At 70.2% G+C, this 115,343-nt stretch carries 73 protein-coding genes and 11 pseudogenes (2 of these 84 cut by a window edge); 37 read left to right on the forward strand and 47 right to left on the reverse strand.

What is annotated here, in order from left to right; genetic code table 11:
• From ACIHAR_RS12485 to ACIHAR_RS12495, 3 genes are all read right to left on the reverse strand, one after another.
• Positions 1 to 703, reverse strand: the 5' portion of a protein-coding gene (locus ACIHAR_RS12485; protein WP_365466764.1) for a nickel-dependent hydrogenase large subunit. Its footprint begins 1,091 nt before the window's first position; 703 of the gene's 1,794 nt are visible here — the first part of the coding sequence; it begins with the start codon at positions 701 to 703; its stop codon lies off the left edge, out of view.
• A 64-nt stretch (positions 704 to 767) separates the two neighbouring features.
• A complete protein-coding gene (locus ACIHAR_RS12490) occupies positions 768 to 1,856 on the reverse strand; it encodes a hydrogenase expression protein HypE (RefSeq protein ID WP_365466762.1) in 1,089 nt (362 codons plus the stop codon).
• A 1-nt stretch (position 1,857) separates the two neighbouring features.
• The gene (locus tag ACIHAR_RS12495) at positions 1,858 to 3,510 is read right to left on the reverse strand and encodes a hypothetical protein (RefSeq protein ID WP_400019002.1); all 1,653 of its coding nucleotides are present in this window, start codon (positions 3,508 to 3,510) and stop codon (positions 1,858 to 1,860) included.
• 415 nt (positions 3,511 to 3,925) lie between these two features.
• Here ACIHAR_RS12495 and ACIHAR_RS12500 point away from each other — a divergent pair.
• Positions 3,926 to 4,051 (forward strand): annotated as a pseudogene (locus ACIHAR_RS12500) (acetylglutamate kinase); the annotation flags it as partial.
• A gap of 224 nt (positions 4,052 to 4,275) precedes the next feature.
• Here ACIHAR_RS12500 and ACIHAR_RS12505 read toward each other — a convergent pair.
• Positions 4,276 to 4,794, reverse strand: a complete 519-nt coding sequence (locus tag ACIHAR_RS12505; RefSeq protein ID WP_365466758.1) for a GNAT family N-acetyltransferase — start codon at positions 4,792 to 4,794, stop codon at positions 4,276 to 4,278.
• 114 nt (positions 4,795 to 4,908) lie between these two features.
• Positions 4,909 to 5,121, reverse strand: a complete 213-nt coding sequence (locus tag ACIHAR_RS12510) for an MbtH family protein (RefSeq protein WP_365466756.1) — start codon at positions 5,119 to 5,121, stop codon at positions 4,909 to 4,911.
• Between the two features lie 227 nt (positions 5,122 to 5,348).
• Here ACIHAR_RS12510 and ACIHAR_RS12515 point away from each other — a divergent pair, with 227 nt between their 5' ends.
• Positions 5,349 to 6,461, forward strand: a complete 1,113-nt coding sequence (locus ACIHAR_RS12515; protein ID WP_365466754.1) for an alpha/beta hydrolase-fold protein — start codon at positions 5,349 to 5,351, stop codon at positions 6,459 to 6,461.
• 168 nt (positions 6,462 to 6,629) lie between these two features.
• On the opposite strand, the gene ACIHAR_RS12520 is transcribed toward ACIHAR_RS12515, so the two are convergent.
• The 8 genes from ACIHAR_RS12520 to ACIHAR_RS12555 all read right to left on the reverse strand — a co-directional run bounded on the left by ACIHAR_RS12520 (position 6,630) and on the right by ACIHAR_RS12555 (position 26,966).
• The gene (locus ACIHAR_RS12520) at positions 6,630 to 8,330 is read right to left on the reverse strand and encodes an ABC transporter ATP-binding protein (protein ID WP_400019005.1); all 1,701 of its coding nucleotides are present in this window, start codon (positions 8,328 to 8,330) and stop codon (positions 6,630 to 6,632) included.
• Positions 8,317 to 19,242 carry an amino acid adenylation domain-containing protein gene (locus tag ACIHAR_RS12525; RefSeq protein WP_400019007.1) on the reverse strand — a complete coding sequence of 3,642 codons (10,926 nt, stop codon included), beginning with the start codon at positions 19,240 to 19,242 and terminating at the stop codon, positions 8,317 to 8,319. The genes ACIHAR_RS12520 and ACIHAR_RS12525 overlap by 14 nt, the downstream gene beginning before the upstream one ends.
• Positions 19,243 to 19,299: 57 nt before the next feature.
• Positions 19,300 to 21,087: an ABC transporter ATP-binding protein gene (locus ACIHAR_RS12530; RefSeq protein ID WP_365466748.1), complete on the reverse strand. Its 1,788-nt coding sequence runs from the start codon at positions 21,085 to 21,087 to the stop codon at positions 19,300 to 19,302.
• 2 nt (positions 21,088 to 21,089) lie between these two features.
• Complete coding sequence (locus ACIHAR_RS12535; RefSeq protein ID WP_400019009.1) at positions 21,090 to 22,145, reverse strand: iron-siderophore ABC transporter substrate-binding protein; 1,056 nt, start codon at positions 22,143 to 22,145, stop codon at positions 21,090 to 21,092.
• Between the two features lie 89 nt (positions 22,146 to 22,234).
• On the reverse strand, positions 22,235 to 23,101 hold the full coding sequence (locus tag ACIHAR_RS12540) for an ABC transporter ATP-binding protein (protein ID WP_365466780.1): 867 nt from the start codon (positions 23,099 to 23,101) through the stop codon (positions 22,235 to 22,237).
• Between the two features lie 57 nt (positions 23,102 to 23,158).
• On the reverse strand, positions 23,159 to 24,220 hold the full coding sequence (locus ACIHAR_RS12545) for an iron chelate uptake ABC transporter family permease subunit (RefSeq protein WP_365466744.1): 1,062 nt from the start codon (positions 24,218 to 24,220) through the stop codon (positions 23,159 to 23,161).
• Complete coding sequence (locus ACIHAR_RS12550; protein ID WP_365466742.1) at positions 24,217 to 25,275, reverse strand: iron ABC transporter permease; 1,059 nt, start codon at positions 25,273 to 25,275, stop codon at positions 24,217 to 24,219. Before ACIHAR_RS12550 ends, ACIHAR_RS12545 begins: the two co-directional genes overlap by 4 nt.
• A 335-nt stretch (positions 25,276 to 25,610) precedes the next feature.
• Positions 25,611 to 26,966: a lysine N(6)-hydroxylase/L-ornithine N(5)-oxygenase family protein gene (locus ACIHAR_RS12555; protein WP_400019012.1), complete on the reverse strand. Its 1,356-nt coding sequence runs from the start codon at positions 26,964 to 26,966 to the stop codon at positions 25,611 to 25,613.
• Between the two features lie 251 nt (positions 26,967 to 27,217).
• Here ACIHAR_RS12555 and ACIHAR_RS12560 point away from each other — a divergent pair, with 251 nt between their 5' ends.
• The 4 genes from ACIHAR_RS12560 (at position 27,218) to ACIHAR_RS12575 (ending at position 29,485) form a co-directional block, all read left to right on the forward strand.
• The gene (locus ACIHAR_RS12560; protein WP_400019014.1) at positions 27,218 to 28,165 is read left to right on the forward strand and encodes a methionyl-tRNA formyltransferase; all 948 of its coding nucleotides are present in this window, start codon (positions 27,218 to 27,220) and stop codon (positions 28,163 to 28,165) included.
• 257 nt (positions 28,166 to 28,422) lie between these two features.
• Entirely contained in the window at positions 28,423 to 28,623 is a 201-nt protein-coding gene (locus ACIHAR_RS12565) for a hypothetical protein (protein ID WP_365466736.1), read from the forward strand.
• A 124-nt stretch (positions 28,624 to 28,747) separates the two neighbouring features.
• Complete coding sequence (locus ACIHAR_RS12570) at positions 28,748 to 29,161, forward strand: SRPBCC family protein (RefSeq protein WP_365466734.1); 414 nt, start codon at positions 28,748 to 28,750, stop codon at positions 29,159 to 29,161.
• A 15-nt stretch (positions 29,162 to 29,176) separates the two neighbouring features.
• Entirely contained in the window at positions 29,177 to 29,485 is a 309-nt protein-coding gene (locus tag ACIHAR_RS12575) for a hypothetical protein (RefSeq protein ID WP_400019017.1), read from the forward strand.
• 103 nt (positions 29,486 to 29,588) lie between these two features.
• On the opposite strand, the gene ACIHAR_RS12580 is transcribed toward ACIHAR_RS12575, so the two are convergent.
• Positions 29,589 to 29,933 carry a helix-turn-helix transcriptional regulator gene (locus tag ACIHAR_RS12580; protein WP_365466730.1) on the reverse strand — a complete coding sequence of 115 codons (345 nt, stop codon included), beginning with the start codon at positions 29,931 to 29,933 and terminating at the stop codon, positions 29,589 to 29,591.
• 152 nt (positions 29,934 to 30,085) lie between these two features.
• Here ACIHAR_RS12580 and ACIHAR_RS12585 point away from each other — a divergent pair, with 152 nt between their 5' ends.
• On the forward strand, positions 30,086 to 31,063 hold the full coding sequence (locus ACIHAR_RS12585) for a zinc-binding alcohol dehydrogenase family protein (protein WP_400019020.1): 978 nt from the start codon (positions 30,086 to 30,088) through the stop codon (positions 31,061 to 31,063).
• A gap of 249 nt (positions 31,064 to 31,312) precedes the next feature.
• Here ACIHAR_RS12585 and ACIHAR_RS12590 read toward each other — a convergent pair whose 3' ends face one another.
• The 5 genes from ACIHAR_RS12590 to ACIHAR_RS12610 form a co-directional block, all read right to left on the reverse strand.
• Complete coding sequence (locus ACIHAR_RS12590; protein WP_365466727.1) at positions 31,313 to 32,350, reverse strand: PP2C family protein-serine/threonine phosphatase; 1,038 nt, start codon at positions 32,348 to 32,350, stop codon at positions 31,313 to 31,315.
• 227 nt (positions 32,351 to 32,577) lie between these two features.
• Positions 32,578 to 33,036 carry a Fur family transcriptional regulator gene (locus tag ACIHAR_RS12595; protein ID WP_365466725.1) on the reverse strand — a complete coding sequence of 153 codons (459 nt, stop codon included), beginning with the start codon at positions 33,034 to 33,036 and terminating at the stop codon, positions 32,578 to 32,580.
• Complete coding sequence (locus tag ACIHAR_RS12600; RefSeq protein WP_400019023.1) at positions 33,033 to 33,446, reverse strand: ATP-binding protein; 414 nt, start codon at positions 33,444 to 33,446, stop codon at positions 33,033 to 33,035. Before ACIHAR_RS12600 ends, ACIHAR_RS12595 begins: the two co-directional genes overlap by 4 nt.
• A 315-nt stretch (positions 33,447 to 33,761) precedes the next feature.
• Positions 33,762 to 33,998 (reverse strand): fibronectin type III-like domain-contianing protein, encoded by a 237-nt coding sequence (locus ACIHAR_RS12605; protein WP_400019025.1) that lies wholly within the window; start codon positions 33,996 to 33,998, stop codon positions 33,762 to 33,764.
• A 367-nt stretch (positions 33,999 to 34,365) separates the two neighbouring features.
• Positions 34,366 to 35,283, reverse strand: a complete 918-nt coding sequence (locus tag ACIHAR_RS12610) for a LysR family transcriptional regulator (RefSeq protein ID WP_400019027.1) — start codon at positions 35,281 to 35,283, stop codon at positions 34,366 to 34,368.
• Positions 35,284 to 35,412: 129 nt separating this feature from the next.
• On the opposite strand from ACIHAR_RS12610, the gene ACIHAR_RS12615 reads away from it, so the two are divergent.
• From ACIHAR_RS12615 to ACIHAR_RS12660, 10 genes are all read left to right on the forward strand, one after another.
• The gene (locus ACIHAR_RS12615; RefSeq protein WP_400019029.1) at positions 35,413 to 36,414 is read left to right on the forward strand and encodes a fumarylacetoacetate hydrolase family protein; all 1,002 of its coding nucleotides are present in this window, start codon (positions 35,413 to 35,415) and stop codon (positions 36,412 to 36,414) included.
• The gene (locus ACIHAR_RS12620) at positions 36,411 to 37,376 is read left to right on the forward strand and encodes a cyclase family protein (RefSeq protein ID WP_400019031.1); all 966 of its coding nucleotides are present in this window, start codon (positions 36,411 to 36,413) and stop codon (positions 37,374 to 37,376) included. Before ACIHAR_RS12615 ends, ACIHAR_RS12620 begins: the two co-directional genes overlap by 4 nt.
• Positions 37,377 to 37,401: 25 nt before the next feature.
• Positions 37,402 to 38,532, forward strand: a complete 1,131-nt coding sequence (locus tag ACIHAR_RS12625; protein ID WP_400019033.1) for an FAD-dependent oxidoreductase — start codon at positions 37,402 to 37,404, stop codon at positions 38,530 to 38,532.
• Entirely contained in the window at positions 38,529 to 39,611 is a 1,083-nt protein-coding gene (locus tag ACIHAR_RS12630) for an amidohydrolase family protein (protein ID WP_400019035.1), read from the forward strand. Before ACIHAR_RS12625 ends, ACIHAR_RS12630 begins: the two co-directional genes overlap by 4 nt.
• A 12-nt stretch (positions 39,612 to 39,623) precedes the next feature.
• Entirely contained in the window at positions 39,624 to 40,562 is a 939-nt protein-coding gene (locus ACIHAR_RS12635; RefSeq protein WP_400019037.1) for a VOC family protein, read from the forward strand.
• 184 nt (positions 40,563 to 40,746) lie between these two features.
• Complete coding sequence (locus ACIHAR_RS12640) at positions 40,747 to 41,718, forward strand: fumarylacetoacetate hydrolase family protein (RefSeq protein WP_400019039.1); 972 nt, start codon at positions 40,747 to 40,749, stop codon at positions 41,716 to 41,718.
• Positions 41,715 to 42,467, forward strand: coding sequence for an SDR family oxidoreductase (locus ACIHAR_RS12645; protein ID WP_365466709.1), 753 nt, complete (start codon positions 41,715 to 41,717; stop codon positions 42,465 to 42,467). Before ACIHAR_RS12640 ends, ACIHAR_RS12645 begins: the two co-directional genes overlap by 4 nt.
• Positions 42,464 to 43,243: an SDR family NAD(P)-dependent oxidoreductase gene (locus ACIHAR_RS12650; protein WP_400019043.1), complete on the forward strand. Its 780-nt coding sequence runs from the start codon at positions 42,464 to 42,466 to the stop codon at positions 43,241 to 43,243. Before ACIHAR_RS12645 ends, ACIHAR_RS12650 begins: the two co-directional genes overlap by 4 nt.
• Before the next feature lie 16 nt (positions 43,244 to 43,259).
• A complete protein-coding gene (locus ACIHAR_RS12655) occupies positions 43,260 to 44,045 on the forward strand; it encodes a CoA transferase subunit A (RefSeq protein ID WP_365466705.1) in 786 nt (261 codons plus the stop codon).
• Complete coding sequence (locus tag ACIHAR_RS12660; protein ID WP_400019045.1) at positions 44,045 to 44,695, forward strand: CoA transferase subunit B; 651 nt, start codon at positions 44,045 to 44,047, stop codon at positions 44,693 to 44,695. Before ACIHAR_RS12655 ends, ACIHAR_RS12660 begins: the two co-directional genes overlap by 1 nt.
• Positions 44,696 to 44,884: 189 nt before the next feature.
• On the opposite strand, the pseudogene ACIHAR_RS12665 reads toward ACIHAR_RS12660, so the two are convergent.
• Positions 44,885 to 45,454: pseudogene (locus ACIHAR_RS12665) on the reverse strand (sigma-70 family RNA polymerase sigma factor); the annotation flags it as partial.
• 83 nt (positions 45,455 to 45,537) lie between these two features.
• On the opposite strand from ACIHAR_RS12665, the gene ACIHAR_RS12670 reads away from it, so the two are divergent.
• A complete protein-coding gene (locus ACIHAR_RS12670; RefSeq protein ID WP_400019047.1) occupies positions 45,538 to 45,987 on the forward strand; it encodes a carboxymuconolactone decarboxylase family protein in 450 nt (149 codons plus the stop codon).
• A gap of 301 nt (positions 45,988 to 46,288) precedes the next feature.
• Positions 46,289 to 49,561: a LamG-like jellyroll fold domain-containing protein gene (locus ACIHAR_RS12675; protein ID WP_400019049.1), complete on the forward strand. Its 3,273-nt coding sequence runs from the start codon at positions 46,289 to 46,291 to the stop codon at positions 49,559 to 49,561.
• A gap of 703 nt (positions 49,562 to 50,264) precedes the next feature.
• Here ACIHAR_RS12675 and ACIHAR_RS12680 read toward each other — a convergent pair.
• The 4 genes from ACIHAR_RS12680 to ACIHAR_RS12695 all read right to left on the reverse strand — a co-directional run bounded on the left by ACIHAR_RS12680 (position 50,265) and on the right by ACIHAR_RS12695 (position 54,991).
• Entirely contained in the window at positions 50,265 to 51,299 is a 1,035-nt protein-coding gene (locus tag ACIHAR_RS12680) for an ABC transporter permease (RefSeq protein ID WP_400019052.1), read from the reverse strand.
• The gene (locus ACIHAR_RS12685; protein ID WP_400019054.1) at positions 51,296 to 52,258 is read right to left on the reverse strand and encodes an ABC transporter permease; all 963 of its coding nucleotides are present in this window, start codon (positions 52,256 to 52,258) and stop codon (positions 51,296 to 51,298) included. The genes ACIHAR_RS12680 and ACIHAR_RS12685 overlap by 4 nt, the downstream gene beginning before the upstream one ends.
• A complete protein-coding gene (locus ACIHAR_RS12690) occupies positions 52,251 to 53,810 on the reverse strand; it encodes a sugar ABC transporter ATP-binding protein (RefSeq protein ID WP_400019056.1) in 1,560 nt (519 codons plus the stop codon). The genes ACIHAR_RS12685 and ACIHAR_RS12690 overlap by 8 nt, the downstream gene beginning before the upstream one ends.
• An 83-nt stretch (positions 53,811 to 53,893) precedes the next feature.
• Positions 53,894 to 54,991 carry an ABC transporter substrate-binding protein gene (locus tag ACIHAR_RS12695; protein WP_400019058.1) on the reverse strand — a complete coding sequence of 366 codons (1,098 nt, stop codon included), beginning with the start codon at positions 54,989 to 54,991 and terminating at the stop codon, positions 53,894 to 53,896.
• Between the two features lie 1,298 nt (positions 54,992 to 56,289).
• On the opposite strand from ACIHAR_RS12695, the gene ACIHAR_RS12700 reads away from it, so the two are divergent.
• Positions 56,290 to 56,766: a hypothetical protein gene (locus ACIHAR_RS12700; RefSeq protein WP_400019060.1), complete on the forward strand. Its 477-nt coding sequence runs from the start codon at positions 56,290 to 56,292 to the stop codon at positions 56,764 to 56,766.
• A 51-nt stretch (positions 56,767 to 56,817) separates the two neighbouring features.
• Here the strand turns inward: ACIHAR_RS12700 and ACIHAR_RS12705 are convergent, their stop codons facing one another.
• A complete protein-coding gene (locus tag ACIHAR_RS12705) occupies positions 56,818 to 57,225 on the reverse strand; it encodes a hypothetical protein (RefSeq protein WP_400019062.1) in 408 nt (135 codons plus the stop codon).
• 224 nt (positions 57,226 to 57,449) lie between these two features.
• Positions 57,450 to 58,298, reverse strand: coding sequence for an LppX_LprAFG lipoprotein (locus ACIHAR_RS12710; protein WP_400019156.1), 849 nt, complete (start codon positions 58,296 to 58,298; stop codon positions 57,450 to 57,452).
• A gap of 266 nt (positions 58,299 to 58,564) precedes the next feature.
• Here ACIHAR_RS12710 and ACIHAR_RS12715 point away from each other — a divergent pair, with 266 nt between their 5' ends.
• A complete protein-coding gene (locus ACIHAR_RS12715; protein WP_400019065.1) occupies positions 58,565 to 58,912 on the forward strand; it encodes a hypothetical protein in 348 nt (115 codons plus the stop codon).
• A 783-nt stretch (positions 58,913 to 59,695) separates the two neighbouring features.
• A complete protein-coding gene (locus tag ACIHAR_RS12720; RefSeq protein ID WP_400019067.1) occupies positions 59,696 to 60,328 on the forward strand; it encodes a TetR/AcrR family transcriptional regulator in 633 nt (210 codons plus the stop codon).
• Positions 60,329 to 60,497: 169 nt separating this feature from the next.
• Here the strand turns inward: ACIHAR_RS12720 and ACIHAR_RS12725 are convergent, their stop codons facing one another.
• A complete protein-coding gene (locus tag ACIHAR_RS12725) occupies positions 60,498 to 61,529 on the reverse strand; it encodes a LacI family DNA-binding transcriptional regulator (RefSeq protein ID WP_365466681.1) in 1,032 nt (343 codons plus the stop codon).
• Between the two features lie 551 nt (positions 61,530 to 62,080).
• On the opposite strand from ACIHAR_RS12725, the gene ACIHAR_RS12730 reads away from it, so the two are divergent.
• On the forward strand, positions 62,081 to 64,276 hold the full coding sequence (locus ACIHAR_RS12730; protein WP_400019069.1) for a discoidin domain-containing protein: 2,196 nt from the start codon (positions 62,081 to 62,083) through the stop codon (positions 64,274 to 64,276).
• Between the two features lie 181 nt (positions 64,277 to 64,457).
• Positions 64,458 to 65,255: pseudogene (locus tag ACIHAR_RS12735) on the forward strand (discoidin domain-containing protein); the annotation flags it as partial.
• A gap of 79 nt (positions 65,256 to 65,334) precedes the next feature.
• On the opposite strand, the gene ACIHAR_RS12740 reads toward ACIHAR_RS12735, so the two are convergent.
• Together ACIHAR_RS12740 and ACIHAR_RS12745 are read right to left on the reverse strand one after the other, a co-directional pair.
• Positions 65,335 to 67,191 carry an ABC transporter permease subunit gene (locus ACIHAR_RS12740; protein ID WP_400019071.1) on the reverse strand — a complete coding sequence of 619 codons (1,857 nt, stop codon included), beginning with the start codon at positions 67,189 to 67,191 and terminating at the stop codon, positions 65,335 to 65,337.
• 6 nt (positions 67,192 to 67,197) lie between these two features.
• Entirely contained in the window at positions 67,198 to 68,721 is a 1,524-nt protein-coding gene (locus ACIHAR_RS12745; RefSeq protein WP_365466675.1) for an ABC transporter substrate-binding protein, read from the reverse strand.
• A gap of 1,897 nt (positions 68,722 to 70,618) precedes the next feature.
• On the opposite strand from ACIHAR_RS12745, the gene ACIHAR_RS12750 reads away from it, so the two are divergent.
• Both ACIHAR_RS12750 and ACIHAR_RS12755 read left to right on the forward strand, forming a co-directional pair.
• A complete protein-coding gene (locus tag ACIHAR_RS12750) occupies positions 70,619 to 71,725 on the forward strand; it encodes a ricin-type beta-trefoil lectin domain protein (RefSeq protein ID WP_400019074.1) in 1,107 nt (368 codons plus the stop codon).
• A 128-nt stretch (positions 71,726 to 71,853) separates the two neighbouring features.
• Positions 71,854 to 73,836 (forward strand): TIM-barrel domain-containing protein, encoded by a 1,983-nt coding sequence (locus tag ACIHAR_RS12755; RefSeq protein WP_400019076.1) that lies wholly within the window; start codon positions 71,854 to 71,856, stop codon positions 73,834 to 73,836.
• 93 nt (positions 73,837 to 73,929) lie between these two features.
• Here ACIHAR_RS12755 and ACIHAR_RS12760 read toward each other — a convergent pair whose 3' ends face one another.
• The 5 genes from ACIHAR_RS12760 to ACIHAR_RS12780 form a co-directional block, all read right to left on the reverse strand.
• Positions 73,930 to 75,345 (reverse strand): non-reducing end alpha-L-arabinofuranosidase family hydrolase, encoded by a 1,416-nt coding sequence (locus ACIHAR_RS12760; protein WP_400019078.1) that lies wholly within the window; start codon positions 75,343 to 75,345, stop codon positions 73,930 to 73,932.
• A gap of 78 nt (positions 75,346 to 75,423) precedes the next feature.
• On the reverse strand, positions 75,424 to 76,782 hold the full coding sequence (locus ACIHAR_RS12765; protein WP_400019080.1) for a glycoside hydrolase family 43 protein: 1,359 nt from the start codon (positions 76,780 to 76,782) through the stop codon (positions 75,424 to 75,426).
• 20 nt (positions 76,783 to 76,802) lie between these two features.
• Positions 76,803 to 79,070, reverse strand: a complete 2,268-nt coding sequence (locus ACIHAR_RS12770) for a glycoside hydrolase family 97 catalytic domain-containing protein (protein WP_400019082.1) — start codon at positions 79,068 to 79,070, stop codon at positions 76,803 to 76,805.
• Positions 79,071 to 79,131: 61 nt separating this feature from the next.
• On the reverse strand, positions 79,132 to 79,410 hold the full coding sequence (locus ACIHAR_RS12775; RefSeq protein ID WP_400019084.1) for a hypothetical protein: 279 nt from the start codon (positions 79,408 to 79,410) through the stop codon (positions 79,132 to 79,134).
• A gap of 93 nt (positions 79,411 to 79,503) precedes the next feature.
• Entirely contained in the window at positions 79,504 to 80,934 is a 1,431-nt protein-coding gene (locus tag ACIHAR_RS12780) for a glycoside hydrolase family 43 protein (protein ID WP_400019086.1), read from the reverse strand.
• Positions 80,935 to 81,399: 465 nt separating this feature from the next.
• On the opposite strand from ACIHAR_RS12780, the gene ACIHAR_RS12785 reads away from it, so the two are divergent.
• From ACIHAR_RS12785 to ACIHAR_RS12795, 3 genes and pseudogenes are all read left to right on the forward strand, one after another.
• On the forward strand, positions 81,400 to 82,824 hold the full coding sequence (locus ACIHAR_RS12785) for a family 43 glycosylhydrolase (protein WP_400019158.1): 1,425 nt from the start codon (positions 81,400 to 81,402) through the stop codon (positions 82,822 to 82,824).
• 67 nt (positions 82,825 to 82,891) lie between these two features.
• Positions 82,892 to 85,198 (forward strand): beta-L-arabinofuranosidase domain-containing protein, encoded by a 2,307-nt coding sequence (locus tag ACIHAR_RS12790; protein ID WP_400019089.1) that lies wholly within the window; start codon positions 82,892 to 82,894, stop codon positions 85,196 to 85,198.
• A 43-nt stretch (positions 85,199 to 85,241) separates the two neighbouring features.
• A pseudogene (locus tag ACIHAR_RS12795) lies at positions 85,242 to 86,079 on the forward strand (helix-turn-helix domain-containing protein).
• Here the strand turns inward: ACIHAR_RS12795 and ACIHAR_RS12800 are convergent.
• The 4 genes and pseudogenes from ACIHAR_RS12800 to ACIHAR_RS12815 form a co-directional block, all read right to left on the reverse strand.
• Positions 86,076 to 86,804, reverse strand: a complete 729-nt coding sequence (locus tag ACIHAR_RS12800; protein WP_400019091.1) for a FadR/GntR family transcriptional regulator — start codon at positions 86,802 to 86,804, stop codon at positions 86,076 to 86,078. The pseudogene ACIHAR_RS12795 and the gene ACIHAR_RS12800 sit on opposite strands and share 4 nt — an antisense overlap.
• Positions 86,795 to 87,426 (reverse strand): annotated as a pseudogene (locus tag ACIHAR_RS12805) (aldo/keto reductase); the annotation flags it as partial. The gene ACIHAR_RS12800 and the pseudogene ACIHAR_RS12805, both read right to left, overlap by 10 nt.
• Before the next feature lie 37 nt (positions 87,427 to 87,463).
• Positions 87,464 to 88,127: pseudogene (locus ACIHAR_RS12810) on the reverse strand (zinc-binding dehydrogenase); the annotation flags it as partial.
• An 8-nt stretch (positions 88,128 to 88,135) separates the two neighbouring features.
• Positions 88,136 to 88,342, reverse strand: a pseudogene (locus tag ACIHAR_RS12815) (sugar ABC transporter substrate-binding protein); the annotation flags it as partial.
• 270 nt (positions 88,343 to 88,612) lie between these two features.
• On the opposite strand from ACIHAR_RS12815, the gene ACIHAR_RS12820 reads away from it, so the two are divergent.
• Positions 88,613 to 90,844, forward strand: a complete 2,232-nt coding sequence (locus ACIHAR_RS12820; RefSeq protein WP_400019093.1) for an alpha-L-fucosidase — start codon at positions 88,613 to 88,615, stop codon at positions 90,842 to 90,844.
• 319 nt (positions 90,845 to 91,163) lie between these two features.
• On the forward strand, positions 91,164 to 92,117 hold the full coding sequence (locus ACIHAR_RS12825; RefSeq protein ID WP_400019095.1) for an expansin EXLX1 family cellulose-binding protein: 954 nt from the start codon (positions 91,164 to 91,166) through the stop codon (positions 92,115 to 92,117).
• A gap of 90 nt (positions 92,118 to 92,207) precedes the next feature.
• Here ACIHAR_RS12825 and ACIHAR_RS12830 read toward each other — a convergent pair whose 3' ends face one another.
• Positions 92,208 to 95,087: a glycoside hydrolase family 3 C-terminal domain-containing protein gene (locus ACIHAR_RS12830; RefSeq protein ID WP_400019097.1), complete on the reverse strand. Its 2,880-nt coding sequence runs from the start codon at positions 95,085 to 95,087 to the stop codon at positions 92,208 to 92,210.
• 405 nt (positions 95,088 to 95,492) lie between these two features.
• Here ACIHAR_RS12830 and ACIHAR_RS12835 point away from each other — a divergent pair, with 405 nt between their 5' ends.
• The 4 genes from ACIHAR_RS12835 (at position 95,493) to ACIHAR_RS12850 (ending at position 103,061) form a co-directional block, all read left to right on the forward strand.
• Positions 95,493 to 97,478: a beta-galactosidase gene (locus tag ACIHAR_RS12835; protein WP_400019099.1), complete on the forward strand. Its 1,986-nt coding sequence runs from the start codon at positions 95,493 to 95,495 to the stop codon at positions 97,476 to 97,478.
• 16 nt (positions 97,479 to 97,494) lie between these two features.
• Positions 97,495 to 99,627: an alpha-galactosidase gene (locus ACIHAR_RS12840; RefSeq protein ID WP_400019101.1), complete on the forward strand. Its 2,133-nt coding sequence runs from the start codon at positions 97,495 to 97,497 to the stop codon at positions 99,625 to 99,627.
• Between the two features lie 41 nt (positions 99,628 to 99,668).
• Positions 99,669 to 101,180 carry a glycoside hydrolase family 43 protein gene (locus ACIHAR_RS12845; RefSeq protein WP_400019103.1) on the forward strand — a complete coding sequence of 504 codons (1,512 nt, stop codon included), beginning with the start codon at positions 99,669 to 99,671 and terminating at the stop codon, positions 101,178 to 101,180.
• 105 nt (positions 101,181 to 101,285) lie between these two features.
• Entirely contained in the window at positions 101,286 to 103,061 is a 1,776-nt protein-coding gene (locus ACIHAR_RS12850) for a cellulase family glycosylhydrolase (protein WP_400019105.1), read from the forward strand.
• 380 nt (positions 103,062 to 103,441) lie between these two features.
• Here ACIHAR_RS12850 and ACIHAR_RS12855 read toward each other — a convergent pair whose 3' ends face one another.
• The 3 genes from ACIHAR_RS12855 to ACIHAR_RS12865 all read right to left on the reverse strand — a co-directional run bounded on the left by ACIHAR_RS12855 (position 103,442) and on the right by ACIHAR_RS12865 (position 106,413).
• Complete coding sequence (locus tag ACIHAR_RS12855; protein ID WP_400019160.1) at positions 103,442 to 104,926, reverse strand: RICIN domain-containing protein; 1,485 nt, start codon at positions 104,924 to 104,926, stop codon at positions 103,442 to 103,444.
• Positions 104,927 to 105,322: 396 nt separating this feature from the next.
• On the reverse strand, positions 105,323 to 105,598 hold the full coding sequence (locus ACIHAR_RS12860; RefSeq protein ID WP_365466870.1) for a hypothetical protein: 276 nt from the start codon (positions 105,596 to 105,598) through the stop codon (positions 105,323 to 105,325).
• Entirely contained in the window at positions 105,595 to 106,413 is an 819-nt protein-coding gene (locus ACIHAR_RS12865) for a phytanoyl-CoA dioxygenase family protein (protein WP_365466868.1), read from the reverse strand. The genes ACIHAR_RS12860 and ACIHAR_RS12865 overlap by 4 nt, the downstream gene beginning before the upstream one ends.
• Positions 106,414 to 106,486: 73 nt before the next feature.
• Here ACIHAR_RS12865 and ACIHAR_RS12870 point away from each other — a divergent pair, with 73 nt between their 5' ends.
• The gene (locus ACIHAR_RS12870; protein WP_365466866.1) at positions 106,487 to 107,281 is read left to right on the forward strand and encodes a helix-turn-helix transcriptional regulator; all 795 of its coding nucleotides are present in this window, start codon (positions 106,487 to 106,489) and stop codon (positions 107,279 to 107,281) included.
• A gap of 155 nt (positions 107,282 to 107,436) precedes the next feature.
• Here ACIHAR_RS12870 and ACIHAR_RS12875 read toward each other — a convergent pair.
• The 3 genes and pseudogenes from ACIHAR_RS12875 to ACIHAR_RS12885 all read right to left on the reverse strand — a co-directional run bounded on the left by ACIHAR_RS12875 (position 107,437) and on the right by ACIHAR_RS12885 (position 111,654).
• Positions 107,437 to 108,473: pseudogene (locus ACIHAR_RS12875) on the reverse strand (cellulose binding domain-containing protein).
• A gap of 42 nt (positions 108,474 to 108,515) precedes the next feature.
• On the reverse strand, positions 108,516 to 109,901 hold the full coding sequence (locus tag ACIHAR_RS12880; RefSeq protein WP_400019108.1) for a glycoside hydrolase family 43 protein: 1,386 nt from the start codon (positions 109,899 to 109,901) through the stop codon (positions 108,516 to 108,518).
• Between the two features lie 106 nt (positions 109,902 to 110,007).
• Positions 110,008 to 111,654 (reverse strand): glycoside hydrolase family 27 protein, encoded by a 1,647-nt coding sequence (locus ACIHAR_RS12885; RefSeq protein WP_400019110.1) that lies wholly within the window; start codon positions 111,652 to 111,654, stop codon positions 110,008 to 110,010.
• A gap of 511 nt (positions 111,655 to 112,165) precedes the next feature.
• Here ACIHAR_RS12885 and ACIHAR_RS12890 point away from each other — a divergent pair.
• A pseudogene (locus tag ACIHAR_RS12890) lies at positions 112,166 to 112,855 on the forward strand (glycoside hydrolase family 6 protein); the annotation flags it as partial.
• Positions 112,856 to 112,904: 49 nt separating this feature from the next.
• On the opposite strand, the pseudogene ACIHAR_RS12895 reads toward ACIHAR_RS12890, so the two are convergent.
• Positions 112,905 to 113,385 (reverse strand): annotated as a pseudogene (locus tag ACIHAR_RS12895) (hypothetical protein).
• Positions 113,386 to 113,515: 130 nt separating this feature from the next.
• Positions 113,516 to 115,343: pseudogene (locus ACIHAR_RS12900) on the reverse strand (1,4-beta-glucanase); it runs 386 nt beyond the window's last position.

Genomic DNA, 115,343 nt, shown 5'->3' on the forward strand with positions numbered 1-115,343 from the left:
TGACGAAGTCGATGACCCGCATGAGCCGGCTGAGGTAGTCGGTGAAGGTGTTCGGCTGCGGCATCGTGCCGACACCACCGGGGTAGAGCGTGGAGGGGTGGACGTGCCGCCCCTCCATCAGGCAGAACATCTCGCGGGTGACCCGGCTGACCTTCAGCGCCTCCTTGTAGACCTCGCCCTCGAAGGGGTTGAAGGCCCGCATGATGTCGGCGATCGTCCGGTAGCCGTGGAGGTCCCCGTGGGGCGCCTCGGTGCGTTCGGCGCGGGCCAGCACGCCGGGGTTGGTGGCCTTGACCATCGCCTCGCAGAAGTCCACGAACACCAGGTTGTCCTGGAAGATCGTGTGGTCGAACATGTACTCGGCCGCTTCACCGAGGTTGACGATGTAGTCGGCCAGCGGGGGCGGTTTGACGCCGTAGGCCATCTGCTGGGCGTAGTCGGAGCACGTGGTGTGGTTGTCGCCGCAGATGCCGCAGATCCGGGACGTGATGAAGCCGGCGTCGCGCGGGTCCTTGCCCTTCATGAACACCGAGTAGCCGCGGAACAGGGACGAGGTGCTGTGGCATTCCACGACTTCCCGGTTGGCGAAGTCGATCTTCGTGTAGATGCCCAGGTTGCCGATGATCCGGGTGATCGGATCCCAGGACATGTCCACGAGTTGTGGCGGCTTGCGCTCCGTGGGCCGGGCCTCGGTGGTCGTCATCTGCGGTACTGCCCCTCGCTGTCGGTGTTCCTGGGGTGGGTGGTGGGGTGGGGGTCGTGTGGCATCAGGGCCGCCAACGCGGGTCGTAACCGCTGGTCAGCTTCCGTTTGTTGTGGCGCCACTTGGGCTCGTGGTTGACCAGCTCGTTCGTCATCCCGCGCAGCCGGCGGATGACGGCCCCGTACGGCTTGATGGCCAGGGACGACAGGGTGCCGCCGGGCGGCTCGTCCATGAACGGCATGAACGCGTCGGGGAAGCCGGGCATGGTGCACCCGATGCAGATGCCGCCGACGTTCGGGCAGCCGCCGAGGCCGCCCATCCAGCCGCGCTTGGGCACGTTGCAGTTGACGACGGGACCCCAACAGCCGGTTTTCACCAGGCACTTGGGCGAGTTGTAGTCCTTGGCGAAGCTGGCCTGCTCGTAGTACGAGCCACGATCGCAGCCCTCGTGCACCGTCTTCCCGAACAGCCACTGCGGGCGCAGCATGTGGTCCAGCGGGGGCGGCGGAGCGGTTCCGGCCGCGTGGTAGAGGACCCAGACGAGGGTCTCCATGAAGTTCTCGGGCTGGATGGGGCAGCCTGGCACGTTGACGATCGGCAGGCCGCCCTGGGAGGTGAAGTCCCAGCCCAGGTAGTCGGCGAGGCCCATGCAGCCGGTCGGGTTGCCGGCCATGGCGTGGATGCCGCCGAAGGTGGCGCAGGTGCCGGCGGCCACCACCGCCCAGGCCTTGGGGGCCAGTTGGTCGATCCACCAGTTCAGGGTCTGTGGCTCACCGGTCTCCGGGTCGTTGCCGAAGGACGTCCAGTAGCCGTCGCCCTCGATGATGTTCTGGTTGGGGATCGAGCCCTCGATCACGAGGATGAACGGGGCGAGCTCGCCGCGCACCGCCGCCCGGTAGGGCGCGAGGAAGTCCTCGCCGCCCAGGCTCGGTGAGAGCACCTTGTTGACCAGGTTCACCTTCGGCAGACCCGGGATCAGACCGAGGACCACGTCCTCGATGGAGGGCTGGCCGGCGGCGGTCAGGGAGACGGTGTCGCCGTCGCAGCTCATCCCCTCGGAGATCCAGAGGATGTGGATCTCGTCGAAGCCCTGCCGGTCCTCGGCGCGGCTGGGTTCCTTGCTGACTTCGGTGGTACTGCTGTGGGTTGTCATGTCATCGGCCTCCGCTGCAGGGGGTCTCGGAGTCGGTCGTGTGCCGCGCCGGGGGTGCGGCGGGAGCCGGTGCCGGCGGCTCGTCCGGGGTGTCGGCGGGCTGGAGTGACTTGAGCTCGTCGGGCCGGAAGTAGTGGAAGCGGCCGTACCACTGGTGCAGTTCGGACGCGGGATCGTCGTCGAGGGTGACGGCGAGGTGCACGCTGCCGTCCACGTCGTGGAAGACCGCCGCCACCTCGGCGGTGCGCCCCGCCAGGAACATGTCCTGGGCGTCGGCGCCCCGGCCTCGTGGCCGGAGCCGCACACGGCTGCCACGGCCCAGCGGAACGCCGTCGACGAGCACCGTGTCGGTGGACGGTGAGAGGGCGTCGTCTCCGCCCTCCTGCCACCAAGTGGGACGTTCGGTTTCCGTGGGTGGCGTCGCCCGGGTGACCGGCACCAGGGAGCGGACGGCGCCGTGCAGCCGTGCGAAGACCTCCGGGGGCATGGTCTCGACCCGGTCGAGGATCGCGGCGGCCCGCGGGTCGGTGGCGCGGGCCTCGTGCTTCTCGTCGTCGGTCAGCAGCATCGTGCGCAGGGTGAGGATCTCGTCGATCTCGGCCGCGTCGTGCAGATCCCCCGGGCTCTCCGGGGCCACCTGCGGGTGGTCGGGGAGGATGATCGGGGAGGACAGCAGCACGTGTCCGCTGGCGCCGTCCTGCGGGCCCCGGGTGCCGGCGGGCACGGTGAGGGCGCCGGGGGCACGTCCGCCTTCCGTCACGGTGAGGGCTTCGGCGCCGGGGCCGCCTCCGCCTTCGGTACCGCCGGCACCGCCCAGGACCGGGAAGGTGAATTCGTTGCGGCAGGTGCTCGCAGGTGCGCGGAGGTCCGTGGGCGGATCGATCAGCGACGCGAACTCCACGCCTTCACCGCCGATGAGCGTGTGGGTGGCGATGAGCGCACGGCGGAGCGCCTCGTCGCGCGCGGTCCCCGGACCGGGTGCGGGGCCGATGTTGGCGGTGCGCACTCGGAGCCGGCAGAGGTCCTGCGAGAGCCGCTCGACGCTGAGGGTCGTGCTCGCCCGCACCTCCTCGCGGCTCCGCACCACCCGGCCGGCGTGGCCCGGCAGTGGCTCGGCGTCCGCACCGGCGGCCGCTCGCACGGGAACGGTGCGTGCGCCCTGGAGCAGGTCCTCGAGCGGCACCACGACATCCACCTCGCGCGGCACCGCCTCGTCGAAGGTCAGATGCACCGTGCCGTCGCCGGTCCGCAGCGACTCGACGGCGCGGTGGCCACCGCCCCGGCCGGCTTCCTCCACCTGCTTGCGCTGCATCTGCAGGTAACGAACGCGCACCCGTACGGCCGCGCCGGGCCGCCGGACGCGCAGCAGGCATTCGGTCTGCTGGTACCAGGAGTCGGCGGAGCCGGAGACACCGGGGACGACAGGGCCGTCGGCCTCCACCCAGTCCCGGGGGAAGAGCACTCCGAACTGCCACCGGACACGGTTCTTGGCCGAGGACCGGCGGTAGGGGTAGAGGAGGTAGCCCTCGTAGAGAACGGCGTCGGCCACGGCGCTCAACTGCTCGAAGGCGCAAGGGGACCGGCCCGGCGGCAGGTCCGCTCCACCCTTCGTGGCAGCGCACGCCGTGCCGCCTTCCAGCCGTCCCTGCGACATCGCGCCTCCTCGTCTCCGTGTGCAGGCCCATCCCTTCCACCACGGTCACACCACTCACCCAAGCCCGCCTCCTCCGGCGCAGTGCGACTGAGCCGTTGGAGGGGTGACTCCGGGTGATCGGCCGGTGGGCAGCGGGCGGGACCGTCCTGGGCGGGTGCCGGGACGTCGAGGACCGCTCTTGCCCTGAGTCATCGCGGGCGGTGGTCCGGCACTCGTCGCCGCACTGCTCACGGTCGGTAACTCACGTGATCGGGGGCGGAGGTTGGCCGCGACAGCGCTCGAGAGGAAGACCAATTCCCTACCGAGAGCAGCCAGTTAGGTTAGGCTAAGCTAAACGTGAGTCCCAGACCGTGACACGTGATCATGGGGAGGAACATCCGTGGGCTCACCGGCCATCGACCCCTACCCCATGGGGGCGCACGTGCTGGACGGCCGCGTGCCGCACGCGGTGCTGCACGGCGTCCTCGCGGAGACCAGCCCCGGCACGACCGTGGTACCCGACGGCAGCCGGGACCACGGGAAGGCGACCGGCACGGCATGACCGCCGCGGACGACGCCCGCCGCGCCCCGCCCCGCCCTGGCCTTCGCCCCCGCAGTGGCAGCCGGACGGATGAGCGCCGTCGGCAGGTGTGGCGCCGTCCTGGCGGGTCGCGCCGTTCCCCGCGCCCCTTCAGAGGCGCGACCGCGACGCGGGGACCCACGGTGCCGGAGGACCGCACGGGCCCCGGCGCCGTGCGTCGCGGCGATCCGTGGAGCAGTGGGCGATCACACGGTCCTGGCGAGGATCCGCGCGTTGCGTCGATGGTCCAGTGACTCCGCCCAGGACGGAGGCGCCAGGTGCGCGGTGGCGGGCGCGAACCCGTACCGGAGGAACAGGCCGCCCCCGCCGGTCGTCGCCGTGAACAGGGCGCCGAGCGACTGGGCGCGCGCCCTGGCCAGCACGGCGCGCAGAAGCGCGGCTCCCAGTCCGCCTCCCTGCCGGTGCCCGGACACGCAGAAGTTGTACACGACGCCGGCGGGTCCGCGGCCCTCCCCCGGCACGGCCGGGTGCGCGCGCAGGCCCACGCAGCCTTCCAGGGTGCCGTCGGGGGCCTCCACCACGAGGAAGTCGGCCGCGTGCGTGGTGTAGAGCGACACGGGCCGTTCCCTCAGCGCCCCCGAGCGTACGAAGGGCCGGGACAGGACGGCGAGTGCGGTGGCGTCCTCCTGACGGGCCGTCCGCACGGACGGCGTCAGCGGGAGCAGCCCGTCCGGCGGGGCAGGGCGCGGCGTGGCCGTGATCAACGCTTTCCTTCCTCGGTTCCACGGTCGAGGGACGGCTCGGCCGCCGGGCACGGCTCGGTGCGGGAACTCAGTGCTTGTAGGAGGCTTTTCCGGCGTGCCGTTCGCCGTGGAAGGTCAGTCGTCCATGGACGCCGCGAGGGACCGGGGGCGCAGATCGGTCCAGTGGGTCTCGACGTAGTCCAGGCACGCCTCCCGGGTGTTCTCGCCGAAGACGGTCGTCCATCCCCCGGGCACCTCGGCGAAGGACGGCCAGAGTGAGTGCTGGCCCTCGTCGTTGACCAGCACCAGGAAACGGCCTTCGGTGTCGTCAAAGGGGTTGGTGCTCATGTCCGGTGTCTCCTCGGGTCCGGGCAGGCCGGTGACAGCCCGCGTCGAGTACGGGGATCAGGTCGGGGGCGTGGATCGGGGACGGAAGCAATGTCATGATTAGGTTAGCCTCGCCTAAGCGAGAGCCTAGCCCTTCAACTTCCCTGTCACAAGGAGACGTTCATGCGGGTGCGCGCCATCGGCGCCGGCGACCGGGGCCCCGTCGCCGGCTATCTCACCGGCCGGCCATGACGGACCCCGCCCTCGGCCGGGCGGCCGACACGGAGAAGGGGTTCGCCGCGTACGGGCTGCCCGGCGAACCCGGTACCGACGAGTTCTGGGCGGCGGCGGGCGCACCCGCGTCCGTACCCGCGGACGAAGGCGGTTGGACGACCCTGTTCCTGTGGCGCGGGTCCGCGGCGAGCATCGGCTTCGAGGACCGGCCGGAGCCGGTGCCCCTGCGCCGCTGGGGCGACACCGACTGCTGGTACGCCGAGGTCCGCATGCCCGCGCGGCTGCGGGTGACCTACCGGTTCCTCGCGGACGATGCGGCGTACGCCGACCCCCTCAACCCGGTCGGCGCGGGCGGTGACCGGTCCATCGCCGCGACCCCGGACGCCCCCGCCCAGCCGCACTGGCCCGCCATCGGCGCCTCCGACGTCCTGCCCCTCCCGCGCACCCGGATCCGCTGGGCCAGTGAACGGCTCGGCGGGCGGCGTACCGTACGAGTCCACCCGGTGGGCGGCGGGGGGCCGGTGGTCCTGCTGCTCGACGGGGACGACTGGCTGTACCTGCACCCGGCCGTGACCGCGTTCGACTCGGCCGCCGCCAGTGGCGAGATGCCCGCCGCCACCCTCGTCTTCCTCCCGGCCAAGGACAGGAAGGCCGAGTTCGCCTGCAGGCCCGAACTGTGGGAGGCGGTCCGGGACGAACTGCTGCCCCTGGTCGCGGAGAGCGGCGTCACCGCCGACCGGGACCGGCTGGTGGTCGCCGGGCAGAGCCTCGGCGGGCTCAGCGCGCTGTACGCGGCACTGGAGTTCCCCGACCTGGTGTCCCGTGTCGCCTGCCAGTCGGGGTCGTTCTGGTGGACGCCGGACGCCATGGATCTGGCGGACCCCCTGGGCGGGCCGGTCGGAGGCGCCGTCGCCGCGCGCCTGCGGGAGCGCCCCGACCTGTCCCGTCTGCGGGTCGCGTTCGACGTCGGGGAGCACGAGACACGGATGCTGCCCCACTGCGAACTCACCGAGGCCTTGACCGAACAGGCCGGTGCGACCGTCCGGATCTCCCGCTCGGCGTCGGGCCACGATCGGGCGGGCTGGCGGCAGGCCCTGCTCAGGGACGTCGCCTGGGCGCTCGCCTGATCCAGGCCTCGACGGATCCGAGCGGCCTCGGGGAGCCCGGGCGGCCTGGGGGGCGCCCGGCTGCCTCGGGGAACCCGGGCGGCCCAGGAGGTGCCCCGCGGCCTCAAGAAATCCGGGCGGCCTCGGGGGCGCCGAGCCGAACGCTCCCCGGGCCGCCGGGAGGTCACGTCAGCGAGCCACCGCCGAGCAGTAGTCCTCGTCGGTGGCGAGGAGGTTGCGATGGGTGTCCTCGGCCGTGATGACGCCGTCGTCCAGGACGAGGACACGGTCGGCGGCGTCCAGGAGCGCCGGGCTGCTGGTGATCACGACGGTGGTGCGTCCCCGGCGCAGCTTCGCGACGTTGCGGGCGATGAGCTGCTCGGTGACCGCGTCCACGGCTGTCGTCGGGTCGTGCAGGACGAGGACGTCGGTGTCGGCGGCCAGGGCGCGGGCCAGCGACAGCCGTTGGCGCTGCCCCCCGGAGAGGTTGGCGCCGCGGTCGCGGACGCCGTAGTTGAGCCCTTCGCGGTGGAGGGCGACGACGTCGGTCAGCATGGACGCCTCGACGGCCTCCGGAACCGTCCGGCTGGTGCCCGACGGGTCGATGTTCGTGCGGAGGGTGCCCGCGAAGATCTCCGCGTCGTAGGGGTTCACCAGCATGTGCTCGCGGACCGCCTCGATCGACAGGTCGGCGAGCTCCCGCCCGCCCACCCGGACCACCCCCTCGTACGCCTCGGGCGGGACCCTCACCGCCAGGATCGACGCCAGGTCGGCCGCGGCACGCGGCTGGTAGGCGGCGATCGCCACGAACTCGCCCGCGTTCACCTGGAACTTCAGCCTGCGCAGGGACCCGTGCCGGACGCCGTCGATCTCGAGGTCCCCGCCCGCGGCCGGGCGCTCCGTCCCCGGGGTCGCCACCGGCGGTGCCGCCAGCACCAGCGCCATCCGCTCGGCCGACGCCCGCGCGATCATCACGTACTTGGGCATCTCCGAGAACAGCTTGAGCGGTTCCATGATGAACTGCGCCAGCCCCACGGCCATGACCAGTTCGCCGATGTTGATGCGGCCGTCGAACGCGAGCCACCCCGCCGTCAGGGTCACGGCGGCGGCGAGGACCGCGTTGAGGGCCAGGGCGGTGCCGGCGTACACGCCGTTCACCTTGGCGACGGTGATCGCCTGGTGCTTGGCCTCCGTGCTGACCCTCCGGTAGGACAGGAACGCCTGGTGGTTGCCTCCGAAGCCGTGCAGCGGGCGCAGTCCGGTGATCAGGTCGGCGACCTTGGCGCCCGCCCGTGCCACCCGGGCCTGCTGTTCCTGGGTGCTGGAGCCGATCCGCCGGGACATCACGCTCAGGATCGACAGGATCGCCACGGTTCCCACGATCACCAGCAGACCGAGCCGCACGTCGGCCAGGCCCAGCGCGACCGCCGCGACCAGTACCGCGACCAGCGAGCTGATCAGCAGCGGCACCACCTCGATGATGTCGGCGGTCTGGTCGGCGTCCTCGGTGGCGATGGTCAGCACCTCGCCGGACTTCAGGTCGACGTCCCTGGCCACCGGCTGGAGTCCGCAGGCGGCCACCTGCACCCGCCAGCGATGTGCCTCGGTCGTGTTGGCCTTCTGCAGGACGCGCATCCCGAACCGCCACGACAGCGACACCGTCGTGATGATCACGGCCAGCGCGGCGATCGACAGGCCGAGCGATCCGAGGCTGCGGTCCCGCATCGTGTGTTCGACGATCAGGCCGAGCGCGATGGGAAAGGCCGTCTCGCCCGCCTGGTACAGGCCCATGAGGACGGTGCCCGAGGCCATGGCGCCGACATTGCGGCGCAGTGCGGTGCGGAGGATGTCGGACCCCGAGCGGGTCCGCTGCGTGTCAGGAGTTGTCATCGAGGTGGCGGGCAATCGCTTCCGGGGTTCGCAGGGTGAACAGATCGCGGATCGTGATCACGGGACCGTACTCCCGGCGGAGCAGCCCGATCAGCCGCACCGCCAGCATGGAGTGTCCTCCCAGGGACACGAAGTCGCTCACCGCGCTCACCTCGTCGTCGTCCAGGTCCAGTGCCTCGGCGAAGAACTCGCACACCACGGTCTCGGTCTCGGTCTCCGGGCCGCGCTCCCCCGCCGTCGTCAACGCGCCGAGCGGCTTGGCCTCCGGCAGCGCCTTCGTGTCAGCCTTCCCGTTCACCGTCAGGGGGATGCTGTCGACCTGGGCGTAGTGCGTCGGCCGCAGGAAGTCCGGCAGGCCGGCGCCCACTTCGGCGGCCACGGCCGCCAGTTCCGCGCCCTCCAGCACCAGATAGGCGGCCAGCCGGTACGCGCCGTCGACCTGCGGGTCGGGCTGGGCGACCGCGGCGACGAAGCGCACGGCCGGGTGCGCCGCGAACACGGCCTCGACCTCGCCGAGTTCTACCCGGTGCCCGCGGATCTTGACCTGCTGGTCGGTGCGGCCCAGGTACATCAGGTTCCCGTCGGGCCGGCGGACCACCAGGTCGCCGGTGCGGTACATGCGCTCGCCGGGTGCGCCGAACGGGCACGCGACGAAGCGGTGCGCGGTCTGGGCGGGCTGCCCGAGATAGCCGCGCGCGATGCCGACGCCCGCCACGTACAGCTCGCCGGGAACCCCGTCCGGCAGGGGCCGCAGCCACGGGTCCAGCACGTACACGTCGGTGTTGTCGATGGCCACGCCCACCACAGGGTCAGCGCACTCGAAGGTGCCGACGCCGAGGGTGTTGATGGTGTACTCGGTGGGCCCGTACAGGTTGTAGCCGACCGTCCCCTCGGTCTCGGCGAGCCGCTGCCACAGGGTCGGGGTGACGGCCTCGCCGCCCAGCAGCACCAGCGCCGGGCGCCGTTCCGGGTCGTCCAGCAGGCCCTCGGCCACCAGCTGCTGCGCGTAGGTCGGGGTCACGTTGACGACGTCGATCCCGTGCTCGAGGCAGTACTCGACGAGCCGGGGCGCGTCACGGCGCAACTCCTCGTCGCAGATGTGCACTTCGTGGCCGTCGGCGAGCCACAGCAGCTCCTCCCACGACATGTCGAACGCGAACGACACGGTGTGGGCGATGCGGAAGACCCGGTGGCCGTGGTCCGCCAGCACCGGTTCGAAGATCCGCCGCTGATGGTTGACCAGCATGTTGGTGAGCCCTGCGTACTCGGTCACCACACCCTTGGGCTTCCCGGTCGATCCGGAGGTGTAGATCGTGTACGCGGGGTGCCGCAGACGGTTCGGGTCGTCGGGCGCGAACGTGACGAACGGCTCGGCCTCGGGCAGCGGGCGGTCCAGCTCGATCAGGTCGCCGGTGAGCGAGGCCAGCCGCGGCGACACGGAGCTCACGGTGAGGATCACCTCCGGGCGGGCGTCCTCGACGATCGACGCGATCCGCTCGTCCGGGTGGTCCAGCTCCAGCGGCACGTACGCGGCACCGACGCGCAGTACGGCGAACAGCGCCACGATCGAGTCGAGGGAGCGCGGGATCGCGAGACCCACGGTCGTCTCGGGGCCGATGCCACGGGCGGCGAGCACGCCCGCCACCGCGCGGCTGCGGTCCCGGAGCCGGGCGAAGGTCATGGTCGAGCCGTGGGCGACGAGCGCCACCCGCCCCGGGTCACGATCCGCCGCCCGGTCGAACCGGTCGACCACCGTGTCCGTCCCGACGTCCGTGCGTTCGGCGGGCTCGGGCTCCTGCCCCAGCCCCCGCAGCGCGCCCATCGGCCCGGTCGACCGGGCCAGGTCTTCGAGCACGCCCAGGTAGTCGTCGAGGAGACGACGGGCGTTCCCGGTGTCGCCGTCGCGGTACTCCAGCTTGACCGTGAGCCGGTCGCCGGGCGTGACGACCCAGGTGAAGGGATAGTGGGTGGAGTCGTCGGCCTTGACCGAGGTGATGCCGTGCCGGGCGTTCATCTCGGCCAACGCGTCGAGGTCCAAAAAGTTCTGGAGCACGAACAGGTTGTCGAACAGGGTGTCGTGCCCGCTGGCCCGCTGGATCTCGCCGAGCCCGAGGTGTTCGTGCTCCATCGCCTCGACCCTGGCCGCCTGCACGGCCGACAGGTACTCCCGGACCGAGTCGTCCGGCCGTGCCCGCGTCCACAGGGGCACGGTGTTGAGCAGAACGCCGACGATGCCGTCCAGGCCCTCGCCCTCCCGGCCGGACACGGTCACGCCGAAGACGGCGTCACCGCGGCCCGTGTGGGCGCCCAGCAGGAGGCCGAACGCACCGGTCAGCACCGAGTTCAGCGTGACGCCGTGCGTCCTGGCCGCGTCCCGCAGCAGGTCCGACCGTTCGGCCGACAGCGTGTGCACGAGCGCGCGCGGCAGTTCGTCGGAGAGGGCCGGCGCCGGGCCGGCGAGCAGCGTCGGACCGGGGAGGCCGGCCAGGTGCTGCGCCCAGAAGCGTTCCGACGCGGCGGAGTCCTTTGCGGCGAGCGCGCGGGCGTGGTCCTCGAAGCTCGGCGTGGCCGGGGCCGGGTCGAGCGACTCGCCCGCCAGGACGGCCTCATAGGCGTCGAACAGGTCCCGCAGGACGATCTCGCGGGACCAGCCGTCCCACAGCAGCAGGTGGTAGCTCAGCAGCAGGCCGTCGCGGTCGTCGGGCAGACGGACCACGGTCGTCCGGATCAGCGGCGGCTCACCGGGGTCGAACCCGGTGTCGCGGTCCCGGGCGCGCAGCGCCTCGACCTCCGCGTCGGTCGACAGCCGGACGGTGCGGACGTCGCCCCGGCGGCCCGCGGAGAGGACCTGGACGGGGTTCCCGTCGTCGTCGGTGGTGAAGCCGGCGCCGACGACCGGGTGCCGGGCGATCACGTACGCCATCGCCTCCGCCAGCGCGTCGGTGTCCAGGCGCCGGTCGAAGGTGAACCAGCTCTGGGCGACGTAGTGCCCCGCGGAGCCCGCCATCTGGGCCTGGAAGAACAGGCCCCGCTGGAGCGGTGTGACCGGTGCGGTGCGCTCGGCGGTCGCGGAGGCGTCCGCGATGCGTTCCAGGGCGCTCCGCCAGTGCCGGGTGATCTCGTCGGGGATGCCCTCGGCGAGGATGAACTCGGCGTGCAGGCTCCCGGTGTCCGCGTCGAGCCACGCGTTGACCTCGACGGCGTACGGGCTGCCCTGGTCGCCGGCGGTGATGTGGAGTGCCTGGGACTCGCTGCCCCGGCCGAGGTAGTTGAACAGCACCTGTGGGCGGGCGGTCAGCAGCGGGGCCGTCTGCGGGTTGAGGTACCGGAGCCGGCCGTAGGCGACGTGCCCGCACTCGTCCGGCTGGCGTGCGGCGACCTCGCGCGCCGCGGCGACGGGGTCGGTGTGCGCGGTGAGCCGCACGGGCGCGATGGCGGTGAACCAGCCGACCGTGCGGGTGTAGTCGTGGTGCTCGAGGACGGGGACCCGGCCGTGCCGCTCCAGTTCGATCGCGAGATCGGTGGGTGACGGCTGGACGCGGGTCAGCGCGGTGCGCAGCGCGCCGCACAGCAGCTCGGTGAGACCGACGCCGAGTGCGGCGGGCGCGGTACGCGTCACGCGGTCGCTCACCTCGGGTGGGAGCACGACGGTGGTCTCGCGCAGCTCCCCGATCGCCGGGAGGAGTCCGGGCGCCTGAAGTGTCGTGATCCAGTGGCCGACGTCGTCGACGTCCTGGGTGGACCGGAGCGCCAGCGCTTCGGCGTACTCGGCGTACGACGTGGTCGGCGGTGCCAGGGGCTCTCCGCGCAGGGCGCAGGCCAGGTCGTCCAGCAGGACCAGCCAGGACACCGAGTCGACGGCGAGGTGGTGCACGGTGACCACGAGGGTCCGGCTCGCCTCCAGCCACGCGAACGCGACGACGTCCCCGGACTCGGGGTCGAGTCGTCCGGCGGCTTCGTTCGCCACGGCCGTAGCGTCGGTCGTGTCCGCCCGTACGACGGTGACCTCGCGGGCGGGTTCGGTGCGCAGGGCCCACACCCCGTGCTCGACGCGCAGCCGGAGCCGGAGGACCGGGTGCGCGGCCACGACGGCGTTCGCGGCGCGCTCGGCGTCGGCGAACGCGGTGCCCTCGGGGGCCACGAGCGTCCGGGCCTGCGCGAACCGGGTGAGGGAGCCGCCCAGTTCGCGCCGGCGCAGGATGATCGGCGTCGGTGCGAGCGGGCCGTCCTCGGGGCGGGCGGGTGCGGGAGCGGACGCCGCGGCCTGCGGTGTGTGCCTTCCCAGGTGCTCGGCGAGCGCGCGCGGCGTCCTGAACAGGAACACGTCCCGGGGCGCGATCGCGAGGCCGAGCGCCCTGGCCCGGTTGACCACGGTGATGGCGACGATGCTGTCGCCGCCGGCCCGGAAGAAGTCGGTGCCGGCGTCGACGGCCGAGCCGGGCAGCGTGTCGGTGAAGATGTCGACCAGTGCGGTGAGCACGGAGTCACTCGTGGTCACAGGGATGTCGTCCTGTGCGGCACGTGCGGCACGTGCGGCCAGAGCCTTCCGGTCCAGCTTCCCGTTGACCGTCAGCGGCAGCGCGTCGACCGTCAGCACCCGCCCCGGCACCATGTGCGCGGGCAGCTTCGCGGACAGCAGGGCGGTGAGGTCGCCGGGCGCCCGGCCCACGACGTGCGCGACCAGGTGGTCGCCGCTGTCCGCCACGGTGACGGCCACGTCGACCACGCCGTCGACCTCCCTGAGCGCGGACTCGACCTCGCCGAGCTCGATGCGGAAGCCCTTGAGCTGCACCTGGTCGTCGGCGCGGCCGGTGAACTCCAGCTCACCGTCGAGTGTGCGGAGGGCGAGGTCGCCGGTGTGGTACATGCGGGAGCCGTCGTTCGTGAACGGGTTCGCCACGAACCGGCCCGCGGTGAGCCCCGGCCTGCCCAGGTAGCCGAGCGACACCTGGTCGCCGGCGACGTAGATGGCGCCCACCCGGCCCGGCGGCACCGGCCGGAGCCTCTCGTCGAGCAGGTAGGTGACCAGGCCGGGGATCGGACCGCCGATCGGGCTGACGTCGTCGCCGGAGCGGAAGTCCTCGTCCGTCAGCACCCGGTGGGTGACGTGGACGGTGGTCTCGGTGATGCCGTACATGTTGACCAGTTCGGGCGATGCGGTGCCGTGCCGCTCGACCCAGCCGCGCAGCCGCCCGAGATCCAGCGCCTCGCCTCCGAAGATGATCCGGCGCAGTGCGGGCAGCGGCTCGCCGGCGTGCCGGTCGGCCTCGATGAACTGGTAGAACGCCGACGGTGTCTGGTTGAGCACGGTGACCCCGCGCTCGCGGACCAGCCGGTGGAAGTCGACCGGTGAGCGGGTCAGTCCGTACTCCGGCACCAGCAGCTCACCGCCGTGCGCCAGCGCGCCCCACAGCTCCCAGACCGCGAAGTCGAAGGAGTAGGAGTGGAACTGGACCCATACGTCCTGCGGGCCGAAGTCCATGTCGGGCCGGGTGTTCGCGAGCAGCGACACCACACTGGAGTGCGGGACGACGACGCCCTTGGGGCGGCCGGTCGATCCGGACGTGTAGATCACGTACGCGGGGTCGTGCCGGCTGACCTCGGAAGCGGCCTCGGGGGCGCCCTCGGCGGTTCCCAGGGGCCGCTCCTCTCCCTGCACCAGCACGCGGGCGGGCAGCCCCGCCCGGGCCAGCAGTTCGGTGAAGCGGTCCTGCTGCGCGCGGTCCACGAGCACGACCTGCGGAGCGGCGTCGGCCAGGATGTACTCCAGCCGTTCGTCCGGGTACGCCAGGTCCAGCGGCACGTAGGCGCCGCCCGCGGTGACGATCGCGACGAGGGCGACGACCTGCTCGAGGGAGCGCGGGACGGCCACGGCGACCCGCTTGCCCGGTCCGACGCCGGCCGCGCGCAGCGCCGAGGCCAACTCGTTCTTGGCCTCCGCCAGTTCGCCGTACGTCAGTGACCGGGTGCCGCCGTCGAGGGCGCACTGGGTGACGGCGGTGGCGGCGGGGTCGCGGTGCGCGGCGGCGTCGAACAGTCCGCCCAAGGTCACCGGGGTGATCGGGACGGGACTCCGGGCGACCTCGGGCGCCAGGTCGTCGACCAGGGCGTCCGGCCGGGTGAGCAGGCCGGTGAGGGTCTGCGTGAACGTCCGCAGGATCGCCCGGGCAGCCGCCTCCCGCAGCAGTGCGCCGTCGTAGACGAGGTTGAAGCGCGGCCGGCCGTCGAGGGTGCGTTCCACCACCAGGGTCAACGGGTAGTGCGGGGCGCCCTCGTTCACGATGTCCGTGATGACCAGCGTGTCGCCGGGTCGCCGCAGAGCGTCCACATCGGTCGCGACGTCGAACACCACCAGGGTGTCGAACAGGGAACCGGCCCCGGCCTGGCGCCCGATCCTGGCCAGCGAGACGTGCTGGTGCGGCAGCACCGCGCTCTGGTGTTCCCGCACGGAGGCGAGGAGGTCCCGCGCCGTGGTCGTGCCGGTCCAGCGGGCGCGTACGGGGATCGTGTTGATGAACAGGCCCACCATGTCCTCGATGCCGGGCACGTCGGCGTCGCGCCCGGACACCGTGGAGCCGAACACCACGTCCCTGCCGTGCAGGATGCCGCCCAGGGTCACCGCCCAGGCGCTGTGCACGGCCACGCTCAGCGGCACGCCTGCCGCCCGGACGGCCGCGTCGACGTCGTCGCCCGGCTCCACCGCGGTGTCGGCGAACCGGTCGGACGGGGTGTGTCCTGCGGCGACCAGCGAGGGGCCGGGCAGACCGGCGAGCTCGTCGCGCCACACCCGGTCGCTCTCGTCGTCGTCGCGTCCGGCGAGCCATCGCACGTAGTCGGGGAAGCCGCCGAGCGGGTACACGGTCCCCGGCGCGTGGTACTCGGCCAGCAGAGCGCGGAGCATCGGCGGCACCGACCAGCCGTCGGCGATGATGTGGTGCACGGTCTGCACCAGGACGTTCCGGCCGGAGCCGGCGCGCAGGAGCGTGTACCGCATCAGCGGGCCGGCGGCCAGGTCGAACCCGGCACGGCGGTCCCGTTCGGCGAGGTCGCGTATCTCCTCGTCGGTGATGCCGGGGCGGTCCAGCGTGGTGAAGGGCGCCTCCACGCCGCTCTCCAGTACGGAGACCACACGGCCGTCGGCGAGGGCCGTGAAGCGTGCGGCCAGGTTTGGGTACAGGGTGAGCAGCCGGGTGGCCGCGGCCGCGAGCCGGTCGGCGTCCACGTCGCCGTGCAGCGTGAGCAGTTGCTGCTCGACGTAGGCGCCGGCCGAGTCGTCGTCGAAGACCGAGTGGAAGTACAGGCCCTCCTGCAGCGGGGTCAGCGGCAGGATGTCCCGCAGCGCCGGGCCGTCCAGGGCGTCGACGTCGGCCTGCGTGAGCGGCACCAGGGGGAAGTCGCTGGGAGAGTGGCCGCCCCGGTCGAGCGCGGCCAGCCCGGCCAGGGCCGCGCGGAAGTACCCGCCGATGGTCGTGATGTCCTCGTCGGTGAACATCCCGTCGGGCCAGGAGATGGTGGTGACCAGTTCGTACTCGCCGCCGGTCGAGGCGGGTTCGGCGATCGCGTTGAACTCCAGGGCGCGCGGCAGGCGCATCCGCGGGTCGCGCTTCTCGCCCAGTTGCCCCGTGGTGCGGGCGAGTTGCCAGTCTCCGGACGCGCCCGCGTCGTAGCGGCCCAGGTAGTTGAAGAGCACGTGGGGCGCGGGGGCGTCGAACCCGGTGTGGGTCAGGTACCGCAGGGCGCCGTAGGAGACGCCGTTGTCCGGCACCTGGGCCAGGTCTTCCTTGACCGCCTTGAGCGCGGCGGCCAGGTATGCGGGTGCGGTGAAGTCGGCCGCCGGGCCCGGGTCGACGATCACCGGGAACAGGGTGGTGAACCAGCCGACGGTCCGCGACAGTTCGGGCTCGAATCCGGCGGAGGCCGCCACGAACCGTGCTTCGCGGCCGTGGCCCTCGAGTTCGATGTGCGCGAACGTCTGGTCCTGGCCGAGGTCGCGGCGCCACCGTGCGAGGGTGACGGCGAGCGCGGTCATCAGGACGTCGTTGACGCCCGCGTGGAACTTCGCGGGTGTCTCGCCCAGCAGCGCGGCCGTTGTCTCGGGTCCGACCGAGACGGTCCGCAGTCGCTCCCTCGCGACGGTGTCGGTTTCGGACAGCGCGCGTCGGCCGACGAGTCGGTCCTCTCCCGGCAGCGGGCGCCGGTGGTAGGAACTGTCCGCGTCGAACGCCGCGCGCTCCAGCATCTGGGTCCAGCGCCGGAACGACGTGCCCACCGGGGGCAACTCGATCGGCGCGCCCGAGGCGAACTGCCGCCATGCGGTGGCCAGGTCGTCCATGAGGACCCGCCAGGACACGCCGTCGATCACCACGTGGTGTGCGACCAGGATCAGCTGCCGTGCCTCGCGGCGCCATACCGCGCGCAGCATCACGCCGTTGTCGGGGTCCAGGCCGTCGGTGGCGAGCGCGACGCACTCGTCGAGCGGCCGATCGCTCTCCTGCCACCACGGAAAGGCCTGGTCCGCCTCCGGGATGTCGAAGCTCCAGCGGTCGCCGCGCACCAGCCTGGCGCGCAGCATGTGGTGCCGGCCGACCACGGCGCCGAGGATCTCGTGGAGGGCGTCGGCGGTCAGGTCCGCCGGGGTGTTCAGCACCACCGACTGCACGAAGCCGTCGATCGCGTCCGTCGTCTCGCCGAGCCACTGCACGATGGGCGATCCCACGACGGAACCGGTCGGGACGTCCCTGTGGTCGACCGTGGCGGTGTCCTCACGGCTCGCCACCGCCGCCAGCGCCCCCACGGTGCTGTGGGTGAAGATCTGCCGTGCCGTCACGTAGAGGCCCGCGTCGCGCAGCGCGCTCAGCAGCGAGATCGCCAGGATGCTGTCTCCGCCGAGCTGGAAGAAGTCCTGGTCGACGCCGACCTCGTCGAGCCGCAGCACCGTCGCGACCGCCGCGCACACGGCCCGTTCGTTGTCGGTGGTGGGCTGGACGGCCGAGCCCGTCCCGATCGTGGGCTCCGGCAGCGCGCGCCGGTCGATCTTGCCGTTGGCGGTGAGCGGGAACTCGTCCATGACGACGATGTGGGCGGGCACCATGTACTCCACCATGTGCTCGACGGCCCACGCCTTCACGGACTCCGCCCGCAGGTCCTCGCTTCCGGCGGCCGGGATCACGTACCCCACGAGGTAGGTGCCGCCGGCCGTGTTCTTCTTCGCGACGACGCAGGTGTGCCGTACCGCGGGGTGCTCCGCGAGACCGACCTCGACGTCCTCGATCTCCAGCCGCATACCGCGGATCTTGATCTGGTTGTCGGCCCGGCCCAGGAAGTCCAGCGACCCGTCCGGGGCGAACCGCGCGAGGTCACCGGTCCGGTACAGCCGGGAGCCGTCCGTCGCGAAGGGGTTCGCCACGAAGCGGGACGCCGTCAGGCCGGGCGCGTTGACGTATCCGCGTCCCAGGAGGAAGCCCCCCACGTACAGTTCGCCGCCGACCCCGACCGGGACCGGGCGCAGTTCGTCGTCCAGCACGTACAGCTGGGTGTTGGGGTTGGCCTTGCCGATCGACGTCGACAGGCGTTCCGCCTCGCCCCGGTAGATGACGTGCGAGACGCCGATCGTCGTCTCGGCGGGGCCGTAGCCGTGGTACATGGGGATGTCGAGCCTGGTGCGGAACCGCTCGTACAGCTCCGGGGTCAGCACCTCGCCGCCGCACCACACGTGCCGCAGGCTGTCCAGCCGGTCGGAGTCGCCCGCGATCTCCAGCAGCACGTCCAGCATGGACGACACCAGGTACGTGAAGGTGACGCGCTGTTCGGCGATGACGCTCAGCAGGTGGTGCGGGTCGCGTTCGCCGCCGGGCCGCAGGACCACCAGTCTGCCGCCGCTGATCAGCGGCAGGAAGATCTCGTTGACGGAGATGTCGAAGGACAGCGGCGCCTTGAACAGCGACGCGTCGTCGGGGCCGAAGCCGAGGATCTCGTTCACCTGCCACAGCAGGCGTTCGCTGATGGCCTCGTGGCGGATCATCGCGCCCTTGGGCCGACCGGTGGAGCCGGACGTGAAGATGACGTAGGCCAGGGCGTTGCCGTGGACCGTGACGCCGGTCCCCTCGGTGGGGTAGGAGCCGAACCGCCAGTCGCCGAGGTCGACGGCGACGGCCTCCGGTTCGTCCGGATCGTGTTCGCCCGAGTCGTTGAGCTGCACCACGACCCGTGCGTCCTCGATGACGACGGCGCGGCGCGCGGCGGGCCACTGCGGATCGAGGGGCACGAACGCGCACCCGGCCTGGAGCACGGCGAGCAGCCCGATCACCATGTCGGCGGAGCGGCCCAGCGAGATGCCGACGACCTGTTCGGCCCTGAGTCCTCGTTCGACGAGGTGGTGGGCCAACTGGCTGGACAGCTCGCATGCCTGACGGTAGGTCAGTGAGCGCCGCTCGTCGACGACGGCGACGGCGTCCGGCCGGGTCCGCGCCTGCTCGCGGAACATCTCCACCAGGGTCGGGCGGATTCGGTCGGCCTGGTTGTCGTTCCACTCGGCCAGCGCCTCGAGCCTCGCCGCCGTGTCGGCCGGGGCGATGGTGCCGAGGGGCCGGTCCGGGAAGTCGGCCAGGTCGTCCAGCGCGAGCTGTGCGTCGGCCGGCACGACGCCTTCCGGGACGGTGATGCTCCGGCCGTCCGCGCCGACCTCCCAACCACCGGGCGCCGTCCCTCCGTTGTCGACCCATGCGAGGACGTCGGCGAACAGGGTGGCGGGGGTGAGGTCGATGCCGTCGGGGCTCCCGCCCGTCGCCCAGTAGGACAAGCCGATGGCGCACGCTTCGGCGATGGCCCGGTCGGAGTGGTCGCCGACGCGCCGGCGGACGTCGGCCAGGCGCTGGGGAGAAAGCAGTATGTGACGAGCGCTCGGTTCCATCATCGAAGAATCAGCACCCTTCCAAGGAATGAAAGTGAGCCTAACCTAAGTTAGGCCTACCTAACTACCCTCTCGCCAAGCGCGCCACAGCCGCGCGTACCGGCCGCCCAGGGCCACCAACTCCTCGTGGGTTCCCTGCTCCACGACGCGTCCGGCGTCCAGCACGGCGATGCGGTCCGCCGCCATCGCCTGGGTCAGCCGGTGTGCCACGAACAGGGTGGTCCGGCCCGAGCAGGCCGCCAGCACGGCCCGCTCCAGCTCGGCGGCGCCCTCGCTGCCGGCCTCCGCGGTCGACTCGTCGAGCACCACCACCGGCGACCGGCGCAGCACCAGCCGGGCCAGGGCGATCTGGGCGACCTTGGTGACGTCCAGGCGTTCGCCGCCCTCGCCGACCGGGGTGTACAGCCCGTCGGGCAGCGCGTCGACCCACTCGTCGGCGCCGACCGTGCGCAAGGCGTCCCGCAGTTCGGCGTCGGTCGCTTCCGGCGCGGCCAGCCGCAGGTCGTCGGCGAGCGGGCCGGAGAACACGTGTGTCTCCTGGGTCAGGATGCTCACCAAGGCCCGCGCCCCGGCCTCGTCCAGACCGGCGAGGTCGGTCGGCCCGACGCGCACCGACCCGGCCTGCGGTGTCCCGATGCCCGCGATCAGCGCGGCCAGGGTCGTCTTGCCCGCGCCCGTCGCCCCCACCAGCGCGAGCGAACCGCCGCCCGGAATCGTCAGGTCGACGTCCCGGAGGACCGGTTCGTCGGTGCCGGGGTAACGGAACGTCAGCCCCCGCACGGTCACCGGGTACGACGCGGCGTCCACCGACGCGGCGGCCGCGTCGCCCACCAGCCGTTCCTCGGCGGACTCCCCCAGCACCCCGACCAGCCGGGTCAGGCTCGCGCCCGACTTCTGCGCCTCGTCGAAGGTGAACATGATCAGGCCCAGCGGGGTGAACAGCCGGTGGAACAGCAGCGGGGCCGCCGACACCTCGCCCAGGCTGGCCGCATCGGCCTCCAGCAGGGCGTACCCCACCACGAGGATGAGGACCAGACCGATGAACTCGGCGCGGTTCTCCCTGCCGACGAAGCGGCCGAAGAACCGGAACACCTCGATGCCGAGGTTGCGCACCCGCCACGACTCGCTGGTGACCTTCTCGCGGAAGGCGTTCTCGAGGCGGTACGCACGGACCGTGTCGATGCCGTTCAGGCCGCTGATCAACGCCTGCGCACGGTCGGCCTGGGCCGCACGCTGCTTCCGGTAGAGCGGGGCGGACCGGGGGAGATACCAGCGCAGGGCCAGCGCGTACGCGGGCAGCGCGCCGGCGCCCGCCAGACCGAGCCGCCAGTCAAGTCCGAACATCCCGACCGTGGCGATGACGACCAGCACTCCCGCCGAGAACACCGTCGGGATGGCCATGCGGATGCCCTTGGAGACGACGGCCACGTCGTCGCCGACCCGGGACAGCACGTCCCCCCGGCCGACCTGCTCGATCCGTGCGCTCGGCATGCCCAGCACCGCCCGCACGGCGCCTTCCCGCAGCCGCGCGAGGAGATCCGCGCCCAGCCGCCCGATCAGGTAGGTCGACGCCGCGGTGGCCGCCGCGCCGAGCAGCGCGGCGGCCCCCATCAAAGCCCCGACCGTGACCAGGACCGAGCGCGGTTCGCCCCCGACGACCCCGTCGACCACCCGGCCGAGCAGGAGCACCGGGAGTACCTGGAGTGCAGCCCCGGCCACCGTGGTGAGCACGGTGGCGACCGTCAGCCATGGCACCTCGCGGCAGTGCGCCGCGACCCATCGGGTGGCCTCGCGGCCGGTCGCCGTGTGCAGGACGGCCGGGGCGACGCGCGTGTCGGTCGTGCTCACACCTACTCGACCGACTTGACGAGCTCGTCGATCGCGTACGGCATGGACAGCAGGGTGCCCTGGGAGATGGCCGCGCCCACCGCCGGGCCCTCGCTGTCCAGCAGGTACGACACCTTGCCGTTCTTCACGGCGTCCAGGTTGGCGAACAGCTCGAACTTCTTCAGCGCGTCCGTGTCCGCCTTGTCGTTGATGACGAAGATGCGGTCGACGTCGACCAGGTCGATGCGCTCGGGGGAGAGCGTGGTGTAGAAGCTGCCGTCCGCGATCTTGTCGATCTCGGTCTGGTACTTGAAGCCGATGCCCGTCACCAGCCGTCCGCGCACGTCGGTGGAGGTGAACGGCGCCACCGAGTCCTTGTACCAGGACAGCGCGACGGCGGTCTGGTTCGCGAGCTCGGGGTGCCCCTTCTTGGCCGCGTCCAGCCGGCCCTGGATGTCGGCCACCATCTTCTGGCCTTCCTCGGCCTTGCCGAGGGCCTTGGCGATGTGCAGCGCGTTGTCCTGCCAGGGCGCGCTGAAGGGCTCCTTCTCGGTCTTGGTGCGGCCCACCGTCGGGGCGATCTTGGAGAGCTTGTCGTAGGCGGCCTGGTCGATCTCGGAGTACACCGCGATGATCAGGTCCGGCCGCAGGGCGGCGATCTTCTCGTAGTTGGGGCCGGAGTCACCGTTCTTCATGATGACCTCGGGCTGGGTGTCGCCCCACTTCTCCTTCACCCAGGGCCACTGGGTGTTGATGTCGGGGGTCTGGCCCGCGGGGTTCGGGTACTGGTCGACCATGCCGACCGGCTTGATGCCGAACGCCAGGATGGTCTGGTCGTCCGTGTAGCCGACGGAGACGACCCGCTGGGGAGCCTTGGCGATCTTCGTGGATCCGAAGGCGTGCTCCACCGTGACCGGGAAGACGCCGGCGGCGGAAGCCGAGGCGTTGTCAGCCGACTTGTCGTCGTCCGCCGAGTCGGAACCGCATCCGGCGAGGAGCCCCACGCCGAGGGTCGCGGCCGACAGCATCGTCGCGATCCGCCGCCAGGGCCTCATGAGGGTCGTTCGATGGAGGAGCATCCGCAATCCCTTGCTCTCGCACTGTCCGCTGCGCCTCGTTCTAAGGGCACGCAAACCCTACCCACAAAAATGAGGTAAGCCTAGCCTAACTACCTTTTTGGGCTGGGGAGTTCGGGCTGGACATGCGTGCGACCGATCGGCACGATGAGCGGCCGGTCGCCCACCGGGTCCGCGATCACCTGGGCGCGCAGTCCGAACGCCTCACGCAGCAGCTCCGCGGTGATGACGTCACGCGGGTGCCCCTGCGCCAGGATCGACCCCGCCCGCATCACGATGAGGTTGTCGCTGTACCGCGTGGCCAGGTTGAGGTCGTGCAGCACCATGACCACGGTGCATCCGGACTCGTGCAGGTCGTCCACCAGGTCGAGCACGTCGATCGCGTGCGCCAGGTCCAGATAGGTGGTCGGCTCGTCCAGGAGCAGCAGGTCGGTGCCCTGAGCCAGCGTCATCGAGATCCACACGCGCTGACGCTGTCCGCCCGACAGCGCGTCGACCGGGCGGTCGGCCAGGTCGGAGACCCCGGTCATGGCCAGCGCGCGTTCCACGACGGCGGCGTCGTCCGACGACCACTGCCGCAGCCAACTCTGGTGCGGGTGACGGCCCCTGGCGACCAGGTCGGCCACCGTCAGCCCCTCCGGCGCGACCGGCGCCTGCGGCAGCAGGCCGAGCTTCTTCGCCACGTCCCTGGTCCTGAGCCTGCCGATGTCCTCGCCGTCCAGCACGACCGTCCCCCTGGCCGGCTTGAGCAGCCGCGACAGGGTCCGCAACAGGGTCGACTTTCCACAGCCGTTGGGACCGATGATCGTGGTGATCACCCCTGGCGGGATCGCCACGTCCAGATCGTCGATGACGACCCGTCCGCCGTACCCGACCGTGACGCCCCTGGCTACCAGTCGTGAGACGTCGTCGGTCCCGGATTCGGTCCCGGATGTGGTCCCGGACTTGGTCCCGGTCATGTGCTGAGCGACCACGAGGCCCCCCTTTTATTTAGGTGTGCCTAACTTTTGTACCAGCTATCTGAGGTTCGCCCGCACCAGCAGGTAGACGAGGAAGGGGCCGCCGATCGCGGCGGTGACCACGCCGACCGGAAGCGTGATCGGCAGTGCCGTGCGCGCGACCAGGTCCGAGCCGATCAGCAGCAACGCCCCCACCACCGCCGAGGCGGCCATCGGGGGCGTCGGGCACCTCACCAGCCGCATCGCCACCTGCGGCGCCACCAGCGCGACGAACGGCACCGGGCCCGCCGCGCTCACCGCCACACCGGCCAGCAGCACCGCGCACAGCAGCATGACCGCCCGCACCGTCGCGTACCGGACGCCCAGGCCCGCGGCGATCTCGTCGCCGAAGTGCATCGGCCTGAACTGGAAGGCGACACCGGACACGACGACCAGGAGGACGAGCGTGCCCCAGAGCGCCACGGAGACCTCGTCCCACGAGCGGTCGTCCAGCGAGCCGACCAGCCACGCCTGGGCCCGGGCCACGTCCCTGATGTCGGCGGTGACCAGCAGCCAGGTCGTGAGCGCCTCCATCACGGCACTCACCGAGATGCCGATGAGGATGAGGCGGAAGCCGTCGACTCCGCGCCGCCACGCCAGGAAGTACACCAGGAGACCCGTGCCGAGACCGCCCGCGAGCGCCGCCGCGGACAGGCCCACGGCGTCGACGATCGCCGCGGCGGTTCCGCCCGAGACCGTCACCAGGAACACCGAGACCGCGCTCGCACCGCTGGTGATTCCCAGAATGTCCGGGCTGGCCAGGGGATTTCGGGCGATCGACTGGGTGATCGCCCCGGACACCCCCAGCGCGATCCCCACGACGAGCCCGGCCAGGGCACGCGGCATCCGCAAATCCATGATCACGAACTCGTCGACCTGCTCGCCCCGGCCGAAGATCGTGGCGATCACCTGGGGCAGGCCGATGGGGAAGTCCCCGACGCCGATGGACAGGCAGAACACCAGGAAGGTCGCCGTCGCGAGCAACAGCGTGACGCACACCATCCAGGGCCGCCACACGAACGACACGCGGCCGAGTCGCACACCCGGCGCCACCGCCGGCTTCACATCTGTCCCGTTCATGCGTTCCTGAACTTTCCGCGCCACACCAGAATCGCGAAGAACGGGGCGCCGAGGAGGGCGACGACGACGCCCGCGTCCAACTCGCTCGGCCGTACCACCAGGCGCCCGACGATGTCGCAGACCAGGAGGACGACAGCTCCGAGCAGGCCCGCGTACGGCACCAGCCAGCGATAGTCCGGCCCGGTCAGATACCGGGCCACGTGGGCCACCATGAGCCCGAGAAACGCGATGGGGCCGCAGGCGGCCGTCGCCGCGCCCGCCAGCAGGGTGATGGCCACGATGCCGACGGTCCGGCTCAGCGCGACGTTCACTCCCAGCCCGCGCGCGACGTCCTCACCGAGGTTGAGCAGATTGATGGCGGGCAGTGTGGTGAGCGCCAGCACCAGCCCGACCGCGATGAAGGCGGTCACCGGCCAGATGACGTCGAAGCCGACACCGGCCACGGAACCCGCGTTCCAGAAGCGCAGGGCGTTGAGCGCCGCCTTGTCCGACAGCGCGACCGCCGTGGTCATCGCCGCCAGGAACACGGCGACCCCTTGCCCGGCCAGGGCGAGCGTCAACGGGTTGCCGGCCCCCCGGCCGATGCTCGCCAGCCCGAACACCACGACACCGGCGATCGCCGCCCCGAGGAAGGCGAACCAGACGTACTGGAACGGGTTGGTGTACCCGAACAGAGAGATCGCCGCCACCACGGCGAACGAGGCGCCGGTGTTCACTCCCAGCAGGCCCGTGTCGGCGATCGGGTTGCGCGTGTACCCCTGGATCAACGCTCCGCCGATGCCCAGCGCGACGCCCGCCACGATCGCGAGCACGGTCCGGGGCACCCGGACGGTCTGCACGATGAGCCTGATCTCGGTGAGCCTCTGGTCGGGGTCCGGCGCCGCGAACAGCCCGTGCCACACCTCGGCGGGACTCAGCGCGCGCGCACCGACGGCCAACGAGAGGGCCGCCACCGCGACGAGGGTCACCACAAGCGTGCCCAGACCCCCAACCCGCCGTCGCCGGGCCTCCGTTGAGCCCCTGGGCGCGGGGCGCTCCACTGCAGTCATGCCCATGTCGACGTACGTTATCCCTTTGATCCGGTGGGGCGGTTCGGCCGACGGGGCTCCTGACGCCCGGGAACGGCACCGGAGCGCTGCCCGGCCCGGCCGGCGCCGGCGTCGTGCGCCGGTCCGGCGTGACCGCCCGCCGCGGCTCCCGCAGGGTCGTCGTGTTGCCGTACCCGTGCTCGACCGGGGAGCGAGGGGCTGGCGAACCCCGCCGGCACAGGACGCGTACCAGTGGACACGGATGTTCCTTTCACGGGGTTGCGCACAGCGTCGCCGCGCCTGCCGGGTGCCATACCACCAGGCCGGGCGCGGCAGTATGGTGCGATCCGCTGAACCGGGGGCTAGCGAGCGGTGCTGCCGATTCCGTCGGCGACCGGCCGGGCCTCGTCGGAAGCGGACTTGACGCCCCGGCCGAGGAGCGACTCGAGGATCTCACCGACCCTGATGGCGGTGTTGGAGAGCAGCGACGACGTGATGCCGTGCGTGTGCTCCGTCCCACCCTGCAGGTAGATGCCGCACCGCAGGCCGGGCTCGGTCACGATGCGGTAGTCCCGTTCGACGCGGACGCGGCCCTGGTCGTCGCGGAGGCAGTGATCCGCGACTTCGCCGAGCAGGCCGAGCGGGTCGGCGGGGCTGTATCCGGTGGCGAGGACCACGACGTCCGCGTCCAGGGTCGTCTCCTCCCCGGTGACCAGGGACCTCACGGTGGCGCGGACCTTGTCCGGCGTCTCCTTGACGTCGGCGAGCCGGGACACGTTGAGGAAGCGCAGCCGCTCGGTGCCGAGGACCTTCTCCTGGTACATCTGCCGGTACAGGTCGTCGATCAGGTCGATGTCCACCACGGAGTAGTTGGTGTTGCCGTGGTAGTCCATCAGCCGGCGTTTCACGCTCTCGGGCGCGGCGAAGTACTCGTCGACCGCCGCCGGGTCGAAGATCCGGTTGGCGAAGGCGCTGTCGTCGGCCGGGCTGTAGCCGTAGCGGGAGAAGACGGCGCAGACCTCGGCCTGCGGAAAACGGCGGTGCAGGTAGGCGACGTTCTCGGCGGCGCTCTGCCCCGCGCCCACGACGATGAACCGGGAGGGCGAGGTGCCCTCCAACGCGTCGACCCTCGCCAGCAGTTCGGAGTTGTGCCAGACACGGTCGCCGCGCTCCACGCCCTCCGGCATGAGGGGACGCAGCCCCGTGCCGATGACGAGGTTGCGGGCGCGGTGGACCACGAGGCCCTCCCCCGAGCGGACGGTCACCTCCAGGTGCTCCACGGCGCCGTCACGGACGACGGGCGCGACGCCGACGACCTCGTGGCCGTAGGAGACCATGTCCTCGACCTTGGCCGCGGCCCACTCGAAGTACTCGTGGAACTCCACCCGCAGCGGGAAGAGGTTCTTGTGGTTGATGAAGTCGATCAGCCGTCCCTTGTTCTTCAGGTAGCAGAGGAAGCTGAACTCGCTGGCCGGGTTCCGGAGCGTCACCAGGTCCTTGAGAAAGGACACCTGCATGGTCGCGTCGTCGATCAGCATCCCCCGGTGCCAGCCGAACCGCGGCTGCTGCTCGAAGAAGTGGGCGTCGATCGCCTCCTGCCTGCCGACGCGCGCGTTGTGCTCGCTGAGTGCGATCGCCATGGCCACGTTGGACGGTCCGAAGCCGATGCCGATGAGGTCGCGTACCAGAGATGCGTCGCCAGGATGGTCCTGTGACATGTCACTCCCATCGTGCGGGGCAGCCCTTGTCGGGCGCTGGAAGTACGGGAGAAGGGCACGCTGCCGCGAACCCGCAGAACTTAGGGAAGCCTAAGCTTATCCTGTGAGCCTGTCGATGGGGCGAAACGGACATCTGACGGACGACGACATTTGACGGAGCGTCAAGATCCGTTCCTGCGTGCGCCATTGCAACCTTAGGTAAGCCTTGCTTTACTTGGCGGCGGCCATTCCCTGCCCAGAGGAGGAACCCCATGCGGGTCGTCATGTTCGGCTATCAGACCTGGGGCCACCGCACACTGCAGGCCCTCCTGGACTCCGAGCACGACGTGGTGATGGTCGTGACGCACCCCAAGAGCGAGCACGTGTACGAGAGGATCTGGAGCGACTCGGTCGCCGATCTGGCCGAGGAGCACGGCATTCCCGTCCTGCTGCGCAACCGGCCCGACGACGAGGAGCTCTTCGAGCGTCTCAAGGACGCCGACCCGGACATCATCGTCGCCAACAACTGGCGCACCTGGATCCCCCCGCGCATCTACGGCCTTCCGCGCCACGGCACGCTGAACGTCCACGACTCGCTCCTGCCGAAGTACGCCGGCTTCTCCCCCCTGATCTGGGCCCTCATCAACGGCGAGTCCGAAGTGGGCGTCACCGCGCACCTCATGGACGAGGAACTCGACGCCGGTGACATCGTCCTCCAGCAGGCCGTCCCGGTCGGGCCGACGGACACGGCGACCGATCTCTTCCACAAGACCGTCGACCTCATCGCCCCCGTCACCACCGGCGCCCTCGGGCTGATCGCCTCGGGACGGACCGAGTTCACCAAGCAGGACCGCTCCCAGGCCAGCTTCTTCCACAAGCGGTCCGTCGAGGACAGCCGCATCGACTGGACCTGGCCCGCCGAGGACCTGGAGCGCCTCGTACGCGCACAGTCCGCCCCCTACCCGAGCGCCTTCACCTTCCACCGGGGCAAGCGCCTGGAGGTCCTCTCCGCGGTGGTGTCGAAGGGCCGCTACGGCGGGACACCCGGCCGGGTCTTCTACCGCGAGGGCGACGGCGTGGTGATCGTCGCCGGGGCCGACGCCCGGACCGGCCGCAACCACGGCCTGGCCATCACGCGGGTGCGGACGGAGGACGGACGGGAGTTGGGGGCGACCGAGTACTTCACCTCCATGGGCGGCTACCTCACCGGCCACCCCTGACAGACCGGGCCCCCGCGCACGCGGCGTGGCCTCTTCGACGTGTCGGCCCCGGTACGGTCCCGGGGCCGACACTCCACGACCGGGCGACCGGGAACGCGGCGTGAGCGGCGCCCCGGCTCCTCCCAAGATCCGCACAGCGCGTGCGGTGCACCTATCCTGGTCGGGGAACCTGTAGGCGCCACACACCCCGGCGGGGCGCCCCGGCTCCACATCCCCGCTGCTCCTGCTCGTCCGCGGGGGGCGACATGAAAGTGGAAATGATCCAACGGGCGGCCAACGTACTGTTCGAGGTCCCGTACGAGGTGCACGAGGAGATCATCGCGCTGATCAGTGCCGTGGCCGCCGACCAGGAGGCGCGGGTCTCGGATCTGGCCGCGGTGTTCGGCGACTGGTGCTGGCTCGTGTACACCCGCCATGGTGACGTGATCGAAGTGCTGGACGTCGGCTGCGCCCGGTGACATCGCCGGGACGGCCCCGACCATGTCCCGGTCGGCGACGGCGGTGTCCCCGCCGGAGGATTACGTGCGGGCAGGCCGGGAACGCGTTCCGCAGTACGACCCCCGAGGCGAGGCGGTACACGTGATGACCGAGTACGAACGTTCACGCACGATGCCCGCACAGCCCGAGCACGTCTTCGACCAGGCCGCGAACATCGACCAGCTGGACACCTGGCTGCCGGAGGCCCTGCACGTGGAGGCCGAGGAACTGCCCGCCGTCACCGTGCACGAGGACCGCACCGACGAGGACACCTCGGCTCTGTTGCGTGCCCAGCGCGACCAGATGCGGCTCGAGTGGGGCACCCGGGAGCAGGGGAGTTACGCCGGATGGCTCCAGGTCGCCGGCATCGACGCCGGAGCCAGTGAGGTGACGGTGCACCTGTCGTTCTTCGACGACAGCCACGACCCCGGCGAGCAGATCGTCCGCGACGCCTTGGACGCCAGTCTGCGCCGCCTGGAGGAGCAGGTACGGCTGCGCGTCGACCATGCGGCCGGCTGACCGGCGGTGCGCGCCGTGGCACGCGTCAAGCAGTACGCCGTCGCCGCGTCGGGACAGTGGACCGACGAGGAGGAGGGACGCCGCCGCCTGCCCGCCGGCGAGGTGCACGCCTGGGAGCCGGGCCGGAACGAGACCGTCTGCGGGCTGTCCCTCAGCCGCTCCCAGCTGACCCGCTTCCCGCACGTCACCTGGCCCGACACCTTCCCGGAGTCCGGCGGCGCGGCGGACCGGGTGCGGCGCCAGTGCCCGCGCTGCGCCTCCGTCGCCGGACGCCGTGGCCAGGACGCACGCCCACGGTGGCGCCGCACGAACCCGCGGCCGTGACCACCGGCCCGGCACACGCCACCTGCTCAGTGGTCGCCACCTGTTCTCTGGTCGCCGCCTGTTCCATCGTGGTGGGCTGATGCACCTAGCTGGGCGTTAGGCGTCAGCCGGCGTCGTCGGAGCGGAGGACCAGGTCGAGCAGCCCGGGGAAGCGCGCGTCGAACTCCTCGCGGCGCAGCCGGTTGACCCGCTTGGCCCCCTCGTCACGCTGTTCGACCAGTCCGGCGCCACGCAGGACGGAGAAGTGGTGGCTGAGCGCCGCTTTGCCGACCGGCACGTCGAAACTGCCGCAGCTGCGCGTCCAGTCGGCGGAGCCCGCCAGCTCGCGGATGAGCTGCACGCGCACGGGGTCGGCGACCGCGGACAGCGCCGTCAGGACGGGGACGTCCTCGGGATCGGTGTGGACCGGCGCCGCACGATGACTGCCACCCGCAGCCTGGTTCGACATGACCTCTCCCCGTCCCGCGTGCCCCGCGCCGGGTCACCCCAGCGGGACAGCCCGACCGCTTGCCTGGTGTTCGACGAATATCTTACAGTCCGGGTGTTCGCTCTCCGTCGAACACTCCACAGGCCACACTCCACCGAAGGACGGGTCCGCCGATGCGCGCAGTCGAGTTCCGAGAGTACGGCGGCCCCGAGGTGCTGCAGCTCGTGCAGGCCGAGACCCCCGAGCCGGGGCCGGGCCAGGTGACCATCGACGCCGCCTGGGCGGGCGTGAACTTCGCGGACCTCAAGGCGCGTGCCGAGGGCTACCGCGTGACATCGCTGCCCTACCGCCCGGGCCTGGAGGTCTCCGGACGGATCCGGGCGGTAGGCCAGGGCGTCGACCGGTTGCGGCCGGGGCAGGAAGTCGCCGCCCTCGTCGGCAGCGGCGCCTACGCGGAGGTGGTCGTCGCCGAGGCCGCGACGGTCTTCCCGCTCCCCGAAGGGCTCGACCTGCGGACCGCGGCGACGCTGCCCACCGTGGTGCCGACCGCCCACGCGCTGCTCCACGAGGTGGGCCGACTGCGCGCCGGCGAGACCGTGCTGGTCCACGGCGCGGCGGGGGGCATCGGCACGGTGGCCGGACAGCTGGCCCGGGCGGCGGGCGCCGGCGCGGTGTACGGCGTGGTCTCCTCCACGGCCAAGGCCGAGCACGCCTTCGAGCACGGATACGACGAAGTGTTCACCGCCGACGCCTTCCCCGACGACGTCCGCCGGGCGACCGGCGGCAGGGGCGTCGACCTGGTCCTCGACCCGGTGGGCGGCGACACCCTGCGCCGAGGCCTCGGCGCGCTGTCCGTCTTCGGCCGCCTGGTGTCCTTCGGCAACGCCGGCGGGGCCGAGCCGTGGCATGTCGGGCAGCCCGAGCTGTACGCACAGGGCCGTTCCGTCGCGGGCTTCTCCATCCTGGCTCTCGCGCAGTCGGCGCCGGAGGCGCTGCGGTCGCTCGCCGAGCGTGCCTTCCGCACGGTCACCGACGACACCGTGACCCTTCCCGTGACCGCGGAGTTCCCGCTGTCGGACGCGGCCGGGGCCCATCAACTGATGGGTGGGCGCACGTCGACGGGCAAGCTGCTGCTGCGCGTCGCCGACTGAGCGGGGGCGTCATGGCCGTGCGGGCAGGCGGCCGGGCTCGACGACCCGCTTCATGACGAGGGTGGAGCTCACCCCCGCAAGCGAGCCGGGCGAAGGACTGCCAGGGCTGCGCCCCCTCGTGGACCTCAGGTCAAGTGGTGGCGACCTGGCGGAATGCGCCGGCGATTTCGATCACGGCGACCTCCCCCGCCCCGCTCCATGGCTGCACACCGGTGACGCGGGCCCGCGCGGGTCACCCCGGAGGTCGCGCTACTGCTCCGGAGCGCCGGTGTGCCGACGGCGCACGGCGAGGGCCGCGATGTCGTCGTCGAGCCTTCCGTCCGCGTAGTGGAGCAGGTCCGCGTGCAGCCGGTCCAGCAGCTCACGGGGCGGCGCCTGGTTGTGCTGCCGCGCCCAGTCCGCCAGCGGGAAGAACTCGCCGGCTCGGTCCCGGGTCTCCGTCACGCCGTCGGTGTAGAGCAGCATCTGGTCGCCCGGGGCGAAGGCGACGGTGTCCACGTAGTAGTGGTCTCCGAGGAGCGCCGAGAGATTGAGGGGAGTCGAGGCGAGGGAGGGCTCGAGAACGTGGATGTCCCCGCCGCGCACGAACACCGGGGGCGGGTGCCCGCAGTTGAGAATGCTGACGTGCCCGCTGCCGTGCGGAATCTCGGCGATCAAGGCGGTGGCGAAGTGCTCCGACTGGTCATCAGCGGGGACCGCCGCGCTGTAGCGGGAGATGGTGATCTGGAGCCGGCGGATGACGGCCCGGAGGTCGGGCTGGTCGTACGCGTTCTCCCGGAAGCAGTTGATCACCGCGGAGGCGGCCCCCACCGCCGACAGGCCCTTGCCGCGCACGTCGCCGATGAGCAGCCGGACTCCGTACGGCGTGTCGGCGGCCTCGTAGAAGTCGCCTCCGATCCGGGCCTGCTCCTGGGCCGCCAGGTACAGCGACTCGATCTCGACGTCCTGGACCCGGTGCGGCAGCGGCCGCAGCAGTACCTTCTGAGCCGCGTCGGCGACGAGCCGGACCTGGAAGAGCGTCTCCTCGCGCTGGAGTCGCAGATGGCTCGCGTACGCGGCCGCCAAGGTGACGGCGATGATCGCGGCGGCCGTGTACGGCGTCCCCAGATCGGAGTAGACGAAACTGAGGCCGATCATGATCAGCAGGCAGAACGCCCCCAGCAGGACCGTCGGGAGCACGGGCCACAATGCTGCGGCGAGGGCGGGCGCCGCGGGCAGCAGGCGGCTGAAGGCGATCTCCCTCGGCGTGGAGAACGCCAGGCCCGCGATGAGCACGGTGACGATCACCGGTGACAGCAGGACGGCTTGCCGCTGGCCACCGTACGGACGATGGCGACGCCTCAACCTTCCCGAGCTGATCACAAAAGGGATCCTATCGGGATGATGCGGACATCGTTCCGTGGCAGCCATCTACTCGTGTCCGGCGATCAGCCGCTTCCACGGTTCCCCGGCACGGCCGGACGGCGGTGCACGGGTCTTCCTCGCACGTCGTGCGGCCCCTGGGACGCGTTCCGTCAGGAAACCGGCGCCGCGGCCCGGCAGTCGGGGCACAGACCCCAGAACGTGACCGCAGCCTCCTGGGTGTCGTACTCCTCCGGCAGCCGTGGCTCCATGCAGGGCGCCGCACCCACCGTGCACTCCACGTCGCGGATGGAACCGCACGCGCGGCACACGAAGTGGTGGTGGTTGTCGTGGCGCTCGGTCTCGAAGCGGGTGGGGTGACCCGGGATCTGGGTGGATCGGATCAGTCCGGCGTCCGTGAGGGCGCGCAGCACGTTGTAGGTGGCCTGCAAGGAAAGCCGGCCGGTGATCCGCTGAGCCCGCTCACGCAGAGTGTCGGCGTCGAGATGATCGCCCGAGTCGGAGACGGCCATCAGCACGGCCATGCGCGGAGCGGTCACCCGCATACCCGCGGTACGCAGTCGTTCGGCGGCCAGCGCCATCGGTTCTTCGACCGTGCCGGAGGTCGTCATGCCGCCTCTCCCTTCCCCTCACCGTCGAGACGGGGTGCACAGGGGTCGTCACCGGAGAGCTCGAACCACACGCTCTTGCCCTCGGGCCCGCCCTCACAGCCCCACCGCGCGGCCAGCATGTCCACGAGGGTGAGTCCGCGACCGCACTCGTCCTCCGGGCCCGCGTCGGTCGGGCGGGGAAGGTCCGCGGTGCCGTCGCTGACCAGACAGCGAAGATCGGACACTCGCTCGAGGGTGAGGCGGATCGGGCCGGAGGCATGACGCAGTGCATTGCTCACCAGTTCGCTGACCAGCAGCTCGGCGGTCGGCACGAGATCGTCCAGACCCCACTGCGGCAGTACGTCGCGTATGACGGTCCTCGCCGAGGAGCACGCGGTCGGCGACCACGGCAGGACCCAGGGCCCGCCCACGAACGATTCCACGCGGGTCCCGGCCGACGCACCGGACGGCAGGGCGGTAGCCGATCGCTGAGGGCCGGGGACGGCCACACGGGCGATCGTTCCACCCGGGAGGACTTCCCGGGGAGCTGTGCGATCCATGAGAGCGCGCTTTCGGGGACGGTTGCAATCTCCCTTACGAAGGTACGCCTTTTCTTGAATCGGTCAAGTCTGTGGATGCGCCCCTTTTTCCGGATTCCGCACAGTTTCTTGGGCACGCCGGCCCGCGACGGCGGCGTGACGCCCCTTCACCGGGCAGGGGCGTCACGCACGGGGTGCCCAGGATGGTCAGCCGATGGTCAGGGTCCTCCGGGCAGTGAAGGACCGGGACGAACGCGCCGTCGCGAAGGTGTACGCGCCGGATACGAGGGTCCAGCTGCCCGCCTTCCAGACGGCGAGGTCCTGCGCGGGGACGGTGAGGCGGAGCCGCCGGGATGCCGCCGGTGGGAGTGTGACCTTCCGGAAGGCGACCAGGCGGCGCGGTTCCGCCGCTGCCGCGCTGGGCAACGTGGCGTACACCTGCACGATCTCGGTGCCCTGGCGCCGGCCGGTGCTGGTGACGGTGACGGCGAGGGTGACGTTCCGCGCCGCCGGATCGGAGGTGGCGTCGAGGGAGCCGTGGGCGAAGGCGGTGCGGCGGGAAGAGGCATGGCGGCACTCCAGGCGCGCGGAGGACGGTGGCGCCCCGAGGTGGGTGAGTGCCGCTGCCGGGCCGAGCTCGCCGCACGGGCGCGTGACGTGTCACCACTGTGCGGCGTGGGCGCCGGTCTTCCCACCCCTCACGCCATTCGCGTTCCGGATGGCCCGATCCACACCGTGGATGGCGCGTTGCTCCTCCGCGACGACTCCCGATGTGAACCGGCCGGCGCCGGAACGGCCTCCCCGGCCCCGGTCACCCCTCGGGAGCGTCGGCCAGTCGCCTGCCGACCCGGGCAGCCGTCTCGCGCAACCAGATGTGGGCGGCGTCGTGCGTGTGGACCGGGTGCCACCACAGTGCCTCCCGCAGCGGGACCGCCTCGTACGGGGGCTCCATGACGCGTACGGCGGCGAGCGGCTCCAGGAGTTCGGCCAGGCGGGCCTGGACCAGGGCGATGCGCCGCGTGCCGGCGACCAGCAGGGGCAGCAGCTGGAAGCTGTCGACGGAGACCTCGACGCGCGGTTCGATGCCGAGCATGCCGAGCTGGCGAACGGCGGGGGCGTCGTAGGTGCGCTGGTAGGTGACCCACGGCAGGCGGGCGAGGTCGTGGCGGGTGAGCCGGTCGTCGACGCTGGGGTGGTCGTCGGCGACGAGGAAGACCCAGCGGTCGTCGTAGAGGTCGGTGGCGGGGAAGGCGCTGATGACGCCGTGCGGCATGAGCAGGCCGTCGGTGGCGCTGAGCAGGGTGACGGTGTCGTCGACCACGGTGGTCGGGGTCTGCGCGAAGCGCAGCCGGATGCCGGGGGCCTCCTCGTGGACGACGCGGGCGAGTTCGGTGCCGAAGACGGCGACGGCGTAGTCGGAGGCGATCAGCCGGAACTCGCGGCTCTCCTTGGCCGGGTCGAAGTCGGCCTGGCTGGCGAAGAGGCGTTCCAGCAGGTCGTAGGCGGTGGCGGTGCGGTCGAGGAGGACCTGACCGAGAGCGGTGAGTTCGTAGTGGCCGCCGACGCGGGCGAGGAGGTCGTCGTCGAAGTGGCGGCGCAGCCGGGCCAGGGCCGCGCTCATCGCGGGCTGGCTGAGCCCGACCCGCTGCCCGGCCCGGGTGACGTTGCGCTCCTCCAGCAGGGCGCGCAGGGCGACGACGAGGTTGAGGTCGAGGCGGGCCAGGTTCACGGGTCTTCCCCTTGCTGTACGGCGCTGACCAGGAGCGAATAAACGCGGTGGATGTCGGTCATCCACAGAATCTATTTCCCTGATCGCTGGTGGCGGGTCCAGATTAGTCCCACTCGTCATCGGAAGGACATGTCCGTGAAACCTGAACCCTCGTCCGCGCTCTTCGCAGGCCCCTTCGCCGTCGCGACTCTCTCGGCCCCCGACGGGCCGGCGTTCCCCGCCCTGGTCACCCCGGACGCCCAGGTGCTCGACCTCCGCGTCCCGTTCGGCGACGAGCGGTTGACCGTCCGCAGCATCCTGGAGGCCTGGGACACGGCCGCCCCGCGGCTCGCGGCATGGGCCGGTGACGGCGGCCTGGAGCGGGAGCCGCTCGCGGACTTCCGGGTGCACGCTCCCGTCGAGCCCCGCCAGGTGTTCCAGTCCGGCGCCAACTACCGGCAGCACGTCATCGACCTGCACGTCGCGCACCGGGCCCCCGGCGACGAGCGCTCCGAGGAGGAGCGGCGCGCGGAGGCCGCCGACATCATGGACCGACGGGCGGCGGAGGACCTGCCGTACGTGTTCATCGGCCTGCCGAGCGCCATCACGGGGCCGTACGACACCGTGGTCCTGCCCGCGTGGGCCGAGAAGCCGGACTGGGAGCTGGAGCTCGCGGTCGTCATCGGCCGGCCGGCCCACCGCCTTTCGCCCGAGGAGGCGTTGGACCACGTCGCCGGTTACACGATCGCCAACGACCTGACCGACCGGGCCACCGTCTTCCGCCGGGACATGCCGCAGATCGGCACCGACTGGCTGCGCAGCAAGAACGCGCCGGGATTCACCCCGCTGGGTCCGTGGATCGTGCCGGCGGAGTCGATCGCCGACCCCGACGACCTGCGGGTCACGCTGAAGCTGAACGGCGAGACCATGCAGGACGAGTCCACCAAGGACATGATCTTCAACGTGGCGCGGATGGTGTCCTACGCCTCGCAGACCGCCCATCTGCTCCCGGGTGACCTGGTGCTCACCGGCTCCCCGGCCGGCAACGGCATGCACTGGGGCCGGCTGCTGCGCGACGGCGACGTCATGGAGGGCTCGGTCACCGGGCTCGGTGTCCAGCGCACCCGCTGTGTGGCGGAGGCGGCGTCGTGACGGCCGTCGACCGCCACGACCCGGAAGGCGCGATCGCCCGTGCCGCCGAGGCGTGCTCAAACTGGGGCCGTTGGGGCGAGGACGACGTCCTCGGCACCCTCAACTTCCTCGACGAGGGCAAGCGCCGCGAGGGCGCCGCACTGATCCGGCGGGGCGTCAGCTTCTCGCTCTCCCAGCGGTTCGACATGAACGGCCCGCAGAAGGGCTGGCGCCGGCGCACCAACCCGGTGCACACCATGCTCGACACCGGCGCCGACGCCGCCCTCGGCAACCAGGGCTTCCCGCACGGCATCGGCGGCGCCGACGACGTGATCGCCATGCCGCTGCAGTGCTCCACCCAGTGGGACGGGCTCGGGCACATCTTCGACCACGGCAGGGCGTGGAACGGCCGCCCGGCGGAGAAGGTCGTCACCTCCGACGGCGACCTGGTCACCGGCATCGAGCACATGGCACCGCACGTCGCCGGGCGCGGTGTGCTGCTGGACGTCGGCCGGGTCGTCGGCGAGGACGGCGAGCTGCCCGACGGCTTCGCGATCGCCGAGGCGCACCTGACGGCGACCGCGGACGCGCACGGAGTGACCGTGGGGCGCGGGGACCTGGTGCTGGTCCGCACCGGTCAGCTCGCCCGGGTCCGCCGCGACGGATGGGGCGACTACGCGGGCGGTCCCGCACCCGGTCTGTCCTTCACCACCGCCGGCTGGCTGCACGGCACCGAGATCGCCGCCGTCGCCACCGACACCTGGGGCTTCGAGGTGCGGCCCAACGAGTACGAGCACGCCTTCCAGCCGCTGCACCAGGTCGCCATCCCCCACATCGGCCTGCTGATCGGCGAGATGTGGGACCTGGAGACGCTGGCCGAGGACTGCGCCGGCGACGGCGTGTACGAGTTCTGGCTCACCGCCGCTCCCCTGCCGATCACCGGCGCGGTCGGTTCCCCCGTCAACCCGATCGCCGTCAAGTAACCAGCGGAACGAAGGAGTTCCCCTCATGAGCAAAGCCCGTACGGTCCTGGTGATCGGCGGAGGCGCGGCCGGCAACGCCGTGACGGTCCTGCTGCGCCGCGCCGGACTCGCGGTGGACCTGATCGAGGCAAAGGACGACTGGAACGCCACCGCCGGCTCCGGCATCACCCTCCAGGGAAACGCCCTGCGCGTGCTGCGCGAACTGGGCGTCTGGGAGCGGGTGGAGGCCTCCGGTTTCGGCTTCGGCTCCGTCGGCATCACCGCCCCCGACGGCACGGTCCTGCACGTCCAGAACGACCTGCGCACCGGCGGCGACGACCTGCCCGCCACCGTCGGCATGCAGCGCCCGCGGCTCCAGCGGATCCTGATCGACGCCGTGCGGGCGTCCGGAGCCGACATCCGCCTCGGCACCAGGGCCGAAACGCTCGACCAGGACGGCGACGGCGTGACCGTGCGGTTCACCGACGGCACCGAAGTCCGCTACGACCTGGTGATCGCCGCCGACGGCCTGAGTTCCACCACCCGCGCCGCGATCGGCGTCAACGCCAAGCCGGAGCCCACCGGCATGGCCATCTGGCGCGTCGCCGCCCCGCGCCCGACGGGCGTGACCCGCACCGACCTCGCCTACGGCGGCCCGGCCTACATCGCCGGCTACTGCCCCACCAGCGACACCACCCTCTACGCCTACGTCGTCGAGGCCAACCGCGACCGCGCCTCCATCCCGCCGGAGACGTACGCCGAGGAGATGCGGCGTCTGGCCTCCGCCTACGGCGGTCACTGGACGGAGATCACCGCGCACATCACCGACCCGGCGACGGTCAACTACACCTGGTTCGACCGGATGCTGGTCGAGGGCTCCTGGCACCGTGGCCGTGTCGTGCTCATCGGCGACGCCGTGCACTGCTGCCCGCCCACCCTCGCGCAGGGCGCGGCCCTGTCCCTCGAGGACGCGTGGGTGCTCGCGCAGATGCTGACCGCCGCGGACACCTGGGACGACGCGCTCCTCCAGGCGTACTACGAGCGGCGGATCAGCCGCGTCCGTCCGGTCGTGGAGGCGTCGGTGCAGATCGGGCGGTGGCAGCTCGACGGAGCGCGGGACGCGGACGTGCCGGGTCTGATGGCCCGCACGATGACGATGCTGCGGGAGCTTCCGTGACCTCCCACCCGTCACCCGGCCACCACCCCCCATCGAGCGCTGACGCGCACCGCTCGCACCCGTCGCCCGGCCACCGCCCCTCCCCCACCGTCGACGTGCACGCCCACGTCCTGCTGCCCGAGGTCGACGCACTGGTGGCCGGCCTGCCGGGCCACGACGCGGCCCGGGAACTGGACGCCCGGCGCAACGGCCCCGCGGCCCTCGCCGTCAGCGGCCCCATGGTCCGCGAGCGCATCCCGCGCCTGACGGACCCGGCCGTCCGGCTCGCCGCGATGGACGCCCAGGGCGTGGACGTCCAGCTGGTCAGCCCCTCCCCCTCGCACTACCACTACTGGGCCGACGCGGAGACGGCGGAGAAGCTGTGCCGGCTCGCCAACGAGGCGACGGCCGCGCACTGCTCGGCCGCCCCCGACCGGCTGCGCGGGCTCGGGCTCGTGCCCCTCCAGCACCCGGAGCACACGGTGCGCGCCCTCGACCACGCCCTGGAACTGGGGCTGGCCGGGGTGGAGATCTCCAGCCACGCCCCGCACCGGGAGCTCTCCGACCCGGCGTACGAGCCCTTCTGGTCGCGGGCCGAGGAGACGGGCGCGCTCGTCTTCCTGCACCCCTTCGGCTGCACGCTCGACGAGCGGCTGGACCGGTGGTACCTGTCCAACAGCGTCGGCCAGCCCACCGAGAACGCCGTCGCCCTCTCCCACCTGATCTTCTCCGGAGTGCTGGACCGCCACCCGGGTCTGAGGCTGATCGCCGCGCACGGCGGCGGCTACCTGCCCACCCACATCGGCCGCTCGGACCACGCCTGGCGGGTCCGCCCCGACGCGGGTTCCGGGTGCGCCCACCCGCCCAGCAGCTACCTGAAGCGGCTGTACTTCGACTCCCTCGTCCACGACCCGCACGGGCTGCGTGAGCTCGTCCGGGCCGCCGGGGCCGACCGGGTCCTGCTCGGCTCCGACTTCCCCTTCGACATGGGCGCCGACGACCCCGTCGGCGCGCTGCGCGCCGTCGGCCTGCCCGAGGCCGACTTCGACGCCGTACGCGGCGGCAACGCCGCCACTCTGATCGACCTCACCCTCGCCTGAGGAGGAACCGTCATGAGCGCACGCCCGCTCACCCACCTGCGGCACGTCGACCTCGCCGTGCCCGACTACGACAAGCAACTCGACTTCTACGCCGGCGTCTGGGGCCTGACCAAGGTCGCCGAGGACTCCGGCATCTCCTTCCTCGCCGCCGAGGGCTCCCCCGAGCAGTACGTCGTGCGGCTGCGCAAGGCCGACGAGAAACGGCTGGACCTCGTCTCCTACGGCGCCGCGAGCGCGGCCGACGTCGACACCCTCGCCGAGCGTCTCCTCTCCCGGGGAGTGCGGCTGGTCTCCCGGCCGGGCAAGGTCGACACCCCGGGCGGGGGCTACGGCTTCCGCTTCTTCGACGTCGACGGCCGCACCATCGAGGTCTCCGCCGACGTCGAGGTCCGGCAGCACCGCAAGATCGAGGAGAAGGAGTCGATCCCGGTCAAGCTGTCCCACGTCGTCCTCAACTCCCCCGACCTGGACCGGACCCGCGCCTGGTACGAGCAGCACCTCGGCTTCCGCCTGTCGGACACCCTCAGCTCGCCGCACATGGGCGAGGTCATGCACTTCATGCGGATCAGCAACCAGCACCACTCCATGGCCCTCGCCAAGGGCCCCCACACCTCCCTGCACCACATCTCCTTCGAGATGCGCGGCATCGACGAGTACATGCGCGGCTCCGGCCGCGTCATCCGCGCCGGGTACCGGAAGATCTGGGGGCCGGGCCGGCACATGGCGGGCGACAACACCTTCACGTACTTCCTCGACCCGCACGGCAACACCGTCGAGTACACGACGGAACTGGAGCTGCTGGACGAGGACACCTGGCACCCCCACGTCTACGACTTCTCCCAGCCCGAGGTCACCGACCAGTGGGGCACCGCCAACCCCATGAACGAACTGGTCGCGAAGGAGTCGTTCAACGACCCCGACCGGGGCGTCTTCGTCGCCCCGCCCGTGTGAGCGGGGCCGGACCCGCTCCGGGGGCACGGCGGCCCTGTCGGACGCCCTGACTCGGGGCCGCCGTGCCCCCGGCCCCCGCTGCGCGCCCGCACTCCGGCGGCGGGCCGCCACGGCCGCATCACCGTGGGCCAGGACCTGATGCGCACCCCCCTCGACCGACTCTCCCCTCACCAGGAGCCGCACCATGCGTTTCGCCGCGTACGAGCATCGACACCGCCGCCGGGTGGCCGTCGTGGACGAGGACGGCACCCTGTTCCCGCTGCCCGGCGTCACCTCGCTCACCGCGCTGCTCGACGAGAGCGGCGGCCTGCCCGGACTGCTCGCCTCCGGCGCGGCGGCCCTCGACGTGCCGCCCGGCCCTCACGTCTCCGAGGTGCGGCTGCTGCCTCCCGTGCGGCCCGTCTCGGTGCGGGACTTCGTCACCTTCGAGGAGCACGTCGAGGGAGTGCGCCGCTCCGTGGAGGGCATGGGCGGCGTACCGGAGCAGTGGTACGCCGCGCCGACCTTCTACTTCACCAACCCGCACGCGATCTTCGGCCCCGGGGACGACATCCCCGTGCCGCCCGGCTCGGCCGTCCTGGACTTCGAGCTGGAGGTCGGCGCGGTGATCGGCCGTGAGGGCCGCGACCTGACGCCGGAGCGGGCCCGCGACCACATCGTCGGCTACACCGTCTTCAACGACTGGTCCGCCCGCGACCTGCAGTCCGCCGAGATGAGGGTCGGCCTCGGCCCCTGCAAGGGCAAGGACACCGCCACCACGCTCGGCCCGTACCTGGTCACCGCCGACGAGCTGGAGCCGTACCGCGACGCCGACGGGTTCCTGCGCCTGGCCCTGACAGCCGAGGTCAACGGCGAGGCCGTCGGCGAGGACCTGCTGTCCAACATGAGCTGGACGTTCGAGGAGATGACCGCCTACGCCTCCCGCGGCACCCGCGTCGTACCCGGCGACGTCCTCGGCTCGGGCACCTGCGGCAACGGCGGCTGCCTCGCCGAGCTCTGGGGCCGGAGCGGTGAGCGGACCCCGCCGCCGCTGAAGCCGGGCGACACGGTCTCCCTCACGGTCGAGGGCATCGGCACGCTCACCAACACCGTCGTCCCCGGCGTCGAGCCCGTACCACTGCCCGTCGGACGCCGGCGCACCCGGGAGCGGCCGTGACCGACCTGCACCCCAAGAGACTGGTGGGCAAGGTCGTGGTCGTCACGGGCGCGGCCCGCGGCCAGGGCGCCGCCGAGGCCGAGGCGCTCACCCGCGAGGGCGCGCGGGTCATCGCCGCCGACGTGACCGAGGCGCCCGGCTGCCGCCGGCTCGACGTGAGCAGCGAGCGGGACTGGGCCGAGCTGGCCGCCGAACTGCGGGAGGCGTACGGGCAGGTGCACGGCCTGGTGAACAACGCCGGCATCACCTGGCGGGCCCGCGTCGGCGACGTACGCCCCGACGACGTGGCGCGGGTGCACGCGGTCAACGTCATCGGCCCGCTGCTGGGCATCCAGCACCTCACCCCGTTGATGCCGCCCGGGTCGAGTGTCGTGAACGTCGGCTCCTCGGCGGCCCTCACCGCCCACTACCCGGTCGCCTACACCACCAGCAAGTGGGCCCTGCGGGGCCTGTCGAGGACCGCCGCCCTGGAACTCGGCCCGCGCGGCATCCGCGTCAACACCATCCACCCCGGCTACATCGAGACCGAGATGACCGCATCCACCGTGCCCGCCTTCCGCGAGGCCAACATCCGTGAGACTCCGCTCGGCCGCACCGGGAGCGTCGACGAGGTGACTCCGCTCGTGGCCTTCCTGCTGTCGGACGAGTCGTCGTTCATCACCGGCGCCGACATCCCGGTCGACGGCGGGCTGACGGCCCACGGCGGCGTCAAGTCCGTCTCCGACGCCCTGCGTCCGGAGGCGTCGTGAAGCGGCTGGAGGGAAAGGTGGCCCTGATCTCCGGTACCGCCCGTGGTCAGGGCAGGGCCGCGGCCCTGCGGTTCGCGGCCGAGGGCGCGCTCGTCGTCGGCGGCGACCTGCTCCACGAGGAGGCCGTCGAGACCCAGCGACTCATCGCCCGCGAGGGCGGCACCGCCCTCACCCCCGGTCCCCTGGACGTGACCGACGAGGCGTCCGTCCGCTCCTGGGTGGACGAGGCCGCGGACGCCTTCGGCGGCATCGACATCGTCTACGCCAACGCCGGCGCCGTCCGCTTCGGCTCGATCGACGGCCAGCCGTACGCGGACTTCTCCTTCACGCTGCGCGCCGAACTGGACTCGGTGTGGCTGACCACGCACGTGGCCTGGCCCCACCTGGTGCGCAGCCGCGGCTGCGTCCTCACCGTCGGCTCCACCGCCGGACTGACCGGGTCCCTCACCAACCGGCGCACGGCTCACTCCGCGTCCAAGGGCGGCGTGATCGCGCTGACCCGTCAACTGGCCGCCGAGGGGGCGCCGTACGGGATCCGCGCCAACTGCGTCAGCCCCGGGATGATCGACACCGACGGCTCCCGCGCCGACCTGCTGGCCGACGACCACCCGATGCGCGGCATCGCCCGCCACATCCCCCTCGGTCGCGTCGGCACACCCGACGACGTGGTGAACGCGGCCGTCTCCCTCGCGTCCGAGGAAGCCGCCTACATCACCGGCGCCAACCTCGTCGTCGACGGCGGCTGGTCCACCGTCCTGCCCGGCGCCGCACACTGAAAGGAACACGCACACCGTGGACAAAGTCATCGGCAGCGCCGCCGAGGCGGTCGCCGACATCCCCGACGGCACCTCGCTGGCCGTCGGCGGGTTCGGCCTCAGCGGCGTGCCCGAAGTGCTCATCCGCGCCCTGTACGCGCAGGGAGCGGGCGGCCTGAGGGTCGTCTCCAACAACTGCGGCGTGGACGGCCGCGGCCTGGGCGTGCTGCTCGCCGCCGGGCGCATCGCACGGGTCACCGGCTCCTACGTCGGCGAGAACAAGGAGTTCGCCCGCCAGTACCTGTCGGGCGAACTGGAGGTGGAACTGGTCCCGCAGGGCACCCTCGCCGAACGGCTGCGGGCCGGGGGCGCGGGCATCCCCGCCTTCTACACCCCGGCCGGCGTCGGCACCCAGGTCGAGCGGGGAGGCCTGCCCTGGCGGTACGCGGCCGGGGGCGGCTCGGTCGCCGTCGCCTCCCCGCCCAAGGAGACCCGTGACTTCGCCGGCCGCCGGTACGTCCTGGAGCACGGCATCACCACCGACTACGCCCTGGTGCGGGCGTGGCGCGGCGACCGGCACGGCAACCTCTGCTTCCGCAAGGCCGCCGGGAACTTCAACCCGCTGGCCGCCATGGCCGGCAAGGTGACCGTCGCCGAGGTGGAGGAACTGGTCGAACCGGGCGAGTTGGACCCGGACGAGATCCACCTGCCCGGCATCTACGTCCAGCGGGTCGTGGCGCTGAGCCCCGAGGAGAGGGCCGACAAGCAGATCGAACACGTCCGGATCTCCGCGACGTCGACACGAGGGACGGTACGTACCTGATGGCCTGGACCCGCGACCAGATGGCCGCCCGCGCCGCCGCCGAACTCACCGACGGCTCCTACGTCAACCTGGGCATCGGCCTGCCGACCCTCGTCCCCGGACACCTCCCGCCCGGCGTCCACGTGGTCCTCCACTCGGAGAACGGCATCCTCGGCACCGGCCCCTACCCGACGCAGGACGAGGTCGACCCCGACCTGATCAACGCCGGCAAGGAGACGGTCACCGTCCTGCCCGGCGCCTCCTTCTTCGACTCCGCGCAGTCGTTCGGGATGATCCGCGGCGGTCACATCGACACCGCCGTCCTCGGCGCCATGCAGGTCTCCGCCACCGGCGACCTGGCCAACTGGATGATCCCCGGGAAGATGGTGAAGGGCATGGGCGGGGCCATGGACCTCGTGCACGGCGCCCGCCGGGTCGTCGTGCTGATGGAACACACCGCGAAGGACGGCAGCCCGAAGATCCTCGAGCACTGCACCCTGCCGCTCACCGGGGAACGGTGCGTCCACCGGGTGATCACCGACCTCGGGGTCCTCGACGTCACCGACGACGGCCTCGCCCTCGTCGAGACCGCCCCGGGTGTCACCGTCGAGGACATCACCCCCCGCACCGACGCCGCCCTCCTGCTGGACGGCCTGACGGCGGCCTGCTGACCGAAGGGCTCTCACTCGTCCACATGTCGAAGGCTCCGGTGCCCGGGCTTCGGCGATCCCTTCGGTCTTCGGGGCGTTGACGCGGCGACGTCACTCGGGCGGGGCGGGTTCCCGCGCGAGCGGACGTCGCGTCGAGTCTCGTCACCACCGCACCGGGGGCCGCTGGACGGCGCATCGGCGAGTCCACGACCTCAGTCCCGCGCTCCATCGGAGTACCACCTCTCGCTGGTCCCGTCCGACGCCGCTCGGGCGCTCCATCGCCCGCACCTTCCTGCGGGCGCGACTGGCGAGCATCTTGGTGGCGGCGGTGGACTTGCCGAGGATGCGGCCTATCTCGTCGAAGGGCACCGCGAACAGGTCGTGCAGCACGAACGCCAGCCGCTCGCTCGGCCCGAGCGACTCCAGGACGACGTGCAGGGCGAGCCCGACCGAGTCGGCGAGCACCGCGTCGTCCTCGGGAACAGGGCTGTCGTCGAGTGTCACCACGAGCTCGGACAGGCGGTCGTCGTAGGGCGCCTCCGGGCGGGTCCGGCGCGATCGCAGGACGTCGAGGCTGATCCGGCCGACCACTGTGGTCAGCCAGCCGGCGAGGTTGCCGATGGCCGCCGCGTCCTGGCGGGAGAGGCGCAGCCAGGCCTCCTGGACCACGTCCTCGGCGTCGGCATGTGATCCGAGCATGCGGTGGGCGACCGCGCGCAGCCGGCCGCGCTGGGCCTCGAACGCCTCGGCCATCGGGTCCGCCGGGCTGGTGTCGGACATGTGGTTACCTTCCTCGGCTCTGCTCCGTCACGGGTGATGACGGGCCCGGAGGGGCTCAGGTAACCGATGAAGGAGCGACACCGATGGAAGCACGCATGACCGGCCCGGCGAACCCCGACGTGATCACGGCGATCCAGCACCTGTACAAGGCGATTCACGCCGGGGGCGTCGACGGGCGCCTGCTGTCGCTGGTCCATCTGCGGGCCAGCCAGATCAACGGCTGCAGTCCGTGTGTTTTCGCCTCGGTCGAGTCGGCGCGCAAGACCGGTGAGACGGAGGAGCGGCTGCACAACGTGGTCGCGTGGCGGGACACCCCCTTCTACACCGAGGAGGAGCGGGCGGCCCTCGCGCTGACGGAGGCCGCCACCCGGATCCAGGACGGCGCACCGGGTGTGACCGACGGGATCTGGGACGCCGCCGCCGACCACTTCAGCGAGGAGCAACTGAACGCGATCATCCTGGAGATCGCGATGACCAACTTCTTCAACCGGATCAACCGCACGCTCCGGGAGCAGGCCGGCAGGACCTGGTGAGCCGGGCGGGGTGCGGAAAGCACTCCGCCCGCAGTGGACCGGGCGAGCGGTGCGCGGGGGCTGGACAGCCGCCGAACGGCATGCTGTCATTCCGCTGTCACAGTTTTTCCAACGTTGAAAGAGCCGCTGACCGAGACCCGTTGCGGCGTTCCGCCATGCCTGCGGGCCTCCGGCCTGAGCCCGGCCCCGTGGCGACGCCGTCGAGGCGCACGCTCGGGTGAACAGGAATCCAGCGTCACTGTCACCTGCTGCCGCCTGCCGACCGGTTCCGGTCCGAGCCCTCTGTGCGAGGAAAGGTTCGATGACAAGACGACACAACCGCTTACGAGCCAGAGTCTGGGCACTGCTGACAGCGGCAGCCCTGGTGCTGCCCACTACCGGCCTGATGAGCACCGCGTCGGCCGCCGAGACGGCCGACAGCGCTTCGGCGTTCGCGGCCGGCGCGGACGCGGTCGAGGTGCACGGCCTGAAGGGCGAGTACTTCAGCATGTCGGCGCCGGGCGCGCGGGACTTCGCGAAGCTCGGTGGCACCGTGCTCGATCCGCAGGTCGACTTCTCCAGTTTGACCGGCACGTTCCAGGAGCTGACCGGGCAGTCGGAGCATACGACCGCCCGGTGGACCGGTCGGATCGAGGCACCGGCCACCGGCGACTACACCTTCCACGCCATCGGCGACAACGGCTTCCGGCTGTTCATCGACGGCGAGCCGGTCATCGACCACTGGGTGCCGGACTGGGACAAGGAGCAGACCAGCGAGCCGGTCAGGCTGACCGCCGGCGAGTCGTACGACTTCCGCCTGGAGATGTTCCAGGACACCGGCGGCGCCAACATGAAGCTGCGCTGGTCGACGCCGACGGTGCCCAAGCAGCCGGTGCCCATGACGGCGTTCACCCCGCCGGCCGGCTTCGAGGTCTATCCGGTGGAAGCGTCCGTCGCCGAGGACGGACGGCGGCTGCGGGCCCGGTTCGAGGACGCGGTCGGCGGCTACCAGCAGCTCGCGGACCACCTGAAGATCGAGGCAGACTCGGTGGCCATGCCGGTCAAGACTGTCGTCGTCGACCCGCGCGACCCCGACTCCCTGCTCGTCACGCTCACGGAGCCGGTCCAGAAGGGTCAGCAGGTCCGGGTCGCGTACGACGGCGAGGGAGGTCTGACGGCCGGCGGCGAGACCGTGCCGAAGATCGTCCGCTACGCGCAGAACGCCTCCACCCACCGGCTGACCACCGAGTGGGGCGACGAGCTCGACGAGAAGAACCCGCTGCCGGAGTACCCGCGCCCGCAGCAGGTCCGGTCCCGGTGGAAGAACCTCAACGGGCCCTGGCAGTTCGGCGCCGCCGAGGCGGGCGAGCAGCCGGTCTTCGGCAAGGACCTCGACGAGAGGATCATCGTGCCGTTCCCGGTCGAGTCGCAGCTGTCCGGGCTGGAACGGCACGAGGACCACATGTTCTACCGCAGGCTCGTCGACGTGCCGAAGAGCTGGAAGGTCGGCAAGAGCGGCACGGGCAACCGGCTGAAGCTCAACTTCGGTGCCGTCGACTACCAGGCCCGCGTCTGGGTCAACGGCGAGAAGGTCGCCGAGCACACCGGCGGCTACACCGGCTTCAGCGCCGACATCACCGACGCGCTCAAGGCCAAGGGCCCGCAGGAGATCGTCGTCGCGGTCACCGACACCGGCGGCGCCGACCAGCCGAAGGGCAAGCAGACCCCCAACCCGGGCGGCATCTTCTACACCCAGTCCTCCGGCATCTGGCAGACGGTGTGGATGGAACCCGTCGCCGAGGCGTCCATCGACGACGTCGTCACCACACCCGACGTCGACACCAGCAGCCTGGCGGTGACCGTCCGTTCCGCCGACGCCTCCGCCAAGGCCCGCGTCGAGGCCGTGGCCCGCGACAAGCACGGCAAGGTCGTCGGCCGGGTCAGCGGACCGGCCAACGAGGAGCTGCGCCTGCCCGTGGCGGAGCAGCACCTGTGGAGCCCGGACGACCCCTACCTCTACGACCTCGACGTCAAGCTGACCGACGGCAGGTCGACCGACAAGGTCGCCGGCTACTTCGGCATGCGGGAGATCGGGATCGAGAAGGTCGGCGGGTACCGCAAGCTGGTGCTCAACGGGAAGCCGGTCTTCTCGCTCGCCACGCTCGACCAGGGCTTCTGGCCCGACGGCCTGTACACCGCGCCGAGCGACGAGGCCCTCGCCTTCGACCTGAAGGCCCACAAGGAGCTGGGCTTCAACGCCGTCCGCAAGCACATCAAGGTGGAGCCCGCGCGGTGGTTCTACCACGCGGATCGGCTCGGTCTGCTGGTCTGGCAGGACTTCGTCTCCGGGGACCTGCCCACCGAGAAGGGACGCAAGGCCTTCGTCGACCAGGGCAGGGAGATGATGCGGCAGCATCACGACTCGCCCTCCGTGACCGGCTGGATCGTCTTCAACGAGGGCTGGGGCGAGTGGGACCGCGAGGAGAGCGGCCGCATCGCCGAGTCCGTCAAGGCCGCCGACCCGTCCCGGGTCGTCAACGCCCACAGCGGTGTCAACTGCTGCAACTCCAAGGGCGATTCCGGCAAGGGCGACATCATCGACCACCACGACTACGGAAACGACGACCCGCCGTTCCCCGACCACCGCGCCGCCATGGACGGCGAGCACGGCGGCTTCACCCTGCCCACCCCGGGCCACGTGTGGCCGGGCGCCCCGACGGTGATTTACAGCGGGGTCGCCGACAAGGAGGCGCTGACCCGCAAGTACGTCGAGAACACCGAGAAGTACTACCTCGACCAGGCCGCCCACGAGCTGTCCGGTTCGGTGTACACGCAGATCACCGACCTGGAGAACGAACTGAACGGTCTCTACACGTACGACCGCCGGGAGGTCAAGGTCGACCCGGCCCGGGTCCGCGAGATCAACCGCCGGGTCATCGCGGCCGGCGCCGCCGCCGGCGAGCGGCAGGAACTGAAGGGCGGCGGGCACTGGGCCCTCGACGAGGGCACGGGCACCACCGCGAAGGACGACGGCCCGAACGACAGGCCCCTGAGGCTCTCCGAGGGCGCCACGTGGACGACCGGGGTCAGCGGCAGCGCGCTGAGGTTCGACGGCCGGGGCCAGTACGCCGAGACCGACGGCCCCGTGCTCGACACCACCGGCAGCTACTCGGTCTCCGCCTGGGTGACGCTCGACTCGCTCCCCGGCAACTACGCCACCGCGGTCAGCCAGGACGGCAGACGTCAGGCCAGCCCCTTCTACCTTCAGTACGGCCAAGGCGCCTTCGCCTTCAGCACACCCGACCAGAAGCGGGCCCGGCTGGCGATCACTCCCGAACGAGGCCGCTGGTACCACCTCGTCGGCGTGCGCGACGGCTCGAGCAACGAGATCAAGCTGTATGTCGACGGCAAGCCGGCGGCGACCGCGACCGCCGGCCCGAACTACGTCGGCTCCGGTCCCCTCGCCGTCGGCCGCGCCCAGTGGGACGGCGTGGACACCGACTTCTGGCACGGCGCGGTCGACCAGGTCCACGCCTACGACAAGGCGCTCACCGCCGAGGAGGTGAGCGCGCTCCACACGCGGGAGAAGCCGTAGCTCCGGCGCAGCACGACGGTCCCGGCGGGTGCCACTCGGCACACCCGCCGGGGCCCTCGCGTGTCACGCCCGAGGGGCCTAGCTCTCGGGCACCGCCCGTCAGGACGCGCACCCCGACGAGAACCCCCGCGCCGTCAGCCCCCGGCAGAACGCCGTACGGGCGTCGGTGTACCGGGAGAGCCTGCCGTCGGCGAACCAGGTCGGGGTTCGGAGGGAAGTCGAAGGTTCCGTCGGCGATGCCGTCCCAGCCGCCCCGATCGTCTTCAGCACGTTGGCGTCGTAGTCCCAGTTCCGCCACCAGCCGTCGCAGCCGACCACGGCCAGGTCGCCCGAAACGTCGGTCCGGCGTCATCGCCGCCCGAGTTCGGCGTCACATCGGCGTCCTGGGTGAAGTCGGCGAAGTCCGTGTCGAGCAGTGCCTTGCCGCCGAGGTTGTGCTCCACCCGATAGCACCCGTCGCGCACCGGCCAGGATTCGCAGTGGGCCTTCGCCCGCCACCGCCGTCGCCGCCCGGCGTCCCCCGTCCGCCGTCCGGGGACGGGGGACGGCGTGCGCGCGCTCGATGCCTCCCGGCTCCCGCGGCCGGGGCTCTCCGGAAGCCGTATACGGGGAACGGCGCCGGCCTGGTGCGTGAGGGCGCGGTCGTTCGGCGCCGGCCGCGGCAACCGGGCCGTGAGAGAGGCACGGCTGCCGCGGCCCGGGCTCACATCAGCTGCCGTCTGCGGCCCAGCCAGGTCTGGGCGATGACGACGAGGGCCAGGAAGGCGCCGCTGACGACCAGTTGGTAGGAGGAGTCGAGCGAGCCGATCTGGTTGATGACGTTCTGGATCACCTTCAGGAGCAGGACGCCGACGAGCGAGCCGCTGACGTAGCCGAGACCGCCGGTGAGCAGGGTGCCGCCGATGACGACGGCGGAGATGGCGTCCAGCTCCATGCCGTTGCCGAGGATGGTGACGCCGGAGGCCAGCCAGGCCGCGTTCAGGGCGCCGGCCAAGCCGGCGAGCAGGCCGGACAGCGTGTAGACGAGGATCTTCGTGCGGGCCACGGGCGCGCCCATCAGGGCCGCCGCGTCCTCGTTGCCGCCGACCGTGTACACGTGCTGCCCGAACCGTGTCCGGCGCAGCACGACGGCTCCCGCGACGAACAGGCCCAGCGTGATCCACACCGGGTTGCCGATTCCCAGGGTGCTGCCCTGGCCCAGTTCGGCGAGGAAGGAGCCCTTGCCGATCAGGTACGTCTCGGCGCCCTCGTCCGTCAGGGCCAGCAGCAGGCCGCGCGCACCCAGCATGGCGGCCAGCGTGACGATGAAGGGAGCCAGCCTCGAGCGGGCGATCAGCAGTCCGTTGACGACGCCGATGAGCCCGCAGACGGCGACCGGCAGCAGCAGCGCCACCAGGGTGCCGTGGCGGGACCCCCAGGCCGCCAGGACACCGCCGAGGGCGAACAGGGAGCCGACCGACAGGTCGATGCCGCCGGTGATGATGACGAAGGTCATGCCGAGGGCGACGATGGCGAGGAACGCCGAACTGGTCGCCATGTTCGAGATGTTGTCGCCGGTGGCGAAGGAGTCGAAGCTGAACGAGGCGACGATCGAGACGATCACCAGCACCGCCAGCGCGCCGTGCTGCTGGAGGAGGGCGCTCAGGCGCTCGGAGCGCGCGGAGCCCACCGGCTCGGAGTCTCCCGTCGGTTCGTTGCTCGCGGTGGTCGCGGGTGCGTCCGTCTTGGTGGCGGTCATCCCTTCCCCCGTCCCCGCGCCGCGTAGACCGCGGCGACGATCACTATGGCCTGGGCGATCTGGGTCCACGAGGGCGGCAGATCGTGCTTGATGAGGGTGGCGGTCAGCAGCTGGATGAGGACCGCGCCCGCCACCGTGCCGGCGATGTTGACCCGGCCGCCGGTCAGCGGTGTCCCGCCCACGACGACGGCGGTGATGGCGGAGAGCTCCATCAGGTTGCCGAGCGAGGTCGGGTCGCTGGCCTGGAGCCGGGCGGTGGCCAGGACGCCCGCCACGGCGGCGAGCAGCGCGCAGGCCACGTACACCAGGATCAGGATCCGGCGCACGGGCAGGCCCGCGAGCTGGGCCGCCGGGCGGCTGTCGCCGATGGCGAGGAGCTGGCGTCCGAACGTGGTGCGGCGGACGACGAACGCGACCAGCAGCGCGAGCGCGGTGGCGATCAGGATCAGGTAGGGAACGCCGAGGAGGTCGCCGGAGCCGAGGGACGCCAGCGCGGGGTTGCGCAGGTCCTCCAGCTGGGGCAGCAGCACCAGGGCGAGACCGCGGCCGCCGACCATGAGGGCCAGGGTGGCCACGATGGGCTGGACCCCGACGAACGCGACCAGTGCGCCGTTGGCCAGCCCCACGGCGGCGGCGAACAGGGCCACCACGAGCAGAGCGGGCAAGAGCCCGTAGCCGAGGTAGAGGGCGGTGACGGAGGCCGCCAGCGCCATCACGGCGCCGACCGACAGGTCGACGCCCTCGGTGCCGATGACCAGCGCCATGCCGAGCGCGACGATGATCACCGGGGCGACCTGGACGGCCTGGGTCCGGAAGTTCTCGGCGGACAGGAAGTGCGGTGTGATGGCGATGTTGACGACGAGGAGCAGGGCGACGCCCGCGTAGACGCCGTAGGTCTGCAGCCACTGCAGGACGCGGGTCCTGTCCAGCGGGGCGGTGCGGAGGGTCGCTTCAGCCATCGGTGGCCGCCTCCTTCACGGCGTCCCGCGCCGGGGCGTCCCCGGCTATGGTCCGCATCAGCTTGTCCTCGGTGACGTCGTCGCCGGTCAGTTCGCCGACGACCGCCCCGTCCTTCAGTACGACCACGCGGTCGGACCCTTCGATCAGTTCCTCCAGGTCGGAGGAGATGAGCAGGACACCCAGTCCGTCCGCGGCCAGTTCGTCCACGAGTTTCTGCACCTCGGCCTTGGCGCCGACGTCGATGCCGCGGGTGGGCTCGTCGAGGAGCAGCACCTTGGGGTTCATCGCGAGCCAGCGGGCGAGGAGCACCTTCTGCTGGTTGCCGCCGGACAGTTCGCCGACCTTCTGGTGCGGCGAGGACGCCTTGATGCGCAGCCTCTCCATGAAGGTGTCCACGATGCGGTCCACGCGGGCCTCGGAGACGAGGCCGAAGCGGGAGAGGCGGGGCAGGGCGGCCAGCGCGATGTTCTCGCGGACCGAGAGGCCGGGGACGATGCCCTCGCTCTTGCGGTCCTCCGGCAGCAGGCTGACGCCGGCCCGGATGGCGCCGGGCGTGGAGCCTCCGCGCAGCGGGGCTCCGGCGACCACGATGCTGCCGGAACGGATGGGCAGCGCACCGGAGACGGCCTTCGCCGTCTCGGTGCGCCCGGAGCCGAGCAGGCCTCCGAGCCCGACGACCTCGCCCGGCCGGATGCTCACGGAGACGCCGTGCAGCTTGTGCGGGACGGTGAGGTCCGTCGCCTCCAGCACCGGTTGGGCGTCGACCGCGTGGTGGTCGCCGGTGAACTTGGTCAGGCCCTCTTCGCGGACCTCGCCGAGTTCACGGCCGAGCATCGTGGAGACCAGGTCGAGGCGGGGCAGGTCGGCCAGTCGGCCGTGGTGCACGCGGCGCCCGTCCCGCAGCACGGTGACGGTCTCGCACACGGCGTACAGCTCGTCCAGGCGGTGGCTGACGTAGAGGACCGCGATGCCCTGGTCGCGCAGGCGGCGGATCACGGAGAACAGGGTCTCCACCTCGCGCGGTTCGAGGGAGGAGGTCGGTTCGTCCATGATGACGATCCGCGCGTCCGTCGCGACCGCGCGGGCGAGGGCCACCATCTGCTGGGCGCCGACGCCGAGGGTGCGCAGCGGCTGCCGGACGTCCGCCCGGACGCCGAAGGTGCGCAGTGTCTCCTCGGCCTCCCGGTTCATGCGGCCGAAGTCCAGCAGGCCGAGTCGGTTGCGGGGCTCGCGTCCGAGGAAGAGGTTGCGGGCCACGCTCAGCAGCGGGATGAGGTTGATCTCTTGGTAGATGGTGGAGATGCCGGCCTTCTGGGCCTCCAGCGGTGTGCCGAAGGAGACCTTCCGGCCCTGGAACGTGATGTCGCCGGAGTCCGGCCGGTAGACGCCGGTCAGCACCTTGATGAGCGTGGACTTGCCGGCGCCGTTCTCACCGATGAGGGCGTGCACCTCACCGGGGTGCAGGGTGAGGTGCACGCCGTCCAGGGCGCGGACGCCGGGGAAGGTCTTGCTGAGTCCGCGGACGGCGAGGACCTCGGCGGGGGGTGCCACCTGTGCCTCCAGTGGGAGCGGGAACAGGATGAGTGACGAAGGCGGGCGGAGGGCCCGGTCGCCGCCCGGTCCTCCGGGCAGGATCAGTAGGCCTTGCCGATGTCCTGCTTGGCGTTGTCGGCGTCGTAGGCGCTGTCCTGGATGATGATGTCCTGGGGGACCTTCCCGCCCTTGGTGAAGGTGTCCAGCGTCTGGAACGCCAGCGGTCCGAAGCGCGGGTTGGACTCGATGACGCCGCTGATCCAGCCGTCGACGAGGCCCTGGACGGCGTTGCGGGTGCCGTCGACCGTGATGATCTTGATGTCGCCGGGCTTCTTGCCGGCGCCCTTGAGCGCGGCCACCGCGCCCAGGCCCATCTCGTCGTTCTCCGCGTAGATGCCCTTGATGCCGGGCTTGGACTGGATCAGTTGCTCGGTGACCTGCTGGCCCTTCTCGCGGGCGAAGTCACCGGTCTGCTCGAAGACGACCTTCAGGTCCGGGGCCTTCTCGGCGATCCGCTCCTTGAAGCCCTCGGTCCGCTCGGTGGTGACGTTGTTCCCGGCCGAACCGAGCAGGATGGCGACCTCGCCCTTGCCTCCCGTCGCCTCGATCATCTGGTCGGCGGCACGCCGGCCCTGCTCGACGAAGTCCGAGGCGATGAAGGAGACGTAGTCCTTGCAGGGCTCCGCGTTGATCTTGCGGTCGATGGTGATGATCGGGACCTTCTTGGCGGCGGCGGCCTGCAGCACCGGGTCCCAGCCGTCGGAGTTGAGCGGGGCGATGACCAGCAGGTCGGCGCCCTTGGCGAGCAGGTCCTGCACGTCGCTGATCTGCTTGGAGAACTGCGACTGGGCGTTGGCCGTCAGCAGTTTGACACCCCGCTTCTCGGCCTCGTCCTTGATGGACTGCGTCTCGGCGATGCGGAACGGGTTGGCCTCCTTCTCCGACTGGGAGAAGCCGACAGTCGCGTTCTTCAGGTCGATCTTCTCGGCTCCGTAGGCGTCGATGGTGCAGCTCCTGCTGCCGGGCTTCGGCGTGACGACCTTCTGCTCGGTGTCGGCCGCGGCCGTCGAGGACTGCTGCGTGTCGGAGGCGTCGTCCTCCGACTTGGTACAGGCGGTGGCGGTCAGGGCCACCGCGGCGGCCAGGGCCACGACCACGGGACGGGCGAGAAGGTGAGGACGGTGACTGGTGCGGTGCATGGTGACCCCGATCCTTATGTAGCTGTGACGCTGAAAGGGAACTGGGGAGCTGGAAGACGAACGAGGGCGGTGCTTCTCCCCCGGCGCAGGACGTTGTCCGGTCCGCCGCAAGCAGGTTTTTACATCGTTGGAAGGAGGCTGTAAACCCCCCACGCGCCACATGCGGAGGGGGCATGGAGGCCGTGAACGGGCCCATCTCGAGGGCGAGTTGACGGAAACACACGGTCGGCGACATTCCGCGGTTCGACCTCGAGCGCGCGCTGAGCAGGCACTTCCCTGAAACGCATACGTTCCAGACAGGCCTCTTCCGAAGCCGTTCTCCGGCCCTCGGCCAAGTCCTCCGCCGCGTAACCGACATGTGACCTCGCCCGCACCCCTCGAGCACCCCCGTCCGCCGCCGACAGCGCGGACAACGCCACCTCGCCAGGCACTGCTTGAGCCCTGACTCCCGCCGAACGCCGCACCCGCACCCGCACCCGCACCCGCACGGAGACACCACATCACCTGACGCGTTGTCGGGCACGCCGACCGCAGCTCGCCCGGGGCCTTGCCATCGCATCTCATCCTGACCGCGATCTACTGCGCCCAATACGGCTGGCACAGCAAGGCCGAGTACGCGGCGCATCCACCGGTACGGCTTCGACCCCAGGAACTCACCTGGATACGAGACGCTGGCCGACCTGCGGGAGCTGATGGTGGCCTGGCTGGGACACCAGGTCGGCACGAGTGAGCGTTCCGCTGCCGAGTTCGCCCGACGTGTGCGGTCTCCGCGGAATAGGCGCAGGACGCGACCTGTGGAGTGCCTTCTAGCGGCTGCTTGTCGTAGAGGGCGATCGGAGCAGCGCAGGTGCCACACCTACGTTGAAGCCGAGGAGTGGTCCGCTCTTGGACTCGCCGACGCAAGTGGGGCGTTGGGTGTAACTGAGCAGGGGAAGGGGTCCCTGGCGACGGGGGACGCACCAGGGAACCGCCCCTGATCAGCGCTTGCGCCTCACCTCGTCCTTAACGGCCCGAACCGAGCGCACAGCTTTGATCATTTTGTTCGACAGTCCTGGGACTTGATCGGCGAGGTAGCCGAGAACGGTCACACCTCCCGCGATCGAGCCGACAGCCACTGCCGCCCAACCCGCTACTTCCATATGCCCTCCGAGGGTGTCGTGATGACGGGCCGGAAGACCGGAGCCTTCCGACGCCCCCGAGAGCCCTCGGCTACGAGGACTACGGACGTAACAGGAAATCCACTGTAGCCATTGGAATGGTGATGGGACAGACCGTCGGACAAGCCGTAGGCGCGGCTGGTGGTCCACCTGCAGCATTGCACCAATGGGCTCCAGGGGGCCTGCCGAAAGACCTACGCTCCCGCAGCAACCCAACCGGTGTTCTCGCGCCTCCTCTGCAAGGTCACGCGCTGCTGCACTGGGGGCGGCCGCGATCAGGTTCTGGCGGAATTCGGCGAGGTGGCTGATGCATCGCGCAGACTTCAGCTGCTCACCGAGATCCATGGCGTCGACAGCGACACGGCACGCCTCCTCGACGTCCCCTGCGCGCAAGTGAGCATCGGCGAGGACCATGGTCGCGAAGAAGTCGCTTCGTACGTGGCTGCCGCTCATGGCGTTCTCGGCATGGGCTACCGCCTCGTGGGCCCTGTCGACGTCTCGGAAGCAGGGGGCGGCTTCTGCAGGCATCGCCTCATCGAAGTAGCTGATCCACTCAGGCTCGTCCTCTCTAGCCAGACCGTTCAGCAGCAGTCATTCCGGCCACTTCCAGGCCCCTGAACGGCTCTATTGGACGGAGACGGTTGCTGGGGCTGCTGTACAGCACGCATATCACCATTCGCGCCAGCGATCTGTGATCTCCGACCGAGCGACGCCCCGCCTCGCCGCTAAAGCACCCACGTCCACACCGTGCTCGGTGAGGGTGATATCGATGTATTCGCACAACTGCTCCCGCTCTCCCGTGCAGAAGCCGGCGCCGCCGTGCCGGCCGTCCTCATCAATCGCGTTGAGTGCGAGAACCACCCGCTCAACAGTCCCGAAGACAACTTCGTCATACGGCTCCTGCAGCGCGCGCACCTCGTCTTCGAACGCCTCCAGGACGGCATCCGTCGCCCGCAGCAACGACTCGGAGTAGAGACCCGCATCGCCAGCGCACTCCGGGGTCAAGGTCCCGGCCGCTACCTCGCGGGCTGTCTCGGCCGTCCAGGCACGCCAGTTGTCAGTGGGTCCATTCGCCATGAGGCAGACGGTAAGCCTCGCGCTGACAGCCCACCGTCCAGCACGCTTTCCAACTGTGGTGGTGGTCCAGCGGAGCTCGTGCAAGGCATGCACCTGCGTTCACGAGTGACCCGTCGCTGGGGCGGCTACGGGCTTAGTCTCATCTGAACGGCCCGAACGCTGCTGAATGAGATGGGAACTGAGACGGGCGACGTGCCAGGTGTTCTCCTCCGCCCAGGTGACGCTCAGCCTTCCAGTGCGTTGTCCGCGAGCGGGGTGGTGTCCTCGGTCGGCGGGGCTTCGATGGTCGTGGGCTGATTGATGTCGAGGAAGGTGACGGTCAGGTCGAGCGGCCCGTCTCCGGTACCGGGGAACATGTCGTCGTGCTCGGCTCGCATGCGGAATTGCTTGGTGCGGTCGTCACCGTCTATCCACAGGTCCATGGTGAGCGGTTCGGAGACTTCCAGCTGTATGAACTGATCCAGCCGCTCGCCGATCAGCCCGTCCCTGTCGACCGTCCCCCTGTAGTGCGTGGTCCTGGCGCCGTCGACCGTCTCGGTCCCGATCCGCCGCAGGTCCTTGGAGCCGGCCAGGAGCATGGACTGCGCGGCCGGGTTCACCTGCAGTTGGCTGGGCAGCACGCCGTAGGACTGGTTGTCCACCCCACCGCGCCCCCACACAGCCGGCGCAGCGGTAAGCCAGTCCTTGCCTTTCAGTTTTTCGAAACGCACCGCGCTCCCGCCGACATACATCACCTCGTCGACGATCCGGATCCTCACCTGCCCGTTTCCATCAGCGTACGCCGCGCCGGTCATTGTCATACTCATGGCCAACGGTTGCGTGTGCATGGAGGCTTCGGCGGCCAGACGGCCTTTCGACGGCACGGTCCCGCGGATCCGATAGTGGAGCGACGTGATGTCCTCGGAGTTTTTCGCCGCCTTCGCCACAGCCGCCGCTGGAGTCACCGTGGAAGGGTCCGCAACCGCGGAATCGCTCTTGCTGTCCCCTCCACAGCCAACCGATCCTCCTGCGAGCAGTGCCGTCGCGAACACCACGCCCGCTACTCTGCGCGGTACGGAAACAACAGATGAAATTCCCATAAATCCCACAAGGTTGATGGCGGATACATGCCAAGATCGCGAGCCTAACTCAGAGCGTCCTGGGAGCAGCCGGGTTTTCGCGAGGCATGCGCGCCAGCCGTGCTGGCACCACGCCCGGCGGCCGTACGCGTGGTCGGACTATCAGCCTGGGAAGCTGCGATCATTGCAGGCGGGTTGGGCCCTGACCTGTACAACGGCTGTGATGCAGCTTCGTCGGGCCCAGTCGCAAGGTCCAAACGGGGGTGACCATGGAACGGCGTGTGCTGGAAGCGCTGTTGGCTGGTGATGACGAGGCGTCCGTGATAGCTCTGGCCACCCTCCGCAGCGGCGCCACCTACTGGGTGGGAGATCGGGCACAACCCGCAGGCCAGCATGCCGGAGTCTTCAAGCGCCGTCTTCAGCGCATGCGGATGCACGGGCTCGAACCTCTTGGGCTGGAACGAGCAGTGCAACTCATTCGCGAACATGGCCGGCCCGTGCGCACGGGGCTGATCGATTCTGCCGATCGGACATGGACCACCCTGCTCTTTCTCACCGAGGACGGCAGCGCACTAGTGGCCTGCGCCGGCTGGCCGCTGCCGCTGGTTGTCAGGGAGCCACCGCTTTAGGAGTTCGATCCACCTGGCCTCGGGGACCTCAGACGCTCGGAGTGTGAGGCCGCCGCGGGTTGCCCAGGGCTCCTGCTGTCTGCCGCCGTTGATGTCAGGTGTGGGTGTCGGGACGGGGGCTCGCCAGGGTTTCAGAGATCTGTCGCGCCAACTCCTCGATCACCTGCGGGACGACACGCTGAGCGTCCTCATCTTGCAGCGCTTCAACAAGCGCCTTATGGACTGCCGCATAAGGTTGCCCGGCGTGTGAGGCTCTGGGTCCGGTCGACCGCCCGCTCGAGCTTCGCCATGTGGGCTGCCACGATCGGCATCGCCTTCTCGTACTCGCTGTGGTCCATGACCATGGACTCAGCCGATCAGGCCCGGCCGATGACCGTTTGCGGCTGCTGCGGGCGAGGAGCGCGAGGTGCCCGGTCGTCGGCCGGGCAGGAGACCGGCACCGAGGATCCTGGAGGTGGAGGCGCAGGACCAGGGCACGGCCCTGGTCTCCGACCGCGGCAGGCGCTGAGGCAGCGCGGCGCAGATCGCACGCTCGTCCACCGGCCGCGTCGCCCGGCCCGCGGTCCCGGTCGTGACCGGCCGCCCACCGGTCCCGGCGTGACCGATGGGTGGCACTCTCCGGGGCCTCCTTCCCTGCCTCCTCTCCGGAACGCCGGTGTTCTCCCTCGTTCGACCACCCCGGTCCGGCGGCGACGGCCGCCGTCGTATCTGAGAAGACGCGGGAGAGAGACCGTCCCGCCGTGGCGGCGGGCGGAAGCACCGTGGCGGGAGAGGGAGTACCGGGTGGTGGAGCAGGCACGGGCCGCACGCCCGCGGAGCGACCTCTACGGCGGGCAGTCGCGCCAGGAGCGCGCGGCCGACCGGCGGGCACGGATCAGCCGGGCGGCTCTGGAGCTGTTCGCCAGCCCGCTCGTACGACGACGTCAGGGTCGCCGAGGTCTGCGCCGCGCGAACGTGTCGAAGCGTTACTTCTACGAGCACTTCACCGATCGCGAAGATGTGCTGCTCGTTGTGCACCGTGAGCAGAACGACTGGCTGCTGGCGGGGGTCTCGGCGGCGGCCCCGAAGGAGCCGGAGAACCTCGACGCCCTGCCGCGGCCGATGATGACGGCCCTGGTGACCATGCTGCTGGAGCACCCGGACTCCGCGCGGGTCATCTACATCAACGCCCCGCGCATGGAACTGCGACGCCGTGGTGTGCTGCGCAAGGACGCCGAGGTCATGGGCAGGCTGCTCCGCCGGTCCGTCCCCCGGCCGCGCGATCGGGTGCGTCACGATCGGCTGATGCTCACGCTCGTCGCGGGCGTCAGCGAGGTGATCATCGACTGGCTGGAACGCGGCATGACGGACGACCGCGACGTGCTGACAGAGCGTCTGACGGGCATCGCCGCCGCGCTGTTGTCCGGAACGTGCTGACGGCGCACGGCTCGAAGGCGCGCGCCGTCACAGCCGGAGACGGCCCGCCCGGTTCGGTCCGCTCACCGCTTCCCCGGCTGGGTCAACCGTTCGCGCCGTGGTTCGCTTGGGCCAGCCGTTCGCGCCGTGGTTCGCTTGGGCCAGCCGTTCGCGCCGTGGTTCGCTTGGGTCAGCCGTTCGCGCCGTGGTTCGCCGCGCGGCGTCCCAGCGTGCTCTCCCGCTCGACCAGCCGGTAGTCCGCCCATACGCGCCGGGGATCGGCAGCCTTCCCGCTGAGACGGGCGAGCACCGACTCCACCGCCAGGCGGCCGATGGCCTCCTTGTCCGGTGAGACGGACGTGAGGGTCACCGCGCCGAACCGTCCCTCGACCACGTCGTCGAAACCGACGACGGCGATGTCCTCGGGCACCCGCAGCCCCCTTTCGTGCAGCACGCGCATCGCCCCGATGGCCATGGGGTCGTTGTAGGCGAACACGGCGTCGGGACGCCGTCCAGCCTCCAGGATGCGGGTCATGGCCGCCGCGCCGTCCGCGTGCCCCCAGCCGTCGGTGGCGGCGACGAGACCGTCGTCGGCCGGGAGCCCGGCCGCGGTCAGCTCCTCGCGCCAGCCGCGGACGCGCAGTTGTGCCGGCTCGCTGCGACCGCGCCGGGCACCGATGAACGCCACCTCGCGACGCCCCAGACCGATCAGGTGCCGGACGGCGGCACGGGCGGCGGCGACGTTGTCGATGGCGATGTGGTCGTACGGCAGGTCGTACTCCCGTTCCCCGAGCAGGACCAGCGGCACGCTCTCGGTCCGGTCGCGCAGGTCGTCGGTCTCCAGCTCGATGGGGCTGAGGATGAGCCCGTCGATGACGCGGGCCCGGAAGCCCTGGCTGACCAGGACCTCCTGTTCGCGCCGTCCGCCGGTGTGGTCCAGCAGCACGATGTAGTCCTGCTCGGCGGCCGCGTCGACGACGGCGGCTGCGAGTTCGGCGAAGTAGGGGTTGCCGAGTTCGGGCAGGGCGAGCGCGATGATGCCCGTGCGTCCCTTGCGCAGGTGCCGGGCGGCCAGGTTGGGCCGGTAACCGAGTGCGTCGATGGACCGCTGGACGCGTTCCCGCATGGCGGGGGTGACGTGCTGGTAGTTGTTCACCACGTTGGAAACGGTCTTGATGGAGACCCCCGCGTGCGCGGCGACGTCCTTGAGGCTGACCCGCACGTCCATCCCCTTCCGAGCGGCCCGACTCAGGTGTCGGTGTTGGGTCGGCATCGTCCCCCGTGAGCCGTGCGCCGAGCCCCTGTGCGCTGAATTTTACAACGTTATACATCCGGCTGTGCCGCACTGACAAGGCGGCGGGCCCCGCGCGTCCGCCCCCTCCCGCCGACGTTCGCTTGGCCGAACAAAGACCAGGTCCGGAGCGATCGCGACATGCAGAAAAGTGTTGTGCACGAGCCCGCCCGTGGTCTACGCACGTGACACGCCACCACGCCACAGCAATGGCGTGCGCGCAGGCGTCCGGGACCGGCCGGAGGAACGGCGTGAGCCGCCCCCTTCCCCGCCGATTCGGCCGTGCAGCTCGCGACAAGGGCGGTCACCACCGATTGCGGAACAGAGCCCTACGCCCCGGTTCCCCGAAGGGTCCAAAACACCAACCGGTACTTAATGAAAGTCAAAAGAAAAGCCTTGTCCGGAACCTTGACCGCGCCCGCTGCGGCGGGCAGGGTTCCGGAGAGCGCTCTCCCAGTCACCCCGTGTCAAGGAGTCTCCCCATGCCCGCTGTCGGCATACCCCCGGCGGCGCCGGTGCCGCGCAGACCCGGCCGCCGCGGTCTCGTCGGCGTCCTGGTCACCGCCCTGGCCGCCGCCCTGCTCGCCGTCGTCCCCGCCGCACAGGTCCAGGCCGCGCCCGTGCTGTTGTCCCAGGGCAAGCCGGTCACCGCCTCCAGTCAGGAGCACTACGGCACCCCGGCGACCGCGGCCGTCGACGGCGACAACGGCACCCGCTGGTCCAGCGCCGCTTCCGACCCGCAGTGGATCCGCCTCGATCTCGGCGCCCCGGCATCTCTCAGCCAGGTCGAGCTGCGCTGGGAGGCCGCCTACGCCAAGTCCTACCGCATCGAGACATCCCAGAACGGCACGGACTGGTCGACGGCTTACTCCACCACCACCGGCGCCGGCGGCACGGAGACCGTGAACGTCTCCGGCACCGCCCGGTACGTCCGCATGCTCGGCACCGCCCGCGCCACCGGCTACGGCTACTCCCTCTGGGAGTTCAAGGTGTACGGCACCCCCGGCGACGACCCCGGCCCGATCATCCCGGGCGGCGGCGACCTCGGCCCGAACGTGCACGTCTTCGACCCGTCCACGCCCGGCATCCAGGCCAAGCTGGACCAGGTCTTCAAGGAGCAGGAGTCGGCCCAGTTCGGCTCCGGCCGGCACGCCTTCCTCTTCAAGCCGGGCACCTATAACAACCTCAACGCCCAGATCGGCTTCTACACCCAGATCGCCGGCCTGGGCCTGCGCCCCGACGACACGACGATCAACGGTGACATCACCGTCGACGCCGGCTGGTTCAACGGCAACGCCACCCAGAACTTCTGGCGCGGCGCGGAGAACCTCGCCGTGAAGCCGGTCAACGGCACCAACCGGTGGGCGGTCTCGCAGGCCGCCTCGTTCCGCCGTATGCACGTCAAGGGCGGCCTCAACCTCGCGCCCAACGGCTACGGCTGGGCCAGCGGCGGCTACATCGCCGACAGCAGGATCGACGGCCAGGTCGGCAACTACTCGCAGCAGCAGTGGTACACCCGCGACAGCTCCATCGGCGGCTGGTCCAACAGCGTGTGGAACCAGGTTTTCTCCGGTGTCGAGGGCGCTCCCGCCACCAGTTTCCCGGAGCCGCGTTACACCACGCTCGACACGACGCCGATCTCCCGCGAGAAGCCCTTCCTCTACCTGGACGGCAGCGAGTACAAGGTCTTCGCGCCCGCCAAGCGGACCAACGCGCGCGGCACGACCTGGGCCAACGGCACCCCGCAGGGCGAGTCGATCCCGCTGAGCAAGTTCTACGTCGTCAAGCCCGGCGCCACGGCCGCCACCATCAACGCCGCGCTCGCCCAGGGCCTGCACCTGCTGTTCACCCCGGGCGTCTACCACGTCGACCGGACGATCAACGTCGAGCGGGCCGACACCATCGTGCTGGGTCTCGGCCTCGCCACGATCATCCCGGACAACGGGGTCACCGCCATGAAGGTCGCCGACGTCGACGGCGTACGGCTCGCCGGCTTCCTCATCGACGCCGGACCGGTCAACTCCCCGACCCTGCTGGAGATCGGCCCGCAGGGCGCGTCCGCCGACCACGCGGCCGACCCCACCACCGTGCAGGACGTCTACATCCGCATCGGCGGCGCAGGCGCGGGCAAGGCGACCACCAGCATGGTGGTCAACAGCCACGACACGATCATCGACCACACCTGGGTGTGGCGGGCCGACCACGGCGACGGCGTCGGCTGGGACACCAACCGGGCCGACTACGGCGTCCGCGTCAACGGCGACGACGTCCTGGCCACCGGCCTGTTCGTCGAACACTTCAACAAGTACGACGTCGAGTGGTACGGCGAACGCGGCCGGACGATCTTCTACCAGAACGAGAAGGCGTACGACGCCCCGAACCAGGCCGCCATCCAGAACGGCACGACGAAGGGGTACGCCGCCTACCGGGTCGACGACTCGGTCGACACCCACGAGGCATGGGGCCTGGGCAGCTACTGCAACTACAACGTCGACCCGAACATCCGCCAGGACCACGGCTTCAAGACACCCGTCAAACCGGGAGTGAGGTTCCACAGCCTCCTCGTGGTCTCCCTCGGCGGCATGGGTCACTACCACCACGTCATCAACGACACCGGCGCCTCCACGGTGCCCGCAGGCACCTCGACCGTGCCGTCCACCGTCGTGTCCTACCCCTGACCGGTCCACCCGTCGGCCACGACTCCCCTCCGGGCCGGAGGACAACCCCGCGCCCGGCCCGGAGGGGCCATCACGCGATGCTTCCGCAGCCCCCGCGCCGTTGGCTCTCCCCAACCCGCCATGAGCAGACGTGTCCACAGCCCCCTCGTACCGCAGACCAGCCCGCCACCGCGCCGTCCCACTGCTCTGCCTCGGCGCACGGTGGCGTCGTCGCTCGCCCTCGCCGCCCCGCCCGCACAGGCCGCGCAGACCCTGCTCTCCCAGGGCAGACCCGCCACCGCCTCGTCCCAGGAGGGCGACGGATACGCCCCCTCGGCGGCCGTCGACAGCAACCTCACCGGCACCCGCTGGGCCAGCCGGTGGAGCGACCCGCAGTGAATACAGGTCGACCTCGGACAGCGGTCCGACCTCAGCCGTGCCGTGCTGACCTGGGAGGATGCGTACGGCAGGAGCTACCAGATCCAGGCGTCCGACAACGGCACGGACTGGCGAACCCTGAAGACCGTGACCGGCGGCGACGGCGGCACGGACGAAATCGCCGTCTCCGGCTCCGGCCGCTACGTGCGCATGCCGGGCACCGAGCGGTCCGGCGGCTACGGCTACTCCCTGTGGGAGTTCCAGGTGTACGGAACCACGGACGGCACACCGCCCGCCGGAGGAGCGGTCAAGGTCACCGGCACACAGGGGAACTGGCAACTGACCAAGGCGGGCAGCCGTCCACCGTCAAGGGGCTGACCTGGGGCCCCGCCATCGCGGATGCCCCGAAGTACATGCCCGACGTGAAGTCCATGGGCGTCAACACGATCCGCACCTGGGGCACCGACGCCTCCACAAGTCCATGGCCTCAACACGATCCACTTGGGGCACCGACGCCTCCACCAAGCCGCTGCTCGACACCGCCGCCGCGCACGGAATCCGCGTCGTCAACGGCTTCTGGCTGCAGCCCGGCGGCGGCCCCGGCTCCGGCGGCTGCGTGAACTCGGGCACCGGCCGACACGGGACGCGTCAGGTGTCGCCGCACCCATTGACCATCACCGGGACCGCGATGTGGCCGAGCGTCATACAACCGACCGGGGTTCAGTTCGCCCGGCAATAACCTTGTCCTTCCCCTGCACACCTCTCCTATGGGACCGACGGGACATCCGGCCCCGGACCGACGCCGGGCTGCGCACAGCCGCGGCGTCCGTGCCGGAGAGGGCGAGAACGGAGAGCAGGACGAGTGCGCATGCCGGGCCGAGGACGGTCCAGGGCGCCAGTTCCGCGTACGGCTGGTTCTCCGACAGCAGGCGGCCCCATTCCGCGGTGGGCGGCTGCTCGCCCAGACCGAGGAAGCCGAGGGAGGCCAGCACGAGGACCGTGGTGGGCAGGCGCAGGAGCGCGTTGCGCAGGACGGGGGGCAGTACGGCGGGGAGCAGGTGGTGGCGGAGGAGGTAGCCCCGGCCGGCGCCGAAGGAGAGGGAGGCGAGCATGTGGCCGCTGGCCCGTTCCTGTTCCAGCAGGGCCGCGGCCTGGGTTGCGTACGGGGTCCAGCCGACCAGGCAGACCGCGAGGGCGGCACCCGAGGCCGACGGACCGGTCACCGCCGTGGTCAACATTCCGGCGAGGACAGCAGGCATCGTCGACACCACTTCCGTGAGCCCCGCGCCCACCTGTGCCGCCATACCGAGCAGCAGCCCGGTGAGCGTGCACACCGCGGTCACCGCGAGGGCCACGCCCACCGTGCGCAGCGCTCCGTGGCCGAGGCGGGCCAGCAGATCGCGGCCGAGCGCATCCGTGCCCAATGGGTGTGCGGCTGAGGGCGGGAGCAGTCGGGCCGCGGTGTCCACGTGGAGGGGATCTCGGAGCAGTCCGGCGGTGACGAGAGTGAGCAGGGCGAGGGCACAGGCCACGGTGGCCCAGCGGGTGGAGCGCCCTCGCCGGAGGGCCGGTGCGTGCAGGGTGGGCAGGGCTCCGTCCCGTAGGGCTGGGCCGAGCAGGGCGCGGCGCAGGGCCTGGATGAGGAGGCCGGCGACGACGCCGAGCAGGATGAGGGCGAGTGTCGCGGTCTGCAGGGGCGGGAGGTCCTGGGCGATGGCGGCGTCCAGGGCGAGGCGGCCGAGCCCTGGAATGTTGAAGATCTTCTCCACCGCGACGGCACCGCCGACCAACCCCACGACGGTCGGAAGGAGTTGCGGAAGGACACCGGCCACGGTGCGGCGCAGCGCGTGCCGGGCGACCTGGTTGGGTGCGAAGCCGTAGGCGTGCCAGGTCCGGGCCCACGGCTCGTTGAAGGCGGCGGGCAGCGACTGGTCGAGCAGACCGCCGATCATCGCCCCGGAGGGGACACCGAGGGCGAGCGCGGGCAGCACCATCGACGCCGGTCCCTCCCACCCGCTGGAAGGGAACCAGCCCAGCCACACTCCGCAAACGGTGGCGAGGAGTGAGGCGAGCAGGAACTTGGGCAGCGCCGCGAGGACGGCGACTCCGATGGTGCCTGTCGCCCGGTGCAGTCGTCGCCGGGAGCCGAGATACAGGGTGTGGGCACTGACCAGCGCGGCGACCGCGATGGTGACGACGAGCGCCCCGAGCATCAGCGTGACGGAGACCGCGAAGGCGCTCGTCACCTGGGGCAGCACCGCCTCACCTGACACCCAGGATATGCCCGCGTCACCCTGCGGCAAGCCGCCCAGCCAGTGCACAAGATGCGTGAACGTCCCCTCGTCCAGCCCCAGTCGCTGCCGAACAGCGGCCAGTTGCGCGGGGGTCGGATCCTGGTCGGCGGAGCGGGCCCGCAGGACCGTCAGCGCGGGGTCGTTGCCGGACAGCCAGGGCAGCAGGGCGACGGCCGTCAGCAGCGCGGTCCCGGCGGCGAGGCGGCCGAGGCCCGCCCGCCACCGGGACGGGCGGGCCTCGGTACCGGCCGACATGATGCTCATCGGCCGCTACTTCAGGTGGGTGTCGACGTCGATCAGGGAGCGCTCGCGCGGGTCGAGGAGTACGCCCTCGACGTCGGTGGCGATGCCCTGGACGACCTTCTCGTGGACGAGCGGGACGACGGCGTCGGTGCGCAGGATCTGCGCCTCGGCAGCCATGATCTTCTGCTGCCGCTTCGTCACGTCGCCGTCCTCGGCGGCGGACTTGATGGCCTGGTCCACCTTGGAGTCCTTCAGACGCGCGATGTTGTACACGCCGTCGCTCTTGAAGTCGCTGGCCAGGTAGGCGACCGGATCACCGGTGTCGAGGAGCACCACCCGGGACATGACGAGGGCGTCGTACTTGCCGGCGAGGAGGTCGGCTTCCATCTGTGTGTACTCGCGTACGTCCTGCTTCACGGTGAACCCGGCCTTCTCCAGCTGCTGCTGCAGCACGGTGGCGGACTCGGGCAGTTCCGCGCGGTTGGTGAAGGCGGCCAGACGCAGGACCGTGCCCTTCGTCTTGGACCTGACCTGCGCGGTCGTCGCGGCCTTGGCACGGCCGGTGACCTCGACACGCTTGTCGGCCGCCCAGGACACGGCGGGTCCGAACAGTCCCTGCGCGGGGTCGGCGTAGCCGCTGAAGATCGAGTCGGCGAGCGCGGAGCCGTCCACGGCCTCGCGGGCCGCCGAGCGCAGCGCGGGGTCGGTGAACATGCCGCTGCCGGTGTTGAGGATGAGGCTGTCCGTCCGTACGGACGGCACTTCGTGACGGGTTTCCGCGTCCAGCAGCTTGGCCTGGGCGGTGGGGATCCACTCGGCGATGTCGACGTCGCCGCTGCGCAGGGCGTTGGCGCGGGCGGTGCCGTCGGCTATCCAGGTGACCTCGATGCCGGGCGCCTTGGCCTTGCCGCCCCAGTAGCCGTCGTAGCGGTCGAGCGTGGCCTTGGACTTGCCGGTGAGCTTGGTGACCTTGAAGGGGCCGGTTCCGGTGCCGATCGCGCTGGCGGTGCCGTCCTTCGCGTACGCCTTGGGGGCGAGGATGGCCAGCACCGGACTGGCCAGGCGCAGAGGGAGCACGGGGTCAGCGGCCTTCGTGTTGATGGTGACGGTGTCGGCGTCGTCGGCCTTCGCGGTGAGGGTGACGTCGCTGAGGACGCGGGGCTTGGGCGTTGCGGCGTCCGCGTGGTCGAGGGCGTTGACGACGGACTCTGCGGTGACCGGCGTGCCGTCCTGGAAGGTCGCCTTGCGCAGCTCGAAGGTCCAGGTGGTGGGGTTGGTCTGCTTCCAGGACTTCGCCAGCGCGGGGGCTGCGGCGCCGTTCTTGTCCAGGGCGGTGAGTCCTTCGACGACGGACAGCTTGCCCAGCAAGGTGGCGTCGTCGCTGTACGGGGACAGTGCCTGCACCGGCGGCCGGGCGAGCGCGACACTCAGCCGACCGGCCGACCCGCCTTCCCTATCCGAACCGGATCCTTCTGCGCCGGACACGAAACAGCCTGCGAGCAGCGGAGTGAGAGCGAGAGCCACGAAGACGCCACGGGGGGTCGTACGCATGGGAGGTCCTGTCACGCGAGAGAGGGTGATGTGAGCCCCTGCGCGCCAGAGGTGGGCAATGGGGACTCGGTCACTATACTTAGGCGAGCCTTACTTGATCTACCTCAGTGGGTGAACTCTCAACCAATGAGATCGCTGTGCACGAGGTAACGCCATCCGCGACCGGATGGCTCCGCTATGGCGTGACCTGGCTCATCCCCGCTCCGGCTGACCCGCGAGCCGACTTCCGCCCATGCAGCGGGCGTCGGCGGCGTACCCGTGAACGACCCCGTCATGGCACCGCAGCCTGGCTTCGCGGGAGGCACACGGTCCCCTGACCCAACGCCTTCAGCCGCACCTGCGGCCTGCCTGCCGAACGCAGGTTCCACCCGCCGGTCGACCTGCGCGAGGAGCGGACCGTGTTGGCACTGCTGCTTGCCTGCGAGACCGGGCAGGACCGCCGGGCGGTCGCCCAGCACGCCGACGTCCTCGCAGCCGAGCGCCGCACCCAGTTCGGGTTCACGCGGCGGCAAGCGGCTCGTATCCCAGCCGTGGGGAGCACCGGACCTCCGCCTTCAACGGAACCGGCGCTGAACTGCGCCAAGTCGTCCGACTCGACCTCGCGCCACACCTTTCGGCCCAGAGAAGGTCCTGCCGATCACGATGGCCGCGCAGAACAGGCAACTCCAGCTCGACGCCTTCGAGCCGCTGATCGGGCACCTGCTGCTGAGTCAGCACGGGAAAGGTGAGGACAGGTGATGGCATGGGCTTTTGGTCAGCACCGAACCAGCACGGGAGCCAGCACGGGGCCTCCAAACGTGCCGCAACAGTGCAACTTGGACATCCCCCATTCTGTGCCGTCGGCACCGACCTGAAGCCAACGAACACCGCCTCCATGGTGGCAGCACGCACTCCAGCCCTCGGAACTATGGTGTCCCACCACATACGCCTCTGACCTGCGGGTTCCTACGGTGTGGCGACACACAATCGTCCCCACCGCACACGAGGAAGTGGCGCACATGGCCTCCGCAGCATCCGCTCCCCCGACACCGAGCAATCTCAAGCGCATCGTCGCCGCCAGCCTCATCGGCACCACCATCGAGTGGTACGACAACTCATTCGATCGGAGCTAGGACCTGCAGCCTTCCACAGTTCCGACCGTCGAAGTCAGCACCGAACCAGCACGGGGCTGACTGCGTGCTAATCGGTACAAGCCCGCGGTCCCTCGCAGCGCAGGCTGATGAGATCGCCATTACAGGTCGACGATTACAGTGCGTCACGGATACAGAGACGGCCCCCGGGCTTCCCCACGTCGGCCGCGTCTGAGGCCGACGAACGACCGCGTCGACCCAGTCACACTGGTGTCCCCGTCGCCAACAGATCAATCCCCACGCAGTGGCAACAGCAGCATTCACTCTGATCCAACGTCCGACGCGAACTGCCCGACGCGAGTAGGGGTAGGCCTCGCCCGGACCCGCGCCGAACCACTCCACCTGGGACCGGACGGCGGGAATCTCCAGTCGAGTCCGATGCGGGCCAGTGAGCGGGACCTGTCCCTGCGGACCCAGGTGGGGCGCGATCGGCGGGACTGAACACCAGCAACCAGACATAGGATGTCCCCCGGGTCGATACCGGCGAGGGAGAGAGCGGCGAACAGACCGTTGGAGCAGCGCCTTTGGCGCGAAACAGCGCCGGACTCACCGCCCTGCCACCGATCTCCGATTTCTGAGTATTCATGGGATGTCCCGGTCGGGATCGTGGTATCTATACGGGTGCGCCAGAGTCTCCCCATCCACACCGCTCTGCCGGTACGTCAGGCGGCCGGCGACGCCGATGGGAAGGCGCTACGGCCGAGCTGCTGACACGAACGGCGATCAGCCACGCTGATTCATCACTCACTCGCAAAAGAGGACGCTGCATGAGAAAGTCCTGGGTTCTCACCCTGATCTCGCTTGTCGCTGCCGTGCTCGGGGTGACTGCGGCAGGTGTGACCCCTGCCTCCGCCGGCTCCACCACGCCCTTGCGGGTCATGCCGTTGGGCGACTCGATAACCTGGGGTGTGGGGAGCAGTACGGGCAACGGCTACCGGGGGCCGTTGTGGAACAAGCTTGCGGCGGACGGCCATTTGCTGGACTTCGTCGGCACGGTGCGGGGCGGTTCGATGTCCGACCCCGACAACGAAGGCCACTCCGGATACCGCATCGACCAGATCGCCGCCCTCGCCGACGCCTCGCTGACCCGCTACCGGCCCAACGTCGTGACGCTGCATATCGGCACCAACGACCTCCAAGGGGCCTCCGAGGTCAACACCGCCATCGCCCGGCTGAAGTCGCTGGTCAACCAGATCACCGCCGACGTCCCCGACGCGACCGTCCTCGTCGCCTCCCTGGTCGTGTCCACCAGCGCCTCGGAGGAGCGGTTCCGGGGCGCGTACAACCAGGCCACCCGCCAAATCGTCAGCGACGCACAGGCCGCGGGCAACCACGTCGCATACGTCGACATGAGCAGCTTGACCACGGCCGACCTGGCTGACCCCCTGCATCCCAACGACGCGGGCTACCAGAAGATGGCCGACGCCTTCCACCGCGGCGTCCAGGCCGCGGACAGCGCAGGGTGGCTGAGGAACCCCGCCCCCGCGCCCGCACGCGTGCAGTCCGGCATCGCCGGCAAGTGCCTGGATGTCAACGGCGCCGGCACCGCCGACGGGACCGCCGTCCAGATCTGGGGCTGCAGCGGCGGTGCCAACCAGCTCTGGTCGCTCTACACCAACGGCACCCTGCGCTCCATGGGCAAGTGCCTCGACGCCGCCGGCTGGGGCACCGCCAACGGCACCAAGGTGCAGCTCTGGGCCTGCCACGGCGGCTCCAACCAGGTCTGGCAGCCCTACAACGGCGGCTACCGCAACCCCGCCTCCGGTCGCTGCCTGGACGTTCCGGGCTCCTCCACAGCCGACGGCACGCAGCTCCAGCTGTGGGACTGCCACGGCGGCTCCAACCAGAAGTGGACTGCTCTGACCGCCGGATGACCTACGTCAAGACCCACTGATCCCAGGTGGCCGGTGCCGTCGAGCGCCGCGGACTGTACCGGCCACCGTGGCCATGGCGCCGCACGGATGTACGTGTCCGCGCCCTTGCGAGCAACAGAGGAATCACCTTGCCGTACACCATCCGCGCGGGCGGGCTGGAGCGCCACACCGCCGATGAAATCCTCCGTATCGAGCCCTGGGGGCCGCACGCGGTCCGGGTGCGGGCATCGTCCGGGGCCATCGATCCTGCCGCCCCCGGCGCGCTGGAGAGTCCCTCGCCTTCTCCGGAGGCCGACCTGTCCGTGGCGGACGACGGGTCCGCCGGCCTGGTCAACGGCCGCCTCACCGTCGAGGCCTCGGCCCAGGGCCGGCTGAGGTTCCTGCACACCGATTCGCGCCGTGAACTCCTCGCCGACAGGACCCCGTACACCCACCATGCCGGTCCCCGCGTCCACGCGGCGGGCGGCCGGACGGAGCAGCATTTCGAGGCCTATGACGGTGAGCGGCTGCACGGCCTCGGGCAGCATCTGCACGGCCGCCTGGACCAGAAGGGCTGTGTGATCGACCTCGTCCAGGGCAACACCGTGGCCGCCATCCCCTTTCTCCATTCCTCGCGCGGCTACGGACTGCTGTGGAACAACCCCGCCACTGGCCGTGTCGAACTGGGTGCCGACACCACCCGGTGGACCGCCGACGCCGGCGGGCGCGTCGACTACTGGATCACCGCCGGCGACACCCCGGCCCAGATCATGGACGCATACACCCGGGCCACCGGACGCCCGCCCCTCCTCCCCCAGTGGGCGTCCGGTTTCTGGCAGTCCAAACTGCGCTACCGCACCCAGGACGAACTCCTCACGGTGGCTGGGCAGTACAAGGAGCTCGGACTGCCGCTGTCCGTCATCGTCTGCGACTTCTTCCACTGGCCGAGGATGGGCGACTGGCGGTTCGAGGAGAGCGAGTGGCCCGACCCCGCCGCCATGGTCAAGGAGCTGACGGACCTCGGTGTGAAACTCGCCGTCTCGGTGTGGCCCACCGTCGAGCCCGGCAGTGACACCTACGACGACCTGCGCTCGGCCGGCCACCTCGTACGGGACGCGGACGGCGGCCTGCTCACCTTCCCCTGGCCGTCCCGGTACAGCGGGGATGCGCTGATACGCCCGATGGCGTACTACGACGCCACCCACCCCGGCGCACGCGCCGCGCTGTGGCAGCGGTTGAACGACAACTATCGTTCGGTGGGCGTGGGGTGCTTCTGGCTGGACGCCTGCGAGCCGGACCTGCCCCGGGAGGTCGCCGACCGCGCCGTCTACGCGGCCGGGCCGACAGCCGAGGTCGCGAACCTCTACCCCCTGCTGCACACCCGCGCCGTGGCCGACGGCCTGCGCGCGGCGGGCGAGGACCGGCCGCTGTCGCTGGTCCGCTCCGCGTGGGCGGGCAGCCAACGTCACGGGGCCCTGCTGTGGTCCGGCGACATCCCCGCCACCTTCGACTCCCTCGCGCGCCAGATCAGGGCCGGGCTGAACGTCGCGATGAGCGGCATCCCCTGGTGGAACACCGACATCGGCGGCTTCGGCGGCGGCGACCCGGACGACCCCGCGTACCGTGAGCTGCTGATCCGGTGGTTCCAGTACGGCACCTTCAGCCCCGTCATGCGGCTGCACGGGGACCGCAAGCCCCACCACCCCACCTTCTCGGCGGACATGACCGGCGGGCCGAACGAGGTCTGGTCGTACGGTGAGGAGGCGTACGGCATCCTCCGCGACCACCTGCTGCTGCGCGAGCGCCTGCGCCCGTACCTGAGGAGGCTGTCCGAGGACGCCCACCGCACCGGCGCCCCGCCGATGCGCCCGCTGTTCTTCGACTTCCCCGAGGACGAGCACGCCTGGGACGTGGACGACCAGTTCCTGCTCGGCCCCGATGTGCTGGTGGCACCCGTGTACGAGCCGGGCGCCCGGGCCCGCCGGGTGTATCTGCCCTCCGGCACCCGCTGGCTCGACCCGGTCACCGAACACGTGGTGGAGGGCGGTACGACGCTCGAAGCGGACGCCCCGCTGGAACGCGTTCCCGTCTTCGTCCGCGAGGGGGCCCACGTCGCCGCTTTGCCGGGTTGACCTTCGGTCCGTACCCACGATGAGAGTCCACGAAGAGAGGAACCCCAGCCGACATGCGGCTGGGGTTCGTCGAGCCGTGGATCAGGCAGGTCATCAGCGCTGCAGGGTGAGCAGGCCCGGCCGGTACGGCAGTTGCACGTAGGGGGTGTTCGACGGCGTGTCGGGGGACAGGCCCTGGTAGAGGAACTGCAGGTTGCACGGGTCGATGGTCATGGTCTGGTCGGGGTTGGTGCGGACCAGGTCACCGTGGCTGATGTCGTTGGTCCAAGTGGCACCGCTGTTGGCCTTGCCCGCGAAGGGGTTGCTCTCGGTGGCGGCCTGCGGGGTCCACGGACCGTTCAGGCCGGAGGCCGTGAACGAGCGGAAGAAGCGGTTCTCGTTCGCACCCCGAGCCTCAACGATCATGAGGTACTGGTTCTGGCCCTGGACCTTGTAGACCTCCGGCGCCTCGAACAGGTTCTTCACGGTGTCGCTCATGACCGTCGTGTACGACGAGCCGAAGCTGGCCGGGAAGTTCCCTATCGGCATGGTCGACTGGTAGATCTTGCCGTTGTCACCGGCGAAGAACATGTGCATGGTCTGGCCGTCGGCGATCAGGGTCGGGTCGATCGCGCTGCCGTCGGGGAGGCTGCCGGTGAACAGCGGCTGCGGCGCGGACCAGCCGTTGGGGTTGGTGGGGTCGCTCGACGTGCGGTAGACGAAGGGCCATTGGGTACCCCACCCATTCGAGGTCAGCACCCAGATGTTCTTGGGCGCGAGGTAGAACAGTTTGGGAGCCACCGCGCCCTGGCTCATCCCGATCTGGGTGGCCGACGCCATGTCCGACCAGTTCGTGAAGGGACTGAACGCCATCGACTTCCACGACGATCCGTCAGAGTAGGTCGCGTAGACCAGGTGCCTGCCGTTGTGCGTCACAGTGGTGAAGTCCTTCAGCGAAGCCCACCCGTTCGCCGGCTGCGCCAGCGGGCCGGTCGAGCTCCACCGGTACGTCGACGGAAGAGCACACGTGCCGCCCGGCGGCGCGGACAGGCCGGTCCACTTCTGGTTGTTGCCGCCGTTGCAGTTCCACAGCTGCACCGCCGTGCCGTTGGCCGTGGCGCCGCCGCTGACGTCCAGGCACAGTCCGGACTCCACGCCGACGATCGTGCCGTCGGCGTTCACCCGCCACTGCTGGTTCGCACCGCCGGAACACGTCCAGATCTGCACCCGGGTACCGGCGGTGGTGGCGTGTCCCGGAACATCCAGGCACTTGTTGCCGTACACGGTGAGCTGGTTGCTGTCCGTCAACGTCCACTGCTGGTTGGTCCCGCCCCAGCAGTCGTAGATCTGCAAGTTCGTGCCGTTGGTCTGGCTGGCGCCCGGCACATCGAGACACCGGCCGGAACCGACACCGCGCAAGGCGCCACTGGAAGCCGCCTGAGCCGGGTGGGCGACGAGTGTCGCCGCCGAAGCGACCAGGGCCGCGAGCACCATCGACAGATGTCTGCGGCTGAAGATGCGTCTGTGCATGGGGTCCTCATTCCTTGAGTAGGTGTTTCCGGTTGGCGGTGGGTGGGTTCCGCGACGCCACGGCGGGGGGTGGACAGGTCAGGCCCAGGGGCTGACCACCGTGAAGGAGCTGTCGGCGCGGAACGTGTCGGTGTCCTGGTAGAGGTCCACTCGCAGCGCGTAGTTGTAGTGGCGCAGGTAGCGGCCGGGGTAGTCGTACGACTCCAAGCGGACGGAACCGGAGGCGGCGCCGGGGCGGGCGCAGTAGGTGGCGTCCTTGTCGAAGGTGTCGGTGCCGTTGCTGCTGTCGAAGCGGACCCGCAAGTCCCAGTGACGCAGATAGCGGCCGGCAAAGTCGCGGAAGGAGTAGCAGTTGGCGTCGGCGAGGCCGGGCACGACGGTGAAGGTCGCGCTCTGCTTGGCGGTGGTGCTGCTGGAGGCGCTCACCGGGTCGATGTAGCCGAGGTTGTCGGAGCGCACCACGGCGTACCGCCCGGGGAAGTTGACCGACTGCAGCGACCTGGTGGTGTTGGTGGGCAGGGTGACACCGCCGGGGACCGTCTCCTTCAGTACGGTGGCGTGGCGTATGAAGCCAGTCAGCCCGGGCACCTCGGTGGGCGTGGACCAGGTGGCGAAGTTGTCGTAGCTGTCGCTGTACCAGTACTTGCCGACGCGGTAGCCGTCGTAGTAGATGCGCCAGCCGCCGTTGTCGAGCTGGACCAGGGCCGGACCCTCGACCCAGCTGCCGAATCCGGCCCAGTCGCCCGTCTTCCGCATGGTGTAGGGGCCGGTGAGGCTGGAGGCGGTGGCGTACTCGATGTACTTCGTCGTCTCGTTCTTGGTGAACGCGTGGTACGTGGAGCCGACCTTGACGACAAAGGTGTCGATGTAGTTCGGGCCGATGCCGGACAGCTGGGTGGGCGCGGACCAGGTGGTCAGCGCGGAGTTGGTCGCCGTGATCTTGTAGGCGGTGAAGTGGGTGGCGGTGCTCGCCGCCGTCAGGGACACGATGATGTTGACGCTGCCGTCGGTGTCGATGAACCACTCGGGCGCCCAGGTGCGGGTCAGCCCGCTGATCGGGATCGTGTAGTTGTACAGGAACGTCCAGTTCACCCGGTCGGTGCTCCGGGCGAAACCGATCGTGTTCCCGGTCCAGTTGGTGGTGTAAGTGATGTAGTAATAGCCGTCGGTGTGCTTGAAGATGCTGGGGTCCCGGATCAGACCGGACGGCGGGGTGTAGGCGGGGCCCTTCCGCAGGCTGAATCCGGTGGCGTCCGGCGAGTCGTACACGTACATGTTCGACTCACTGCTGTTGGTGAACGCGGTCATCGTGAACCGCATGACCTGCCCAGCCGGTGGGGCGGCGGCGGAGGCGGTGCCCTGAAGGGCGGGGACACCCAGCAGGACCAGCAGCAGCGGGCCCAGCAGGGCGAGCAGCGTTCTTATGGTTCTGTTCAACTCTTCCTCCGCGCCGGGCATCACGAGACGGTGAACATCTGGTGGCCCGTGCCGTCGAACGGGCGTTGCTCCAACTGGTCGCCCTGGGCGCTGCCCGCGGTGAGGTAGAGGCCGCTGTGGCGGTTGAGGAGCCGGATACGGCCGTTGCCCGCGTCTTCCGCCAACCATTCGTCGTTGGTGTTGGCGTTGGCTTCGTACGGGTACTGGACGGCCTTCGCGCCGGCGTCGCGGGAGGCCCACCTGATGACGACGTCCTTGCCACTCGCCTGGTTGACGATCCGCGTGTATCCGTCGCCGAAAGGCATGAACGCGAAGCGCTGGTTGGTGCCGCCGGTGCTTGGCCAGCGGATGATCGCGGCGTCGTTCGCGAGGCTAGCGCTCTTCACGTCGAGTACCTGGCTGCTGCCGGCGACGGTCACCGTGCGGTTCCCGGTCGGGATGACCGGGACCCTGGTCAGCCTGACCACATGGCCGCCGTTGGCCACGACCGGGACACTCAGCGTGTCACCGGCCTGGACGACCTTGCTGGTGCGGGTCAGGCCGTTGGAGCCGTCGGTGGTGATCTCCGCGTGCCAGGTACCGGAGCCGAGGAACGTGGTCGGGTAGCTGATGGTGGTGGCGCCGCCGCGCCGGAAAGCCCCGACGAACCACCGGTCGCCGTCACGGCGCGCGATGACCCCTCCGGTGAGCGGGTCGCCCGAGACGTACTTCGTCTCGTCCCACACGGTCGGCAGCATGCGCAGCCACCGCTGTGCCTCGGGCCGGGCCTGGTAGTCCGAGATGCGGCTGCCGGGCAGCATGATGCCGCTGTCCAGGAGTACGCCGAGGGCGAGTTCGGCGGCGTCGCTGTTCGGGTTGCGCTGCTGGAAGCTCATCGGCGAGTAGTCGGCCGGGCCCAGTACGCCGCGAGTGAACGGGAGCGCGGCCACGTGCCCGATGTCCCGGCCGCCGGGGTATTCCTCGCCCCGGACGGCCTCATTGGTCAGCACGTGCGGCCAGGTGCGGTGGACGCCGACGGACAGGCGCGAGCCGTGCAGGTCGACCATCAGCCTGTACCGGGCGGTGTCGGCCAGGGCCGCGTCGTACCACTGCTGACGGGCCCGGGTCTCGGAACCCATGAAATCCATCTTGACGCCGACGACACCCCACCCGGTGATCTTGGTGAACTCGGCGTCCCGCTCGGCGGCGGTGTCCAGGTCCTGCCAGTGGTACCAGAGCATGATCCGCACGCCGCGCTCCCGGGCGTAGGTCACGAGTTCGGGAATGATCGCCTGATTGGCCTTCCACCCGTCGTCCACCAGGAGATAGGGCCAGCCCTGCGAGGAGGCGTAGTCGGCCCACTGCTTGAGCTTGGTCAGGTCGCGCTGGGTGTCGTACATGCCGTCCAGCCACGGCCACGCGGCGACGCCCGGCTTGATCCACGAGGTGTCGGAGACCTTCGACGCGGGCGCGACGTCGTCGACCAGTGTGGACTCCACGATCGTCGCCGTGCTGCCGATGGTGGCAGTGCGCCACGCTGTGGTGAACGCGCCGGATCGCACGACCTGCGCGTCGGCCAGCGCGACCGTGAACCGGCCGGTGCCCTGGGTGTGGGTGAACCAGCCACCCGCATAGCCACCGTCCACACCGGACTCGGCGAGCAGCACCCGCGCGCCATCGGTCTGCTGGGCCAACACGCCCATGTCGTAGGAGCCCGTCGGGACGTCGGCGACCGTAGAGGTCACATAACCCCTCTCGTGATCGGGGCTGAACACCTGCCGGGACAGCTGGGCGTCGGTCGGCAGCTCGAACGACGTCGCCTCGCTCAGCACGGTCGCACCCGACGGCAGCTCGTAGCGCAGCGCCATTCCATCCGCGGACGTGCGAACGTGCACGGTCATCTGCTCGGAGCCCTTCGCGAACACCAGTCTCGTCTCGGTCGCGGACCGCGTCCGGACGCGGGACTTCCCCGCTTCGACCTCGTAGCTGTACGAGACGGGCGTATCCGTGCGTCTGACGAACTCCAGGCCGGTGGTGAAGTCGGCCTGGCTGGTCATCAGCCCGATCGGAGCGGATATCAGGGCTTGGCGGCAGTTCCAGGTCGCGCCGAGCGACAGGCCGCCGTTCGCGTCCAGCGCCACGGTGGCGCGCACGCCGTCACAGCCGGTCTGTGCGACACCGGGCTGGACCGAGGTCCAGTTGCCCGGCGTGGCGGCGGATGCGGGCACCGCAGTGACCGAGCCTATGCCGGAGAGGACGGCGACGGCCGTACCGGCGACTCGAATCCCGCTTCGTTGGAGGAATCTCATGCGGCCTTCCGGTGGCTGCAGGTGGCCCGCCGCGTACTTCTCGCGCCGGGAGTCGGAGGGTTCAGGCCCAGGGGCTGACCGCCGTGAAGGAACTGTCGGCGTGGGAGGTGGCGTTGTCCTGGTAGGGATCGGGGGTGGAGACCGACTTGCCGGTGTGGTTGGCCGCCGTGGTGCCGGATCCGATGGAGCCCGGGGTGATGGTGGCCAGGCCGTCGGTGATCTCCGCCGCCTGGGCGGGTACGGCCGGGCCGGCAAAGCCCCACAGGAGCGAGGCGACGGCCACGGTGGCCGGAGCGCCCGGCCGGAATCTCCGGCGGCCGGGAAGTCTCACGCTGTGCATGGGTTCACATCCCTGAAGAAGACATGTCTGTGGCGAGGCGTGGTCGGGCGTCGGGGTCGCCATGAGGGCGCCGGAATCCCTGTCGGCGTCGGGTCAGCTCGTCACGCGGAAGGTGGCGTCGCCGCGGGCCGTCGCGGTGGTGATCGGGTCGAGGCGGAGTTGGTAGGCGTAGTGGCGAATGTGGCGGTCGGGGTGGTTGTACGACTGGAAGGACGACCAGCTCGAGTCGGCGAGCCCGGCGACCTGGCGGAAGGTGGCGTCGGCGGCGAACTGGGGGGTGCCGTCGTTGTAGGCCAGCTGGAGGTCGTAATGGGAGTGCCGCAGGAAGTAGCCGGGGTAGTTCACCGACTCGAAGGAGACGGTGCCGGAGCCCGTCAGGCCGGGCCTCAGCCGGAACTGGGCGTCCGGGCCGGCGATGTTCTGGTCGATGCGCACGTCGAAGTCGGCGTGCCTCACGTACCGGTCCTGGAAGTTGTACGACTGGAGCCGCTTGGCCGGAGTGTTGGGCCAGCGGGCGAGCATGCGGCTCTCCTCGGCGGCCGTCAGGTTCAGGATCGAGCCGTGGCGCTTCTTTGTGCCGCCCATGTTGTAGCTTCCCGATGCCGGGAGCCGATAGGTGCCCGAGGCGGACGGGTCGGTCGTCGTGACCGGCATGTACCCGCGGCCGGAGGCGTACTGGTCGAGGTAGAGGGTCCACTCGTTGCGGTCCCGGAACTTCATCCACATCGGACCCTCGACCTGGGAACCGGTCAGGCCGATGCCGGAGAGGTTGCCGAGGTTCGTCCACGTACCGAGGATCGAGTTGCTGCCCTCCAGTGTGATCTGGCCGTCGCCGGAGGCCCGTACGTAGCGGTAGTCGCCGACGCCGGCCGGCAGCTCGACGATCTGGGTGTCGATGATCTCCTGGGTGCCGGGGCGCTCGATGTAGATCCGCGGGGTGGTGATGGTGCGGAAGTCGCGGGTGTGGGCGTAGTAGATGCGGTGCTTCTTTACGCCGTTGACTGGCTTGTTCGTCGCCCAGTACAGGACGTAGTCGTTGGTGGCCGGGTTCCAGATCGCCTCCGGCGCCCACGCGTTGCGCCCGTCGGAGATCGACCCGGCGACATTGAGCAGCCACGGCTCCGACCAGTTGACCAGGTCCGTCGACTCCCACACCACAAGGCTGCGGCTGCCGTTGTAGATGGCGGTGTCCCAGTTCTGCCCGCAGCCGATGCACAGGTCGGTCGCGATGATCCAGTACTTGTCGCCGCCCGGGGAGCGAACCAGTGCGGGGTCGCGCACGCCGCGGGTGCCGACCGTTGAGCGCAGGGTCGTCTCGCCGCCGTTGACGTCACGCCAGTTGAGGCCGTCCGTGCTGTGCGAGAAGTAGATCTGCTGACCGGTCGCCCCCTCACCGATGAAATGCGCCATCAGGTAGCCCGGGTCGGCAGCGGCCGCCCGGTCCGGTGTGGTCAGGGCCTGGCCGGTGAAGAGGAGGCACGCGGCGAGCAATATCGCCGACAGCCGGGCGCAAAGCGCGGACATGCACATCTCCTGTCGTTCTGCCGTGGTGACGGCGGGGCCGGACGATGCGGTTGGCTGATCCGAGCGGGGGTGGGCGCGGCGCAGCAGGACGGTTGGTGGTTTCTCGGCGACAGCTGTTGCGCCCGGCCGCGTTCCCTCCCGGTGGTCGGCCGGGGGCAGCCGCCGCAGCCAACTCGCTGTCTCCCCAGTCGAGTTGTGCGACATATCGAACTGCGTTCGTAAGATCGGGCAGACAATAGGTGGGCGAAACAGAGTGCGTCAATACATCCGACCTGACCGAGCTCGGGCGCCGGAACCTCCGTCTCCGCCGCCTTCGAGACCTCGGGCCGCCTTTTGTGACAGAAGCGTTGACCCGGGCAGGTGCAGGATCTATCTTCTGGCCGAGTTTACGAACGGCGTTCGAAATACCGGCACCAGAGGGAGTACTCCGTGAGACCTGCGCTCACCCGACGAACGGTCCTCGGCATGATCGCCGGCTCGGCCGCCGCCACCGTCACCGGCGTCTCGGCCGGCACCGCCTACGCCGCCGTGCCCGCGTCACCCGGTGTGACGTACACGAACACCGTCGCCGAGCAGCGGGCCGACCCGCACATCTTCAAGCACACGGACGGCTTCTACTACTTCACCGCCACGGTCCCGGCGTACGACCGGATCGTGCTGCGCCGGGCCACCACGATCCAGGGGCTCACGTCGGCCGCTGAGACCACCATCTGGACCAAGCACGCCACCGGTGAGATGGGCGCCCACATCTGGGCGCCGGAGATCCACTTCATCGACGGCAAGTGGTACATCTACTTCGCCGCCGGCGCCGCGAACGATATCTGGAGGATCCGGCCCTACGTCCTGGAGTGCACCGCCGCGAACCCGATCACAGGCACCTGGACGGAGAAGGGCCGTATCGCACTGCCGCTGGACACCTTCTCCCTGGACGCGACAACCTTCGCCGTCAACGGCACCCGCTACCTCTCCTGGGCGCAGCACAACCCGGCCGTCGGCCGCGGCACCAACATCTACATAGCGCGGATGTCCAGCCCGTGGACCATCACCGGCACACCGGTCATGATCAGCCGGCCGACCGCCTCGTGGGAGACCGCCGGAGGCGAGACGGTCAACGAGGGCCCGGCTGTGATCCAGCGGGGCGGCAAGGTCTTCATGACCTTCTCGGCCAGTGCCACCGACGCCAACTACTGCATGGGCATGCTGACCGCGTCCGCTTCGGCCGACCTGCTGAGCGCGTCGTCGTGGGCCAAGACCGCGAACCCGGTCTTCGCCAGCAACGCCGCCACCAGCCAGTACGGCCCCGGGCACAACCAGTTCACGGTCTCCGAGGACGGCAAGTCGGACATCCTCGTGTACCACGACCGCAGCTACAGGGACATCAGCGGTGCCCCGCTCAACGACCCCAACCGCCGCACCCGCGTCCAGAAGATCTACTGGAAGGCCGACGGCACACCCGACTTCGGCATCCCGGTCGCCGACGGCCTCACCCCGATCCGGCTCTCCTCGTACAACTTCCCCGACCGGTTCATCCGGCACTGGGAGTACCGCGCCAGGATCGAGCCCAACGTCTCCCCGCTGGCCGACTCGCAGTTCCGTGTCGTCACCGGTCTCGCCGGCACGGGCACCGTCTCCCTGGAGTCGGCCAACTTCCCCGGCTACTTCCTGCGCCACAAGAACTACGAGGTGCGGGTGGAGAAGAACGACGGAACGTCGCTGTTCGCCGGTGACGCCTCCTTCACCGCCCGGGCCGGCCTCGCGGACTCCGCCGGGGTCTCGTACGAGTCGTTCAACCTCCCGGGCCGCTACATCCGCCACTACGACTACCTGCTGCGGGTCCAGGCCCTCAGCACGGCGACCGACCGGGCCGACGCCACCTTCTACACCCAGTGAGCCACCACTGCGGCCTGTTACCCCGCGGGCGGCTTCGACGGACTCTCTCGTCACGAAAGGGTGCAAGATGTCTTCCTCGATCAGCAGACGGCACCTCCTGCAAGTAGCCGGGGCCACCGCCGCCGCCTCTGCCACCGGATCCTTACTGGGCAGTTCTCCCGCCCACGCGGCCATACCGCCCGCGAGGGCCGACATCGGGGTCTCCGCGCACCCCTTCGAACTCGGCCAGGTCCGGCTCACCGCGAGCCGGTGGCTGGACAATCAGGACCGTACGCGGAACTACCTGCGGTTCGTCGATGTCGACCGGCTGCTGTACAACTTCCGCGCCAACCACCGGCTGTCCACCAACGGCGCGGCTGCCACCGGCGGTTGGGACGCGCCGGACTTCCCCTTCCGCACCCACGTCCAGGGGCACTTCCTCACGGCATGGGCACAGCTGTACGCCGTGACCGGGGACACCACCTGCCGGGACAAGGCAACCCACATGGTCGCGGAGCTGGCCAAGTGCCAGGCCAACAACAGCGCCGCCGGTTTCAACGCCGGCTATCTCTCCGGCTATCCCGAGTCCGACTTCACCGCTCTCGAGCAGCGGACCCTGACCAACGGCAACGTGCCGTACTACACCATCCACAAGACCCTCGCCGGCCTGCTGGACGTATGGCGCCACATCGGCAGCACACAAGCCCGGGACGTGCTGCTCGCCCTGGCGGGATGGGTCGACTGGCGCACCGGCCGGCTGACCGCCCAGCAGATGCAGACCATGCTGGGCACCGAGTTCGGCGGCATGAACACCGTGCTGACCGATCTCTACCAGCAGACGGGCGACGCGCGGTGGCTCACCGCCGCCCGGCGGTTCGACCACGCCGCGGTGTTCGACCCGCTGGCGTCCAACCAGGACCAGCTCAACGGACTGCACGCCAACACGCAGGTGCCCAAGTGGATCGGCGCCGCCCGGGAGTACAAGGCCACCGGCACCACCCGCTACCGGGACATCGCCACCAACGCCTGGAACATCACTGTCAACTCGCACACCTACGCCATCGGCGGCAACAGCCAGGCAGAGCATTTCCGCGCACCGAACGCCATCGCCGGCTACCTGAACAGGGACACCTGCGAAAGCTGCAACACCTTCAACATGCTCCTCCTCACCCGGGAGTTGTTCGCGCTGGACCCGAACCGGGTCGAGCTGTTCGACTACTACGAGCGGGCGTGGCTGAACCAGATGATCGGCCAGCAGAACCCGGCCGACAACCACGGCCACGTCACCTACTTCACCCCGCTCAACCCGGGAGGCCGACGCGGTGTGGGCCCGGCGTGGGGCGGTGGCACCTGGAGCACCGACTACGGCACCTTCTGGTGCTGCCAGGGCACGGGCCTGGAGATGCACACCAGGCTGATGGACTCCATCTACTTCCGCAGTGACAACACGCTGATCGTGAACCTGTTCGTGCCCTCGGTACTCAACTGGTCAGAGCGCGGAATCACGGTCACCCAGACCACGACATACCCCGTCAGCGACACCACGACCCTGCAGGTCACCGGCAACGTCAGCGGAACCTGGGCCATGCGCATCCGCATCCCTGGCTGGACCACCGGGGCCACTGTCAGCGTCAACGGCGTCGCGCAGAACATCAACACCACCCCCGGCAGGTACGCCACCCTGAGCCGCTCGTGGGCCTCCGGCGACACGGTGACCGTCCGCCTGCCCATGCGGGTCATCATGCGAGCGGCCAACGACAACCCGAACGTCACCGCGATCACCTACGGCCCGGTGGTCCTGTCCGGCAACTACGGCAACTCCGCGCTCAGCTCGCTCCCGACGCTGAACACGTCCTCCATCACACGGACCAGCAGCAGTTCGCTCGCCTTCACCGCCACCGCCAACGGCTCCACCGTCAACCTGGGCCCGTTCCACGACGCGCACGGCCACAACTACGCCGTCTACTGGAACACCAGCGGCACCGTCCGTCTCGCCAACGTGGGCAGCGGTCTCGTGCTGGGCATCCAGAACATGTCCACGGCCGACGGTGGCCGTGCTCTGCAGTGGCACGACTCGGGCACCGCCGACCACGACTGGCAAATGATCACCGACGGAAACGCGGTCCGCTTGCGAAATGTCCACAGCGGCAAGGTGCTCGGCGTCCAGGACATGTCCACGACAGACGGCGCGACCGTCCTGCAGTGGTCGGACAACGGCACCGCCGACCACAGATGGACGCTGCTCGACCAGGGAGACGGGACCTACAAGATCCGCAACGCCAACAGTGGCAAGTTGCTCGCCATCGCGAACAACTCGACCGCTGTCGGCGCGTTCGCAGTCCAGGACTCGGACAACGGCACCACCGACAACCGGTGGCGCATCTTGAGGGACTAGGTGTATTGATCACGAGCGTTGTTGACAGTCGCCGGGCTTGGTCATGGCGAAGACCTCCGGTGTGGTGGAGCTGTCTAGGACTGCACCGCACGGAGGTCTTCTTGTCCCACCGTATGCCCGGCTGACCGTTCACGGCAGGCGCCTGCTGGTTGAACGTGTTCGTACCGGTCGGCCGGTCGCGCATGTCGCCGCCGAGACGGGTATATCCCGCACCACGGCCCACAAGTGAGTACGGCGGTTCGCCGCCGAGGGCGAATCGGGACTGCGTGACAGGCCCAGCAGGCCACGCACGACCCCGCACCGCACCCCGGCGTCGGTGGAGGCCCGGGTATGCCGGCTGCGGCAGGAGCGCAAGCTGGGCCCCGCCCGTCTCGGCCCCATCCTCGGACTGCCCGCTTCGACCGTGCACCGCATCCTGCTCCGGCACGGACTGAACCGGCTCGCGTTCATGGACCGGCCCACCGGACAGGTCATCCGCCGCTACGAACGCGCCCGGCCCGGCGAGCTGGTCCACGTCGACGTCAAGAAACTCGGCCGCATCCCCGACGGCGGCGGCCACAAGACGCTGGGCCGCCAGGCCGGCCGCGCCACCCGCGGCGGCATGGGCTTCGACTACATCCACTCAGCCGTCGACGACCACACCCGCCTCGCCTCCAGCGAGATCTACCCCGATGAGAAGGTCGCCACCTGCGCGGGCTTCCTCACCCGCGCGGCCGCGTTCTTCCACGCGCACGGCATCACCCGCATCGAGCGCGTGCTCACGGACAACGCCTCGGCCTACGACTTCCTCCACGCCTACAACTACCACCGCTGCCACACCGCCCTCGGAGGCCAGCCACCGATCAAGCCGTGTCAACAACCCTGCGGGTCAATACAACTAGGGCCTGTGTGACGCTGGCGTCCCGAAGGGGAGGGGTTCGCCCGAGCGCAGGTGTTCCCTCAGCCACTGCTCGGTGTTGCTCACGTGCAGCAGTGCGGCGGCCTGGCTGAGGGCGGCGTCACGGGCGGACAGGGCGTTGAAGATTGCCTCGTGCTCGGCGAGGGTGCGGACCGCGGCCTGGGTGTCGACCAGGCCGCGCCAGATGCGGGCGCGCAGGGTGCGGCCGGAGATCCCTTCCAGGAGGGTGAGGAGGGTCTCGTTGCCCGTGGCCGAGACGACCGCGCGGTGGAAGGCGGCGTCGTGGGCATTGAGCTGTTCCACGTCGTCGCGGGCTTCGCGCATGGCGTCCAGGTGCCGCTTCACTTCGGCCAGCTGGGCGTCGGAGATCCGGGTGGCGGCAAGGGCCGTGGCCATCGGTTCGAGGAGCCGCCGTACCTCCATGAGGTCCTGCAGGGCGACCGAGTCGCCCTGCAGCAGCTCCACCGCGCCGCCGAGACCCTCCAGGAGCAGGCTCGGCTGCAGGCTGGTCACATAGGTGCCGTCGCCTCGCCGGACCTCCAGAACCCGCGCGACGGCCAGTGCCTTGACCGCTTCCCGGGCGAGGTTGCGGGACAGTCCCAGCTGGGCGGCCAGGTCCGGCTCCGGCGGTAGCTTCGATCCCGGAGGCAGCGCACCGGTCCGGATCAGCTCACGGATCTGCTCGATGGCCTTGTCCGTCAGAGACACCGCGCACCCCTCCCCCCACCGTGCCCCGCGAGCACGTCCGACCTGATCAGCCCCTGAGTGCGGAGATCGTCCCGGAGGTTGTCGGGGACGCGCTGATCATGGAGTTCCACGTTTCGTCCGACCTGTTCCGGAGTCCGCATGCCGAGGGTGACGTTGATGATACTGGGATGCGTGTACGGGAAGGCGATCGCGGCGGCTGGCAGGATGGTGCCGTGCGCCTCGCAGACCTCGGCGATCTCCCGGGCGCGGGCGACCAAAGCCGGCGGGGCGTCCTGGTAGTCGTACTTCATGCCCTCGGTGGGCCGGTCGCGGGAGAGCAGTCCGGAGTTGAACACGCCCACCGCCACCACGCTCTTGCCGAGTTCCCGCGCGGCGGGCAGGACGTCGTCCAGCGCCGACTGGTCCAGAAGTGTGTAGCGCCCGGCCGGCATCACCACGTCGGCGGCCGTCTCGCGCAGGAAGCGGGCGAGCATCGCCGACTGGTTCATGCCGGCGCCGATCGCGCCGACCACGCCCTGGTCGCGCAGCTCCGCGAGCGTGGGCATGGCCTCCTCGGCGCCTGCCGCCAGTGGTCGTCCGGATCATGCAGGTAGACGATGTCGAGACGCCGCGCCGGGCTCCGGTGACGACGGCGAGCTTCCCGGTGAGGTCGAAGGCGGTCATGCGGCGGCTCCCTGGGTGTCGTCGGTGCAGTCGACGAGGATCTTCATCACGTCGCCGCCGCCCTCCAGGCCTCGAAGGCGGCGGATGCCTGCGTGAGCGGCACGACCTTGCTGATCAGCCGCTCGGCCGGAATGGTGCCGTCGTCGACCAGGGTCACCGCCTTCTCGAAGTGAGTTCGCGCCAGAAGAAGCGGTGCAGGTTGACCTCGCGGCGTCGGGGGTGGATGGCGACGAGGCACAGACGGCCGCGCACGCCCAGCACGTCGACCGCCGTGTCCACGCCGCCCGCAGCGCCGGACACCTCGAAGGCGACGTCCGCGCCCGCGTCTGCTGTCCACTGCCGCACCAGCTCCGGCACGTCGACGTCGGCCGGGTTCCACGCCGTCAGTCCCAGCTCCTCGGCCAAGAGCCGACGGTGGGCGCTCAGCTCGACCACCCGGACCTCAGCGCCCGCCGCTGGCGCGGCCAGCGCGATGAGGATGCCGACCGGGCCGCCGCCGACCACGACCACCTTCTCGCCCTCGGCGATCTCGGCCCGGCCCACGTCGTGCACGGCGACCGCCGTCGGCTCGACGAGCGCGGCCCGGTCCAGGGGAAGGGAGTCGGGCAGCCGGATGAGCGTCGAGGCGGGCACAACCCAGCGCTGCTGCATGGTGCCCGGGGGCATCGCTTCAGATCCAGTCCCAGCTCCTTGGCGTACTGGGGCGTGTACTTGATGTAGGAGTTCCAGAAGTCGGTGTCGGAGCGCGGGTAGTCGACGCCGACCAGCGGGGTGTCACCCGACGACGCCGAGGTGGTGGAGCCGCTGCCGCACGCGCTGAGCAGCGCCAGTGCGGACAGAGCGGAGACGGCGGAGCAGCCCGAAGAGGGAGAGATTCATCCATCAATCGGCGCCACTCGACGACTCGAACTGGCCATGGAGCACTGTCAGACATGCGATGTTTGACCAGCGTCAATTCCACTCAAAAGGAACTCACATAGGCCAAACTGCTTTGCCCTACAGGGCTTTTCATCCCTGCACGCTGGTTGACATCCCGGGGAGACATGACCGACCTTCGTGCGTAACACGTGGCGCCCCATGCACAGCTGCCACGCCGACTCGTGTCCCCTGCCTTCCCCTGTCCTCTCTGCACCAGGGATGTGTCCATGCCGAGTCCGATCAACAGACGCCACTTCCTGGCCGGCGCCACATGTGTGGCCGCGGCAACCGTGACCGGAGGTTTGTTCAGCGCCGGTGTCGCCCACGCGGCACCCAGCACGTACACGCCCGACTGGAACTCGGTCGACCAGCACCCGCCGGCCCCGGAGTGGTTCCAGGACGCGAAGTTCGGGATCTACTTCCACTGGGGCGTCTTCAGCGTCCCGGCCTTCGGCAACGAGTGGTACCCGCGCAACATGTACCGGGCCGGCGACACCGCCAACCAGCACCACATCGCGACCTACGGCCAGCCAACGGCGTGGCCGTACCACAACTTCATCAACGGTGCTCGGGACCTGGCGGGCAACTTCGTGAAGTTCACGCCGAAGCTGAAGTCGGCCGGCGGGAAGTTCGACCCCGACGAGTGGGTACAGCTGTTCGTCGACGCCGGCGCCAGGTTCGCCGGCCCGGTCGCCGAGCACCATGACGGCTTCTCCATGTGGGACAGCCAGGTCAACGAGTGGAATTCGGTGAAGAAGGGCCCGGGTCTTGACCTGCTGAAACTCTTCTCAACTGCCATCCGCGCCAAGGGCCTCAAGCTGCTGGTGGCCATGCACCACGCGTACAACTTCACCGGCTTCTACGAGCACGTCCCCGCTCAGACGGACCCGAGCCTCAAGAAGCTCTACGGGCAGCTGGGCTCGGCCGCGGAGAACCAGCTCTGGTTCGACAAGCTCAGGGAGGTCGTCGACCGCGCCCAGCCCGACATCCTGTGGCAGGACTTCAATCTGGACGCCGTCGACGAGCAACAGCGCCTCAACTTCCTGGCGTACTACTACAACCAGGCCATCAGCTGGGGCCGTGAGGTCGTCACCACGTACAAGGACGGTATGAACGGCAAGGGCGAGGTCTTCGACTACGAGCGTGGCGGCCCGGCCGACCTCACCACCCCCTACTGGCTGACCGACGACAGCATCTCCAGCAGCAGCTGGTGTTACACGCAGGGCATCGGCTACTACAGCATCCAGCAGATGCTGCACTCGTTCATCGACCGGGTCAGCAAGAACGGCAACATGCTGCTGAACATCGCGCCGATGGCCGACGGCACCATCCCCCAGGCGCAGAAGGACATCCTGCTCAGTATCGGGGACCACCTGAACCGCTTCGGTGAGTCGGTGTACGCGACCCGCGCCTGGGCGGCGTACGGCGAAGGCCCGACGAAGATGGGCGGCGGCTCGTTCACCACCCCGCACGCCGGCACGCCGCAGGACATCCGCTTCACCCGCAACAAGGCCAACAATGTCCTGTACGCCACCGTCCTGGGCTGGCCGGGCAGCTCGCTGACGATCAAGACCCTCGGCTCGGACCGGATCAACCTCTCGTCGCTGTCCTCGGTGAAGCTCCTCGGCACCACCGCCGGCACCTACATCGACCTGCCCACACCGACCCAGAACTCCTCCGGCCTCACGGTCACCCTGCCGTCCTCGGCGCCGTACAGTGCGAACGCCTACGTCCTGAAGCTCTCTTTCTCCGGCACGATCCCGGGCCTGCGGCCGCTCGCCGGCGCCATCGGCTTCAAGGACGTCAACTACACCGGCGACCACGCCGTGCTCCCCGTCGGCGACTACTCCGCGGCCGACCTGACCGCGGCCGGGCTGGGCGCGCGCACCCTCTCCTCCCTCCGGCCGGCCCCCGGCTACCGGGTGATCGGCTACTCCGGAGACAACTTCACCGGCACCCCTTGGACCTTCACCGCCGACAACCCCGACCTCAGGGCTACCGGCAACAACGACCAGATCACCTCGCTGAGGGTCCAGTTCAACCCGGCGACGTACTTCCGGATCAGCAACGTCACCAACGGCCTCGCCCTGGACAGCGGTGGCAACGCCGCCTCCGGGTCCAACCTCAAGCAGTGGACCTGGGACGGCAGTCCCAACCTGCAGTGGCATGCGGAGGCGGTCGGAGGCGGCTACTACCGGCTGGTGAACCGCACGAACGGCATGGTCGCCGACGGCTGGGGCGCCACCGCCGACGGCTCTCCGGCTCGACAGGCCGCCTGGAACGGCGGCACCAACCAGCAGTGGAAGATCACCCACCGGGGCGGCGACAGCTACTCGATCGCCAACCGCACCACCGGTTTGGTCCTCGACGGCGGCGGCAAGGTCGACTCGGGCTCCGTCACCAAGCAGTGGACGTACGGCAGCAACACCAACCTGCTGTGGACCTTCACTGCCGTCTGATCCTCGGGACGCGCGAGCGGCTGCGGCAGCGTACTCCTCGTACGCTGCCGCAGCCGTCACGCTGCCGCCCGGCAACCCCTCCTGCCACCCCGCGTACGAACTGCGCATCGACACGCCGGGGGTGACCACGGTCAACAACTACGGGCGGGTCGCCGACTTCCGTACCGGCGAGACGAGAAGGTGGTACCTGCGCCACAGGTCGGATCCGCCTTCCCGCCGAACGCGACCTCGCCCCAGTGAGAAATCGCCGGCAACCTTTTCGCCTCGTGCGGTCACTGAACAGTGCACCATCGGCTCGATCTCTCCGAACGGACGGGTAATGAAGACAGCGAGGCAGGCCGCGCGGCAGCGCAGGCGCAGAAACAGGCTCATGCTGGGCGCCACGGTGGCGGTGACGGCCGCGGGCGTTCTCGCCTACCTGGTCATGGGGTTGCTCCCCGACCGGAAGGAAGAGGCAGGGCCTGCCGCCGCAACGCCCGTCGCCACCACGCAGGCGAAGGCCACCACCTCGCCCGAGACGAGCACCCCGACCCCGTCGGGGACGCCGACCGCGACCGGCAGCCCGAGTCCGACGGCCACTGCGACCACCGCGCCGGCACGACCGTCGGCCACAGGCACCCCACGGTCCCCGCGAACGGCGTCGACCACGGCAGCGTCGGCAGGGCGGATTCGACCCGGCACCACCTACACCGGAGTCGCCACCGCCTACGAGGCCGAGGACGGAGACGGCGCCTGCCTGTTCGGCCCGAGTCCCGACCTCATGATCGCGGCCATGAACACCACGGACTACGAGACGTCCAGGGCATGCGGCGCGTACGTGCTCGTCCGCGCGGCCAACGGCAAGTCGATCACGGTACGGATCACCAACGAGTGCCCCCTGCCCTGCGCACCCGGGCAACTCGACCTCAGCCAAGAGGCCTTCGCCAAGCTCGCCGACCTCAAGGTCGGCCGGATCCCGATCACCTGGCAGCTGTTGAGCCCCAGCACGTCCGACACGATCTCCGTCAGGTACAAAACCGGGTCCAGCCCCTATTGGTGCGGCATCCAGGCGATCAGCCACCGGAACCCGGTCGCGCGCCTGGAGGTCAGGACAGGCGACGGCTGGCGGCAGTTGCCCCGCACCGAATACAACTACTTCCTTTCCGCCGACGGCAGCGGTTGCGGTAACTCGATCAAAATCACGGACATCTACGGAGAACGACTGACCATCACCGGGATCGCATTGCGGCCGAACGTCGTGCAACCGACCGAGGTCCAGTTCGCCCGGCACTGACCACGCCCTCCGCCCGTGTCACCGGTGGCACCCGCGTGCGGGCCGCGCCCAAACGGAATCCGTCGGGCAGTGCCGGGAAGGGCGGGGTGCTCACTCGGCAGCCTCCTTGCTCCGCGGGGCGTGCGCGGTGAAACGGAAGGAGGCCAGCCGGAAGTCGCCGTGCAGGGTGAGCCACAGGTCGTGGTGGCCGTCGCCCGATGCCGCCGTCGCGGCGGTCACGGTCGTCCAGGTGTGGCGGTCACCGGTGACCGGTACGGCGAGCTCCGTGAGGAGGTGATCTCCAGCCCGTATCTCCAGTCGTGCCTCGCCCTGGCCGGGCACCGCGCGCGCGACATCGGCCTCGAAGTGGGACGCACCGGACAGGTCAACGGAGCGGAAGAGCATGGTAGCGGGGTGAGCGGGATCCGCAGGGGCGACGGCATCACCCCTGGCGCGGGTGGCGTCGACCAGGGTGATGTCGGTGTAGTCGTCGAAGTCGACGGCGAGGGTGTGCCGGCCCACCAGTGCGCGCGGTGTGGGTGAGACACCGGTCACGGTGAGCTGTGCGCTGAGGACGATGTCCTCGGCCGAGCGGGCGACGAGCACCTCATAGCGGCCGGGGTCGACGGTGAAGTTGCCTGTGGTGACGTCCCAGTGCGCCAGTCGTTCGGCGGGCAGACGGAAGGTCACCTCCTGGCTCTCCCCCGGGTCGAGCCGCACTTTGCGGAAGTCCGCGAGCCGGAGCCGGGGTGCCTCGTAGCGGGCGTCGACCGCTCGGACGTAGAGCTGGACCACCTCGCTGCCGGGCCGCGCGCCCGTGTCGGCCAAGGTCACCGAGACGTCCACCGCCCCGTCCTGAGCCATGTCCGCCGCGGACAGCCGCAGGTCACGGTAGGCGAAGCCGGTGTACGACAGGCCGTGTCCGAAGGGGTAGAGGGGCGCGGCCCGGTGGTACTGGTAGGTCCAGCCCGCCTTGATGATGTCGTAGTCGAGCGGGTGCGGCAGTGCGTCGTCACCCCGGTACCAGGTTTGTGGCAGCCGGCCGGCGGGGTCGGCCGTGCCGAGCAGGACGGCTGCCAGGGCTCGGCCCGTCTCCTGTCCTGCGTGGGAGGTCCACACCACGGCCGGCAGATGGGCGTCGGCCCAGTCGACGGCGTAGGGGTAACTGCTCATGACGACGAGTGCGGTCTCCGGGCGGACCGCGGCGACCGTGCGCAGCAGCGCTTCCTGGGTCTCGGGCAGGGCGATTCCGGTGCGGTCCTCGGTCTCGCGGCCGTTGATCATGGGGTGGTTGCCGAGGACGACGATCGCGACGTCGGCTTCCTCGGCGGCTGCCCGTGCCTCGGCCGCGCCGTCGTGTAGCAGTTCGCGATACCAGCGCTCGGCCGTCTCGGGGGTCTCGGCGGTGACGCGCACCCGGCCGTCGGCGGGATCGAGGGCGGCGTAGCGGCTGGTGCGCACATTGCGGAGCAGGAAGGTGTCGCCCTCGTCGTCCGGGGCGGGCTCCAGACGGAAAGTCTCGTTGACGAACCAGGTCTTGATCAGCGTACGGTCCGCGGCGAGCGAGGCGTCGTCCTCGACGAGGCCGAGGTAGCGGCCCGTACCGGCGTCGCGCAGGGTGAGGACGCCGTCGCACCATTCCTGTACGTCGAACGAGGTCCCGACCAACGGCTCCCCCGTGGTGCGGGAGAGCAGCCTGATGCGGTCGGCGCCCGACACGCGGGAGACTTCGCCGTTCCCTCCGAGCGCGTCCTCCAGGCCGGACGCGATGCCGACCTGGTACGGCAGGGTGCCGCTGTACCAGTCCTCGTGCAGGGTGTCGGCGTGCGGACCGATGACGGCGATCCGGGGCGCGCGCTGCGGGTCGAGGGGCAGCAGGGCGTCGTTCTTGAGCAGTACGACCGACTCGGTCGCGGCGCGCAGGGCGAGGGCGCGGTGCTCGGGGCTGTCGATCACCTCGGGGCCGATGCCGGCGTACGGGTCGAGGTCGGGGTCGAACTCACCGAGGCGGAAGCGCAGTTGCAGCTGGCGGCGCACCGCCCGGTTCACGTCGTCCTCCTCGATCAGCCCGCGCTCCAACGCCTCGCGCAGCCGGCCGATCACGGTCGCGCTGTCCTGGCGGTGGTCGGTGAAGCTGTCGATGCCGGCTTTCAACGCGGCGGCGTGGGAGGTGGGGTGGTCCTCGAAGTAGTGCTCCAGTTCCACCAGGTTGCAGGGTGCTTCCTCGTCGCTGACCACGAACAGTTCGTGGCCGGCCTGCCGCGCCCAACGCCGCAGCTCATCCTCGATGAGGGGACTGACATGACAGGGGCGGCCGTTGACCAGGTTGTAGGCGGCCATCGCACCGGTGGCCGCGCCGGAGGCGACGATGGGCCGGAAGGCGGCCAGGTCGTACTCCTGCAGCACGCGCGGGCGCAGTCCGGACGAGGTGACGCAGCGATCGGTCTCGTTGTTGTAGGCGAGGAAGTGCTTGAGCACCGGCGCGGCGCGCAGGTATTCCGGATGGTCGCCGGCCAGGCCCCGGCAGTAGGCGGTTCCGAGGCGCGCGGTGTGCAGCGGGTCCTCGGAATAACCCTCCTCGTTGCGCCCCCACCTCGGATCGCGCAGCAGATTCACCACGGGCGCCCAGGTCTGCAGGCTGTTGGTGCCGGACCCGGTCGAGGTCGGCCGGTGCCGGTGGAAGGCGCGCACCTCGGCCGAGACCGCCTCGGCGACGACGCGTACCAGTTCCTCGTCCCATGACGCCCCGAGCCCCACGGCCTGGGGAAAGACGGTCGCCACCCCCAGCCAGGCAACTCCGTGCAACGCCTCTGTTCCGGTGCGGAACGAGGCGACGCCCAGGCGTGGGACGGCCGGGACGTACTGGTGGAGCATGGCGAGCCGCTCGTCCAGGGTGAGCCGGTCCAGCAGGTCGTCGATGCGCTCGCTCACCGGAAGTGCGGGGTCGCGGAAGGGCAGCCGGACGGCAGAGGAAGGAGACGGAGAAGCCACGAAACGGATCCCTCGGCAAGCGGTGCGGATGTCGGGTTGAGAGTGTTTGTCGAAGCGCATCGACGCTGCCACTACCGCTAACAGGCTGTCAATGGACCAGGGAGGAGAAACTTTCCTCGTACCCTGCCCCTTGTTTCGCACGAAAGATGTTCGTTAACTTCACCATGGAGGTGAAGCGCTTCGACAGCTGCGGGAGGGGCCGCCACCATGACGCGCGGGATACGTCGAGCGCACCCTCACCGGCTTCCGCGAGCGCGCCACATCTCGCGCAGCGGTCGACCACGTGATCGGCCGACTGACCGCCGCCCGTCGCGGTGAGCGGCCGACGGACGAACAGGACCTGCTCACAGGCTTACTGACGCCCCGACAGAGCACGGAACGACTCTCCATACCCGAGGAACCGTCATGACGGCACGCAGGATCACCGACCGCCTGGGCGGCCTCGCCTTCGGCGGGGACTACAACCCCGAGCAGTGGGACGAGCGGGTCTGGAAGGAGGACGACGAACTCATGCGCCGGGCCGGGGTCAACCTGGCCACCCTTGGAGTCTTCTCCTGGGCCCTGCTCGAACCCGAGCAGGGCCGCTACGACTTCTCCTGGCTCGACGCCCACATCGAACGCCTGCACGCCAACGGCGTGGCCGTCGACCTCGCCACCCCGACCGCCTCCCCGCCGCCCTGGTTCACCCTCGCCCACCCCGAGGCGCTGGCGGTCCGGGCCGACGGCACCCGGCTCGTCCACGGCAGCCGCGACACCTACTGCCTCGCCTCGCCCGCCTACCGCAGCGCCGCCCGCCGGATCGCCTCCGCGCTCGCCGAACGGTACGGCGACCACCCTGCCCTCGCGCTGTGGCACGTGCACAACGAGTACGGCACGCTCTGCTGGTGTGACCACGCGGCCGCCGCGTTCCGGGTGTGGCTGCGCGCCCGGCACGGCTCGCTGGACGCCCTCAACGAGGCCTGGGGAACAGCCTTCTGGAGCCAGCGCTACAGCTCCTGGGAGCAGGTCCTGCCGCCGCGCGCGACGCAGTACCACAAGAACCCCGGCCAGACAGTGGACTTCCACCGCTTCTGGGGCGACGAGATCATCGCCGCCTACCGCGAGCAGCGCGACGCGATCCGCGAACACAGCGACCGGCCGGTCACGACCAACCTGATGCTGCCCTACGACCTGCGGCCGAACCTGTGGGCGTTCGCCCGCGAACTCGATGTCGTCACCTCCGACCAGTACCCGTCCGCGAACGGCCTCGACGGCGCCGCACATGTGGCCTTCTACGCCGACCGCTCCCGCTCCCTGGCCGGCGGCCGCCCGTGGCTGCTGATGGAGCAGGGCACCAGCACGGTCCACGACGGCGCGCAGGTGATCGGCAAGGAGCCGGGTGACGTACTGCGCCACAGCCTCGGCCACGTCGCGCGCGGTTCGGAGGGCGCCCTGTTCTTCCAGTGGCGGCAGTCCCGGGCGGGCGCCGAGACCTGGCACTCGGCGATGCTCCCGCACGCGGGTCCCGACAGCCGTATTTTCCGCGAGGTCATACAGACCGGTGAGGCGGTCGCCGCGCTCGGGGAGCTGGCGGGATCGACGGTCACCGCGTCCGTGGCCGTGCTCGACGACCCGGACGCCATGTGGGCGCTGGAGGTGGACGGGCTGCCCTCCTCCCGCCTCGACTACCACGCGACGCTCGCCGGGGCGCACCGCGCGCTGTGGGACGCGGGCGTCACCGTTGACTTCGCCCACCCCGAGCACGAGTTGAGCCGCTACCGGCTCGTCATCGCCCCGTCCCTGTTCCTGTTGTCCTACAAAGGCGCGCAGAACCTTCGCCGTTACGTCGCCGACGGCGGGACGCTCCTCGTCCAGCACGCCACCGGATACGTCGACGACCGCATGCACGCCCGCCTCGGCGGCTACCCGGCCGCACCCCTGCGCGAGGCGCTGGGCATCCGCGTCGAGGAGCACCGGCCGCTGCGGACGGACGAGCGGATCACCCTCTCGGACGGATCGCAGGGCACGGTCTGGAGCGAGTCCCTGCGCACCGAAGGCGCGGAAACCGTCGCCGCCTACACCCACGGCATGCTCACGGACAGCCCCGCGCTCACCCGGCACCGCTTCGCCGCCGGGCAGGGCTGGTATCTCTCCACCCGCCTGGACGACGCCGACTACGGCGCCCTCGTCGGACGGCTCCTGAAGGAAGCCGGTGCCGAACCGGACGTACCCGGCCTGCCCGCCGGTGTCGAAGCCGTCACCCGGCGCGCCGCCGACGGCCGCCGCTGGGACGTCCTCATCAACCACACCACGGACACCGTGCCCCTGCCGGACCCCGCCCACGACCTGCTTACCGGCACCACAGCCCACGAACTGCCGCCCGGCGGCTGCGCGGTCCTGCGCGGCCACTGACCTGGAAAAGGACACCATGGACAACGAACAGCGGAACTTCCGCTGGGGTCACGACGCCCTGCAACTCGACTTCCTCCTCGGCGACGACGGCAGCGCCCGCCTGACGCATCTCGGACTGCCCGGCGAAGCGGACAGCGACCCCGGCGCGTCCCTGCCACTGGTGGAGGTGACGGCCGCCGGGCACGGCCGCGGCTGGTCGGGCAGCCGCCTGATCGGGACCGCGCTCGGCGAGCGGCTGCGCCACCGGGCCCACCACGCGGCCCACGACGGCGACTGGCACACCCTGACCGTCCAACTCCACGACCCGGACACCGGACTGGTCGCGGAAGTGACCTACCGGTCGCCGGACGGCATCCCCGTGCTCCGCAGCGAAGTGACCCTGCGCAACGAAGGGCAGACCACGCTGCACCTGGAGTCGGTCAGCTCGCTCGCGGTGGGCTGCCTCACCCCGCAGGGCCCGGCGGCCCTCGACGCCGCCGACCTGCTGTGGGCGGACAACGACTGGCTCTCCGAATGCCGCTGGCAGCGACAGCCGATGCGCCGGACCACACCCGACCCCAGCGGACGCGTGAAGTACGGGCACGGCAAGGCCGGCTTCGAACTGACCGGACAGGGCACCTGGTCCAGCAACGGGCACCTGCCCATGGGCGGCCTGACGGACCGGCGCACCGGCCGCACCTGGATGTGGCAGATCGAGCACAACGGCGGGGGCTGGCGCTGGGAGTGCCAAGAGCACGACAACTCTGCCTACGCGGCACTGTTCGGCCCCACCGACACCCACCACGGCTGGCGCCACCCCCTGGAGCCCGGCGCCGCCTTCCGCACCGTACCCGTGGCCCTGTCCTTCAGCGCCCACGGCGGCCCCGACGCCGCGTTCGCCTCGCTGACCCGCTACCGCCGCGCCCACCGCCGCCCGCATCCCGACCACCGGGGCCTGCCCGTCATCTTCAACGACTACATGAACTGCCTGATGGGAGACCCCACCACCGACAAGCTGCTGCCGCTGATCGACGCGGCGGCCGAGGCCGGCGCCGAGTACTTCGTCATCGACGCGGGCTGGTACGACGACAGTGACGGCTGGTGGACCAGCGTCGGCGCCTGGGAACCATCCGCCTCACGTTTCCCCGGCGAGAAGGGGATCCACGAGGTGCTGGACCGCATCCGCGAACGCGGCATGGTGCCCGGCCTGTGGCTGGAGCCGGAAGTCATCGGCGTCCACAGCCCCATGGCCGCGTCCCTGCCCGACGAGGCGTTCTTCCGCCGCGACGGCGTCCGCGTCACGGAGGCCGGCCGGCACCACCTGGACCTGCGCCACCCTGCCGCCCGCGCCCACCTGGACCAGGTTGTGGACCGCCTGGTCGGCGAGTGGGGCGTCGGCTACCTCAAGCTCGACCACAACATCGACCCCGGCTCCGGCACCAGCGCCCACCTTGGCGAGACCCCGGGCGCCGGCCTTCTCGGCCACAACCGGGCGCAGCTGGACTGGCTCGACGGCGTCCTCGACCGGTACCCGCACCTGGTGGTGGAGAACTGCGCCTCCGGCGGCATGCGCTGGGACCACGCCCTGCTGTCGCGGCTGCAGTTGCAGTCCACCAGCGACCAGCAGAACCTCCACCTCTACGCGCCCATGGCGGCCTCCGCGCCCACCGCCGTCACCCCCGAGCAGGGCGCCGTCTGGGCCTACCCACAGCCGGAGGACTCCCTCGACGAGGTCGCCTTCACCATGGCGAACGCCCTCCTCGGCCGCATCCACCTCTCCGGCCGCCTGCCGGAACTGGGGCCCGAGGCCCGCGCCCTGGTCCACGAGGCGGTCGCCGTGTACAAGGCCATCCGCGCGGACCTGCCCCGGGCCGTGCCTTCCTGGCCACTTGGCCTTCCCGCCTGGGACGACCCCTGGATCGCCCTGGCCCTGCACACCCCCGCCACCACGTACCTCACCGTCTGGCGCCGCCCGGGCGCCGAGGCCACCACCACCCTCCGGCTGCCTGAAGGGGCGGGCGGCGCAACCCGCGTCGAGGTGCTGTACCCGGCCGCACGTCAGGCCGATGCCGTCTGGAACCGGGACACCACCGACCTCACCGTGACCCTGCCCACCGCGCCCTCCGCGGCGCTACTCCGCATCACCCGCACGGAGCCGGACGCTCCCTGAGCGCCGTCCCTGCTGCCCACCCGACGAAAGGACGACCAAGGGTGCCCGCTCAGAACCAGACCGCCCGCGCCACCAGCCCCGTGCTCCCCGGCTTCCATCCCGACCCGAGCATCTGCCGGGTCGGCGACGACTACTACCTCGCCTGCTCCAGCTTCGAGTACTTCCCCGGCGTACCCCTCTTCCACAGCCGTGACCTGGTGCACTGGCGGCAGATCGGCAACGTGCTGGACCGGCCGGAGCAGTTGCGTCTGCCGGCCTCCATGCCGTCCTCGGGCGGCATCTACGCCCCCACCCTGCGCCATCAGGACGGCCGTTTCTGGCTGATCGTCACCAACTGCAGCGAGGGCGGCGGCAACCTGATCGTCACGGCGACCGACCCCGCCGGACCGTGGTCGGATCCGATCCCCGCACCGGGCGTGCCCGGTATCGATCCCGACCTGGCCTGGGACGAGGACGGCACCTGCTGGTGCACCGTCGCCGGGGTCGCGCAGGTCCGTATCGACCCGTCCACCGGACAGACGTACGGGACACCGCACAGGCTCTGGTCCGGCGGGCCCGGCGCCAAGGCCCCGGAGGCGCCGCACCTGTACCGGATCGGCGACTACTGGTACCTGCTCATCGCCGAGGGCGGCACCGAACGCGGCCACGGCGTGTCGATCGCCCGCGGCCGTACGCCGACCGGCCCGTTCGAGCCGTGCCCGGCCAACCCGATCCTCACCCATCGCGGCACCGACCACCCCGTGCAGAACACCGGCCACGCGGACCTGGTCCAGGGCCCCGACGGCTCGTGGTGGATGGTCTTCCTCGGCGTACGACCGCGCGGCGGCACGCCCGGGTGGCATGTGCTCGGCCGGGAGACCTTCCTGGCTCCCGTGACCTGGGAGGACGGCTGGCCGGTCGTCGGCGAGGTGGCCCCGGACCCGTCCGCGCTCCCCTGGCCCCTCTTCCCCGTACCCGTCCAGGAGCAGCGGGACGACTTCGAGCTCACCGAACTGCAACCGTCCTGGATCTCCGTGCGGGACCGCCCCGCCGAGATCTGCACCACCAAGGAGCGCCCCGGGTGGCTGACGCTCCGAGCGCGGGGCGGCTCCCTGGACGAACCCGACGTGGTGTTCACCGGCCGCCGCCAGCAGCACCTCACCTGCCGGGCACGCACCCTGGTCGACCCGGAGCGGGGGCGCGGCGGCCTCGCCGTCCGGCTGGACGAACGGCACCACTACGCGATCGAGGCGTCCGGGACGGACGTACGGGTTATCGCGCGCGTCGGCTCCTTGCGCACGGTCGTGGCCGAACACTCCGTACCCGCCGGGCCACTGGTCCTCGCCGTCACCATCACGGACCCACCGCCTCCGCACGGACCGTGCACCGGACCCGACACCGTCCTCCTCGGCATCGAACAACCCGACGGCACGTTCACCGAACTCGCGGCCCTCGACGGCCGCTACCTGTCGACCGAGGTCGCCGGCGGCTTCACCGGCCGCGTCATCGGCGTGTACGCCGCCGAAGGCACCGTCCACTTCGACTGGTTCGACTACGAGCCCCTCGGGGGCTGAACCGACCGAACGGCACGACCGACCGAAGGGCACGACCAACGGAACAGCACGACCGACCGAACTGCATGACCAACGGAACGGCACGACCGACCGAAGGGACAACACATGCACGACATACGGCAACCCGCGCACCACCGCAGCCGCGGCCCCGGCCGCCTAACCTGCCTGCTCCTGGTGCTCGCCGTCATGCTGGGACTGGCCGGCGGCACCTCGACCGCCGCGGCCGACGATGAGGTGGAGCAGGCACGGTCCGCCATCAGAGTTCCGACCCGCGCTATGGACGCCGTCGCCGCGATGCAGCCCAGCTGGAACCTGGGCAACACCCTGGACGCCATTCCGGACGAGACGAACTGGGGCAACCCGAAGGTCACCCGGGACCTGTTCACCACCATCCGCCGGGAAGGTTTCCGCAGCGTCCGCATCCCGGTGACCTGGACCGACCACCAGTCCGCCACTGCCCCCTACACGGTCGACGCCGCGTTCATGAGCCGCGTCGAGGAGGTCGTCGACTGGGCGCTCGACGAGGGCCTGTACGTCGTGCTCAACGTGCATCACGACTCGTGGCAGTGGATCAAGAAGATGCCCGCCGACCACGACGGAGTGCTGGCCCGCTTCAACTCGACCTGGACCCAGATCTCCCAGACGTTCCGCGACGAGCCGCGCACCCTGATCTTCGAGAGCGTCAACGAGCCGCAGTTCGAGAACGCCACGGCCGAGCAGAAGGCCAAGCTCCTGCACGAGCTGAACACGTCCTTCCACAAGATCGTCCGCTCCTCGGGCGGCGGAAACACCGACCGCCTGCTCATGCTGCCCACGGACGGGTGCACGCCCTCCCAGACCTTCATGGACGACCTGTACGCCACGATCAAGTCGCTGAACGACCGGCATCTGATCGCCACCGTGCACTACTACAGCTGGTACCCGTTCAGCATCAACATCGCGGGCGGTACCCACTACGACGAGGTCGCCCAGAACGACCTCAACGACGCCTTCGCCCGCATGCGCGACACCTTCGTCGCCAGGAACATTCCCGTCTACCTCGGTGAGTACGGCCTGCTCGGCTGGCCCGACCACAACCATCCCTCGCGTGTCGAGCGGGGCGAGGCACTGAAGTACTACGAGCAATTCGGACACGCGGCACGCCTCGCCGGAGTCACCACCGCGCTGTGGGACCCGGGCACTTGGGCCTACCTGAACCGCGAGACCTTGAAGTGGACGGACCCGGCCCTGATCGCCTGGATCAAGTCCAGCTGGACCGCCCGTTCCGGAACGGCCTCCTTCGACAAGGTCTTCGTGCCGAAGTCGGAGCCGATCACGGCCAAGGGGCTCACCCTGCATCTGAACGGGACCAAGTTCCGGGGCCTGTGGCACGGCAGGACCAAGCTCGTCGAGGGACGCGACTACACCCTCTGGGACAAGACGCGGCTCGTCCTCACGGCCGACGCGCTGACCCGGCTGACGGGCGACCGCGAGTACGGGGTGAACGCCACGCTCCAGGCCCGGTTCTCCCGCGGACTGTCCTGGCAGATCGAGGTGGTCACCTACGACGAGCCGGTGCTGTCCGACGCCACGGGCAAGACCGACGCGTTCACCCTCCCCACCCGGTACCAGGGTGACGTGCTGGCCACCATGGAGGCCAGATACGGCGACGGCAGCAACGCAGGTCAGACCGAGTGGACTCCGTACCAGGAGTTCAACAAGGCCTTCAAGCCGGACTACCCGAACGACACGATCATCCTGACCCCCGAGTTCCTGGACGCGCTGCGCGACGGCGAACTGGTGACACTGACCTTCCACTTCTACAGCGGCGAAAAGATCATGTACCACGTCAAGAAGTCCGGAGACGCGGTCACCGGCACTCGCGTGACACCCGCCTCCTGACCGACCGGCCCCTCGCCCTGGTTGCCACCTCCCCGGCGACCAGGGCACACGTGTTCACAGACTCCCTCACTCCTCTTCGGCGGAGCCGTGCTCTCCCGGACGGTGAGGCTGGTCGCGATCTCCAGTCCCACCTGCGGCACTTCCTCGCCGCGGCTGAGCGCCGGAGCCAGTTCGGTGGCGGCCGCGCGATCCGAGCTCGCGCGGGGGCCTGGGAGACACCGAGCGCCTGCATGTCGTTGGCGGCGAACACGGCGCTCTTCGCCGCCACGCCCCCGGCCCAGGCGGACACCACAGTCTGCGAACAGTTCGGCCGACTGTCGTCCAGGGCCGATACGTCGTCCCCTGGTCGGATCAGTGATGCTCGGGGTCGGTCGGTGCCGTCACCAGCCGGTCGGCAGGCCGGCGAGGAACGAGGTGAGCCGGTCGGCGATGAGTCGGTCGTCGCGGGCCGAGTAGTGCCAGTCACAGCCGAGGAAGTCCAGGCCCGAGTCGTCGAGGAACCAGTAGCGGACGCGGCTGTCGCCGGCGTCGTTGCGCGCCTTGACCACCTGCTGGACATGGCCGGCGTACTGGCCGGCGCCGACAGCCACGATGGTCGTGCCGGACCCGTAGCGCGTACGCAGCTTCTGGATGAAGTCGCCGTAGGCGGTGCGGTAGCCGGCCGCGAGGCTGTCGGACGTCCACGGTTCACCGGGGTTGATGGCGGTCGAGAAGTCGTTGGTGCCGAGGTTGACCACCACGACCTGGGGGCGCCAGGTGCCCGGGTTCTGCCAGACGTCGCCGGACACGTTCAGCAGGGCACGGTCGTAGAAGGTCCGGTAGGTGACGTCCGGCGAGCCTCCGTTGTAGTTGCGCACCATGCCGAGGCCCGAGTAGCCGTTGATCTGGTAGTCGGCATTCAGTCGTCGGGCGGTGAGGGCGCCGTAGCTCACGTCGGCGTTGGTGGTCCGCTTGACCTGGTCCCAGGTGCAGGTGCGAGAGGTCGACAGGTTGCCGTAGCCCACCGTGAGGGAGTCGCCTATGAACTCGATCTGGCGGTTGCGGGCCGCCGGTTTGCTCAGTACGGCACCGCCGGGCGCGGCGACGAAGCCTCCGACGGTGCTGGTGTCCCCTGGGGTGTCGTTGCGCTTGACGAGCCGGACGGTGTGCGTGCTGTTGGACAGGCCGTTGCTCCAGTGCGTGGTGTTGCCGGGCGTGACGAGCGTGGCAACGGTGGATCCGTCGATCTGGACGTCGTAGTCGGCGGCCGAGTCGTTGAGCACGATGCCCACCCCGGTGCCGCTGACGCGGCCCTCGAAGTACACGCCGGGCCAGCTGTACTGCACCGTGTTCCCGGCGTCCTTGACCCGCCCCGCGGTGTGCGCCTGTGCCAGTACTCCCCTCGCGCGGACCAGTTGCCACTGCTGGTTGGCCCCGCCCCAGTCGGTGAACTGCACGACCTTGGCGCCGTCCGCGGTGGATGCGTTCTCCACCTCGACGGCCTTGCCACTGTTGTGGTTGATCAGCCGGACGTAACCGTCCGACGAATCGGCCAGCTTGAACTGCTGGTTGACGCTGTTGGCGTCGCTCCACTGCACGATGTCGGCGCGGTCGGCGGTGGAGTAGCCGGAGACGTCCAGCACCTTGCCGGAGTGCTGCGCCTTCAGCCGGTAGTAGCCCCCGCCCGAATCCACGAACTGAAAGCGCTGGTTGGCCCCGTCGTGACGGGTCCGCTGCGACATGCTCGCCCCGTCAGCGGTGCTCGCGCCGGACACATCCAGCACCTTGCCGCTGCCACGGTTGACCAGCACGTACCACGCGCTCGTGTCCACGGTGGCCGCGTGTGCCGTCCCAGCGGCGCCCACCCCGGTCAGCAGCGCCACCATCAGGGCGGTCACCACGGTGAGCACCCCCGTACGCCTCCCGCATCTCCGCCACGGAACCCTGGATGTCGTATACATGCCCTTCATCGGTGCCTCCTTCACTGAGTGCGTCGGCTCGCTCCCCCTGGGGCGCCCCCGAGGCAGGGCCCGGCCGCGTCGAGATCCGATCCGTCGACCGGCACGGCTCCGCCGCCGCACCCGGGAAGAGCGACCACTCTGGGCGCTCCGGACGCGATGCTCCCGGCGCACACCATATTGTCGAAGCGCTTCGAACGTAACGCTGCTGCGCTACTTCGCTCCTCGGGCCGCCCAGCATGAAGGTCGGCGGGTGATCGGCGGAGGTGCACTTTCGAAGCGCTTGACAGGGTGTCTGCGCAGCCGGGCATGAGTTCCGCCGGGTCAAGGACGAGAGCCGTCCTCCACCTTCTCGAAGAAGAATTCGTGTTTGAGGAAGGAGACGTCGTACTCGTGACCGGACTGTGACGGCAGCAGTTGGGAGGCTTGGAACAGGCGCCACCCGTCGTGCAGCGCGGCAAGCCCGGTGGGATAGGGCGGTTCGTCGCTGTCACCGGTCGTCGGACGGGTCCGGCCGGTCCCGTCGTACCGGGACCAGCCGACGACGTCCGAGTCCAGCGCCGATGTCGCGAGATAGAGGACGAGAACCTGCTGCCTCATGCGTGACTCCTCAAGGCCGGCCGGTTGCTGACGCGCGTAACCCAGTAGTCGACATCGAACGAGTCGTCACCGGTCAGGGCCCGCCACAGCAGGACCCGGTTGTAGATCTCCAGTCGGCCCGTAGCCCACTCGTACCAGGGGAAGTACGTGTTGAGTTCCGCGGTCACCGCAGGGTCGTGCAGGTCGGAGACGTCCCACAGACGCACCTGCGGCACGGTCGGGTTGAGGCGGAGTTTGTACATGTAGCGGCGGCTCGCGGTGTCGTTGCGGCGTCCGCTGTGCCAGATCCCGTGGTGCACGATGACGATCGTGCCCGCCGGGCAGGTCAGACGGGTCTGTCCTCTGAGGTTCTGGACGCGGCCGACGTCCGTCTCGTTGATCCTGCGCAGATGGCTGCCGGGCACACTGAGGGTGCCGCCCATCTCGGCGGTCACCTCGTGCGGGTAGTACATGAGCTGGATGTCGAACGCGTCCGGCCGCACGTCGATGATCGCGTCTCCGTGGAGCGGCTGCGCCTGTCCCTCGTGCGGCTCGCGCACATGAACCGCGTGGTGGTCGACGGTCGGCTCGGGGCCGACCAGGCTCTCGACAGCGCCTGCGACGACCGGCAGGGCGAGCAGTTCGTGGACGAAGGTGTCCTGCGCGAACGCCCCGCCCAGCGGAGTGCCGTAGGGCACTTCCGGCAGGCCCTCGGTCAAGGCCACGATGGCCCGTTCGTTGATCTCCTGCGGCACCACCCCGTCCAGGCGCAGGAATCCCTGTGCGACGAAGCGCGCCACCTGAACCGATGCCAGGAGTTGCTTGCTGGTTGACATGCGACGAACGTACGTGCCCTGTCCGGATCGGTCGTGGGCTGAAATCGTCCAGTGCTGGTAATTTTCCGTCCTCGTGAAAGACGCAACACTGCGGCTCGACGAGGCGCCCACCGTGGTCGCTGCCGGCATAGGGCTCCACGGTGTCTCCACCGCCCACGACGTCTTCCGGCTGCCCGACCTGTGGCAGCTGCACCTCTACAACTACGAGGGCGCTCTGTCCCTCGGGCAGTCGGTCCACCCCATACGCCCCGGCCACGTCAGCCTGGTGCCGCCGAACACGGAGGTGCACTTTCACTACCGGGGCAGGTCGGAGCATTTCTACGTCCATCTGCGGCTGCACGACAGCGGAACCGCGCGGGTGGTGCCGGTGATGCAGGACGCCGCGGCCGAGAGCACACGTCTGGCCGATTTGCTCCGACGCGCTGTGGCGGCCATGCCGACTTCTCCCCCGCGAGCCACGGCCGAGGTCTGGACCGCTCTGTGGCGCATCGCCGAGTTGCCGAGGGGCGAGGGAGCCGGGCGCCGCCACCCCTTCGTGGCAGTCGCCCAGGCCTACGTCGAGGAACACCTGGCCGGCCCGTTGTCCGTACCGGACGTCGCTCGCGCCGTCGGCATCTCCCACACACACCTGACGCGCGTGTTCCGTGCCGAAACCGGCCTCACGGTGGTGTCGTACATCCGGCACCGACGCCTGCAACGCGCCCGCCATCTCCTGTTGTCCTCCACCCTGTCCATCACCGCCATCGCCGCGGCCGTGGGGATCGCCGACCTCCAGGCCTTCAACAAGGCCTGCCGCCGTGAACTGGGCGCGAGCCCGAGTGACGTACGTGCGGCTGCCCTTTCGGGGCTGGACGGCCGAGGACCGTAAGCAGTGCCGACCTCTCCTCGTCCTCCGGACCCGTCACGGCGAGCGGCCTGACGCACAACGCGAGCATCGCCCCCGGCTGCAGCCGGACGCATGCGTGCCCCCCGGCGCCATGACAGCCGTCCCCCGCACCTTTGGCCTCCGCCTGCTCACTTCGGTCAAGTCCCCGTGACTGCGCAGGCGGTGCCGTTGAAGGTGAAGGAGTTGGGTGCGGTGGTGTTGCCGGTGCGGGCGGCCTGGAAGCCGATGCCCACGGAGGCTCCCGGTGCGATGGTCGCGTTGTGGGAGACGTTCCTGGCCGTCACCTGGCCGGAGGCGTGGAGTAGTCCGCATTCCAGCCGGAGGTGATGGTCTGGCCGACGGACAGGGTGAAGACCAGGGACCAGCCGTTGATCGCGGTGGTGCCGGTATTGGTGATGGTGAGGTGGAGGTCAGACCGTTGTTCCACGCGCTGACGGTGTCGGTGACCCGGCAGGTGGCCGGCCCCGGTGACGGGTCGGAGGTCTGGAACTCTGTGAAGAACTTCCACACCACTCCCGGCAGCCAGCTCCTGCCGCTGTCACCGCCCGGTGGTCAGGCTGCCCTGTGCGGGCTCGGGCGGGTTCTGGGGGGGTACAGCCGTTGTTCATTGACGAACCTGTCCCGCATCGCCCGTCCGCCGGAGATGCCGACGACGCTGTCCCTGAGTCCGTGCACTCCGAGGTAAGCGATGGGCTGGTTGCCGCCGCTGCATCCGCTGCGCTGGCCGCCGCTCTGCACCGCGACCGCGGGGAAGGTCGTCGCGCGGGCGCACGCGAGGGCGTACGACATGGCGGCGCCGTAGCTGAACCCCAGAGCGAAGCGCTGAGACGTGTCGACGCACAGGTCCGCCTCGATCCGCCGGATCATGTCGTCGACGAAGTGGCCCAGGTGCCCGTTCCCACCGTGCGGCCCGTGGCGACGTCGGTGGAGGTGCCGCCCCACCAGTGGAACCCGAAGATCAGCCGGTAGGGGCGGTTGCGGTCGTAGCCGTCCGGGATCTTCAGGATGAAGGTCCGGTTCTTTCCGCTGCTCTGGATGGTGCGGTACCGCTGGTCAGGGTGGGGGTCTTCCCGCATCCCGCGGTCGGGGCGGCCGTGCCGGAGGCGGTGAGCGGGGCCTTCTTGCCGTGGCCGGCGGCGAGTGCCGTGCCTCCCGTGGCCAGCACGAGCAGCACCGCGACCACGGCGTGCCACAAGTGGAACCTTGCCAGGAGCGGCTACGGGGTCCGGGCCGAGCTGGGCAGATGGGTGCTGGTGGCGCCTGCGGTGAACTGCCACCAGTTCATGTTGAGCAGATAGCCGCTGCCGCCGGTGAACCGCAGATAGAGGTCCTGGGTTCCTGCTGCGCCGCTGACCGGGCAGGACATGGTCCTCCAGGCCTGCCAGCCCCCGGTGTTCGGCACGCCGCACCGGCCCACGACCGTCCCGCTCGGCGAGCCCAGGCGCAGTTCGACGGTGCCGCCGCCGCTGCCCGAGGCGACGCGCGCGGTGAACGAGGACGCACCCGCCCCGAACGCCACGCCCTTGACCTTGATGTAGTCGCCGTTGTCGATCCAGCCGACGTTCATTCCGCCTTCGCCGGCCGATTCGGTCTCTATCCCGGAACCCCAGGCGATCGTCTCGGCCTCCTGGCGTACGTACGGATTGAGTGTGCCGACCTGGGGTGCGCCGGTGTTCGTCATGGTGATGGTCGGGATCGTGCCGTCGGCGTTGTAGGAGAACCTCTCCACCGCGACCGAACGGGTGAAGCCACCACCGCCCGGAAGCGCACCGTTGTGGTAGAAGAAGTATGAATTGCCCTTGAAATCCACGATCCCGGGGTGGTTGGTGAAGCTGCTGCCCTGGGTGGGCATGACCGTCCCGCGGTAGGTCCAGGGCCCCGTCGGGCCGGGCGCCGTGGAGTAGGCGATGAACTCCGAGCAGCACTTGGCCGCGAACACCATGTAGTACAGGCCGTTCCGTTTGTAAACCCAAGGTCCCTCCTCGTACAGGGTGGGACGGTTGGGGTCGCCGGTGCGGGTGCCGAACCCCGCGGTGGTGAGCGGGATCCTGGTGGGGCTGCCCGCGTAGGAGGTCATGTCGGCGTTCAGCCTGACGTACCACAGATTCGGGTTGCCCCAGTACAGGTAGGCCTGGCCGTCGTCGTCGATGAAGACGCTCGGGTCGATCTCGCCGTTCTCCACCAGCGGACGGCCGAGAGCGTCCTGGAACGGGCCGGTGGGACTGTCCGACACCGCCACGCCGATGGCCATCCGGCCGGTCGCCCGGTTCTTCACGGGTACGTACCAGTAGAACCGGCCGTTGCGCTGCACGGCCTGCCCCGCCCACGCGTCGGCGGACGCCCAACTGAAGGTGGCCAGGCTGAGCGATGAGCCGTGGTCGGTCCAGTTGACCATGTCGGCGGAGGACCACACCCTCCATTCCTTCATGGTGAAGTAGGTGGAACCGTCCTCGTCGTGCCCGGTGTAGAGGTAGACCCGTCCGTTGTGGACCAGCGGGGCCGGGTCGGCGGTGTAGACGTGCTGAACGATGGGGTTGTCCGCCCTGGCCGCCGTGGGCTGCACCACGGCGGGAACGATGGCGAACGCCAGCAGGAGGCCCATGGTCCAGGCGATTGCCCGAGTGAGTCCCGTCCTGGTGGCGGGTAACGGCCGAGCCGGGATCACCATGGTCTCCCGGGGACGTCGGTGGGCGGGTGGGCTGTTGGCGTCACGTGCGGCTCCACTTCTGGTTGTTCTGGCCGTTGCAGCTCCACAGGACCAGCGGGGTCCCGCCCGCGGTGCCGGCCCCGTTGACGTCGAGGCACAGCCCGGCGTGGACGTTGCGGATCGATCCGTCGGAGCCGACGGTCCACTTCTGGTTGTTCTGGCCGTTGCAGGGCCAGGTGATCACCCGGGTGCCGTTGGTGGTGCCCTGGTTGGAGGCGTCCAGGCACTTGTCGCCGTAGACGCGGATCTCACCGCCGGCCCACGTGGTCCACAGCTGGTTGGCGGCCGTGTGGCAGTCCCAGAGCAGCACCGTGGCGCCGACGGCGGTGGAGGCGTTGTCCACGTCCATGCAGCGGCCGGATCCGGTACCGCGCAGGCGTGCGGTGGTCGCGGCCAACGGGCTGCCCCCGCTCACCCGGAACACGGCCACACCGTGCGCGGGGACGCTCGCCGAGATCTGCCCCGAAGTACTGGACGTGCCGCCGGTCCACAGGTCGGTGAGGGTGAACGGCCCGCCGGACAGGCCGGCTTGCGCGGGTGTGGTGGTGACCGTTGCCGTGCTGTCTCCCCGGTTGAACAGGCCCACCGCGACCGAGCCGTCGGACAGGGGCTTGGCGAACACCTCGGTGCTGCCGTCGTCGCGCACCCTGCGTCCGCCCGCGCCCAGCGGATCCTGGTTCACCGCCAGCAGGCGCGGGTTGCGCAGAATGGCGCTCACGTCGGCGGACATGGTGCGGATGTCGTTGCCGGCCATGAGTGGAGCGCCCAGCAGCGCCCACAGGGCGAAGTGGGAACGGGATTCGGTCAATGACAGGCCGGGACGGCCGACGACCAGCATGTCCGGGTCGTTCCAGTGCCCCGGGCCCGACTGCGCCGCCAGCGGCGCGGTGACGTCCAGGACGTTGCCGACACCCATCGGGTAGCTGTTGGTGTTGCCGTTCTGCCAGATGTCGAGCAGGTCCTCGGTCGTCCGCCACAGGTCGGCGACCTCGCCCCAGTTGTATGTGGCGCCGGTGGGGGCGTGCAGGCTGTTGGGGTTGATGCTGTAGACGATCGGCCGCCCGGTGGCGCGCAGGGCGTCGCGCATGAGTGTGAACCGCGCGATCTGCTCGTCGCGGGTGCCACTGGGGGAACACCAGTCGTACTTGAGGTAGTCGACGCCCCACGAGGCGAACATGGCGGCGTCCTGGGCCTCGTGGCCCTTGCTGCCCGTGGCTCCCGGGTAGGTCCCCACGGCCTGCGCGCAGGTGCGTTCGCCCGGTGCCTGGTAGATGCCGAACTTCAGGCCCTTGCTGTGGATGTAGTCCCCGAGCGCCTTCATCCCGCTCGGGAACTTGGCCGGGTTGGCCCGCAGGTTGCCTGCCGCATCGCGCTGCGGGTCGAACCAGCAGTCGTCGACCACCACGTACTGGTAGCCGGCGTCACGCATGCCCGAGGACACCATGGCGTCGGCGGCCTGGCGCACCTGGGCCTCGGTGATCCCGCACCCGAAGCTGTTCCAGCTGTTCCAGCCGAGCGGCGGGGTGAGCGCCGGGCTGCCCGGCGCGGCCGAGGCGGTGGAGTGCGAGGAGGCCGTCACGGACGCGGTGACCGTCAGCACGGTGGCCGCGAGGATGCGGAGCAGTCGTCCGCCTGAGCGTCTGGGCACCAAGGGTCTCCTTTGACGGAAGGGCGCCATGGGCGGGCGACGAGAAGGATCAATGTCACGTCCATGACATACCTGAAGAAAGAAGAGCGGTTCGAAATTTCGTGATCCATTCGGAAACTAGAGGCTTCACGGATACTAGAGAGGCCCTCGGGCTTGTCAATACCTACTACCGACTCGCCCTCGCGATGCGGCTGCGAAGACCTGCGAAAGTCGGCATATCCATATCTTTCAGACAACTAACTGCTTCGAATGTTTCGAGACATCCAACGATTCATGCGAGGGGTATGGACACGGTTGGCCGGCCTCCTATCATCCAGGGTGCTCGACAGGCCGATCCATGCGCGACATCGCACATACCGAGCAGCCACTCCGCACGAACCGAGCAGGGCAGTTGATGTCATGGACACATCAATCGACCGATCGTGCCGTGGGCGCGCCTCCCGAGGGAGCGCTCCCCACGCTCACCGCCCACCTTCGCACGCATCCCTGCCAGAAAGCCGAGGTCAATGTCATGCGCCGCAGACTTCTCTCCCTTTTGGCAGCACTCTCCTCGCTGCCGCTGGCGCTCGCCGCCGCCCCGCCCGCCCACGCGGCCGACCCGACGACCATGACCAACGGGTTCTACGTGGACCCCGACTCCAGCGCGAAGCGATGGGTCGCCGCCAACCCCGGTGACGGCCGGACACCCGCGATCAACGCCTCCATCGCCAATACTCCGACGGCCCGCTGGTTCGGCTCCTGGAGCGGCACCATCGGCACCGCCACCGGCGCGTACGTGGGCGCCGCGGACGCCCGGGACAAGCTGCCCGTCCTGGTCGCCTACAACATCTACAACCGCGACTACTGCGGCGGGCACTCCGCGGGCGGAGCCTCCTCGCCGTCCGCCTACGCGAACTGGATCGCCCAGTTCGCGGGCGGGATCGCCGGCCGCCCGGCCGTCGTCGTCCTCGAACCGGACTCCCTCGGGGACTACGGCTGCATGACCCAGGCCCAGATCGACGAACGCAGGGGCATGCTCACCGGCGCGCTCGCCGAATTCAACCGTCAGGCCCCCAACACCTGGGTCTACCTCGACGCCGGCAACCCGGCCTGGGCGAGCGCGGCGACCATGGCCCGGCGCCTTCACGAAGCCGGCCTCCGGCAGGCCCACGGTTTCTCGCTCAACGTCTCCAACTACCTGACCACGGCCGAGAACACCGCGCCGACCGCGCCTGAGAAGGACGCGGACCGACCTCGGCCCTGTGGCCGGATCAACCTCGGTTGATGGTCAGGCTGTGGGTGTTGAAGTTGAGTCCGCCGGACGACGAGGTGATCTCATAGCCGAACTGGACGTCGCCGATGGTCTCGTTGCCGGGCATCCAGCCCTTGGTGTAGGCGATCCACTGGAGGGTCGTGGTCGGTGTCCCAGATGTCGTACGCCGTGTTGTACGCGCCGGACGACGGGACGCTGACGTTGTAGTTGCTGGTGAGCCGGCCGAGGGAGTCGATCGTCTTGTTGATCGTCTTCGTCGAGTCGGGGTAGGACTTGATGCCGCCGGTGTTGGGGTGGTCGGCCCACACACCCCAGTTGGTCCCGGAGTTGGCCCAGGTGCACTGGCCGCCCGCGCCGGAGCCCCAGATGTTGTTGTAGAGCTTGTAACCGTCGAGGCTGGTGCTGCCCCACCGGTCGCAGGAGTTCCAGACGGCGGCGAAGGCGGGGGCGGAGGCGAGGCCGACGGTGGCACCGAGCATTCGATTCGGACGGCGCGAGTCGGCCTCAGGACCGCCCTGCCTCCGCCGGGCGCCCAGGTCGGACCGCTGCTCGGGGTGGCAGTCGCCGCCCAAGAGGAGGCGGCACCCGTCGCATCACTCAGGTCGGGCATCAGGCGGGCTCCCCGTACTGCACGCCGCGTCCGTTGGTGGAGAGGTAGACCCGGCCGTACACACGCGGGTCGCCGGTGATGGCGGCTCCGGTCCAGCCCCACTGGTGCTGGTCGTCGTTGATCCGCACCCAGGTCTTCGCCTCGTCGTCGGAGCGGTAGACGGCGTTGAAGGTCTCGATGGCGCCGACCATGTAGATCGCCGGGTAGGAAGCGCCGCCGGCGGCCTTGCCGAAGCCCAGGGTGTGCGAGGCCTGGCAGTTGCTGACCTTGGTGAAGATCGCACCTGAGTCGGTGGAGCGGTACAGCCCGTTCCCCTTGAGGCTGAGTCACAGGTCGCCGGTGCGGCCCGGGGCGGCCTTCAACTGGAACTCGGCGTCGCCCGTGGCCAGGCCGGTGGCCCCCGCGGTGAAGGTCAGGCCGCCGTCGGTGCTGGCGAACACCGTGCCGGTCGTGGTGTCGAAGGCGTAGAAGCGGGTCGGGTCGACGGGGTCCGCGACCGGGGCGGCGCCCTTCGGGAAGGAGGTGACCTCGGACCAGGTGGCGCCGTTGTCGGCCGAGCGGTATCCGGGGTTCGCCGTGCCGAAGGACCACAGCAGCACGCTGCCGTCGACGCTGGTGGCGATCGGCCCGGGCGCGTCCTTGGCGACGGCGGGCTGTGTCTCGAAGGGTGCCCAGGTCTTGCCGCCGTCGTTCGAGTAGGCGCCGTTGCCGTCGTTGCCCCAGCCCGCCCGGACCACGTACGACGGCTTGGCCGCGGCCAGCGAGAGGCCGGTCGACGTGCCGAACACCGGGTTCGACGCCATGCCGCGCGACGGCGACGCCGTGAGCCGCTCGTGGTACATCACGCCGATGTCCCCCGACCCGCTGAGCAGGTGTGCCTCACCTGTCGGCGGCGAGACCAGCTGGCGGATGGACGCCTCCTCCAGGCCGCGGATCTGCGGGGCCCAGTTCTTCAGGTCCCGGGTGCCGTAGAGGGTCGCGCCGGTGCCGTAGACGACGTGCTGGGAGTCGTACGGGTCGAGGGCGAGGGCCTGGATCCACCAGCCGAACTTGGGCTTGTCCTGGCCCCACTTGAGGTAGGGGGTCTCGGAGACGTCGAGGACGGCCGTGTCCTTCAGGGACGTCCAGGTGCGGCCGCCGTTCGTGGAGCGGAAGACGGTGTCGATCTCGGCCCAGCGGTTGTTGGTGGAGACGACGAGCGTGCCGGGGCGGCGGGCGTCGACGGCGACACCGCCGTAGCCGAAGGAGTCGGTCGACCCGTCCGTCGCGGTTCCGCCCGGCTTCACGGGCGTGGCCTCGGTCCACTTCCCGTTGATGGTGCGCAGCTTGTGGACACTGCCGTCGGACTGGCCGTTGGGGCCGGGGGCGTTGGCATACGTCACATACAGCTCGCGCGTGTGGCGGTCGTACGCGGCGCGGATCGGCACCTTGGCGGCGGTGCCGGTGGGCTGCCCGGGGACGGGCTTCCAGGTCTTGCCGTCGGAGGTGCGGTACAGGTTCGGCTGGTCGGCGGTGCCGTCGGAGTCTCCCCAGCCGGCGTAGATCGTCCGGCCCGCGGCGACGAGGAGGGTGATGCCCTGGCCGGTGGCGCTCGGGGTGGCCGGGAAGTCCGCGGGCTGCCATGTGGCGCCGCGGTCGGTCGACTTGAGCAGCCCGTCGTGCCGGGTGCCCAGCCACAGGGTGTCGCTGTCGCGCGGGTCGACGAGCAGCCGCTCCCCCGTGCCTCGGCCGTCCTCGTTGGCGCCGAGCTTCACGGTGAGGTCGGTGCGCTTCCAGGTGGCCCCGCGGTTCTCGGAACGCAGTACGGCCCCGTTGCCGGCCCAGGAC

It is taken from the genome of Streptomyces sp. NPDC052016 (assembly GCF_044548445.1).
Taxonomy (GTDB): Bacteria; Actinomycetota; Actinomycetes; order Streptomycetales; family Streptomycetaceae; genus Streptomyces.

Bases quoted from the DNA above. Each gene is read 5' to 3' on its own strand.
- ACIHAR_RS12490 (WP_365466762.1), bottom strand. From the start codon at position 1,856: ATGACAACCCACAGCAGTACCACCGAAGTCAGCAAGGAACCCAGCCGC.
- ACIHAR_RS12495 (WP_400019002.1), bottom strand. From the start codon at position 3,510: ATGTCGCAGGGACGGCTGGAAGGCGGCACGGCGTGCGCTGCCACGAAG.
- ACIHAR_RS12510 (WP_365466756.1), bottom strand. From the start codon at position 5,121: ATGAGCACCAACCCCTTTGACGACACCGAAGGCCGTTTCCTGGTGCTG.
- ACIHAR_RS12515 (WP_365466754.1), top strand. From the start codon at position 5,349: ATGACGGACCCCGCCCTCGGCCGGGCGGCCGACACGGAGAAGGGGTTC.
- ACIHAR_RS12520 (WP_400019005.1), bottom strand. From the start codon at position 8,330: ATGACAACTCCTGACACGCAGCGGACCCGCTCGGGGTCCGACATCCTC.
- ACIHAR_RS12525 (WP_400019007.1), bottom strand. From the start codon at position 19,242: ATGATGGAACCGAGCGCTCGTCACATACTGCTTTCTCCCCAGCGCCTG.
- ACIHAR_RS12535 (WP_400019009.1), bottom strand. From the start codon at position 22,145: ATGCTCCTCCATCGAACGACCCTCATGAGGCCCTGGCGGCGGATCGCG.
- ACIHAR_RS12540 (WP_365466780.1), bottom strand. From the start codon at position 23,101: ATGACCGGGACCAAGTCCGGGACCACATCCGGGACCGAATCCGGGACC.
- ACIHAR_RS12545 (WP_365466744.1), bottom strand. From the start codon at position 24,220: ATGAACGGGACAGATGTGAAGCCGGCGGTGGCGCCGGGTGTGCGACTC.
- ACIHAR_RS12550 (WP_365466742.1), bottom strand. From the start codon at position 25,275: ATGGGCATGACTGCAGTGGAGCGCCCCGCGCCCAGGGGCTCAACGGAG.
- ACIHAR_RS12555 (WP_400019012.1), bottom strand. From the start codon at position 26,966: ATGTCACAGGACCATCCTGGCGACGCATCTCTGGTACGCGACCTCATC.
- ACIHAR_RS12560 (WP_400019014.1), top strand. From the start codon at position 27,218: ATGCGGGTCGTCATGTTCGGCTATCAGACCTGGGGCCACCGCACACTG.
- ACIHAR_RS12565 (WP_365466736.1), top strand. From the start codon at position 28,423: ATGATCCAACGGGCGGCCAACGTACTGTTCGAGGTCCCGTACGAGGTG.
- ACIHAR_RS12570 (WP_365466734.1), top strand. From the start codon at position 28,748: ATGACCGAGTACGAACGTTCACGCACGATGCCCGCACAGCCCGAGCAC.
- ACIHAR_RS12580 (WP_365466730.1), bottom strand. From the start codon at position 29,933: ATGTCGAACCAGGCTGCGGGTGGCAGTCATCGTGCGGCGCCGGTCCAC.
- ACIHAR_RS12585 (WP_400019020.1), top strand. From the start codon at position 30,086: ATGCGCGCAGTCGAGTTCCGAGAGTACGGCGGCCCCGAGGTGCTGCAG.
- ACIHAR_RS12595 (WP_365466725.1), bottom strand. From the start codon at position 33,036: ATGACGACCTCCGGCACGGTCGAAGAACCGATGGCGCTGGCCGCCGAA.
- ACIHAR_RS12615 (WP_400019029.1), top strand. From the start codon at position 35,413: ATGTCCGTGAAACCTGAACCCTCGTCCGCGCTCTTCGCAGGCCCCTTC.
- ACIHAR_RS12625 (WP_400019033.1), top strand. From the start codon at position 37,402: ATGAGCAAAGCCCGTACGGTCCTGGTGATCGGCGGAGGCGCGGCCGGC.
- ACIHAR_RS12635 (WP_400019037.1), top strand. From the start codon at position 39,624: ATGAGCGCACGCCCGCTCACCCACCTGCGGCACGTCGACCTCGCCGTG.
- ACIHAR_RS12640 (WP_400019039.1), top strand. From the start codon at position 40,747: ATGCGTTTCGCCGCGTACGAGCATCGACACCGCCGCCGGGTGGCCGTC.
- ACIHAR_RS12660 (WP_400019045.1), top strand. From the start codon at position 44,045: ATGGCCTGGACCCGCGACCAGATGGCCGCCCGCGCCGCCGCCGAACTC.
- ACIHAR_RS12670 (WP_400019047.1), top strand. From the start codon at position 45,538: ATGGAAGCACGCATGACCGGCCCGGCGAACCCCGACGTGATCACGGCG.
- ACIHAR_RS12675 (WP_400019049.1), top strand. From the start codon at position 46,289: ATGACAAGACGACACAACCGCTTACGAGCCAGAGTCTGGGCACTGCTG.
- ACIHAR_RS12680 (WP_400019052.1), bottom strand. From the start codon at position 51,299: ATGACCGCCACCAAGACGGACGCACCCGCGACCACCGCGAGCAACGAA.
- ACIHAR_RS12685 (WP_400019054.1), bottom strand. From the start codon at position 52,258: ATGGCTGAAGCGACCCTCCGCACCGCCCCGCTGGACAGGACCCGCGTC.
- ACIHAR_RS12695 (WP_400019058.1), bottom strand. From the start codon at position 54,991: ATGCACCGCACCAGTCACCGTCCTCACCTTCTCGCCCGTCCCGTGGTC.
- ACIHAR_RS12705 (WP_400019062.1), bottom strand. From the start codon at position 57,225: ATGGCGAATGGACCCACTGACAACTGGCGTGCCTGGACGGCCGAGACA.
- ACIHAR_RS12730 (WP_400019069.1), top strand. From the start codon at position 62,081: ATGCCCGCTGTCGGCATACCCCCGGCGGCGCCGGTGCCGCGCAGACCC.
- ACIHAR_RS12740 (WP_400019071.1), bottom strand. From the start codon at position 67,191: ATGAGCATCATGTCGGCCGGTACCGAGGCCCGCCCGTCCCGGTGGCGG.
- ACIHAR_RS12745 (WP_365466675.1), bottom strand. From the start codon at position 68,721: ATGCGTACGACCCCCCGTGGCGTCTTCGTGGCTCTCGCTCTCACTCCG.
- ACIHAR_RS12750 (WP_400019074.1), top strand. From the start codon at position 70,619: ATGAGAAAGTCCTGGGTTCTCACCCTGATCTCGCTTGTCGCTGCCGTG.
- ACIHAR_RS12760 (WP_400019078.1), bottom strand. From the start codon at position 75,345: ATGCACAGACGCATCTTCAGCCGCAGACATCTGTCGATGGTGCTCGCG.
- ACIHAR_RS12770 (WP_400019082.1), bottom strand. From the start codon at position 79,070: ATGAGATTCCTCCAACGAAGCGGGATTCGAGTCGCCGGTACGGCCGTC.
- ACIHAR_RS12775 (WP_400019084.1), bottom strand. From the start codon at position 79,410: ATGCACAGCGTGAGACTTCCCGGCCGCCGGAGATTCCGGCCGGGCGCT.
- ACIHAR_RS12780 (WP_400019086.1), bottom strand. From the start codon at position 80,934: ATGTCCGCGCTTTGCGCCCGGCTGTCGGCGATATTGCTCGCCGCGTGC.
- ACIHAR_RS12785 (WP_400019158.1), top strand. From the start codon at position 81,400: ATGATCGCCGGCTCGGCCGCCGCCACCGTCACCGGCGTCTCGGCCGGC.
- ACIHAR_RS12790 (WP_400019089.1), top strand. From the start codon at position 82,892: ATGTCTTCCTCGATCAGCAGACGGCACCTCCTGCAAGTAGCCGGGGCC.
- ACIHAR_RS12820 (WP_400019093.1), top strand. From the start codon at position 88,613: ATGCCGAGTCCGATCAACAGACGCCACTTCCTGGCCGGCGCCACATGT.
- ACIHAR_RS12825 (WP_400019095.1), top strand. From the start codon at position 91,164: ATGAAGACAGCGAGGCAGGCCGCGCGGCAGCGCAGGCGCAGAAACAGG.
- ACIHAR_RS12835 (WP_400019099.1), top strand. From the start codon at position 95,493: ATGACGGCACGCAGGATCACCGACCGCCTGGGCGGCCTCGCCTTCGGC.
- ACIHAR_RS12840 (WP_400019101.1), top strand. From the start codon at position 97,495: ATGGACAACGAACAGCGGAACTTCCGCTGGGGTCACGACGCCCTGCAA.
- ACIHAR_RS12850 (WP_400019105.1), top strand. From the start codon at position 101,286: ATGCACGACATACGGCAACCCGCGCACCACCGCAGCCGCGGCCCCGGC.
- ACIHAR_RS12855 (WP_400019160.1), bottom strand. From the start codon at position 104,926: ATGGTGGCGCTGCTGACCGGGGTGGGCGCCGCTGGGACGGCACACGCG.
- ACIHAR_RS12860 (WP_365466870.1), bottom strand. From the start codon at position 105,598: ATGAGGCAGCAGGTTCTCGTCCTCTATCTCGCGACATCGGCGCTGGAC.
- ACIHAR_RS12865 (WP_365466868.1), bottom strand. From the start codon at position 106,413: ATGTCAACCAGCAAGCAACTCCTGGCATCGGTTCAGGTGGCGCGCTTC.
- ACIHAR_RS12880 (WP_400019108.1), bottom strand. From the start codon at position 109,901: ATGGGCCTCCTGCTGGCGTTCGCCATCGTTCCCGCCGTGGTGCAGCCC.